Below are 81,094 nucleotides of genomic sequence, written 5' to 3'. Positions count from 1 at the left end.
AAGGTGATGATGTCGTCTTTGCCGTCGCCGTTGACGTCGCCGAGGGCGGGGTGTTCGCCGGTGATGGAGAAGTAGTCGTGCCATTTGACGGCGGTGCCGGTGAAGCTGGTGCCGGTGGAGAGGGCGACGTAGACGTCGGCGTTGGTGTCGTGGGTGAAGGTGATGATGTCGTCGCGGCCGTCGCCGTTGACGTCGCCGACGGCGGCTACTTCGGCGTGGGGGGCGAACCAGTCGTGCCATTTTTGGCTGGTGGTGAAGGTGGTGCCGGTGGAGAGGGCGACGTAGACGTCGGCGAGGGTGCCGTGGGTGAAGGTGATGATGTCGTCTTTGTTGTCGCCGTTGAAGTCTCCGGTGAGGAGGGTTTCGCCGTTGAGGCCGAAGAAGTCGTTCCATTTGACGGAGGTGCCGGTGAAGGTGGTGCCGGTGGAGGTGGAGACGTAGACGTCGTTGAGGGTGCCCTTGGTGAAGGTGACGATGTCGTCGCGGCCGTCGCCGGTGAAGTCCGTCGGCGACCCGGCCAGATACCGGTCGTTCGACGGTGACGGGCCGCAGTTGTCGCTGACCAGGTACTTCTGGTGGTACTGACCGGGGTAGGGCGCCAACGACATGCCGTTGATGACGATCGTCTGCCCGGCTCCGTTGTAGAGCTGCTCGTAGTGGATGTGCGCGCCGGAGGAGTTGCCGGTGCTGCCCGTGGTGCCGATCTGCTGTCCCTGCTGCACGTACGCCCCGTCGGGCACGGAGTAGGCGGTGAGGTGGAAGTAGTAGGTCGTCCACCCGCCGCCGTGGTCGATGACGATGTAGTTGCCGGCACCGCTGGGCTGGGAGTACCGCCGGGCGACACCGGCGGCGGAGGCGAGCTGCGGCGTACCTCCGGTGGTGCCGTCGGCCCGGACGAAGTCCAGGGCCAGGCGGACCTCGGCGCTGTGGTGGCCGTAGGTCCACCGCTGGCCGCACGGGAACGGTGCCTTGAAGTTCGGCGCGGCGAGCGCGGGGGACGGTGTCGCCATCGCCCCGATCAGGACGCCCGCCGCCAGGGTGAGCAGGGAGGCCAGGACGCGACGCACCCTGCTTCTCGAAAGCCGTGACATGGGTGACTCCGGTGAGGGGAAGACTCGACTGGGTGGGTGGCGCGTCGTGGGCCCCGAGCGGGGCTCGTCACGCGCGGGTGCGGAGCAGCCGCCTGGCCGGAGGGCTGTCCGACCAGCCGGCGGTGGCCCGGTACCGACGACGACGCGCCGCCGGTCGTGCGGTGGCGGCGCGTCGTCGGTCGGAGGTCAGCCGGCGCGGCGCAGGCGTCCGAGCATCCCGTTGAGGTCCTGGACGAACATGTCGTGCCGGAAGAAGTGGCCACCGGGACGTTCGTGCCACTCGTGCGGGATCCCGGCGCGGCCGAGGGCACCCCGGAACTCCCGCTGACCGGCCAGCACCTGCGTCTCGTTGACGGTGTCGAACCAGTTGACCGGGTCGGGCGAGGTGCCGGCGACCAGGAAGATCCGCTTGTTGCGGTAGCTCTCGATCCGCTGCATCGGGTTGTCCGCGGTCACCCGCGCCTCGTCCCACAGCGGCGCGCCGTACACGGTGCCCCCGCCGAGTTCCACGGCGGCCGAGGAGAGGTTGGCCCAGTGCACGACGAGGCCGAAGTCGCGCCGCAGGCTGGCCGGGCCGGAGTGGGAACTCACCGAGCAGAAGTGCCCGTAGTACTTCGCGGTGTACTTCAGCGCGCCGAACCCGCCCATCGAGAAGCCGGCCACCGCCCGGCCGTTGTACTCCGGGAAGGTCCGGAAGTTCGCCTCGATCCAGGGCAGGAGCTGGGCCATGTGGAAGGTTTCCCAGTTGCGGGGCCCGGTGTTGCTGTGCACCGGGTTGCAGTACCAGCCGGTCGCGGCGTCCGGCATGACGACGATGATCTCCCTGCCGGCGGTCAGGTTGATGATGTTGTCGTGCATGTGGAACTGCCGGAAGTCGGCGGCTCCGCCGTGCAGCAGGTACAGCACCGGGTACCGCTTGCCGCTGGTGTGGTAGCCGTCCGGCAGCAGGACGTTGACGGCCGGGTCCCACTGGATCGCGTCGGTGGCGAACCGGTAGTACTGCAACCGGCCACCGTTCTCGTTCCGGTCGACGATGCGCAGACCGTGGCCGTCGCGGGCGGCGGATGCGGGCAGCGGCCCGGCGAGGGCGCCGGCGATCGTGCCGGCGGCGGCGACTCCCGCGGCGCCGGTCAGGAGTCGCCGACGGCTCAGCGGCCGGCGGGCGGCGGGGATGTTGTCCATGGATCCTCCATCGGGTAGGGCCGCGCCGCAGTCAGGTGACCTGCGACGCGGCGCTCGCTGTTCAGGGGACGGGGTCAGAGGGTGGTTTCGCCGTTGAGGCCGAAGTAGTCGTGCCATTTGGTGCCGGGTTGGAAGGTGGTGCCGGTGGAGAGTCCGACGTAGACGTCGTTGGTGGTGTTTTTGGTGAAGACGATGATGTCGTCTTTGTTGTCGCCGTTGACGTCGGCGAGGTAGGGGAATTCGCCGGTGAGGCAGAAGTGGTCGTTCCATTTGATGGTGGTGCCGGTGAAGGTGGTGCCGGTGGAGGTGGCGGCGTAGACGTCGGCGTTGGTGTTGCAGGTGAAGGTGATGATGTCGTCTTTGCCGTCGCCGTTGATGTCGCCGATGCGGGGTTGTTCGGTGCCGATGGCGAAGAGGTCGTGCCATTTTTGGGGTGGGCCGAAGGTGGTGCCGGTGGAGAGGGCGATGATGACGTCGGCGTTGGTGCCTTGGGTGAAGGTGATGATGTCGTCTTTGCCGTCGCCGTTGACGTCGCCGAGGGCGGGGTGTTCGCCGGTGATGGAGAAGTAGTCGTGCCATTTGACGGCGGTACCGGCGAACGACGACCCGGTGGAGAGCGCCACGTACACGTCGCCGGCCGCGTTGTGCGTGAAGGCGACGATGTCGTCGCGGCCGTCGCCGTTGACGTCCCCGACCGCGCCGAGCTCCGCGCCGGGGGCGAACCAGTCGTGCCACTTCTGGCCGCCGGTGAAGCCGGTGCCGGTCGACAGCGCCACGTACACGTCGCCGGTGTTGCTGTGCGCGAAGGTGACGATGTCGTCCTTGCCGTCGCCGTTGACGTCCCCGGTCGAGGCCGTCTCGCCGCCGATGGAGAAGAAGTCGTTCCACTTGACCGAGGTGCCGGCGAAGGTGGTGCCGGTGGAGGTGGAGACGTAGACGTCGGCTAGGGAGTTCTGGGTGAAGGTGATGATGTCGTCGCGCCCGTCGCCGCTGACGTCGGTGGCGGACCCGCCGGTCATCGCATGGGTACGCGCCGCCTCGTCGAGCAGGGTCCGTGCCTTGGCCGCCACCTGGTCGTAGCGGTCGGGGAAGCCGGAGCGCTGCACGCACTGGGCGACCTGACCGGCGGTGTAGTGGGGGTTGTTCCGGTCGCAGACGATCGCGCGGGTGACGTACTGGGTGCTGGCGTAGACCGGGTCCATGATCTGCTCCGGCGTGCCCCAGCCGTAGTCCCACCGCTGCTGGAACACCCCGAGCGAGGACTTGTCGCCGCACGGCAGGTTGTTCATGTGTGACTCGACCCAGCCCGCCTCGAACGCGGAGAGCATGACCTTGTCGTTGACGTTGTGGGCGCGGGCGACCCGGTAGACGATCACGGTGACCGCGGGGTCGTGGTTGGCGGGGATGGAGGAACAGGCCAGCGTGCCGACCGGAGCGTCGGCGTGGGCCGGCGCGGCGACCACGACCGACGCCAGTGTGGTGCAGATGCCGACCAGCAGGGCGAGGGGGGTACGTCTCACGATGCTCCTCGGGAGGGGTGCCAGCGGGAGGCGGCGAGAAATCGATTGCCGAGGAGTATCGCCAGGACCCTGACGGCTGTCAATGCACCCTGAAGAACTCCTTCAGCAACTGGGCGGCGGCCGTCAAGTATTGACATACCGCGATGTTGCCAGTTAACTGCCGAGCAATCGATTTCTCGCGGTTGCCGACGGTCATCCTGGAGGGGACACCCATGAAGGCTCACGTCCGCCGCTGGCTGGCGCTCGCCGCGGCGCTGGCGACCATGATCCCCCCGACGTCAGCGCACGCCGCGCCGTCCACGCCGGACCGGGGCGGAGCCGAGCCGCCCGCCGCGCCGCTCGCCGCCACCGACGACAAGGGCCCGGTGGGCTGGGACGTCTACCGCCGGCTCGACCGACTGCCCGAACTGGCGGCCGGCAGCCGTACCCGGCAGTTCTCCAGCTTCGCCCGGGACGGCTCCAACGACGACGGCTTCGTCGGCACGTACTCCTGCCTGCGCCAGTCCGGCGGCTGTGTCATCGCGGAGGACCACGGGGCCGGCGAGGTGCAGTCGATCTGGTTCACCCGGGACGAGGGGAACGTCAGCGCCACCGGCTGGATCCGGATCGAACTCGACGGGGTCACGGTGGTCGACACCAACCTCCAGCGCCTGGTCGACGGCGCCCTCGGCAGCCCCTTCGTGTGGCCCCTGGTGACCAACGCCGAACAGACCTCGGGCGGGGTGACCGTCAAGGTGCCCATGCCCTACCGCAGCTCGATGCGGATCACCACCCAGCACAACCCGCTCTTCCACCACGTCACCTACCGCAGCTTCGCCGACGCGGTCGGGGTGTCCACCTTCGACCCCGCCGACCCCGCCGTCGACGTGGTGGACAGGTTGCGCGCCGCCGGCCAGCGCGATCCGAAGCCCGCGCAGCCCGGCGCCACCACCACGACCGCCCGGGTCGACGTCCCGGCGGGCGGACAGTCCACGATCGCCACGCTCACCGGCCCGGCCGCGGTCACCGCGCTGCGGCTGCGGCTGCCCGACGCGGTGGCCACCCCGGCGACGCTGTCGGGCCTGCGGCTCCGGATCGCCTTCGACGGCCGGCGCACGGTCGACAGCCCGATCGGCGAGTTCTTCGGCGCCGGGCTGGGCGAACGGTCCGTCCGCTCCCTGATGTTCGCCATGGACGCCACCCCGGGGGGTTGGTACAGCGCCTGGTGGCCGATGCCGTTCCGGTCCACCGCCACGGTGTCGGTCACCAACACCACCGGCACCCCGGTCACCGGCGTGCAGGCCGAGGTGACCAGCGCGCCGGGCACCGCGTGGACCGGGGCGCTCGCCCCCGACGGCAGCGCCGGCTACTTCACCACCCAGTCCCGCCGGGCGGAGACGGTGGGCGGCCAGGACTGGATCGTCGCCGACCAGGCCGGCCGGGGACGGTTCGTCGGCGTGTCGCAGACCGCCCGGGGCCACATCATCGGCGGCAACACCCGTAACTACCTGGAGGGCGACGAGCGCATCCACGTCGACGGCTCGCCCACGCCGCAGATCTACGGCACCGGCACCGAAGACTTCTACGAGTCCGGGTGGTACTTCAACCGGGGCGAGTACAGCGGCGTCTTCACCGGCAACACCGCCCACCTGTTCCGGTCCGGGGGCTGCGTCGACGAGTGCGACGCGGTCTACCGGCTGATGATCGGCGACGCGGTGCCCTACGCCTCGGCGCTGCGGTTCGGCATCGAGCACGGCCCGGCCAACGACATGCCGGCGGACTACGCCTCGACCGCGTTCCTCTACACCCAGCCGACCGTCGCGCTGCGCCGCACCGACACGCTGGTCACCGGCGACGCGGCCAGCCGCGCCGGGCACGCCTACACCGACGCCGGAACCCAGTACGCGCTGACCACCCCGTACGAGGGTGACGACGACAACGTCCCGGTCACCGGCCAGGTGCGGGCCGGCAGCGGCGCCGTCACCTTCCGGCTCGCGGTCGAGCCGGCCAACCAGGGCGTACGGCTGCGCCGGCACGGCGACCAGGCCAACAGCTACCAGCAGGTCGCCGTATCGGTCGACGGCTCGCCGGCGGGCGTCTGGCGGCAACCGCTGGGCAACGGCGCGCAGCGCTGGTTGGACGACGAGTTCGTCCTTCCGGCCGGGCTGACCGCCGGCCGCTCGACGGTCACCGTCACGCTGGCCCCGGTGGCCGGGGCCCCGGTCTGGACGGCGGCGCGCTACGAGGCCGACAGCATGGTCGCCCCGTTCGTCGACGCGACCGCGCCGGGTGCGGTCGCCGGTCTCACCCTGGCCGGCGGGCGGGTGCACGCCATCGGGCTGTCCTGGTCGGCGTCGACGGACAACGTGGGCGTCGCGGGCTACCGGGTCTACGCCTCGGGCAGCGCGGGGGTCGCGACCAGCCCGGCCAACCTGGTCGGTACGACCCGGACGACCACCTTCCGGCACGGCCCGTTGCCGGCGGGACAGACCCGTTACTACCGGGTCGTCGCGGTCGACGGGGCCGGCAACAGCTCCGCGCCCTCGGCGGAGGTGTCGGCGACCACCCGCACCCGCAACACCAGCGACGCCAACGGCGACCGCCGCGACGACGCCGTGTCGTTCAGCCGGGGCACCACCGCCGACGTGACCACCGCCCTGTCGGACGGGGCCCGCTTCGTCCCCGACGGGCGGACCTGGAACGACTTCTTCGCCGTCGGCGAGGAGGTCCCGTTCACCGGTGACGTCGACGGCGACGGCCGGGCCGACGTCATCACCTTTACCCGGGGCGACAGCGCCGACGTCTACGTGGGACTGTCCACCGGCACGAGCTACGCGGCCGGGGTCAAGTGGCACGACTTCTTCGCCACCGGCACCGAGACACCCGCGGTGGGCGACGTGAACGGCGACGGGCGGACGGACATCATCACCTTCACCCGGGGCGGCACCGGTGACGTGTACGTGGCGCTCTCCACCGGCAGCGGATTCGGTCCCGGCGTCAAGTGGCACGACCACTTCGCGATCGGCGACGAGCTGCCGGCGGTCGGCGACGCCGACGGCGACGGGCGCGACGACATCGTGACGTTCACCCGGGGCACCACGGGCGACGTCTTCGTCTCCCTCTCCGACGGGACCCGGTTCGTCGAGGACGGCTGGAAGTGGCACGACTCGCTCGTGCTCGGCGACCAGCTGCCGGCCCTGGGCGACGTGGACGGCGACGGGCGCGACGACGTCGTGTCGTTCACCCGGGGCACCACGGGCGACGTGCTCGTGGCGCTCTCCGACGGCACGCGGTTCCGTCCGCAGGCGGTCCGGTGGCACGACTGGTTCGCGGTCGGCGACGAGGTTCCCGGTGTCGGCGACGTCAACGGCGACGGAAGGGCGGACGTGGTGACGTACACCCGGGGCACCGCCGCGGACGTGTTCGTGGCGCTCTCCACCGGCAGCGGTTTCGGAGCCGGTGTCCGCTGGCACGACCGGTTCGCGCCCGGCACCGAGCTGCCCCGGCCGGGGGTGTCGTGATGCGCGCACTCCGGAGGCTCGCGGTGCTCCTGCTCGGTGCCGCCCTGGTGACCGTCCCGGCCGGACCGGCAGCCGCCGAGGACGTGGTCCGGGCGGAGGCGGAGGCGCTGACGGTGACCTCGTCCACCGCCCCGGTCGAGGCGCAGGCCAACTGCTGCGGGGTGAGCTGGTCGGCCGGCCGTCAGCTCTGGCTGCGGGCCGTCCGGGCGGGGGACTCGGTGACCGTGTCGCTGCCGCCGGTGCCGGCCGGGCAGTACGACATCGGCGGGGTGCTGACCCGGGCCGCCGACTACGGCACGCTGCGCTTCGCCGTCGACGGCGTGGCCGTCGGCCAGCTCTTCGACGGCTACGCCCCCACCGTGCGGCGGGTCGAGGCGGTGCCGCTGGGCTCGGCCTCGCTCACCGCCGGCACCCACCGGCTGACGGTGACGGTGACCGGGCGGTCCGCGTCGTCCTCCGGTTTCCTCGCCGGCCTGGACACGATCACCCTGCGGCGCGTCGGGCCGCCGGCGTCGGTGATCACCACGGCGTACGAGACGGTGGGGGAGACGCCGGCACGGGGTCCGCTGACCCGGGTCTACGACCCGAGCGTGGGGGAACCGGTGGCCTGGTACTACAACGACCACACGATCGTGCGCGACGAGCGCACCGGACTGTGGCACGTCTTCGCCATCACCCACGCGGAGCCGGGCGCGCCGCAGGACGAGAAGAGTTTCGGCCACGCGACCGCGCCCACGCCCACCGGGCCGTGGACGAAACAGCGCCCGGCGCTGGTGGCCGACCCGGCGGCCGGCGAGCAGTGGATCTGGGCGCCGCACGTCGTGCACGACCGGGGCGTCTACTACATGTTCTACGCGGCCGGGAGCCCCGACTACGCGAACTACCGGATGCACCTGGCCACCTCGACCGACCTGTTCACCTGGACCCGGAGCCCGGCGAACCCGCTGTTCACCGACGGCTGGGAGGGCCGCGACCCGATGGTGACCCGGGTCGGTGACCGGTGGGTCATGTACTACACGGCGACCGCGAACCCGCAGGGCGGCAACCACGTGGTCGCCTACCGCACCAGCACCGACCTGCGGAGCTGGAGCGGGCGGGGCATCGCGTACGCGTCGCCGCACACCGGGCGGGCGGCCGGGCAGACGGAGTCGCCGTTCGTGGTGCGGCGGGGGGACTGGTGGTATCTCTTCGTCTGCTGCGACGGCACCGACTACGGCGCGGCGTACCGGCGCACCGCGGTCTACCGCAGCCGGGATCCGCTGCGGTTCGAGGGCGCGGAGAAGGTGGCCGTGCTCGACGCGCACGCCGCCGAGGTGGTGACCGACGGCGGGAACTGGTACCTCAGTCATGCCGGTTGGGGCCAGGGCGGGCTGTGGCTCGCGCCGTTGACCTGGTCAACCGGGGTCGTCGCCCGGGGGTACCGGGTGAGCACCGGGTTCCTGCGCGCCGACGTACGGACCTGGCCGCACACGAGGATCGCCGCCCTGGAGGTCGATCCGGCCGGTGCCGGGGTGTACCGATCGGCCCTGGACTCGTCGCACCGGGGGACCGGCCCCTACCTGGCGGTCGGCCGGTTCGACGTCACCGACCGGGCGGGGCCGCCGGCCCGGGTGGACGTCTCCGCCGACGGTTCCCGGATCAACCTGGTCGGCATCCGGATGGGTGACGAGCCGGTCACCGCCGACTGGCTGCTCACGGTGGCCCCCCGGTGGTCCGGCCCGGCGTTGCAGAGCGACGTCACCTGGTCGGTGACCGGCCCGACGACGGCACCGGTGTGGGAGGTGGCGTTCAACGTCGACGGTGCCCTGCCGGCGGTGGGTGATCCCGCCGTCGCGGCCCGGCCCACCGGCGACGTGCCGGGGATGCCGACCTGGTCGATGACCTCCGGTACGGACCTGTCCGTGGTCGCGGCGCACCGCTGGGCCTCGGCCTGGCGCGGTGACAACACCTGGTACGACGCCGGTCACGCGATGGCGGCCTGGCAGCCGCTCTGGCGCAACGGCGGGACGACGTGGTCACCGGGGCTGTATCCGGGTGGGACGTGGCGGTTCGCCGCCAGCGGGGTGGGGCGGGACACCGCCTTCGCCGAGACCGTCCACGCGGCCGTCAACGCCGTGCCGTGACCGGTCGCGCCGGTGCGGGGCGGGCGGCGGCCCGGCTGCCCGCCCCGCACCGGCGACCTTGACAATATATCGACACATGTCTAATTTTGCCAGAAATCGATTCCTGATCTCCTGGGGAGGTCCGCGTGCGCGACCAGGTGATCGTCGCCATGTCCGGCATCGCGAAGCGCTTCGGCGGCGTGCACGCCCTGCGGGGCGTGGACCTCTCCCTGCGGGCCGGCGAGGTGCACGCCCTGCTGGGGGAGAACGGGGCCGGCAAGTCCACCCTGATCAACATCTTGTCCGGCGTGGTGACCGAGTACGACGGGGAGATCTCGGTCGGCGGGCGGCCCGTCCGGTTCGCCGGCCCGGCCGCCGCCCAGGCCGCCGGCATCGCCACCATCCACCAGGAACTCGACCTGGTGCCGGCGCTCTCGGTGGCCGAGAACCTCGTGCTCGGCCGGGAACCGCGCACCCGGCTCCGGACGCTGGACCGGCGGGCGATGATCCGGAGCGCCCGCGACTGGCTCGCCCCGCTCGGCGCCGACCTCGACCCACGGCGGCCGGTCGGCTCGCTGCGCGTCGGCGAGCAGCAGCTCGTCGAGATCGCCAAGGCGCTCTCCCTCGACGCCCGGGTGCTCATCATGGACGAACCGACCGCCGCGCTCGCCGACGCCGAGGTGCGGCGACTGATGTCCACCATCGAGGCGCTGCGCGGGCGCGGCGTGGCCGTCGTCTACATCTCCCACCGGCTCGAGGAGATCGAACACATCGCGGACCGGGCCACCGTCCTGCGCAACGGCGAGGTGGCCGGCACGCTGCGCCCCGACCCCGCCGACCGGCAACGCATCATCACGCTGATGGTCGGCCGCCCGGCGGAGGCGCTGTTCCACGCGGGACGCGACGTCGGCGTGCCGGCGGAACCGGACGGGCCCGCCGTGCTGGAGGCGGAGGACCTCGTGGTCCGACCCCGGGTCACCCGGCCCGGTCGCTGCGAGCCCGCCGGGGTCAGCCTGACCGTCCGGGCCGGGGAGATCGTCGGCCTGGCCGGTCTGATGGGCTCGGGCCGCACCGAACTGCTGGAGACCCTGTACGGCGCGGGCCCGTCCGGACGGCGCAGCGGGGTGCTCCGACTGGCCGGTCGCCCGTACGCCCCGCGCGGTCCCCGGTCCGCGCTGCGCGCCGGTGTCGGCTTCGTTCCCGAGGACCGTCGCCGCTCCGCCCTCGTCCTCGAGCACCCGGTCGGCCGGAGCATCGTGCTGGCCGCCCTGCGCCGGTTCACCACCGCCGGGGTCGTCCGCACCCGCCGCGAACGGGACGCCGTCCGCGAGCAGGTGGCCGCCCTGGCGATCAGGACACCGTCGACCACCGCACCGGTCGGCGCGCTCTCCGGGGGCAACCAGCAGAAGGTGGTCTTCGCCCGGCACATCCTCACCGGTCCCCGCCTGCTGCTGCTCGACGAACCGACCCGGGGCGTCGACGTCGGCGCCAAGGCGGAGATCTACCGGCTGCTGCGCCGGCTCGCCGACGACGGGATGGGCATCCTGCTCGCGTCGTCGGAGCTGCCCGAGCTGACCGGGGTCTGCGACCGGATCGTGGTCCTGCGTCGGGGCCGGACCGTCGCGGACCTGGCCGCCGACGGGTGCACCGGCGAGGACATCCTGACTGCCGCGATGGGCGGCGCGTACGTCGGAAGGGACGACCGATGACCCACCTCCGCGAGTCCGGGAAGAGCCCCGGGACACCGATCGGGCCGGCCGGCGCGGCGGGCGTCGACACCGGCGGCGGTCGGCGGTGGCGCCGACCGGACGGCCGGGGTGGACTCGTCGAGCGGATCTTCGCCGTGCAGAGCCTCTTCGCGTTGCTGATCGTGTTCGTGCTGGCCATCGCGGTCTCACCCCGTCGTGACGGCGAGATCCTGTTCCTGTCGACGGAGAACCTCGGCAACATCGTCCGCGCGGTGTCCGAGATCGGGATCATCGCGGTCGGCATGACGTTCGTCGTCCTGCTCGGCGGCATCGACCTCTCCGTCGGTGCCATCCTCGGCCTCTCCGCCGTCGGCACCGCGACGCTGATGGTCGACTCCGGGCTGGGCATCCTGCCCGCGGTCACCGTGGTCCTGTTGATCGGTGCGCTCTTCGGTGCCCTCCAGGGCTACGCGACGGCCCGGCTCGGCATCCAGTCGTTCATCGTCACCCTGGCGGGACTCCAGGTCGCGCGCGGCCTCGCCCGGATCTGGTCGGGTGGACTCGGCATCCCGATCGCCTACGGCGACGGTCCCCAGGAAGCGCCCCCGGCGTTCGAGATCCTCAACGGCACCATCAACGGGGTGGTGCCCGTCCCGGCGGTGCTGTTCGTCGTCATCGGGGTGGCCGCCATCGTCGTGCTGCGCACCACCGCGTTCGCCCGCCACGTCTATGCCATCGGCGGCAACGAGAAGGCCGCCCGGCTCTCGGGGGTGCCGGTGCTGCGGGTCAAGGTCGCGGTGTTCGCCATCGCCGGCCTGCTCGCCGCGGTGGCCGGCATCATCCACGCGGGCCAGCTCAACCAGGGCAGCCCCAACGACGGCGCCGGCTACGAACTGGACGCCATCGCCGCGGTGGTGATCGGCGGCACCAGCCTGGCCGGGGGCACCGGCTCGATGGGCGGCACGCTCGCCGGGGCGCTGCTGCTCGGCATCCTCAACAACATCCTCGCCCTCAACAACATCGACGCCAACGTGCAGCTACTGATCAAGGGACTGGTGATCGTGGCCGCCGCCGGGCTGCAGAAGCTTCGCCGCAGCATCGTCTGAACCGCCACCGAACAAGGAGCGTCATCATGCGCACCCGTACCGTTCTCCTCGCCCTGCTCTGCACCGGCGCGCTCACCACCTCCACCGCGTGCAGTGTGGAGAAGCCGTCCGACGGCGCGGACGCCGCCGCCGACAGGTGCGGCACCGGCAAGGACTTCCTGATCGGCATGTCGCAGGCCAACAACGCCGAGCCGTACCGGCAGGTGATGAACAACGACGTGCAGACGGCGGCGAAGTCCGTCCCCGGCTTCTCGGTGGTGGTCTCCGACGCGGCACAGGACAACAGCAAGCAGGTCGCCGACGTGGAGAACTTCCTCACCCAGCGGATCGACCTGCTGATCATCTCGCCGAACGAGGCCAAGCCGCTGACCGCCGCGGTGCAGAAGGTGTACGACCGGGGCATCCCGGTCATCGTGCTGGACCGCAAGGTCGAGGGGGAGGCGTACACGGCCTTCGTCGGCGGCGACAACGTCGCGATCGGCCGGGCCGCCGGCGAGTACTACGCCAAGACGCTGCTGCCCGACGGTGGCAAGGTCATCGAGATCACCGGGCTGCCCGGCTCCACGCCCGCCGCCGAGCGCGCCCAGGGCTTCCGGGAGGGCATCGCCGGTAACCCGAAGATCGAGGTCGTCGCCTCCCAGCCCGGGGACTGGCTGCGGGAGAAGGGGCAGTCGGTGGCCGACGCGCTGCTCAAGACGCACCCGGACGCCGCCGCCGTCTACGCCCACAACGACCCGATGGCCGAGGGCGCGTACCTCGCGGCGAAGGCGGCCGGGCTGCACACCAGGGTGAAGTTCACCGGGATCGACGCGTTGCCGGTGCCGTCGGGCGGCATCAAGGCCGTCGAGCAGGGCCGGCTCGCCGCGACCTTCCAGTACGCCACCGGTGGCCGGGAGGCTGTCGACCTGGCCCGCCGGCTCCTGGTCGACTGCGCCAAGGACGTCCCGCGCGTCACCACGCTCGCCACGATGCAGATCACCAGGGAGAACGCCGCCGAGACGTACGCCCGGCTGGGTGGCGTCGGCTGAGACGTCGAGCGCGCGGCCCTGCCGGCCGCGCTCGCGGGAAGTGTGGATCGGGGGAGGCTGGCATGACCGTGGCGGCGGTGGTCGGGGTCGACATCGGCACGTCCAGTAGCAAGGGCGTCCTCGTCGACCGGTCCGGGCGCGTGCTGCGTTCGGCCGTCCGGGAGCACCGGGTGGACCGGCCGCGACCCGGCTGGGTGGAGATGGACGGTCGGGTCTGGTGGGACGAGTTCGTCGCGCTCACCCGGGAGCTGCTCGCGCCCGGTGACGTCCACGTGGTCTCGGTCGGGGTCAGCGGGATGGGACCGTGCGTGCTGCTCACCGACGACGGTGGCACGCCCCTGCGGCCGGCCATCCTGTACGGCGTGGACACCCGCTCCACGCCGCAGATCGCCCGGCTCACCGAGCGGTACGGCGCGGACGAGATCCTGCGCCGGTGCGGCTCGGCGCTGTCGACGCAGGCGGCGGGGGCGAAGGTCGCCTGGGTCGCCGACGCCGAGCCGGAGCTGTTCTCCCGGGCCCGGCGACTGTTCATGCCGAGCTCCTGGCTGGTGTACCGGCTGACCGGCCGGTACCTGCTGGACCAGCACTCGGCCAGCCAGTGCACCCCGCTGTACGACAGCGCGGCCCAGGGCTGGTACCGGCCGTGGGCCGACGAGATCGCCCCGGAACTGGACCTGCCCGACCTGCGGTGGCCCGGCGAGACGGCCGGCGGGGTCACCGCCGGGGCCGCCGCGGCGACCGGGCTGCCGCCCGGCACCCCGGTCGTGACCGGGACGATCGACGCCTGGTCGGAGGCGGTCAGCGTGGGCGCCCAGGGGGTCGGCGACCTGATGCTCATGTACGGCACGACCATGTTCCTGGTGCACACGGTGCCGGACCGGCTGACCAGCCCGTCGCTGTGGGGCACGGTCGGCGCGCTGCCGGGCACCCGCAACCTGGCCGGCGGCATGGCGACCTCCGGAGCGATCACCGGCTGGCTGCGGGACCTGTTCGACGCCGCCGACTACCCGGAACTCCTCCGGCTGGCCGAGCGCTCCGGGCCGGGCGCACGGGGACTGCTCATGCTGCCGTTCTTCGCCGGCGAGCGCACCCCCATCCTCGACCCCGACGCCCGGGGCGTCATCGCCGGCCTGACGCTCTCCCACGGGCGCGGCGACATCTACCGGGCCGCGTTGGAGGCGACCGCGCTGGGGGTGCGCCACAACATCGAGACGATCGAGGCGGCCGGCGGCGACATCCGGCGGGTCGTGGCGGTGGGGGGCGGTACCCGGGGCAGCCTCTGGACCCAGATCGTCTCGGACGTCACCGGCCGGGCGCAGCACATCCCGTCGGTCACCATCGGCGCGAGCTACGGTGCCGCGTTCCTCGCCGCCGGCCTGGTGGAGCAGGTCGACATCCACCGGTGGAACCCGATCCGGGAGGTCCGCGAGCCGCGCCCGTCCCTGGCCGCCGACTACGACGAGCTGTACCGGCTGTACCGGCAGCTGTACGTCGGCTCGCAATCCGTCGCCCACGCGTTGGCCGCCCGCCAGGCGCGCCTCCTGTCCTCCCCGCCCGCTACCGCCGAGCCAGTGAAGGAAGTCAACCCGTGAGCAACTACACCCTGCCGGTGCTGGTCGACCCGCCGGCCGCCGCCCCCCGGACGGTCTACACGGTCGCCAGCGGCGACCTGCGGCTGAGCGCGAACGTTACCGGGTGGCCGACCCAGCAGCGGCTGGAGGCCGACCTCGCCGCCGCGGTCACCGCCCTGGGCTGGAGCACCCAGCGGGCTCACCCGGTCGACCCGGTCACCGGTCACGGCTTCATCGACAGCCAGCGCGCCGGGATCGAGGTCTTCCAGCAGATCCCGGTCGACGCCCCGCTGGTCGTGGTGGAGGCGGTGTGGCAGTACAGCCACCACGTGCTGGCCGGGCTGCGCGGCCACCGTGGGCCGATCCTGCTGGTGGCGAACTGGAGCGGGGAGTTCCCCGGTCTGGTCGGGCTGTTGAACCTCGCCGGCAGTCTCACCAAGGCGGGCGTGCGCTACTCGGCGCTGTGGAGCGAGGACTTCACCGACGAGTGGGCGCGCGACGGACTGAAGGCCTGGCTGGAGACCGGCGAGGTGGTCCACGACGAGAGCCACGTGCGGGACCTGCCGCCGTTGCCGTCCGACCCCGAGGTCGACCTCGGCGTGGCGCTGGCCCGCCAGCTCCGGCGCCGACCGGCCGTCATCGGCGTCTTCGACGAGGGCTGCATGGGCATGTACAACGCGATCATCGACGACGAGCTGCTCAACCCGCTCGGCGTCTACAAGGAGCGGCTGTCGCAGAGCGCGCTGGTCGCGGAGATGGCCCGGGTCTCCGACGAGGAGGCGCACGCGGTGCGGGCATGGCTCGACGCCGCCGGGATGACCTTCCACACCGGTACCGACGAGGCGACCGAACTGACCGACGCGCAGCTGCTCAGCCAGTTCAAGATGTACGTCGCCGCGCTGCGCATCGCCGACGACTTCGGCCTGGACGCGGTCGGCATCCAGTACCAGCAGGGGCTCAAGGACACGGTGCCGGCGAGCGACCTGGCCGAGGGGCTGCTCAACGACGTGTCCCGGCCGCCGGTCACCAGCCGGGACGGGTCGCGTGAGCTGTATCCGGGTCAGGCCCTGCCGCACTTCAACGAGGTCGACGAGGGGGTCGCGGTCGACTCGCTGGTCACCAACCGGATCTGGACCGCGATGGGGATGGACCCGGCCACCACCCTGCACGACATCCGCTGGGGGGAGCAGTACGGACCGGACTTCGTCTGGGTGTTCGAGATCTCCGGCTCGGTCCCCGCCGCCCACAACGGCGGCTACCACCGGTCGTACAGCATGCGGCAGCCGCCGATGTACTTCCCGCTGGGCGGGGGCACCCTGAGCGGTGTCTCCCGGCCGGGAGAGATCGTCTGGTCGCGGATCTTCATCATGGACGGGGTGCTCCACGTCGACCTGGGCCGGGGCACCGTGGTGGAGCTGCCCGCCGCCGAGACGGAGCGTCGCCTCCGGGCGACCACTCCGCAGTGGCCGATCATGCACGCCGTCCTGCACGGCGTGGGCCGGGATCAGCTGATGGCCCGGCACCGGGCCAACCACGTCAACGTGGTCTACGCCACCGACGCCGGTGCCGCCGACCGGGCGCTGCGGGTCAAGGCCGCGATGCTCGACGCGCTCGGGGTGCGGGTGCACCTGTGCGGTGACGTCGTGTGGTGATCGCGGGGCAGCCGTCCTCGACGCCGGCCGACCGGGCCGGTGCACCCTCGACCGGCTGACCGTTCGTCGCGGGCAGGGACCGGACCGAACTCTCCCGGATCTGGAGGGCCGTCCGCAGGGTGACGGTCGAGGACGTCTTCGCCGGGTTGGTGATCCGTTCGGTGAGCAGCGACGCCGCCGCCCGACCCAGGTCGTACGTGGGCTGCGCGACGGTGCTCAGCGAGGGGCGGACCAGATGGGCCCAGGGGATGTCGTCGAACCCGACCACGCCGCACTCGGTGGGAACGACGACGTCCCGGTCGAGCAGGCACTCCACGGCGCCCACCGTCATCAGGTTGTTGGCGACGAAGACCGCGTCCGGTGGCTCGGCCGCGCTCAGCAGGGACGACATCGCCTGGTAGCCGCCGTCCTCCCGGAAGTCGGCGTACCGGACGAGGTCCTCCGGCGCGGGCCGGCCGGCGGCCCGCAGGGCCCGCTGGAATCCGCGTACCCGCTGGACGGCGGTGGAGATCCGGCGGGGCCCGGTGATGCAGGCGATCCGCCGGTAGCCGCTGTCGACCAGGTGGGCGGTGGCCATCTCGGCACCGTGGACGTTGTCCACGAGCACGGTGTCCACGGCCACTCCACGGGGCTGCCGGTCGATGGCCACGACCGGCATCCCGGCCTCGGTGAGCCGGTTGATCAGGGCCGGTCGTCCCGACGGGGAGATGATCACGCCGGCCATCCGCTCGGCCAGGGCGGCGGTCACGTAGCGGGTCTCCTTGTCGGGGTCCTCGTCCCCGTTGCACAGCACCACCGAGAAACCCGCCTCCTGCGCCACGTCCTCGATGCCGCGCACCAGGGAGGTGAAGAAGGGGTTGCCGATGTCGGAGATGATCACGGCCCAGAGGCTGGTCCGTTGCCGACGCAGGCTGCGGGCCACCGCGTTGGGCCGGTAGTCCAGGTCCAGCATCGCCTGGCGGACCCGCGCCGCCAGGTCCGGATCCACCGACGAATGCCCGTTCAACACCCGCGACACCGTCGAGGTCGACACCTGGGCCAGGCGGGCCACGTCGTAGATGGTCGTCATGCGTCGCCCCTGTCGGTGTCCCGCGCTCCTCCGGCGTCAGGCCGCGGAGCGGCCGTGGAACACCACTGCCCGTACGGCTGACACCCGAGGGTGGTCAGCCTGGGATCCTACCAAGGAATCGATTTCTCTCCGCCGGAGCGCCGCCGAGCCGTGCCCGGGGGGCCGGCCGGATCCCCGCCCGCCGGCACGACCGGATGACGCAGGCCCGGATGACCCGCCGGCAGCGAGCGGCGCACCACCACCCAGCTCACCGCCAGAACGGCGGCGACCAGCGGCCAGCTCAACGCGACCCGGGTCGCCGTCAGCGCGAGCACCTGACCGCCGAGGTACAGGGGCACGAAGACCGCCAACCGCAGCACGTACGACGCCGCCCACACCCAACTGCCCCGCCCGTACGCGCGCAGCAGAGCGGGATCCCGCCGCCACCGGGTGCGCTGCCCGAGCACCGCCCCGACCACCACTCCCAGCAGCGGCCAGCGCACCACCACGCTGACCGTCCAGACCAGCACGCTCGCCGCGTTGGCCAGCACCTGGAGCAGGAAGAAGTCGGTCGCCCGGCCGGTGCGCAGGGCGATCAGCGCGGCCACGCAGACGGCGAGCAGGCCGACCAGCACCGACCGGGGGCGGTCGCCCCGGCGCAGCCGCCAACCGGCGACGGCCGTCCCGGTCAGCACCGCCGCGCCCACCCCGCCCCAGAGCGACTCCCCACCCAGCAACCAGCCGAGACCGAAGGCCAGCGGGGGCAGGGTGGCGTCCACCGCTCCCCGCCGCCCGCCGAGCAGGTCGGCGAGGGACTCCGGCCGCTGCGGCTCGGACACGGGCGATTCGTCGGTGTGTGGCGTACCGGTCACCGTCACCTCCTGCGGTCCACCACCAACCTACGGCCTGACAGCCCTCGCAGCGGTACCGCCTCGTCGTGGTCACCTGCCGCGACCGGGCCGCCCGGCACCCCGCCGGCCCCGGCCCGGGGCGCGGTTGCGTTCGATGGGACCGCGCCGCCCCCCGACCCCGGCCCACCGCTCGGCCCGCCGGTGCGGAGCGTTACCGTGTCCGGGTGCGAGCGTCGGCAAGGGTCTGGACCGGGGTGTGGCTGGTAGTGCTGGCGCTGGCCCACGTGGCGGCGCTGGTCGCGGTGTGGCGGCTCGCTCTGCACACCCAGACCGGGCAGTGGCTGGACACCGTGGCGCTGACCGGCAACGAGATCGGACAGGACCGCATCGACGAGCCGGTGAACCGGGTGCTCGACGCGGTGTCCGTGGTGTCCCTGCTGGCCGCGACCGCGGTGATCGGGTTCATCGCGCTGCTGCGTCGCCGGATCGCCCTGGCCCTCACCGCCACCGCGCTCATCGTCGGCGCGAACGTCACCACCCAGCTGCTCAAGTACGGTCTCGCCCGGCCCGACTACGGCATCGACCCGGAGCGGGCCGGGGTCGGCAACAGTCTGCCCAGCGGGCACGCCTGCGTGGCCGCCTCGGTGGCGGTCGCGCTGGTCCTCGTCCTGCCCCGCAAGGTCCGGGTGCTCGGGGCGTTCCTCGGTGCCGGGTACGCCGCCGTGAACGGGGTCGCCACCCTCTCGGCCGGCTGGCACCGCCCCAGCGACGCGGTCGCCGCGTTCCTGGTCGTCGGCGGCTGGGCGGCCCTCGGCGGGCTGCTGCTGTTGCTCACCCAGCGGGAGGAGGCCCAGGTCGAACCGGCCGATTCGCACCGTACGGCGGCCCTGGTGCTGGGTATCGCCGGGCTGGTCGCGATCATCGTGGCGGCGATCGCGCTGGCCTGGTTGGACGGTCAGCCCACCGAGCCGGTGCGCGAACTCGGCCGGCGGCCCCTCCTGGTCGGGTACGCCGGCAGCGCGGCCGGCATCGTCGGGGCGATGGGCGTGGTGATGGCCCTGGTACTCGCCTCGGTGAACCGGCTGGTGCCCCGGGTCAAGGGCTGACCGCCGCCCCTGCCCCGCCTGCCGCGCCGACCCGGGTGGGCCGCGCCGATCCGTGGGCCGCGCCGACCCGGGTGGGCCGCGTCCGCCCGGCGCGGCCCCGGCACCCGCCCCGGTACGGGCCGGCGGCTCCACGCGGGTCAGCGGTAGAAGGTGCCGACCATCGTCCCGCTGGCGATGTCGTGGCCGGCGAGCGCGCGGTGCACGTCCGGGGCGTGCGGGGTCGCCGGCAGGTCCAGCGGCCGGTCCAGCGCGTACAGGCGGAAGAAGTACCGGTGCGCCTCCTCGCCCTGCGGCGGGTGCGGCCCGGACCAGCCCGTCCCGCCGAGGTCGTTCGGCCACTCCCGGCCGCCCGCCGGGACCGCGCCCTCGTCCGTGCCGACGGTGGCCGGGTCGATCCCGGTCACCAGCCAGTGCAGGAACGGTGTCCTCCCGGCGTCCGGGTCCTCCACCATCAGCACCAGCTCCCGCGCCGTGTCGGGAACCTCGGCCCACTGCAACGGCGGCGACAGGTTGCCCCCGTCCCGGGAGAACCGCCCCGGTAGCAGGTCGTGGTCGTTGAACGCCGTGCTGCGCAGCATGATCCCGGCCATCGCACCTCCCCTTGCCTCGTCGGCCGGCGGTTACCCGTCAGGCCCGGACCGAAACGGTGTGAGAGGGTACGCCGGTGACCCCGGTGCAGGTGGCGTTCCGCGACGAGTGCGCGCAGCTCGGGGTCGTCCTGGGCACCCTCGGCGACGCCGACCTCGACCGGCCCACCGGATGCCCGCCCTGGACCGTCCGGGAACTCCTCGCGCACGTGCGCACCGGCGTCGGCCGGCTCACCGGAATGCTCGCGGCCCCTGCCCCACCGCGCGCGGAGGTCGACGCCGCCGGCTACTTCGGGGCGGCCAAGTTCACCCCGTCGGTGGACACCGACCGGGTCACCGCCGCCCGCCGGGGGGCCGCCGCGCTGCCCGACCGGGACGCCCTGGTCACCGACTTCGACCGGGCCTGGCGGGCCACCGACGCCGCCGTCCGCGCGCAGCCTGCGGGGCGGCTGGTCCGCACCCGGCACGGCGACGCGATGACCCTGACGGAGTTCCTGGTCACCCGGGTGGTCGAGGTCGGCGTACACGGACTCGACCTGGCCGCCGCGCTGGGGCGTACGCCCTGGCTGACGCCCACGGCGGCGGAGGTCGTCGCCGGGCTGCTCACCGCTGGTCGGGAGGTTCCGCCCGAGCTGGGCTGGGATCCGCCGACCCTGGTCGGCCGACTGACCGGGCGGTCGCCGCTGACCGGCCCGGAGCGGGCCGTACTGTCGGCTGCCGGCTTCCGCAGGCTCTCCTTCGCCGGTTGACCGGCGGGGAACCTTGCCCGCGCCCGGGGGTGGGCGGGACGATCGTCCGGTGACGAATCGATGGGGTATGACGGTCCCGCTCGCCGGGGTGCCGCTGGCCGACCACGCCACCGTGTACGCGGCCCTGGACCGGGCCGGGTTCACCGACGTCTGGTCGGCCGAGGTCAACGGCACCGACGCGGTCACGCCGTTGGCGCTCGCCGCCGCCTGGCAGCCCCGGTTGCGCCTCGGCACGGCGGTGACGCCGGTGTTCACCCGGGGGCCGGGCCTGCTGGCGATGAGCGCGGCGTCGTTGGCGGAGGCCGCACCCGGACGGTTCAGCCTCGGCATCGGCGCGTCCTCGCCGGCGGTGGTGCAGGACTGGAACGCGGTGCCCTTCGCCGAGCCGTTCCGGCGTACCCGGGACATGCTGCGCTTCCTGCGGGCGGCGCTGCGCGGCGAGACGGTCGACGAGGTCTACGACACGTTCACCGTCCGCCGGTTCCGGCTGGAACGGCCGCCGGCCGTGCCGCCGCCGATCCTGCTCGCCGCCCTGCGGCCGGGGATGCTCCGACTGGCCGCCGCGGAGGCCGACGGGGTGATCCTCAACTGGCTGGCCGCCGACGACGTGCCGACCGTCGTCGCCGCCGGCGGTGAGCGGCGGCCCGGCTTCGAGGTGGCCGCCCGGATCTTCGTGTGCCCCACCGAGGACGCCGACTACGCCCGCACCCTCGGCCGGCGCCTGATCACCAGCTACCTGACCGTGCCGGCGTACGCGGAGTTCCACCGTTGGCTGGGTCGGGAGCCGGTGCTCGGCGGAATGTGGCGGGCGTGGGCGGCCGGGGACCGGCGCGGTGCCGCCGCGGCGGTCCCCGACGACCTGGTCGACGCGCTGATCCTGCACGGCTCACCGGAGGTCTGCCGGGCCGGGGTGCGCCGGTACGCCGAGGCCGGCGTGGACGTGCCGGTGCTGGCCCTGCTGCCCACCCCGGAGTTGACCGCCGGGGGTGCGCCGGCGGTGGTGGCCCTGGCCAGCCGGCTCGGCCCGCCGCCGGCGGGCGGTGCCGGTCAGGCGGGGAACTGACGTGGAGCTGACCGACCGGGTCGTGGTGGTCACCGGCGGGGCCGGTGGGATCGGGGCGGCGCTGGGCCGGCGTTTCGCCGCCGACCGGGCCGCCGCCGTCGTCCTGGCCGACCTGGACGTCGACCGGGTACGGGCGGTGGCCGACGGGATCGGGCCGGTCGCCCACGCCGTGGCGGTGGACGCCGCCGACGCCGACCAGATGGCCGCCCTGGTCGCCGACGTCGAGCGGCGGTACGGGCGGATCGACCTGTTCTGCGCCAACGCCGGGGTGGCCACCGGTCAGGGACTGGACGCCCCGGACGCCGACTGGGAGCGGTCCTGGCGGGTCAACGTGCTGGCGCACGTGTACGCCGCGCGCGCCGTGCTGCCGGGCATGCTGGCCCGGGGCGAGGGCCACCTGCTGCACACCTGCTCGGCGGCGGGTGTGCTGACCGCGGTGGGGGACGCCCCGTACACGGCGACGAAGCACGCGGCACTGGGCTTCGCCGAGTGGTTGTCGATCACCTACCGGGACCGGGGGATCCGGGTGAGCGCGCTCTGCCCGCAGGGTGTGGACACCCCGATGCTCGCCGACGGGCTCGCCGCCGGTCACCTCGGCGCGCGGGTGATCGCCGCCTCCGGGGCGGTACTCACCCCGGAGCAGGTCGCCGACGTGACGGTGGCCGGGTTGGCCGACGAGCGGTTCCTGATCCTGCCGCACCCGGAGGTCGCCACCTACGCCCGGCGTCGCGCCGAGGATCCGGACGGCTGGCAGGCCGGCCTGCGGCGACTGGTCGGCCGGCTCCGGGGCGGCGACTTGTAAAAGTGATATCACATTGATAGTTTGCTGCCCTCACTGTTCTGAGGGAGTCTCACGTGACACACCACCCCGACCTGCCCGCCCCGCAGGTACACGAGCGCATCGCCCGGGACGCCTCGGGCTGGCCGGTGCTCGCCCTGTCCGTCCTGGTGATCCTCCTCGGCGTCGCCGCCTTCGTCGTCGGCGTGCAGCAGGAGGGTTCGGCGGTCGTGGCGAGCCTCGTCGGTGCCGGCGTCCTGCTGGTGCTGGCCGCCCTGGTCGCCCTGGCGGGACTCACCGCCGTCGCGCCCGGCGAGGCCCGCGTCCTCCAGCTCCTCGGCCGCTACACCGGAACCGTCCGCGCCGACGGTCTCCGCTGGGTCAACCCGTTCACCGCCAGGCGCAGGGTCTCCACCCGGATCCGCAACCACGAGAGCGACGTGCTCAAGGTCAACGACGCTGACGGCAACCCCATCGAGATCGCCGCCGTCGTCGTCTGGCAGGTCGAGGACACCGCCCGCGCCGTCTTCGAGGTCGACGACTTCATCGAGTTCGTCGCCATCCAGACCGAGACCGCCGTGCGGCACATCGCCAACAGTTACTCCTACGACTCCCACGACACCGCCCGGATGTCCCTGCGCGACAACGCCGACGAGATCACCGCCCGGCTGTCGGAGGAGATCGGTCTCCGTGTCGCCGCCGCAGGAGTGAAGATCGTCGAGTCCCGGCTGACCCGCCTCGCGTACTCACCCGAGATCGCCCACGCCATGCTGCGCAGACAACAGGCGAACGCCATCGTCGCGGCCCGCGCCCGCATCGTCGAGGGCGCGGTGGGCATGGTGGAGATGGCACTGGTCCGCCTCGCCGAGAACCACGTCGTCGACCTCGACGAGGAACGTAAGGCCGCGATGGTCAGCAACCTGCTGGTGGTCCTGTGTGGCGATCGGGACGCCCAGCCCGTGGTCAACGCGGGCACGCTCTACTCCTAGGCACATGGCCACCGAGCGGAAGAAACTCCTCCTCCGGCTGGATCCCGCCGTGCACGACGCGCTCGCGCGCTGGGCCGGGGACGAACTTCGCAGCACCAACGCCCAGATCGAGTACCTCCTCCGCAGGGCCCTCGCCGACGCCGGCCGCCTCCCCGGGGACGTGGGCCGGATGCGGGGGCCCGGCCGGCCTCCGGCCACACCCGACCCGGAGGAGCAGTGACGGGTCGGCGCCCGAGCATGTCCGTCAGACCGACGAGCTGGTGCTGACCAGCTGTCGCTCCACCTGTCGTCCGCGCTGCCGGAGCGCGGGGCGCCGCATCGGTGAGGAATCGAGACGTGCCGGCCTTCCCGACGCGACTAGCGTCACCCCGGCCCGCCGACCGGCGCCCCTCCTCCACCGGGCGGCCCGGGGGACGTACCCGGGCCGCCCGAAGCCCGTCGACCTGCCGTCGGGCGACGATCAGTCGTCCCGGCCGGCCGCGGGTGGGGTCGCCATCTTGTGGTTCTGCCCCGGCGTGTCGAAGTGGTGGAACGTGACGGTGGCGCTCACGTCGAGCGCCTCCACCCAGTGCCACCAGCCCACCGGCACGAGCAGCATCTGACCGGGTTCCAGGACGGTCTCCAGCACGGTCGCCTCGGCGAACCGCGGGTGCCGGACGAGGTCCGGTTCGGCCGCGTCGACCGCACTGAACGTGCCGCCCCGGGGATAGACGAGGTGTCGTTCGTACGACGGCACGAGCCGGACGTGCTTGCGACCGAGCACCTGGCAGAGCAGCACGCTGCTGTTGTCCACGTGCAGCGGCGTGACCGTGCCGGCCGGACCGAGCAGCAGGTGCCCGACCCCCGCCGGGTCCACGATGCCCGCCGGCGGTCGCACGTCGGCGGCGAGCGGTCGCAGCGGGCCGGACCAGGCTTCGTTACGGGGCACCATGTAGTAGTCGTTGGTGCGGACGCCGGAGCCGAGGGCGGTCAGGTAGTCGCGGAACGGCATGGTGGTGCGGTGCCGGTCGTACTGCCAGGCATGGTCGGGGTTGGCGTTCCGGCCGGTCATCACCTCCACCTCGGCGTCGCCGCACGCCTCGGCCAGGCTCTCCAGCGTCCAGTCGAGCGCCGGCCAGTCCGTCATCTGGCCGTCGAGCACGACGGGGCGGTGCCCGAAGTAGTACCGGGCGAAGAACTCCTCCGGCGTGAGGTCCGTGCGCTGTTCCAGGGTGCGTCCCCCGTCGCTGTCGCGCAGCGACCGGTAGGTGTCCAGGACGGACTCCATCCAGTCGTAGCGCAGCGCGAGGCGACGGCACACGGCGAAGTACGGGTGGTCGGTGAGGTCCCGCAGTTCCGCCTCGACGGCGTCCGCGTCCCCGCACCCGGCGACGGCGGTCGCCCGCACCTCCTCGACGGAGGCGCCCATGGCGAGGTTCTCGGCGAGCCACTCCCGCCAGGTGTCGCCGAGCCGGGTCGGGGCGTGCACGGTCATCGGGCCGCCCCGGGCACGGCGGTCAGCCGGGCCGGCCGCACGCTCGGCGGGCAGGTCGGGTACGAGTTCTTGACGTGGGCCGGGAAGTGGTCGGTGGCGGGCGGCGGGGTGAGTCGGGCCTCGCGGGCGTACTCCTGGCAGTTGACGTAGGAGTTCTTGACGTGGGCCGGGAAGTGGTCGGTGGCGGGCGGCGGGGTGAGTCGGGCCTCGCGGGCGTACTCCTGGCAGTTGACGTAGGAACCCTTGACGTGGGCGGGGAAGTGGTCCGGAAGAGAGGTCATGACCGGCAGTCAACGGGCCGCACGGTCCCGGCCGCCAGGGACCGGTGTCCCGTCCGGCCGGGACAGCCGGATCACCCGATCGGCGGTACGCCGTCGTCGGCGTCGACTGACACAGTGGATGGATCATGTCGACTCCCCGCCCGCCCGACCGGATCGCCGCCCGGGTGGTCCTCGCCGTCACCGTCGGGTGCACCACCGCCGCGATCGTGATGTGGTGTCTCGCGCTGCCGGCGTTCACCGACACCCAGCTGTATTCGCTGGTGGACCTCATGGACGGGATCGTCTACGGCGGCGTCGCGTGGCTCGTGCTGAGCCGGCGCCGGACCGGCGGCGGCCGGCTCGCCGGGTGGATCGTCGCGGCGGCCGGGGTGGGCGGCTCCCTGGCCGCTGTCGCCGCCCAGTGGAGCCTGCTGTCCACCGGCCCGTACTGGTTGCTCTCCGCGCACCACTGGGCCTGGGTTCCCGGTCTGTACGCGCTGGTCGTGGTGATGCCCTGGCTGCTGCCGGAACGGACGCCGGGCCGCGTCGAGCGGGTCGCGGTCGCCGTCGGGCTCGGGTACGTGGCGCTGGCGTCGGTCACCGTGCTGACCGCGCCCCCGCCGCGCGGGCTGATCCCGCTCGGGCCCGCCGCGACGGAGGTCCGCGCCGTGGTCGCCGGTCCGGCCGGGTACGCCCTGGTGCTGCTCGGTCTGCTCGCCGCGGCGGCCTGCGGGTGGCGCTGGCGGCACGGGCCGCCGCAGCAGCGGCACGGCATGGGCTGGGCGACCACCGGCAGTACGCTGCTGACCCTCGCGTTCCTGGTCACCGTGCTGCCACCGGTGCTGCCCGCCTCGGTACCCGCCCTGCTGATGCTCGCCTCGCAGGCGTTCTTCCCGGCGGCGGTCGCCGTGGTGGTGCTCCGGCAGCAGATGTGGGGGCTGCGGCTGGCGGTCCGGCGGGCCCTGGTGTGGTACCTGATGACCGGCGGGGTGATCGCCGCCTACGGCGCCGGGGTCACCGTGCTCGACCGGGTGCTGCCGGAGGCGTCGTCCGCGCCGCGGATCGTGGTGACCGCCGCCATCGCGGTCGCCTTCCAGCCGGTCCGGCAGTGGGTGCAGCGTGGCGTGGACCACCTGGTGCACGGCGACAGCCCGGAACCCCTGATGCGTCGGGTGGCCCACAGCCTGCACCGCTCCGCCGACCTCGGCCCGGTGATCGCCGCCGCGCTGCGCCTCGCCGAGGTGCTGGTCACCGCCGACGGGCCCGAGCCGCCCCCGCGCGCCGGGGGCATCCCGGTGACCGTGCCCCTGACCATCGGGGGTCGCCAGGTCGGCTACCTGCACGCCTGGCCACGTCCGGGGGAGCTGCTCGGCGGCCGGGTCACCGACGCGCTCAGCGGGCTCGCCCCGGTGGTCGCCGCCGTGGTGGACCTCGCCCGGACCAACGAGGAGCTGACCCGCTCGCGGCGGCGGCTCGCCGAGGCCCGCGACGAGGAGCGCCGGGCCCTGCGTCGCGACCTGCACGACGGGCTCGGCCCGGCGCTGAGCGGCATCGGGCTCGGCCTCGCCGCCACCCGGAACCTGCTGCACCGTGACCCGGCCCGCGCGGAGGAACTCCTGGACCGGCTGATCACCGAGCTGACCACGCGCGCCGAGGACGTCCGGGACCTGGCGCACGGACTGCTACCGCCGGTGCTCGCCGACGGCGGCCTGGAACCCGCGGTCGGCACACTGCGGGACCAGTACACGCGGGCCGGGCTGGACGTCGCGGTGCACATCCCGGTGCCGCTCGACCCGCTGCCCGGCTCGGTCGCCACCGCCGCGTACGGGGTGACCGCCGAGGCGGTGCGCAACGTGCACCGGCACGCCGGGGTGGACCACTGCACGGTCACCCTGGACCGGCGGCCGGACCTGCTGCGGGTCACCGTCACCGACCACGGTCAGGGCCCGCCCGCCGGGCCGACCCGGGGCGTCGGCCTGCACGCCATGCGGGAACGGGCCGACGGCGTCGGTGGAACCCTGACCATCGGCCCGGCCGAACCGCAGGGCACCACGGTGCGGCTGAGCATCCCCCTGGAGCTGTCGTGACCACACCGATCCAGGTCGTCGTGGTGGACGACCACCCGGTCTTCCGGCTCGGCATGACGGCGCTGCTGTCGACGCTGGACGGCATCGACTGCGCGGGTGAGGCCGCGGACGTGGCGACCGCGTTGCGGGTCGTCGCGCGGGTGCGGCCCACGGTCGTCCTGATGGACCTGCACTTCGGGCAGGGTTCCGGCATCGAGGCGACCCGGGCGCTCACCCGTGACCACCCCGACGTCGGCGTGCTGGTCGTCACCATGCTCTCCGACGACGCGTCGCTGGTCGCGGCGCTGCGCGCCGGGGCCCGTGGCTACCTGCTCAAGGGCGCCAGCGCTGCCGACGTGGAGCGCAGTATCCGCGCGGTGGCCAGCGGGGACCTGGTTCTCGGCGCCGCCGTCGCGGGTCGCGCCGCGATGCTGTTCCGCGCCGGAACCGGTGGCCCGCAGCCGTTCCCCCAGCTCACCGACCGGGAACGGGAGATCCTCGGCCTGCTGGCCCGGGGCCTGCCCAACGCCGGGATCGCGCAGCGGCTGGGGCTCAGTCCGAAGACGGTGCGCAACAACGTCTCCGCCATCCTGGTGAAGCTCCAGGTGACCAGCCGCGCCGAGGCGATCACCGCGGCCCGGGACGAGGGGCTCGGCGCCCCCGCCCCCGGGTGACCTTCTCGGCCCGCACCGCCACCGAGGCGCGGGCCGGTGGCAGTGGCCGACCGACCGGCCGGGACCGGTCCCGCAGCGCCGTCGCGCGGACAGCACGTCAGCACGTGGGGGAGGGTCAGCCCACCTGGCTGAGGAGGCGCTCCACCTCGGTCAGGCGCAGCCGGACCTGGGTGAGTTCGGTGTGCGTGGCGGCCAGCTCCGTCCGGAGTCCGGCCAGTTCGGTGGCGGTGACGCGGCTGCTCTCGGCGAGTTTGGTCTGGGCGGCCCCGGCCTGTTCGGCCAGGTCGCGGTACTGGGTCTCGCGAGCCGCCGAGTGCCGGGCCCGGTAGACGCCCAGGGCCACGAAGGCGACGATCGCGGTCAGCGCGACCAGCATCACGGTGCCGGTGATCATGCCGGTCTGGGCGATCACGTCGGTGGCGGTGACGATGTCGGTGGTGCTCACGGGTCATCCTTTCCGGGGCCGTCGGCGCCCAGGGTCGTTGCGGCGGCGGCGATCGTCGCCGGGGTCAGTTCCAACGCGAACGGCACGACGTCGAACCACTTGACGGAGCTGCCGTCGGGTGCGGTCTCGAGGGTGCCGGTGACGAGGCCGGCTGCTTCCAGCCGTTGCAGGTGCATGTAGAGCAGTGGTCGGTTCATCCCGAGGCGGCGGGCCAGTTCGCTGACGTACCCGCGCTCCTCGGCGAGGCTGGCGACGATCCGCAGCCGATGCGGGCTCGCGAGTGCGGCGAGCGTCCGCAGCAGCTCGTCTCCCGTCTGGTGCACCGGTCCCACCCGCCCTCGACTCGACCATGGTGTCAGAGTTGTCTGACACCCCCCTGTCAGAAGATCCTGACACCGCAGGGCTGGCGGAGTCAAGCCCGGATCACCGACAGTCGAACCCGATCACCCACCCGCGAACCGAACGGGCTGCCACCGATCGTCCGATCGGCCCCGGACCCGCGCGCGGCGGGTCAGCGTCGCCAGCGCAGCGGGCCGGGATGGACGGACCAGAGCAGCCGCCGCCACCGGGGCCGGCCGGCGCGTAACTCCCGCACGACGTCGGCGGCGATCCGCCCGGCCCGGACCGCGCGGTCGTCGTCGACCCCGTCCGGGGCGAACGACACCTGGTTCACCAGCACCGCCAGCTCCGCCAGCCCGGAAACCGGCGCACCGTCAGCCGGGCACGGCTCCGCAGCCGCCACGACCGCCGGCTCGGCCGTCGCGGTCGTCGGGGGCGACTCCAGGGCTGTCGGGGCCGGCGTCGCGGTCGACACCGGGCCTGTCGGGGCCGGCGTTGCGACCGTCGCCGGGGCGGTCGGGGGAGTGGACCGGGGCGGGACGCCCCCGGCGAGGACCCGGCGGGCGTGCGCGGCGACCTCGGTGGCGGACAGGTCCCCGCCGACCGGACGCCCGGCCAGCCGCAACGCGTCGGTCACCTCCCGCCAGGCGCCGGCGACCCGCTGGGCGGGGTCACCCCGGTCGAGGCGGCGTCGGGTCAGCGACCGGCGCATCGCGGCCAGCGTCCCGAGGACCGCCGCGACCAGGATCAGCAGCCCACCCGTACCCACGCCGACCAGCACCACCGCCGGTACCCCGCTCGACTCCCGGCGCGGCGGCGCGGCCACCACCGGGGGCGTGACGGTCGGTTCGACGGTCGGCGCCGGCACCTCCGACGGGGGCGGGTCCTCCGGGGTCGGCCGGAAGTCCTCCTCCACCGGGCGCGGTTCGTCGTCCGGTCGGGGCAGCGGGTCGAAGGCCACCCAGCCGAGCCCGTCGAAGAGCACCTCCGGCCAGGCGAACGCGTCGGCGGCGCGCACCGGCCCGCTGCCCGGGGTGCTGAACCCGACCACCACCCGGGTGGGCAGCCCGGTCAACCGGCCCAGCACCGCGAACGCGGCGGCGAACTGCTCGGAGGTACCCCGCTGCCCGCCGGCGTTGCGGGGGCCGAACAGGAAGAAGTTCAGGTTCGGGTACGCGTGGCCGCTCGGCGCGTCGGCCACCACCCGGTAGTGCTCGGCGAGGAACTGCTCGATCGCCGCCGCGCGGGCGTACGGGGCGCCGTTCTCCTCGGCGAGCTGGGCGGCGAGGCGGCGCATCGGATCCGGCACCCCGTCGGCGACCCGTAGCACCCGGGCCACCTCCCCGCCGGCCGGTACGTCGGCGGTGGCGAGCAGGTTCACGTCGGGACGCTCCCGCACCGAGGTCACCGTGTACCGCAGTCCCGGTGTCAGCCCCTCCGGGCGGATCAGCGTCCCGGTCGACGGGTCGTAGGCCACCCGTGCCCCGCCGACCTCGCGGGGGGTGGCGACGGCCGGCAGGAGCCGTCCGGTCAGGTCGGCCACGGTGACCTCCTGCCGGACGGTGTCCAACCGGCTCCCCGCCGCCGGTGCGCCGGCCGGCAGCACCCGGCCGGCGTTGCGGTAGGTCGCGCCCACCCGCCAGGTCACCCCGTCGTAGTCGCTGAGCACCGCCAGCCGCAGCCGCACCTCACCCGACCCGGAAGCCGGCTCCGACTCCGGGGCGGAGCCGGGTGACCCGGCATCCGGGGCCGGCCCGACGGTCGGGGACGCCGCCGGGGCGACGCCGTCGACCGACACGTCCAGCAGCTTCCGCTCCGGGTGCAGGGCCCACCCGGAGATCCGGATCAACGGGTTCTCGTCCAGGGTCTCCACCTGGGGCGGCTCCACGTAGCGGCGCGGATCCACCGGCCGGTCGTCGACCTGCCCGGCCACCACCGGGGCCAGCAGGGCCACCAGCCCCACCAGCACGGCCAGCCCGGCGGCGGTGGTGACCGTCCGGGTCGTCCGCAACGCCGCCCGCGTCCCGGCCGGCAGGTCACCGTCGGCCTCCGACGGCACGCCGCCCGTGACGGCCAACCCCAGCCCGGCCAGGGCGGCGAAGGCCAGCGTCGGCCAGAGCGCCGGCCCGGCATTCGGGCCGACCACGTAGACCGCACCGGCGTAGAGCGCCGTCGGCGGCAGGTAGCCCAGCAACACCCGCCCGGCGCGCAGCGCCACCTCCGCCCCGGCGAGCCCGGCCAACCAGGCGGCCACCAGCGGTACCAGCACGGTGTCCGGGGTGGGCTCCACGGGAATCATCGCGGTCAGCAGCCGGGCCACGCCGTTGCCGGCCGCGTCCACCACGATCCGCCCCAGGCCGCCCGGCAGTTCGGCCCGCTGGGCCGCCAGCCGCAGCGCCACCGCCGTGTAGCCGGCCAGCGCCAGCACCGACAGCGGCGCGACCAACCAGGACCGCAGCCGGCGGGCGGCGACGCTGACCAGCACCGACCCGACCGCCGCGCCGAGCACCAGCCGGGTCAGCAGGTCACCGGCGTACACCCGGCCCAGCACCACCCCGGCCAGACCGGTCATCCCCACCAGGACCAGCGGCAGCGGCACCGCCCGCAGCACCCTCCGCGCGGTCACCACCGGCGCACCCCGTCCCACTCGGCGGCGAAGGCCGCGCCGTCGACCGCGTCGATGACCACCAGGCCCGCCCCGTCCGCCGGGGTCGCGTCCGGCGCGCCGAACACCCCCACCACCACCGAGGGGTACGCCCCGCGCAGCGCGCCCACATGGCCCAGGCCGGCCCGGCCACCCGGCCCGGTCAGGAAGACCAGGGTGTCCCCGGCCCGCTGCTGCCGCAGCCGGGCGGTGGCGTCCGGCAGCGAACCGGCAGCGAGCCCGACACTGGTGAGCCGGTCCAGGGCAGGCGCGTCCGGGTCGTCCTCGGGCACCACGGTCAGCAGGGACACCGGCAGGTCCTCGCGGATCGCGGCGGCCACCACCGACGCCGCCGCCTCACAGCCGGACTCGAAGCTCTCCGCCGTGCCGTCGGCCCGGTCGGGGTGCGCGTCGACCCGGTTGTCCAGCAGCACCACGATCCGGGGCAGGCTGGTGTCCACGTTCTCCCGGACCATCAGCTCACCGACCCGGGCGCTGGTACGCCAGTGCACCCGCCGCAACTCGTCACCGACCACGTACTCCCGCAGCGAGTCGAAGGTGATCGACCCGTGCGGCACCCCGTCCACCCGGCCGTCGAGGCTGCGCCCGGCCCCGGTGGGAACGGCGCCGAGCGGGTGGACGCGAGGATGCACCCACACCGGCACGGTGCCGCCGTAGGTGCGGGAAACCGCGACCAGACCGAGCGGGTCCCGGCGGATCACCCGCAGCGGGCCGATCGGCACCACCCCACGCCGGGTGGTGGGCACGTCGTAGGTGACCGTGGTGTCCCGGCCGGGACGCAGCCGCAGCAGCGGCACCGGGATCGCCCGGCCGCCGCACCGGTCCTCGGCGACCAGGCTCGCCACCCGCAGCCGCCCGGCGTTGCGGACGGTCACCGACATCCGGGCCGGCTCGCCGCGGGCCACCCGGTCCGGGTCGGCGTGCCGGGTCACGGCCAGTCGCGGTCGCCGGGCCGCGACGACCAGGGCGTAGCCGACGGCGGTGCCGGCCGCCGCGCCCAGCACGGTCAGCTCCGGGTACGCGAAGGCGAAACCGGCGGCCAGCAGGGCGACGGCGGCGACGAGCAACCCGGCTCCCCGGGCGGTGATCCCCATTCGCGACGGGTCAGCCCTGCGCCGGGACGGTCTGCCCGGACGGCAGCGGCACCGGCACCGAGGCGATCGCCTGGCGCAGCACCTCGGCGGCGTTCACGCCGCGTACCTGCGCGTCGGAGGAGAGCAGCAGCCGGTGGGCGAAGACCGGGGCGGCGAGGGTCTTCAGGTCCTCCGGCATGATCCAGCCCCGCCCGTCGATGAGCGCGTACGCGCAGGCCGCGCGGGTCAGCGCGATCACCCCGCGCGGGCTGACCCCGACCCGCACGTGCGGGTGGTTGCGGGTGGCCGCGGCGAGCCGCACCGCGTAGGCGTACAGCGGTTCGGCGATGTGCACCCGCTGCGCCATACCGATCAGTTCGGCGACCGCGGCGGTGTCGGTGACCGGGGTCAGCGCCTCCGGCGAGCGGACCGTCGCCCCGCGCAGCACCTCCACCTCCACCGCCTCGTCCGGGTAGCCCACCGACAGCTTGACCAGGAACCGGTCCAGCTGCGCCTCGGGCAGCCGGTACGTGCCGTCCATCTCCACCGGGTTCTGCGTCGCCACCACCAGGAACGGCTGGGGCACCGGGTGGCGGACCCCGTCCACGGTGACCGTGCGCTCCTCCATCACCTCCAGCAGCGCCGACTGGGTCTTCGGCGAGGCCCGGTTGATCTCGTCGGCGATGACGATGTTCGCGAACACCGGCCCGGGGTGGAACTCGAAGCCCCGGGTCGCCTGGTTGAAGATCGTCACCCCGGAGACGTCCGAGGGGAGCAGGTCCGGGGTGAACTGGATGCGCCGCCACTCGCCGGTGACGGTGGCGGCGATCGCCCGGGCGAGGGTGGTCTTGCCGACCCCGGGCACGTCCTCCAGCAGGACGTGCCCCTGGGCGAACAGGGCGGTCAACGCCAGCCGCACCACCTGCGGCTTACCCAGCACCACCGAGTTGACGTTCTCGGCGAGCCGGGCGGCCAGCGCGGCGAAGCGCTGCACCTCCGGTTGGGTGAGCGGCTGGTGGGTCTTCACGGTCCGTGGTGCTCCTTGCCGTTCGGCGCGGTCAACAGGTGGGCAGGACGTCGATGTCGTCGCCACCCTCGAGGTTCAGCCAGGCCCAGGGGATGTAGTTCCTCCCGCTGAAGTTGATCCGCACCCACCAGGTGCTCGCCTTCTGGTTGTTGTAGACGTAGGAGTTGACGTGCTCACCCTTGACCTTGCAGAAGGCCTGCCAGCGGGTGCCCGGCCTCGCCCAGCCGACCTGCCGGTCGTTGTCCTGCCGGGGCACCGCGAACACCTCGTTGCCGTTACGGCCGTCCACCTCGGCGTCGCAGTAGGTCTGCTGGTCGGGGCCCGGCCCGTTCTCGCAGGTCGCGATCCCGAACAGCGGGTCGGTCTGCTGGGTGCTGGTCACGGTGCCCTTCCCGGCGGCGTTGGTCGCGGTCACCGTCACCGGGTACGACGTGCCCGGCGCGAGCCCGCCCACGGTCAGCGTCGCGCACGCCCCCGCCGGGGAGGTCTTCCCGCCCGCGCTGGCCGTGCAGGTGGCCTTCCCGCCGCCGCCGTCCACGGTCACCTTCACCGTGACCGTGGTGGCCGTACCCGACCCACCGGTGACGGTCACCTTCGGCGGCGCGACGGTACGTGCGGTGTCGGTGGCCTCCGGGCCCGGCCCGGCCTCGTTGACCGCCCGCACCGTCACCGTGACGTCCTGCCCGTCACCGAGGCCGTCCACGGTGACCCGGGTGTCGGTCACGTCGCGGCGCTTCCCGCCCACCTCGACCTGGTACGCCGTCACCGGGCGGCCGTTGGTCCCGGCCGGTTCCCACTCCGCCACGATCGTGCCCGGCCGGTCCGCCACCGTCGCCGCCCGCAGCCGCCCGGGACGCTCCGGTGCGGCGAACGGCACCACCGTGTTGCTCACCCCGGACGCCTTCGACCCGGCACCCCGGTCGTTGACCGCGACGACGGTGAACGCGTACTGCCGGCCGTACTCCAGTTCACCGGCCGGCACCACCAGCTCGGTGCCCTTCGTCTCCCCGGCCGGCGCGTTCGCCCCGGCCGACGCGGCCGTCACCACGTACCGGGTGATCTTCGCGCCCTGGCCGTTCGCGGCCGTCCAGCGGACCTGCACCGTGCCGTCCGGTCGTTCCTTCGCGGTCACCCCGGTCGGGGCGTCCGGCACCTCCGCCGTCGGCACCACCGGGTTGCTGGTCCGCGCCGGGCCCGCGCCCTTCGCGTTGACCGCGTGCACCCGGAACCGGTACGTCTCCCCGTTGGTCAACCCGGTGATCTCCACGGCGCGCTGGTTGGCGCCGACCTCCACCCGCTGCCCGGCCCCCTCGACCACGTAGCGGACGATCGCGGCGCCGTTGGCGGCGGCCGCCCGCCAGCTCACCCGCGCCGACGCGTCACCGGCGGCGGCGGTCACCCCGCGCGGCGCGCTCGGCTTGTCGACCTTCGGCTTCTTCGGCGGGGGAGGGGGCGGGGGCGCCGGCGGCGGGTCACCGCCGAGCACGTCGTTGGCGTACTTGTCGACCTCACTGACCTGGTGCTTGTCGTCCACCACCCGGGCGGTCGAGGAGTCCGGCGCGTTGATGAACAGGTGGTTCTCCCGGACCTCCAGCTCCAGTGGACCCCGGGTGCCCCGGCCGGAGATCGTGTCGACCAGCTTCCCGTCCCCGTCGAAGGTGTAGATCACCCCGCCGGTCTGGTCGGGACAGTAGAACCGGCCCGCCCACGCCACCGCCGGCCGCAGCCCGTCACCGCTGCCCGGCACGGTGAAGTCACGCACCTGCCCGTCGTCGCCGACCACGTGGACGGTCCGCGCGTCGGGGACGGTCACCGGCACCCGGGAACCGCTGGTCCGCGCCGGCAGCGTGCCCGGCCCGGTCGCCGGCAGCGGAACCCGCCGCACCGTGTCGCCGCGTACCGTCACCAGCGCGCCGGCCGTCCGGTCGAGCACCGCCACCCCGTCGTCCAGGGTGGAGACCACCAGCTCGTGACTGCCGTCGGCGACGTCGTGGGTGCTCACCTGCTTCGGGCTCAGCCCGCCCCCGGCGCTCGCCGCCGTGGCCGGCTTCTCCGGCAGATCCGCCGGCGTGATCGCCGAGACGGTGCCCTCGCTCGGCACCGCCACCCACAGCCGGCCCTTGCCGTCGAACGACCCGCCGGTGATGCCCGGCGGGTAGCGCACCGGCTCACCGACCGGCGCCAGCGACCGTGGGTCGAGCTGCCGGACGATGCCCTGCACCGCGTCCACCACGAACGCCGCGTCCTCGTGCAGCGTCACGTTGACCCCGAGACCGGGAGTGGTCCGGGTGGTCGCGATGATCTGGAGGGTGGCCAGGTCCAGCGAACTGACCTGACCGGTGTTCAGGTCCCGCAGGACGAGCAGCCGGTCGGTCTGGGCGACCTGCATCGGGTGCTGCTTCGCCTGCGGCACCTCCACCCGGGTGTCCACCTTGGCGGTGATCCCGTTGACCCGGGCCAGTTCACTGCGGGCGGTGCTCCACAGCCACGAGGAGGCGTCGTAGTTCGCCACCGCGTTGTCCGCATAGCCGAGGTTGAGCACGGTCAGGCCCATGGCGGCCAGCAGCGCGGCGACCGTGCCGACCGTGACCAGGCCGCCGGGCAGGCGCGACCGGCGTTTCGTGGTGTCGGATTCCGTGCTGGCGGCGTCGTCGGTGGTGGCCACAGCTGGCTGTCTCCCCCAGGTGATCGGACTCGCCCGCGCATCGGGCCAGGTGGCGCGCCGTTCCCCGGCGGCCCGCCCGTGAGCCGGCTGTCATCATATGGCCCCGTCGATGCCGGGGGAACCCGGACCGTCCGGTCCCGGACACCCTCCGTATGCAGGGACGATGTCCGATCAGCTGGGTGTCGGGCCCGGCTCGCGGGTGGTGCAGACCTGACCGGACGTGGCGTACGACTCGGTCGAATAGACCGCCAGGACGGTGAAGCAGTAGTCCACCCGGGGGTTCAGTCCGTTGACCGTCCAGGTCGTCCGTCCCGGGTCGAGGGTGGCCATCGCGCCCAGCTGTAGACCGGCCCGGCCGCCCGCCACCACGAACGGCACCACCCCGCCGGACGGGTCGGTCCAGGTCAGCGTGACGCTGGTGGTGTCGTCGCGCAGCCGCAGGTCGCCCGGCGGATCGAAGGTCGGGGCCGGGGCCGGTGGGGCGACCGTGGACGGGTTCGGCGCCGTCTGGTCCCGCACCACGTTGACCACCAGCAGCGCCGCGCCGGCCAGCACCAGCAGGACCACCAGCACGGCCGCCGTCACCATCACCACCAGCAGCCGCCGGCCCCGGTTCCGGTCCGGCTCCGCCACCGGGTACGCCGGGGGAAGCTCGTCCGGTGCCGACGGGGACGGCGGTGGGCCGAAGAACTCACCGGCGGGCTCGTCCGCCGCCCGGCCGGAACGGCCGGTCCCGTCGGCGGGGGAGCGCCGGAGCGGGTGGAACGGGTAACCACCCGCCGGTGGTTCCGGGCTCGACGGCAGCGGGGAGGCGAGCGGGGCGGTGGCGTCCGCCGGCAGGTGGTTGCCGCCCACAGGAAGTGTCCTGCCGCCCGGGGGCAGTGGGCTGCGGCCCGGGGGTAGTGGGCTGCCGCCCGCCAGGTCGGGCGGCGCCGGGACCGGCGGCGTCGGGACGAATGACGTCGGGACGAATGACGTCGGGACCGGTGGTGCCGGAGCCGGTGGTGTCGGGGGCGGTCCGCCCGCCGGCGCGAGAAGATCCCAGGCGGGGGTGCTCAACTGCCCGGTGGGAGCGGTGGCCGGCGGCCCGTCGGTGGGCGACGGGACGGGGGCCGCCCCGACCGGCGGTGGCCCGGTGTACGGCGGGCCCCCCGGGTCTGCGCCGTGCGACGGCACAGCGGTGTGCGGCGCGGCCTGCGCCGGTGGACCGGCGGGAGCCGCGGGCTGCGCCGGTGGGCCGACGGGGGCGGCGGGCTGCGCCGGTGGACCGGCGGGAGCGGCGGCCTGCGCTGGCGGGCCGAAGGGGGCAGCGGTGCGCGCCGGCGGGACAGGGAACGGCGCGGGGTGCGGCGGCGGGTCGAACGGACCGGCGGCGGGCGGATGCTCACCGGCGGGTGGAGCGCTGACCGGGGAGGACAGGTGCGGCGGCCCGCTCGTCGGCGGCCCGCTCACCGGTGTGTAGGGCGCACCGCTCACCGGCGCGTACGGCGGACCACTCACCGGTGAGGCGTACGGGGCGCCGCTGATCGGGAGGGTCGGGGGTCCGCTGACCGGCGGGATCCGGGCCGGGGGTGGCGGTGGTACGGGCGCCTGCCGGCCGCCGGCCGGCCCACCCACCGGCTGACTCCCCCCGTCGGACGTGCTGATCTGCCGGACCTGCACGGTCGGTTCGTCCCACTCCCGGGCGGGCTCGGGCCGGCCCGCCTCACCCGCTGCTGGCGGTGTCGGCGTCGGTGGCGGGGCCGGCGGCGGGCTGCCGGGTGGCCCGACGGGTGCGCGTGGCGACGTCGGCGGGCGGCCGGAAGCGCCGTCCGGTGCCGGTCTGGTGCCCGGCACCAGCGGAGAAGCCGGCGGGCGGGGCGGAGCGGGAAGTGCCACAGACGGTGCCACCGGTGGCCCGACCGGGGCCGGCGGCGGCTGGAGCGGTGCCACCGGTGGCCCGAGCGGAGCCGGTGGTGCGCCACGTGGACGCGGGACGGCCCGGCCGGTGGGCTCCCCGGCAGGTGGTACGGGCGGCGGGGCGACCGGTCCGGCCGGGCGCTCGGCAGGCGCGCCGAGGGCGGCCTCCCCCTGAATCCGGGCGGGGACCGGCGTCGCCGATAGGTCTGCTGTCCGAGGCGGCTGCGCTGGCGGGGACGGCCAGGCTGCGCCGACCGGAGACGAAACGGTGACGTCGGGCTGGCGGGGTGTGGGGACGGGGGGCATGGCAACCGTCGGCTCCCCACGATCCGGTGACGCCGGAGCGGCGGGGGCCAGGCCCAGGTAGGCCCGCGCAGCGCGGACCGCCGGATGGTCGTCCCCGAGAACGCCGGGACCCGACGTGGCGACCCGCTGGTAGTTGCGGCGAGCCTCGTGACGGTTGCCGAGTTCCTCCGCGACGGCGGCGAGGTCGAACGCGATCGCCACCATCAGCGGGTCGGCGTGCCCCCACCGGCGCTCCCCGGCGGCGAACGCCTCCTCCAGGACCCGCCGCGCTCCGGTCGGGTCGTCGGCCTCCCGGTGCAGCCGGGCGAGGAGGTGGGCGGTGCCCAGCAGGTCCGGGTGGTCCTCGCCCAGACGGGGGCGGGCCGCCTCGACGGTGTCCGCGAGGAGGTGGCGGGCGCCGGCGAGGTCACCTCCGGCGCGTAGGGCGAGGGCGCGGTTCCGGACGGCGGACAGTGGAGACGGCTGGGACACTCCGTCATGCTGCCGGTAGCTGACCGTGGAACGCCACCCCGGGTGTGCGACGTGGGGTATGGGATTCACCGGCGACGTGGGATTCCCATGGGTGGTCTCGGTGCTCAAGCCCGTGAGCTGGGGAGATGCTCGCACGGGGAGTCCAGCCAAAGGCGATGTGCATGATCGAGTTCGGCGGTGTAAAGTAATGCCCCGTGCGGCCCGCCGGGCAGCCAGAGGGCGGTGGAAAGCCACCTCGGCAGTCAGGGTAGGCTGAACGAGTAGGTCCGGGTGGCGGAATGGCAGACGCGCTAGCTTGAGGTGCTAGTGCCCGTATAGGGCGTGGGGGTTCAAGTCCCCCCTCGGACACGATCCATACACCCACGGTCCGCGTTGAGTTTCGCTTCAGCGCGGGCCGTTTGTGTTTCTGGATGGTAGAACGTCGTAGGATCCGTCGCGCCGGGATATGGGAACCCTCCTGCGTTGTCGAATCACCTGAGAGCCGCTGCGGCGGCATCGGCGTCTCGTCAACGGGCCGCTTGCTTGCCAACTGTGCAGGCTCGGACCGCGATGGTGACCTGGTTGCCCGCGGCGGGGTCGATGACGCAGTGCAGTCCGAGGTCTGTGATGCGGCCGTCGCGTGCGTCCCACTCGCGGGCACCGGCGTCACGTCCCAAGATTGAGCCGAGCGAGTCGATCGTGGCCTTCCAGAGATTCGGCCAGGCGCGGCGGGGCCCGATCACGAACGCAAGCTGGAGGGCGATACCGCCTTCGGAAAGTGGTTGAGCGGCGGTGATCTGGTCGCGGATCTGCCGCTTGTAGGCGGTGGTAGTGGCTGACGCAGTCGTGCGCACCTGTAGCGAGTACGCTCCGCCGGGATCCTGGACAGTGTGCGTCTGGCACACCGCGACCGAGGACCTCGTTGCATGCCGCTTGGTCGCCCACACCGAGGCGAACTGCCGCCCGATGCCCTTGGTCAGCTTCGGGATGAGCGGAAACAGGTAGTTGTCGAGGTCGTTGAGCGCGAGCAGGGGCACGTTGTCCGGCAGCCCGATGTCCACGCGCAGCGCGAGCGGATCCGGTGTGACGCGCGCCTGCACGGCGACGGCCGCCTGAACGTCGGCGACAAACGCGGCGGAGCGAACCTGGCCAGGCGACCCAGCCGTGTCCCAGCTGGCCAGGGCAGGCGGAACGCTCAGTGTGCTTCCCATGAACTCCGGGCGCGCATAGAAGACAGGCAAGGTCACAGGTGAAATCTATCGCCAGACCAGAGCTCGATCGCCCGTCGTGGCTGCCCGCTGCTCGGAGCAGTGATCCTCGTTTGCCTTAACGCTCATGCCGCCGATCGCGCGTGCCGACCGGCGGCACGAAGTGTCACTCCCTGTAGGCCTTTGTTCAGTGCTGTCGAATCTGGACGTGTTCGGTTGTGCCGAATTGCCGGTGGCGTGTCTCGGATCAGCCGGTGGGTCGGTCCAGTTGATCGAGCCGGCCGGTTTCCAGGTGGGCGATGTCGCCATCGGAGTCGAGGGCCGCATCGAGCAACCGTGCGAGCGAGGTGCCGTACACGGGGACGTCGGCGGGCTCGTCGACCAGGCGGAAGAGGGTGTCGACGTCTGACCGTTCGGACGCCGCCGCCTCGAGGCGGCAGACGACCCAGTGGATCGGCTGCGTTTCGCTGTCGAGAGCCGCGCAGACGCTCCTGCCGTCGGCGAGGTCCATGATCGCCAGGAGCGAATGCTCCCCATGGCCGCGGTAGACCCGGCGGTGCTCGGCCACCGGCAGCAGCCGCCACGTGTCGAACAGCGTGGCGGAGCCGACGCGCCGGTAGAGCGCCACCACCTCGGCGGGCGCGTTGAACAGCCACGTGGGTTGCGGTGGGCTGGTCTGGTGGTCGCGTACGATCCGGTCGATCACGTCGTCAACCTCCACCGCCGCCGGGGCGAGGTACCAGCCGGCCACCGGCCGCAGTCCACCGTCGTCGTCCTGGGCGACGCCGACCAGGCCGGCGTGCAGGGCCACCGTACGGTTGTCGCCCGCCGCCCGGTCGTTGACGTTGGCGGTCGCTCGCGACAACGTCGCGGGCACCTGGTCAGTGCGGATGCCGGCACCCTGGTAGAAGCCGCGACCGTCAACGGTCGCGTCGCGCGGCTCGTCAATGGGCAACTCCAGCAGCGGATTCGGCCGCTCCACCACCCCTTCACCGCGAAGGTACGGGTACAGGCGCGCGGCCCAGCCGGTGACCACCTCACCGCCGTACGCGTCGACGGGGTTGTAGATCCGCCGCCAGAACGCCACGTCCACGTCGCCCGCCGCGGCTCGGACGAACTGGTCGGCGACCGGCGCGAGCGACCGGCACCACGTCTGCAGGCCGAACCCGGCGATTGCGTCCACCCGTGCGCGGATCTTCTGCCAGTCCGCCACGGTGCCGGTCAACGTGATCGACGGGATGCCGCACACGCAGACCAGCCACAGCGAGAAGTACGGCGAGTACGCGTCGAGCAGGACAACTCGTCCCGCGAGCCGGTCGACCTCGGTGCTGGTGGAGAAGTCGCACTCGAACATGTCAACGTCGCTGACCTCGGCGGCCAGCAGCTTGTGGAATGACTCCACCACGTCCTGCCAGGCAGCCGCGTCCTGCGGCATCGGCCCGTCGACGGTAACGGTGAGCCGCTTGCGGCCGGCGTGGCCTACCAACCGGGGGCGCAGCTCCTCGGCGTGCAGCCGGATATGTTGGGCGACACCCTGCGCGATGGTCAACCACACCGCGTCGGGGGACAACACCAGCGGGCGATGGTCGGCGAACGCGCGCCCGACGGCGTCGAGCAGCGGATGCACCCCGTCCGGCACGAGCACCGGCAGCACCGGATCACCGCCGAACACCAGCGCGTCCCCGAACAACTCACCGAGCGGCCGGGTGGGCAGGCCCTCGGCTGCGGGCGTCACCTCATCGACCCGGAAGGTCACCATGGCGCGACTCTAACGCCTACTCGCCTGAGCGCGATCCCGCCACGAAGTATCCTGTACCGTGCCAAACTCGCGCAACGGTTGTGGCCTGGCATTTCGAAGATCCGTTCAGACTGCTCGGTGGTACTCGTTGATCACCCCACTGAGTCATCTTCGGCGGCGTACGGGCTTGTCCATGAGGATGACGACGGCCGGATCATGGTTGGGCTGTCGCCCTTGATGCGGCCGGTGGTCGTTGAAATGGTCCACGTACTCGCCAACTACCGCCAACGCGTGCCGCTTGTTGTAGATCAACATGTGGTCGGTGCACTCGTCGCGGAGGCTGCGTCCCCAGCGTTCGATGAAGCAGTTGGCCTGTGGGGTGCGGGGTGGGGTCTTGACCACGGTGATGCCTTCGGCGGCGAAGACGTGATCGAAGGCGGCGGTGTACTTGCTGTCGCGGTCGCGGAGCAGGAACTGGAACTGGTTGGCGCGCTCGCTCAGATCCATGGTGAGGCTGCGGGCCTGCTGGGTTACCCACTGCCCGGTGGGGTGCGCGGTGATGCCGAGAGGTGGACCCGTCGGGTGGACACCTCCATGACGACCAGCGCGTACAGGCGTCGCAGCAGGATCGTGTCGAGATGGAAGGAGTCGATGGCCAACAGGCCAGCGGCCTGATTGCGCAGGAAGGTACGCCAGTCGGTGTCCTGCTGGCGGGGCGGCGGGCCGACACGTCGACCCGCCAGGATCCGCCGGATCGTGCCCGCCCCGACCGGATGGCCGAGTCGTTGTAGCTCGCCTTGGATTTGGCGGTGTCCCCATCGCAGGTTCTCCCGGGCCAGCCGCAGCACCACGTCGCGGATCTCGTCGCTGACTGGCGGCCGGCCGGGCCGGTTCGGGTAGGTCCAGTGGCGTTGTACCAGGCGGCGGTGCCAGTTCAGCAATGTGGCTGGGGTGACGATCCGGTGTTCCCGCATGCGGCGCGGCAGCAGACGGGCCAGGGCGGCCAGGATCGCCCGGTCCGGCCAGGACAACCGCAGCCGGCCGGGAACCTGCCGACGCAGCACCGCTACCTCATGCCGCAGCGCGAGAACCTCGACCAGCAACGCCCTGTCACTGCGGATCAACAACTCCAGTCCACTGAACAGTCGGGTCATCCCCAGGTACAGCAACCGCACGGCCATACCAGAGATCATCAGCCCGAGCCGAGAACTCCCAGCTCACAACATGTGCGATGAGTTATGGCACGGTACAAGGCCGCGAAGACCAGCGGCCCCAGCGCTCCGCCGGGCCGTTGCCCCGGGTCATGGCGAACGGATGGTGACAGCAGCAACAGCCAGGCGCCCGTCGCGGCACCGGCCCGGTCCGCTAATCCGCTTCATCGATGCGTCGGATGGAGGCGATCTGGTTCAGCCAGCTACTGCCGCACCCGAGCCTGCGGCTCGGCCCGCCGGAACCGGACCGCGATCCGCGCGTGTAGCCGGTCCAACTCCGAAGCCCCATACGTCGACCTCTCTCGCCGTCGCCCCGACATCATGCCCAACGCCGGATCCGCAACTGCGCGTGAGCCGATCTGACCGGTCGAGCCGGTCACCACGATCCCGGTCACGCCACGATGCGCAGCGGATGCTCGAGCAGGTCGGTGAGGGTGGCGAGGAACTGCGCGGCCAGGGCGCCGTCGATGATGCGGTGGTCGGCGGTGAGCGTGTATCGCATCCGGTGCCGCGCTTCCAGAGTCTCCCCGGTCAGCGTGGGCTCCGGTGTCGCGGCGCCGACGGCGAGGATCGCACCTTGGGGTGGGTTGATGATCGCGGTGAAGTGCTCGACTCCGTACATGCCGAGGTTGCTGATTGTGAACGTCCCGTCGGCCATGTCGGCCGTGTTCAACGTCCGGTTCGCCGCCTTCTCGGCTAGAGCTCGGGTCTGCGCGGAGATCGCCGTGACCGACGTCCCGTCGGCATCGCGGATCACCGGCACTATGAGCCCGGCCGGGGAGGCGACGGCGATGCCGATGTTGACCCGCCCGTGCAGCAGGGTTTGGCCACGGCCCTCGGGGGAGTAGGACGCGTTGACGCCGGGGTGCTCGCGTAGGGCGAGCGCGACCGCCCGCACCATGAGGTCGTTGACAGTCACCTTGCGTCCGGCATCGTGCAGCGCGGCGTTCAGCTGCGCCCGGAGCGCGAGGAGGTCCTCCAGGTCGGCGGATGCAGTCACGGTGAAGGTCGGGATGGTTGTCGCGCTCTCGGTAAGCCGCCTCGCGATCGCCTGTCGCACCGGATCGAACGGCACCGTGGTCGGTTCACGCGCGTCCTGTTCGGACGGTGCTGCGACACCGGCCGCAGCAGGGGGAGGCGATCCGGCCTCGGCCGGTTTGTTGGCAATCGGTGCAGGCGTCGGCTCCGATTCGAAGGCGTCGAGATCCGCGCGGACGATCCGACCACCGGGGCCCGTGCCGGTGACGCTGATCAGGTCGATGCCGCGTTCCCGCGCGAGCTTGCGTACCAACGGGGTCGCGGCCCGGTGCTCCGGCTTCACCGCAGTCGCCGCGGGTGCGGGCGATTGTTCCGCAGCAGCCGGTGTCGGAGCCTCGTCGACGGCATCGGTGGCGCCATGACTATCTGCTGGTTCGGGGACGGCCGACTCGGCGTGCGCCCCTTGCGTGAGGATGACGGTCTCGTCACCAGATCCGTCGTTGAGGCGGGCAATGGGGGTACCGATGGCGGCGTTCTGGCCTTCGGGGACGAGGATCTCGGCCAGGGTGCCGCTCTCGTAGGCCTCGTACTCCATGACGGCCTTGTCGGTCTCGATGTCGACGAGGATGTCGCCGGCGGCGACCGGGTCGCCGGGTTGCTTGTGCCAGATGGAGATGGCGCCTTCCTCCATGGTGTCGGACAGGCGCGGCATGAGGATGTCGATCATGAAAGGTCTCCGGTCTCCGGTCTCCGGTCTCCGGTCAGCGGCGCCGGGCGACGGCGTCGAGGGTTTGGCGGATGGCGGTGATCGCGTCGTCGGCGGAGGGCAGAGCCGCGGTCTCAAGCGGCTTGGAATAGGGGAGTGGGATTTCGGCCATCGCGACGCGGCGGACGGGGGCGTCGAGCCAGTCGAAGGCGCCGTCGGAAATGGTCGCGGCGATCTCGGCGCCGATGCCGTAGGTGAGCCAGTCGTCTTCGAGGACGACGGCGCAGTTTGTCTTCTGGACCGAGGCGATGACCGTCTCCCGATCCAGCGGGCGGAGGCTGCGTAGGTCGACTACCTCGACATCGATCCCATCACTCTCGGCGAGCTTCTCGGCTACCTGGAGTGCGACCGCCGCCATCCGGGAGTAGGCGACGACGCTGATGTCGGAACCTTCGCGAGTGATCTTTGCCTTGCCGATCTCGGCCGGTACGTCCTCGTCATGCACCTCGCCCCTGGTGTTGTAGAGCGCCAGGTTCTCCAACACGAGGACGGGGTCGTCGTCGCGGATCGCGGCCAGCATCAGCGCCTTGGCGTCGGCAGGGTTGGAGGGGGCGACGACCTTCATGCCGGGGACGAAGGCGTAGTAGAGCTCGATGTTCTGCGAGTGGGTGGCGCCGAGCTGCTGTCCGCCGCCGCCCGGGGTGCGAATGACCATCGGCACCTTCGCCTGGCCGCCGAACATGCCGTAGATCTTGGCGGCATGGTTGACGATCTGGTCCAGGGCGAGCAGGGAGAAGTTGATCGTCATGATCTCCACCACCGGCCGCAAGCCGAGCATGGCGGCGCCGATCGCGGCGCCGGTGAAGCCCTCCTCGGCGATCGGGGTGTCCCGCACCCGCTTCGGGCCGAACTCGGCGAGCATGCCAGCGGTGATCTTGTACGAGCCCTCGAACAGGCCGATCTCCTCACCGATCAAGAACACGTTCTCGTCGCGCAGCATCTCCGACCGCAGAGCATCGTGCAGCGCCTGCCGGTACGTGATCACACTCATGCCGAAGCTCCGATCTGCTGGGCGGTCGGCTGCGGCGCGGCGGGGAAGAGCGCGTCACCGGGCAGCCGACGGGAATCGTTCGGCACCGGAGTCGCATAGGTGTAGTCGAACAATGTCGACACCTCCGGGTACGGGCTGGCATCGGCGAACTCGGCGGCCGCGGCAACCGTGGCGGCGGCCTCGGCGTCGATCTCGGTGATCAATTCGTCGGTCAGCAGCCCTTGATCATGGAGTCGGACGGCGTAGGCCGCGATGGGGTCGGCCGCTTCCAACGCCTCGGCTTCCTCCTTGCTGCGGTACTTCGCCGGATCCACCACCGAGTGCCCCTTCAGGCGGCCGGAGACGGTCTCCAGCAGGTACGGTTTCCCGGCCCGGGCACTGGCCAGTGCGGCCCTGGCGGCTCCGTGGACGGCGACTGGGTCGTTGCCGTTCACGCGGGCAGCGGGCATCCGGTAGGAGGACGCGCGCTTGTGTAGTTCGGGTTCGGCGGACGACTGCTCGACGGTGGTGCCCATACCGAGTCCGTTGTTGATCACGACGTAGACGATCGGCAGGTTCCATAGGGCGGCGATGTTGAGGGATTCGTGGAAGGCGCCGATGTTTGTGGTGCCGTCGCCCATCAAGCACATCACCGCTTCGGATCCGCCGCGGTAGTCAACGGCCAGCGCTGCCCCCGTCGCGAGTGGTAACTGGCCGCCGACGACGCCGTACCCGCCCATGAACCGGGACGTGATGTCGAACATGTGCATCGACCCGCCCCACCCCCGCGACACACCGTCGGTGCGGCCGTACAGCTCGGCCATCACCCGCTCTGGGCCGATTCCGCGGGCGATCGCGTACCCGTGCTCCCGGTAGTTGGCGAACACGTAGTCGGAGTCGTCGAGCGCGGCCATGAGACCGACGACGGTGGCCTCCTCGCCAAGGTTCAGGTGGCAGTAGCCGCCGACCTTCGCCTCGGTGTAGGCGCGGGCGGCGCGCTCCTCGAACCGGCGGATCAGCACCATCTGCCGGTAGAACGCCAGCAACTGCTCGTCACTCACAGTTGGTGGTGCTGTGTTCGCCGAGGTGCTGCGCCTGCTCCTCGTCGTGGACTTGTTGGTCCGGGCGGCCGTTCTGGCCGGTGTGCTCGAGGGCATGTGGGTCTCCTCCTCGCCCGGGCTCGCCACAGCCGACGGATGAGCCGATCGTGGCGCCTCCCTGCGGGCCGACGTTGAGGTCTCAACGTTGGTTGAGATCAACATCGACCAGGTAATGAAACGTAGGCCGTTTCATTATAGGATCGGTGACGACCAGTTGTCGATGAGAGGAACCGTGATGAGCGCCAGCCTGCCGCAGGCGCCCCGTCGCAAGCGGGGTCGCCCGACCGAGGCGGAGCGGATCCGGCGGCGCGACGAGATCCTGGATGCCGCAGTGCACCTGTTCGTCGCAGGCGGGTTCGGTCAGGTCTCGCTTGACGACGTGGCCGCGACAGCCCATGTCGCCAAGCGCACCATCTACAGCTACTTCGGCGACCGGACCGAGATGTTCGTTGCCGCTGTCGAACGGCTTCGCCACCGCACCCTTGGCCCGGATGGCGGCGAAGACGACACCCTGACCGGGCTCGCGACCAAGATCGTCTCCGCGTTGCACTCCGATGATGCGATCGGGCTGCACCGGCTGATGGTCACCGAGGCCCACGCCTTTCCCGACCTGGCCAAACGGTTCTACCGCGACGGTCCCGAGTCCTACATCCGGGCACTCGGCGAACGTCTCCCTGAGCCGGATCCCGACCTGGCGCGTGCGCTGTTCACTCTCCTGCTGGGTGAACCGCACCGTCAGCGCCTGCTCGGTCTGCGGGCCGCGCCAACCCGAGCCGAGGCGCGAGGGCATGCGATCGCCGCGCTCACGCACCTGGGGCTAGACGACGCTCCCACCGCGACTTGATTGCCTGCACGGTCACCAGGGGGAGACCCGCGCGCGTGCGGGGACGACGCACGCGCGAAGGCCGAGCGTGGCGGCGTGAACGGAAGATTCCTGCGCGTGCGGGGACGACGTCCTGCTCATCGAAGGAGGGCCGGACTCGAGCTTCCCCGGTTTGCCGGAGGGAGGACTACCTGGCGCCGGTTCGCTCAGGCTGAACGACAGCTGTCTCGGTCTTCCTGGCCTGGTGGGTGTCCAACGATATCGGGGTCACCGTCTCAGGGGGGTACGGTATCGATCTCCCCTCGGACACAATTTAGTACATGATCCACTAGGGTTGACCTGAGCGGACACCGTGCGGGCCGTCGGCCGGTAGGTCAGGGTCAGTCCCAGTTCGCGGTAGATTCGGCCCTTGTCTGTGGGATCGGCGGCGCGTAGTACGTCGATGATGTTTCCCAGGGCTTGCACGATGTGGCGGATCTCGTCCGTGCTCATGGTCCGGCGTCCGGTGAGGCGACGCAGGTTTGCCTCGGCGGTGGCTCTCTCGGCTTCGACGTTGGCGATTCATCGGCTGACGACGGTGGGGTCGGTTGTAGGGGGCCAAAACCCGGTTCCAGTTGCTGACCTGCGAATTCAAAGATCCGGTTAAGCGGCCCGGTGGTACTCGTTGATGACCCCGCCCAGTCGTCGTCGGCGTCGGACCACGCCGTCGATCGGCATCACGATGCCCGGCTCACGGTTGGGTGGTACCTGCCCGCGCCCCTGGTGGCCGATGGTGATTGAAGTGTCGGACGTACTCGGTCAGTACCACCCTGAGATGCCGCTGGCCGTAGATCAGGACGTGGTCGGTGCACTCCTCGCGCATGCTGCGGCCCCTTCGTTCGACGAAACAGTTCGCCTTCGGTGTGCGCGGCGGTGTCTTTACCACCTGTACGCCCTCATCGGCGAGTGCGGCGTCGAACGATGCGGCGTATTTGGTGTCGCGGTCGCGGATCATGAACCGGAAGTCGCTGGTGCGTTCTCCGAGGTCCATGAGCAGGTTGCGGGCCTGCTGGGTCACCCACGCCTGGGTCGGGTGCTCGGTCACGCCGAGCAGGTGGACCCGGCGGGTGGCGATCTCCATGACGACCAGCACGTACAGGCGGCGCAGCCATACGGTATCGACGTGGAAGAAGTCGGCGGCCAGCAGGCCGGTGGCCTGGGTACGCAGGAATGTCCGCCAGGTGGTGTCGGTGTCGCGAGGTGCGGGGCCGAGGCGGCCACGGGCCAGGACTCGGCGGATGGTGCCGAGACCGACGCGGTGGCCCAGTCCGAGCAGTTCGTCCTGAATTCTCTTGTGGCCCCAGCGGGGGGTTGTCCCGGGCCATTCGGCGGATGAGCTGGCGGGTCTCGTCGCTGACAGGCGGTCGGCCGCCGCGGTGGGGGTAGGTCCAGCGACGTTGGACCAGCCGGCGGTGCCAGGCCAGCAGGGTCGCCGGGGCCACGATCCGGTGGGCGCGGACCGCACGGGGCAGCCGCCGGGCCAGCGCGGACAGGATCGCCCGGTCTGGCCAGGACAGGCGTGGTCGGCCGTGGACCTGGCGGCGCAGCACCGCGACCTCATGGCGAAGGGCCAGCAGTTCCGCGAGCACGACGTTGTCACTTCGGGCCGCGTGCAGCAGGGCGTCGAGCACGCGGATCGTGACCAGATAGATCAATCGAAACACCATGGTCACGAAGGTGCCCCGAACTCACGAAGCCCTAGCTCACAGCAGGTGCGACAGGTACTGGCACCGTACACGCGCCAGAACAGCCCACTACCAGCGAAGACACCGACTCAATCAGCTACGGCTGGAGTATTGAGCCAGAACTTTCGCCACCGCAGGACCCCGCCGGCGAGAGCGTCGAGGCCTGCGGCCACGGAAGCGATCACGTTGGGAGCTGTGCACGAGGCGGGCTTCGTCCGGCGAGCGCTACCCACGGCGCTTCGGCCGCCGCTGCGGAATGGAATATCGACCGGGTGGACGCGACTCGTCTGGGCTACCGGCCTGCGACGTAGACCGTGTTGGCGGCCTCGCCGCCGGTCAGGTGGTTGGCGAATGTGACCACGTGCGCCCGCGCGGTGACGAACACCTCGCCGAGCATGGCGGTGATCCGGTCATCCGGCGGGTCGTCCGACCAGAGCGCGAAGACTCCGCCAGCCCGCAGATGGCCGGCGAGCCGGCGCAGACCGGCGGGGGTATAGAACGCGCCATGGCTCGGGTGCAGAACATGTCGGGGTGAGTGGTCGATGTCGACCAGGACGGCGTCGAAGCGCCGGCCGGGCCTTTCCGGGTCGAAGCCGGCCGGGTCGTTCACCATCGCGAAGAAGTCACCCTGCGTCAGAGAGCTGCGCGGATCCCCGGTGAGCCGGCTGGCCAGCGGCAACGCACCACTTCGGTGCCAGCAGATGACCTCGCCCAGCGCCTCGACCACGGTCAGCGTCCGTACCCGCGGGTCATCCAGCACGGCTGCGGCGGTGTACCCGAGGCCGAGACCACCGACGACAACGTCGAGGTCAGTTCCGTGCAGCTCGGCCAGGGCGAGCCGGGCGAGCTCGCTCTCGGCCACCGTGAACAGGCTCGACATCAGGTATTCGTCGTTCAGTTTCACCTCGTAGACGTCGACGTTGAGTGTCGGATCAAGCCGGCGTCGCAGGCTGATGGCACCCATCGGCGTCTCACGCCAGTCGATTTCCTCGAAACGGCGTCCCACTGAATCTCCCTTGCGTTCGGCTGGTATCGGTTGCGCGAGCATGAGTTGCCTATCCGAACGCCAGGAGAAAATCCAGGGCCATCCCGCCCCGCCCGGTGCAACCGACGGACCTCCGCCCAGTCCTCCACCCTCAGCACCTCCCGATGCTGCCAGAAGGAGTCGAAGTTCAGCCGGAATCACAGGCTCAGTTTCCAGGCGGAGCCGACATGTGGGGCGAGCTCTGCGTGGTCGGGCCACGGTCGCCCCACCGCCCCGGCTGACAGGGACCGGCTGTGCTGGAGGTCGCAGGGCGGATCGAATGGTCACCACCGAGGCCCAGCCAGGTGCAGATCGGGCCCGGGGTGAACACCGCGCCGTCGAGCAGGTAGCCGTGGTCGGCCTCGAGCGCGTCAAGCACCTCGGGCAGCGGGCCCGGCAACCTGCTTGACGTCGGTCAGGCCATCTTCCTTGACGACGGCCTGACCCTTGCCGACGGTGCCTGACTCGGCGTCGTCACGGTCGGTCAACGGCGTCACAGCAGACGCCCTTCCTCGGCGCCGCCAGTACCGGCGCGGTGGGTTGCGTCCACGGGAGGAGGCCGACGAGGAGGACAAGCGCACCTGACCGTCCGGCCGTACTCAGCTTCTTGCCAGGTGGCGTTGTCAGCTTCCCGACCGCGACGCATCCACTGTGGATGTTGTCGGGCTCGTCGCGGCACAGGCACTCCGCAGCGGTTCTGCGGGGCCGGGTGTCGCGGGTCGCTGTCGTCGGGAGAAGAGGCTCGTGGTGTTCAAGAAGATGCTGGGCGCGTTCGGGGTGGGCGGCCCCAGCGTCGATGCGGTCCTGTCCAATCCGAACGTCCGTCCGGGGCTGGTGCTCGACGGGCAGGTGAACCTGACCGGCGGCAGCCACGATGTGGAGATCGACCACATCACCGTCGGTCTGGTCACCCGGGTGGAGACGGAGGGCGCGGAGGAGGAGTACGACGCTCTCGTCGAGTTCCACCGCGTCCAGGTCGCCGGTGGCCTGCACCTGCGTGAGGGGCAGCACCTGTCGCTGCCGCTTCAAGTCGCGGTGCCGTGGGAAACCCCGGTGACCGACCTGTACGGGCAGAACCTGCACGGCATGACCATGGGCCTACGTACCGAGGTGGCCATCCGCGGCGCGGTCGACAAGGGCGACCTCGACCCCGTGTTCGTGCACCCGCTGCCGGTGCAGGAGCGCATCCTGGAGGCGTTCGGCCGGCTCGGCTTCCAGTTCAAGGGCGCCGACCTGGAACGTGGGCACCTCCTCGGCGTGCACCAGAGCCTGCCGTTCTACCAGGAGATCGAGTACTACGCCGCCCCGCAGTACGCCCACGGCGTCAACGAGGCCGAGTTGACCTTCGTCGCCAACGAGCACGGCGTGGACGTCGTGTTGGAGTTCGACAAGCGTGGCGGCCTCTTCACCGGTGGCCACGACTCGTTCGGCCGCTATCACGCCGCGCACGCCGACGCCGACCGCGTCGACTGGACCGCGCAGGTCGACACCTGGGTCCGCCAGGCCCTGGACGGCTACCAGAGCCTGCACGCCGGCCACGGCTACGCCCCACCCACGCAGGGCTACGGCGCTCCCGGCTACCCGCCGCCGGGCTACGGTCAGCCCGGCTACGGCGCTCCGGGACACGGACACGTGGCCTACGGCCACCCGGGCGATCACTACGAGGAGCACCACGAGCGGCGTGGGCCCGGCATGGGCGCGGTCGCCGCCGGCGTGGTCGGTGGCGCGGCCCTCGGCTTCGCCGGCGGCATGGTCGCCGACGAGGTCTTCGACTCCTTCGGCGACGACGAGGGCTGAGAATCCCTTTGCGCCATTCGGCACTAATACTCCAGCCGTAGCTGACTGATTCGGTGTCTTCGCTGGTAGTGACCTGTTTTTGGCCCGGTACTGGTGTCGGCGCCGCCATCGTGACCATCGATGGATGTGGTCGAAGGGTCGCGTGGTGGTGATCAGGTGTGCCAGGAGACGGCGGACCTCGCCGAGGCTGAGGGGCCGCGGTGTGCAAGCAGCATGCGGAGCTTTACACCAAGGCCGCCGAGGCGGCCAAGCACGTACGCGGGGCGCAGGATCCCGGCCACCTGGCCCCGGGTGGGACCCCCGCGCGACATTCTGGCGTTCGTCAGCCAGTTGGCCAATCTCGTGGGCCGGCCAGAGCGATCTCGCCTCCGCCGCCGGCGAGGAACGGGACGCCTTCATGGCCGCCCGCCGAGCCGTCGCCGTCGCCATTGCCGCCGCCGTCGATCGACTGTTCCCCGCCTCCGTCTCCGCGACCGGACCGGGCCAGGGGACTGCGGCCGGCGGCGTGGATTGAGCGGCTTGACCGGCCAGCGCAGTCGGTGCAGGTGGGCGCCCGACGACTGAAGCTCAGGCCGGTCATGCAGCCGCCACCCGCTAGGCTGCCGGCCATGGACGTCGCCGACGACAGTGAGCGGGTCGCCGCGTCACTCGTCCGTCGGCTGGACGGGTTGACCTTCCGGGACGCCGCAGCCGACCAGGTGACCGCGCTGATCATCGACTCGGTGGTCGAGTGGGCACGTGCTGAAGGCTGGCGGGTCTATCGCCGGGCGGCCAGCGTCCTGCCGCTGCCCCCACCACTGTCCGGACAGTGCTCCGTACTCGACGTCGCCTGTGCCCGACCGAACGGTCCGCCCGTGGTCGTCGAGGTGGACCGCACCGACCGGCGGCGCACCGTGGAGAAACTCCTGGCGGAGGCGGCGGCGGGCCGCGTCCCGATCTGGGTGCGCTGGGGGACGGGCCGATTCGTCGCACCACCCCCGCCGGTTCGTCTGGTCACCTGCGTGGTGACCCGGGGACCGGGCCCGGCGGGGCAGGTCCGGCTCTTCTCGCGGACACCGGCCAGCGACCGGCCGCCACCGGCGCACTCCGTGACTCCGGTCGGCAGTACGGACGCCCTCGCGCTGCCGATCCCGCTGGACGACGGCCGCCCGCGCTGAACGTGCGGAGCGCGGAGCGCGGCCGCAGATGTTCGCCGGTGCGGTCGGTCGAGTCTCCCGCGAGGCTGATCGCGGTCGAGGCGTTCCGATCCGGCCCCTGATCGCCGCCGAGAGCCTCGTCTTTCGAAGGTTGCTGGGCAATCGTCGGTGCTGGCCCGGGATGCCCTGTGCGTGGGCGGCTGGGCCGGACGCGGAGCGGGAGGGGTGGCGTGCTCTGTGGAACTGCCCCATCTCCGGGGCAGCTCCACAGGTCACCCGGACAACACCTCACCGGAGAGGCAAGGTCTCTTCCCCGCCAGTCGGGTTGCCCCTGTCCACCCGAGTTGCCCGTCCAGCGCGGGCACGACCGATGGCGGCAGCCGGCCGGGCGGGCTGCACCGGCGTACCGGCCGATCGTCAGGGCTGACCCGGACGCAGCGTGACGAAAAGTGCGTCGCCCTCGGCGCACACGGTGTCCCCGTCGCGGAGCTCGGCACGCAGGAACCGCTTGCGGCCCTCGACCCGGTCGGTCCATGCGGTGAAGGTCAGCGGTCGGCTGATGCCGACGACGGCACGGTAGTTCGTCGTGAGGTACGCCGTGCGCGACGGCGGCATGCCCTCGGAGTTGGCCAGCCAGCCGAACAACTCGTCGAAGAGCAGCGGGATCGTGCCCCCGTGGGCGGCACCACGGCCGCCGAGGAAGAAGGTGCCGAAGGACGCCCGGCCGGCGAGTCGCTCCGGGGGTGTCGCCTCGTCGACGACGTACCAGGGGGGCCTGACCTGCCGACGCGAGCGTGGGGGACCGGCCGTAGTGGCGGCGGCTCTCCGGCACGGCGAATCGCCGCAGGTCCTCGGTCCAGCGGGCGAGGTCGTGGCGCAGGCGCTCGCCGGACTGCTCGTCGGGTGCCGCGCTGGCGAGCGCGTCCAGGAAGTGCCGGAGCCGGGTGACGACGGCGTCGTGTTGCGTCAGCGAGGTTTCAGCGGTCACCGTCTCGACGCCTTCTCGAAGTCATGTCGGTAACCCTCGTTGAACGCCTTCGCCATCACCTTCAGCGACCGCTTCCCGGCCGCTGAAACCTACTAACAAGATCGCCGGAAACGGTCAGGTCAGGCTGCTGAGGAGCTGGCCGGCCACGGCGTTGCCTCGACCGTGGAGGCGGGCGAGGATTTGCCGGCCACTGTCTGCGGTGGGGCCGGAGCCGCGCAGCGGGTTCGGGGTGCGAGTGGGGATGGTGACCAGGAACTCGGTGACTGCGGTATCCATCCGCTCGCTGGTGGGGTTGGAGGAACGTTCGCGGTCGGCGAGCCAGCCGACGGCGTCGTGGACGAACGCTGCCGCGGCCGGCTCCTGGAAGAAGCGGACGGCTGCGTAGGCGAAGTCGTCGTGGTCCATGTGCTCGCCGAACCACGTCGACCACGCCGGCACGGCTGCGTGGATGGCGGCTGTCTGCTGCTCGCTGACCGGCGAGTGCCCCCACTCGCCGAGGCCGGCGACGGCGAGCGTCAGGACGCCCGTGCCGGAGTGGCCCTGCCAGGTGCTGGCGGTGGTGGCGGTGGTGGCGAAGTCCAACATGTCTGCGACCAGGGCGGGAAACGCTGCTGGCCACGGGTCCCTCGTGCAGGCGGTGCTCCAGACCTGGCTGAGGTAGTAGTCCACCCAGGAGGAGGCAGTGGCGCCGAGGGTGAGTATCGGCTCCCAGATCGTCCGGGCCTGTGCGGCGTCGGCGCTGATCGTGACATCGGCGAGTAGCCCAAGAGCGCGACGTTCCTCGTCGTAGGGGTACCGGGAGGAACGATCGGCGGCCTTGGTCGGGGTCAGCCCGGAGGCGAGGAACGTCGCGAGGTCGGCGGCGAACTCGACCGCTCCGGGCCAGGCCCCTTGTTGTCTGGCTGGTGTGGACGGTGGGTGTCACGTGGGTGCCATTCGGGTGTCATCACGTTGCGTGGCCGTGCGGCCTGTGGCGGGTTCGTGACCTGCGGCTTCGCGGGTGTCTTCCGAGCCGGAGTATGTGCCGCCGGTCGGGGCTTGGGCCGGTTGCGGTGGCTCTTCTTTCGGACCTTGGCGGGTGCGGCGGGCTGCGGTGAGGACGAGGTGGGCGGTGGCGTCGGCATAGTGTCGCTGTACCTGGGGTAGGACGGTGGTGTAGGTGTCGGCGGTGATCACGATGCTGGAGTGGCCGAGCAGGTCTTGCAGGGTTTTCAGGTCGGCGCCGGCTTGATGGGCCAGGGAAGCCGCGCCGTGCCGCAGGTCGTGCAGCCGCACGGGTGGTAGTTCGGTGCGTTCAACGAGTTTGCGGAAGCGGGTTGTGGCGTAGTTCGGGTTGATCGGCTGCCCGTCGGGGCGGGTGAACACGTACCCGGAATCGGTCCAGGGTCGGCCGTCGTCGGCGGCTTGGGCACGCTGATCGAGTTGGCGGCGCCGGTGGGCGCGCAGTGACGAAGAGGGGTGGCTCGCGGAGGGCGAGGACGACTCGGGTGATCCCGGCGGCGATGATCAGCTTCGGGACCGCCGGCAGACCCGCAGAGGCGGGCGCCACCGGGTGACTGGGGTCGTACGGCTCACCTGGCCCAACGCTGTTCCGCGTTTCCCCACGGACCTGCTGCGGGAATGGGTGAGCCACCCCTTACTCCCGGCTTTTTGGCCATGGTGGTACTGGCCGGCGGCTGGTTGGTGTGGGCGTTGCTGGCCACCGCCGTCGCGGTTCGTCTCTACACCGCCATCGCCCGGCTTATGCGGTGGCTGGCATCGATACACCTGCCCCGGTCGCTGCAGGCCCTGACTGCGGCGATCCTCGGAGCCTCCGCCATCGCCGCCACCGCGACCGGCACGGCCCACGCCACGCCCACACACGCCACCGCGACAGCCTATGATCCCGCACCAGAGGCTCTTGCCGTGGACCTGTGGCGGAGGTTGGTCTGATGACGTTGCGCTTCGATGACGCCGCGCTTCACGTCCCCGTCGATCCTGCGCTCGCCCGTGCGGAGGGTCGCGAACTGGTACGTCATGAAGGCGGACGTTTCGGCGAGGCCGCAGCCGGGAGCCGGATCGTGTTCCAGGCCGCCGTACTTGTGGTCGGTGCGGGGGTGCTGGCCGCCCTTTACGTGCTAATGGTGCAGCTCATGTTCGGGGCACCCGGCGCCGATGCCACGACGGTGGTGATCGCGGGTCTCATGGTGGTTCCGCTCGCCGTGATGCAGGTCCGGGGTGTCGTCCGGGGGCGTCGGGCCTCGGATGTCGGCTGGTACCGGCTGAGGCGCTTCACCGAGGCGAATGGGATGTCCTACAGAGCCATCGAGAAGAATCCGGTTCGACCGGCGGCTTTGTTCCGTGTCGGATCGTCGCGTGCCGCGGGCGATCTGGTGACCGCGACTGCGGATCTTCCGTTCGAGGTCGCGAACTACGCCTATGACACGTGGGCGGGGCGAGCGCGTTTGCCGCATACGGCCTGCTACGCCATGTTCACCCTGCGGACAGCGTTGCCGCCGATGACGCTGGTGACCGCCGCGCGAGATCTCCCGTCGTGCCCATGGAAAGTACTGCCATCGCACCGACCGCTGGTGATAGGCGGCTCGTTCGACGTGCATTTCAAGGTCTTTTGCGCACCGCAGGATGACGAAGCCGTCCGGAGGCTGCTCGCCCCCGCAGTGCAGGAGACGCTCGTCGAGTTCGCAGGGAACTGCGATGTCGAGATCGTCGACGGGCGCGTCTTCTTCATCGCGCGTCGGGCGCTGCCGAACACGGATCCCGCATTCTGGGAGTGGATCGAGGATCTCGCCGCGTTGGTGGACGAGCAACTGGACCGGCAGGTTGGTTCTGCCGTGCCGGGGATGCGCGTCGCGGATGAAGCGCGTCGATCGCGCAGAGCAACGCTGTTCGCGAGGACGAAGGTGCGTGGAACCGCATTCGTCGGCTGTCTGATCCCGTTGCTGTTCGGAGTCGTCGCGGTGGCTGTTGTCAGCGCAATCATGCGGTAGGCGCACGCTCGACCACGAAGGGGAGGGGCTCGGTGCGATCGGCGTGGTGTGGGAGCCGGGGCGTGCGGGCCCGGACTCGCGGGAGCGGCCTCGACTGCCACAGGGGACTGCCCCCGGTTCGGTTGACTCCTGACCTGTGAGGATGTATGTGTTCCTCGCGGGAAGGATATCTGCCATGCCGAAAGCGTTCCCTCTGGAGTTCCGCCGTGAAGTGGTCGCGGTCGCCCCTAAGGGCGAGGCACCGCAGCCGTGAACAACCCAATCGACGTCACCGCCGGCCGTACCGGCGCGAACTTGCCTTCTGCGGGTGCCGAGACGTTCCAGCGAGAACTGCCCGCCTAGGAGCGGGTGGAGCAGCCCGCGGAGGCATTCCGCGAGTACCGCGACACCCAGCGCTGGATCGCACCACCAGGGATGGAACCCGCCCGGCCGGCATGCCCGGAAGCCGCGCTTCGTGCCTGCCCCTGGTCCGGCTGCTCGGGGTTGCTCCATGGGTGCTCGGACGTCGGGAAACCAGCCGGGACGGGCCGGACTGTGCCGGACTTCCTGCTTTGTTTCCGAGCGGAGTTCGTTGCGAAGTCCATAGCTGAGAACATGGACCTGCTATAACGCTTACGGGTTGGGTTGGATGTGGATGGACTGGGCCGGATGAAATCCTCCGCGCATTGAGGGATCTCACTACGGATCAGAAGGTTGTGGGTTCGAGTCCCTTCGGGCGCGCAAGATCACAAGGGGGCTGACCTGCAGAAACGGCGGTCAGGCCCCTTCGCTTAAGCGTCCCTTCTGGACGTGTGGGTGCTCGTGCGACGGCCATCCCTCGCGTCCCGCCCCGTCCGGTAGTGCCCCGCTCGGTCCCAGCACTTCTTCTGTTCCGCCGAATGCGGTAGGTCTGGTTGTTCCAACGGTGGCGAGGGCTGTTCCCCTTGCGATGGGTGCTCGCCCGGTTGCGCTGAGGTCAGCTACGGTGGCTTCGTTCTGCGTCGATTTGGCTATCACCCCTCGTGGGTGTTGGCCTACTTCGACACCGACCCGCACCGCTACGGCATCAGCAACGGCGGCACCGAAGCGATCAACCTCATCATCGAGAAGACTCGCCGCCTGGCCCACGGCTTCCGCAACTTCGGCAACTACCGCCTCCGCATGCTCTTTGCCGCCGACGGGACTCGGCCCTGGCGCAGACCACGCCGCAGGTCAGGGTGAGCTACCCACCCACAGATCCGAAGACCCGGCTTCGCCGGCCGAGCGGTCTGGTGGAGGTATCGCTGGCGTTACCTCTGATTGGGGTGACAGCATCATCGACTGGGGACGAGTGACGTCGTGAGATGGATGTATGGCTTCACATCCGTCCCCGTCACGCACAGCCCCCGCGATCCAGGCCGACCAGATCGTCAGGTTCCCGAGTGGCGGCGGGCAGCAGGACCCGATCCTCCGGGGCTGCTCTCTCGATCTCACCGGCGGCGGCCTTACCGCCGTCGTCGGTCCCAGTGGCGCGGGCAAGACCTCCTTGCTCTACTGCCTCAGCGGCCTCGACCGCCCCGACCAAGGGCAGGTTTCGATCAACGGGACAAACCTCTATTCCCTCGGCGACGAGAAGCGCACTCGGTTCCTCCGGCAGACGGCGAGCTTCGTCTTCCAGCAGTACAACCTCATCGGCTACCTCACCGTCGAGGAGAATGTTCGGCTCCCGCACGCCCTGGCCCGCCAGGCAGTCGACAGTGCCGCCGTCGATGGCATCCTCTCCCGCTTCGGCCTGCTCGAGAAGAAGGCGTCGAAGGTGAGCACGCTCTCCGGCGGCGAGCAGCAGCGGGCGGCGCTGTGCCGGGCGATCCTCATGAGCCCGTCGGTGATCTTCGCCGACGAGCCCACCGGCGCGCTCGACACCGCCAACACCGGAATCGTGCTCCAGGTGCTGCGTGAGCTGGCCACCCAGGACTGCTCGGTCGTCATGGTCACCCACGACGTCGAGTCCGCGGCGCTGGCCGACCGGATCGTGTTCATGCGCGACGGAATGATCGCGCATATGACTGGGCGGCTCGGCGTCGACGAGATTTTCCACACCATGGCACGCCTCGGAGGAGAGCCGCATGCATAAGTACGTCCGCCGGATCCTCTTCTCCGACCTCGGCAGCTGGTGGCCGGCGATCGTCACGGTCGCCGCGGTCACCGTGCTGGTCGGCCTGTGCGCGACGCAGTTCGCCTGGACTCACGACGACCGTTTCGTCGCCGCGGTCGAGGCGCAGGGCCACTCGATCACCGAGTTCACCATCGTCGCCGAGACGATCTACATGCTCGTCGCCGCTCTGGCGCTGTTCTCGCTCACCGTCGTCGGAACCGCGACCGTCGAGGCCACCCGACGCACCTTCTCCCAATGGCGTCTCGTCGGTGCCAGTCCCAGCGACGTCCGCCGTAGTATCTGGGCTCTCGTCGCTACAGCCTCGCTCATCGGCGCCGTACCCGGCTCGCTCCTCGCGATCGCCGCCAGCTACCTCGTCGTCCCGGCGTTCAACCAGATGGCCGCGCCGGGCTTCGACGCCCCGACGCTGCCGCCGTCCATCCTCGCCTGGATCCTCTCCCTGGTCCTCGGCGTTCTCACCTGCCTGCTCGGGGCCTTCGGCCCGGCGCACCGGGGCTCGCGGACCCAGGCGATCGAGGTCTTCCGCGACATCCCACGCTCCCGCCGCAAGGGCTGGTGGTGGCGGGCACCGGTGGCGGGGCTCTTCCTCCTGTCCTCGCTGGGCATGATCGTCGCCGCGGCCGTCATGAGCGCACAGGAAGCCGGAGTTGCGGTGATGTTCAACCTCGCCATGAACGCCGGTGTCTGCGCGGTCATCCTGATCTATATCATCGGCCCGCTCATTGTCCCGGTGATCCTCGCCGGCCTCGGTCGCTTGGCCGGTGCAGCGGGCAGCGTCACCGGCAGGCTCGCGGCCAAGGCCGCCATCGAGAGGGCGGGCACGAGCGCGAACACCGTCGCCCCGCTGGCAGCGGGCATCGGCGGAGTCGGAGTCATGCTCATTTCGGTCGAGTCAACCGCCGCTGTCGTCACGACTCTCGACGGCTCGACCGAGACGAACCTCGCCGACACCCTCGTCATGGCCGCCCTGAGCTCCTTCGTCCTTCTCGTCACCTCTGCCGCAGTCGTGTCGCTGGCCTCGCGCGACCTTGAACGGGAGCACTCGCTGCTGCGGATCGCCGGGATGCCGAGCCGGCCCATCACGGCCTGGTACGCCTGGCAGGCGTACCTGCTCGCCCTGACCGGCATCGTGCTCGCCATCGTGCCCATCACCATCACCGTAGCGACGACGGCCATCAGCTCCAGCGCCTACGTCGGCCATCCCATCGTCTCCGTGCCGTGGACGGCCTTGGTCCTCGGGTTCGTCCTCAGCTGGCTCATCCTCTTCCTTGTCCAATGGTGGCCCGCACGGTCCTCACTGCGCGCCGACGTCGCCGTGGGCCTGCGATCGGCGTGAGGAACGTGGTGCCGAGATGAGACGACAGGAGAGCCCAGGTGCGCCCGTGACAATGGGAGGCATGCGAGAAGAACAGCCGAGTGCCACCACCCCCGGTCTCGCGCTGCGTCGCCACCCGATCGGGCTGCTGTTCACCTCGTGGCCATGGCGCTCCCTCGCTCATCTGCTGAGCACGCCGGTCATCGCCGTCGTGTGGCTGGTGAGCTGCTGGCCGCTGCTCGCACTGGCCGGCGTGCCGCTCGGGCACGTCGAACGGCACCGGCTCCGGCTGCTCGACCGGGGCGCGATCCCGAACCCGCACGCCCCTGCCTCGCACGCGGGACTGCGGGAATGGATCCGTGCCCGGTCCCGGGAGCGGATCACCTGGACCGAGCTGCTGCACGGGGTGCTCCTCGTCCCGCTGTCGGCGCTGAACTTCGTCGTGCTCACCCTCGTGCTGTTAATGCCAGGCATGCTCACCGCATCCAGCGGGCTGCTCGTCACCTTCAGCATCCTCGGAATCGACCCGGCCACCGTCGACCCGAACACGACCGAGATCCAGCGCAACCCCATCGCCCAAGCCCTGCTGTGCCTCCTCGGGCTCGCGCTCATCGCCGCGGGTCTGTACGCGGTCACCCTCGTCGCGGAAGGACAGCGCTACCTCGCCCGGCCGCTCATTACCGAACCGACCGCAGAACTCACCGCCCAACTCGATGATCTCACCCGTTCCCGTGCCCGGGTCACCAGCGCATTCGACGCCGAACGACGCAGAATCGAACGGGACCTGCACGACGGCGTCCAGCAGCGCCTCACCGCCCTGATGATGACGCTCGGATCGATGCGGTACCAGCACGACCGCAGGAACGACATCACCCACCTCATCGAGCAGGCCGGCACCGACGTACGCCGCGCCGTCGAAGAGCTCCGCGAGATCGTGCACGACATCTTCCCCGCCGCCCTGCGCGAGAAAGACCTCACCGGGGCGCTGGACGACCTTGCCGCCAGGACTGAGACTGCCGGGATCAGCACCGAGGTCAGCATCGACCTGCCCGAGAACATTCCCGGCGAGGCGCAGGTCGGGGTGTACTTCGCCGCCAGCGAGCTGTGCACCAACATCCTCAAACACGCGCGCGCGACCCGCGTCCTCCTCCTCGCCCACCACGCCGACGGCCGCATATTCATCACCGTCGAGGACGACGGAGCCGGCGGAGCCGACCCCAGTGGCACCGGCCTGCTCGGCGTCATCGACCGGATCGAAACCCTCGGTGGCAACGTACGGCTCACCAGCCCGATCGGCGGGCCGACCCGGATCACCCTGGAGGTCCCATGCGCATCGTGATCGCCGAAGACGCCGCCCTCATCCGTGAAGGCCTCCGCGCCCTACTCGAAACAGCCGGACACGAAGTGGTCGCCGCCGTCGAGAACAGCGACGACCTGCTCGAAGCCGTTCACACGCACCACCCAGACACTTCCATCGTGGACGTGCGCATGCCGCCGACCCACACCGACGAAGGCATCCAAGCCGCCCGCGCCCTCCGGCTCGTAAACCCAAGCGAACCGATCCTGGTGCTCTCCCAGATCGTCTCCGGCCGCGCCGCCGCAGACCTCCTCACCACCGGCGACGGCGGCATCGGCTACCTCCTCAAAGACCGCGTCGGCAACGTCGAAGAATTCCTCGACGCCCTCGACACGATCGCTGCCGGCGGTGAAGTCATCGACCCGCAAGTCGTCCGCAAGCTTCTCCGGCACCGCTCCCGTCTCGAAGACCTCACCCCACGCGAGATCGACGTGCTCGCGCTCATGGCCGAGGGCAAAACCAACTCCGCGATCGCCCAGGCGCTCGTCGTCAGCGACGCCGCCGTCGCCAAGCACATCAACCGCATCTTCGCCAAACTCCACCTTGACGCCGACGACACCTCGCACAAACGAGTCCGAGCTGTCCTCACTTACCTCCAGCAGTAGAGGGGCATCGACATACTCCCCGGAAGCGACACCTCCTCGTGCCGCGAAGGAGTCGTTCGGTGGGTTGGCGGTCGGTCGGGTCGCCGGAACGTCCTCGCCGGCTTTGTGCACCACCTCAGCCGGTTACAGACGTCCTTTAGCCTGTCCCGGTGTTTTGGGGGATGGGTGGCTAGGACCTGTATCAAAATGCGCCTTTGGCGGCGTCGATGTGTGGCTAGGGCCTGTATCAAAACGCCTTTGGCGGCGTCGATGTGTGGGCGCGGTTTAGTAGGAGCGGTCGACGCGGGGTATGACCGGATCAATGGGTTGGGCGGGACTGTTCTGGGCTTCGTACCAATCGGCGATGTTGAAGGTGATGTCACAGTTGCAGCAGGTCGCGTCGCCGAACAGGTACGTCAGTCCATCCGCCAGGACTGAGTCGCCGCACGCGGCGGCGGTATCGTGCATCCGCTGGCGGAACACGTCGAGGATCGCGGGGTTGGCCGGACGTATTGGGATTCGGTGAATATCGCCTGCCCATTCGTCGCGGATCGCCGAGTAGCGACCGTAATCGCCGATCACGATCATCAGCAGTGTGGCGCAGTGTGGGCATTCGATGCGGTAGTGCTCGTCGGAGAAGTCAAGACTGATCGTGGCCCAGAACGTGTAGCCGGCAAACGCGGCAGCTGCCTGGAAGTACCAGCGGAATTGGTCGCCGGTCATGCCTGGAAGGCGTGACAAGGTGAGGTGGTGCAGGGTGGCCAGGGCAGACGGATCGGCGCGCACTAGATCGTCATCGGTGTGATGCCGGTGCAAGGTCATGATGATCATCGACGCAAGCTGGATGGCTGCCTGACGGTGTTCCTCGGCGCCCATCTGGGCTAAGGCACTCAGGCGCGGCAGGGCCGCATAGCCTGCCGAGTACCAACACTCGCCCTCCGTGATCAGGCGATTGTTCAGTTCCTTCCACAAGTCAGCGCTCGGCTTCCGCTCCAGCCGATCCAGCAACGCCATAATCTCGTCGTGCGGAAGCTGCTGGAGGTCTCGCTCGGACCAATCGACCATGCGATCAGTCAACACGACACAAGCCGGACCGCTTCCTGGTGGGTCTAGATCAAACTCGGTTAGGACCTGTGTCGAGTCGGTCACAGCCATTCGTTGATGGCGGCGAGGTGGATGGTGGCTTCGTAGCGGACGGCCAGCTTGTCGAAGCGGGTGGCCACGGCTCGGTTGCGCTTGAGCCGATTGATGCCGCACTCCACGGCGTGCCGCTGTTGGTAGAGGTGCGGATCGAAGGCTGGCGGCCGGCCGCCTTTGGATCCCTTGGCCTGGCGATGTGCGTCCTGGTCGGCTTTGCTCGGGATGGTCGCGGCGATCCCTCGCCGGCGCAGATACTGCCGGTTCGCCCTCGACGTGTACGCCTTGTCGGCCAGAACCCGGTCCGGACGGGTCCTCGGCCGGCCCGTGGTCAGCCGTGGGACGCGGATGGCGGCCAGGACCGGAATGAACTGCGGGCTGTCGCCGCGATGTCCGGCGGTCAGCACGATGGCGAGAGGCTTCTGGCCTTGCTCGCAGCCCAGGTGCAGTTTCGTGGTCAACCCACCCCGGGAGCGGCCGAGCGTGTGATCAGCCGGCTCGACGCTGATGCCGCCGGGTGGTTCGGCCTGCAGATCCCCCTTTTCCTCGCCCCGGCAGCGTGCTGGTGGGCACGCGCGCTGGTCGAGTCCACCGACACGTCTCAGGTAATCCGCCCGCCCGCATCGGCGAGGGCCTGCAGCGAGGTCAGAACCCTCTTCCAGGTCCCGTCGCGCTGCCAACGGCGGAACAGGGCATACACCGCCGACCAGGAGCCGTACTGCGGTGGCACGTCCCGCCACGGGGCACCCACCCTGATCCGCCACCGCATCCCGTCGATCAACTGCCGCCTACTCCACAACGACGGACGACCCGGCCGCGTCGGCGTCGGCAGCAACGGCTCCAGCACCGCCCACTGCACGTCCGTCAGGTCGCACCGCCTTGTCACCGCACTCCGCTCGGACCCAGAAGCGGCTGCGCCGGCCTGACCCTCTACAGGTCATCCGCGAGTTGCAACGACTCCTCGCGACATGGACCGGCGCCTGTATCACCTGCCACCAACCCGTGAAACCGTTACACCGCAACAAACGCCCCCGAACCTAACAAAGCACTACTAGTGGGCTGTGGTCGTCGCTGGGGATGTCGTGGGGGTTGCTGCGGCACTGGTGGGGTGCTGATCAAGCTCGCGCTGGTCGTCGTGGCCAGCGTCGTGTTGTGGCAGCAGCTTGCCCCGATCGGCGCACTCGCCGCCGCCGCCACTGCGGGCCCGGTGGGGTACGCGTGGTTGCCGATGCGGCTGTCGCTGGTCGTGCATGCCGCCGGCGGGCTGCTGGTCGTGCTCGCCGCGACGGCCCTGACCATTGACAAGCCGCGAGGCATGACGCGCTACAGCTATCGCCGCACCCGGGCTGGCACCGAGCGCTAAATCCGCAGGGTGTCTCGGCGGTGCATGGAGTCAGCTGCGGAGGGTAGCCGCGAGCAGTCTGAGCCGGCGCGTTCACCCTCATCGAGTGGGGAGTGATCCGCGAGACATCGACACGCCTGGCAAGCTATACCCCTGGGGGGTATGTTCGTTGCCCTGAGGGAGGCGATGACGATGTCGCACGAACACCAGGCCATGCCGACGTCGGCAGGCAGTCACACGGACACCGACGGGCGGCAGGAGCGCCACGGCGACCACCACGGCCACATGGTTCACCACCGCTCCGGTCACGGGGGGCATGACAAGCACGCCGGGCACGATCCGGAGATGTTCCGCCGCAGGTTCTGGCTGAGTCTGGTCCTGACGGTGCCGGTCGTGGTGACCAGTCACATGGTGATGGACTGGTTCGGCTACCGGCTTGACTTTCCCGGTGTCGGTTGGGTGGCGCCGGTGCTGGGCACGGTGGTGTTCGCCTGGGGTGGGTGGCCGTTCCTGCAGGGCGCGGTGCAGGAGATCCGGGACCGGGCGCCGGGGATGATGCTGCTGATCGCGATGGCGATCAGCGTGGCGTACGTGGCGTCGCTGGCCACCGCGCTGGGCGCGTTCGACCTGGACTTCTGGTGGGAGCTGGCTGCCCTGGTCACGATCATGCTGCTGGGGCACTGGCAGGAGATGAAGGCGATCGGCCAGGCCCAGGGCGCGCTGTCGGCCCTGGCCGCGCTGTTGCCCGACGACGCCGAACGCCTCGACGCGCAGGGCCAGCCGCAGCGGGTGTCTGCGGTCGAGCTGGGAGTCGGGGACGTGGTCCTCGTCCGTCCGGGCGGACGGGTGCCGGCCGACGGCACGGTCGTCGACGGCGGTGCCGAGATGGACGAGTCGATGATTACCGGGGAGTCCCGGCCGGTCACCCGGACCACGGGCGACCGGGTGGTCGCCGGCACGGTGGCCACCGACGCGGCGATCCGGGTCCGCATCGACGCCGTCGGGGAGGACACCGCCCTGGCCGGCATTCAGCGCCTGGTGGCGCAGGCGCAGCAGTCCAGTGGTCGGGCGCAGGTGCTCGCCGACCGGTTCGCCGCGTGGCTGTTCTACATCGCCACCGCGACCGCCGTGGTGACCGTGCTGGCCTGGACGGTGCTGGGCAACCTCGACCAGGCCGTCGTCCGAACCATCACGGTGTTGGTGGTCGCCTGCCCGCACGCCCTCGGTCTGGCCATCCCGCTAGTGATCGCCTTGTCCACCGCAGTGGCGGCCAAGGGCGGCATCCTCGTCAAGGACCGCCTGGCGCTGGAGCGGATGCGCACCGTCGACGCGGTGCTGTTCGACAAGACCGGCACCCTGACCCGCGGCGAACACGTCGTCACCGGCGTGGCCGCCACCGGCGCCGCCAGCGACCACGAGGTTCTGGCCACCGCTGCGGCGGTGGAGGCGGACAGCGAGCATCCCTTGGCCCGCGCGATGGTCGCCGCGGCCGCCGACCGGGGCCTCACCCGCCGGGCCACCGGCTTCCAGTCGCTAACCGGACGCGGCGTGCGCGCCGACGTCGACGGCACCCCCTACGCCGTCGGCGGACCCGCCCTGCTGCGCGAGCTGCGGGCGACCGTCCCCGACGACCTGCGGCATCGCCAGGACGACTGGTCGCGGCGCGGAGCGGCGGTGCTTCACCTACTGCGCCTCGACGACGATGGGGCGATCGTTGTCGGCGCCTTGGCGCTGGAAGACCAGGTCCGTCCCGAGGCCCGGCAGGCCATCGCCGAGCTACGCGAGCAGGGTGTTCGCAAGATCGTGATGATCACCGGTGACGCCTGGCCGGTTGCCGAGGCGGTCGCCGCCGACCTGGGGTTCCGTCCCGGTGAGGACGAGGTGTTCGCCGAAGTGCTGCCCGCTGACAAGGACGACGCCGTCGCGGACCTACAGAAGCGGGGTCTGAGGGTGGCGATGGTCGGCGACGGCGTCAACGACGCCCCCGCGCTGGCCCGCGCCGACGTCGGCATCGCCATCGGCGCCGGCACCGATGTCGCGATCGAGTCGGCCGGGGTGGTCCTGGCCTCCTCCGATCCGCGCGGGGTCACCGGGGTCATCCGGCTGTCCCGGGCCTCCTACCGCAAGATGATCCAGAACCTGGCCTGGGCCGCCGGCTACAACGTGGTCGCCCTGCCCCTGGCCGCAGGCGTGCTCGCCTGGACCGGTATCACCCTCAGCCCCGCCATCGCGGCGGTGCTGATGTCCGCCTCCACCATCGTCGTCGCGCTCAACGCCCAACTCCTGCGCCGGGTACGACTGCGCCCGACGGCCGAGTAAGCACCCCGGTGTCGAGTTCTGGCGAAGCCGGCCGCCGGCGGCACGCTAGCGTGAAGGCCTTGACAGCGCGAGCAGCACGAACCGGGCCTCTGGTCCGGCTCGTGCTGCTGGCCTGCACCCTGCTCGGTCTGGCCGCGATGCACAGCCTCGGCCACGATCCCGCTCGCGGTAGATTCGGCCCTTGTCTGTGGGATCGGCGGCGCGTAGTACGTCGATGATGTTTCCCAGGGCTTGCACGATGTGGCGGATCTCGTCCGTGCTCATGGTCCGGCGTCCGGTGAGGCGACGCAGATTTGCCTCGGCGGTGACTCTCTCGGCTTCGACGTCGGCGATCCATCGGCTGACGACGGTAGGGCGGTGCCGCTGTCGAGGGCGGCGCGGTAGCGGTCGAGTCGGGTGTTGCAGGTGACGAGGGTGTCCTTCGCAGCCTTGATCGCCTGGTGGTCCGTGTCGTCGTGTCGGGCGTCGGCCATGGCTTGGATGGTGGCGGTGAGCCGACCGGGGGGAGAGGGTCTGTCAAACGAACGGCCCTGTCTCACATTCGGTGGTGACGGAGGGTGCTGCTATCCGAGGAGGATGCGGTGGCGAAGCAGGGTGAAGCCTGCTCGTCCGTGCATTTGGCGTGCAATCCGTTTGGTCTTGGTGTTGACGCCTTCGGTGGGCCGTTGCTGTAGGGCAGTGTGAGCGCGGCGTTCACGGCGTCGCGGTCGCGTTCCAGGCCCCGGGTGAAGGCGTGTAGATGAGGCAGGACGACCGCGCGGACCTGGACGATCCAGAGCGAGAGCACGTCGGTATGTCCTGCGTGGGGCGTCAGGAGTTCGGCGAAGCCCCGGACAATGGCGGCCAGTTGGGTCATCTCGGGGCAGGCTGCGGTGAGCCGTGCCAGAAGATCGCGATGCTCGGGCTTGAGGTTATCGGGCCTGGTCAGGATCATCCGGGCGAGCCGGCGTGGGGAGATGTGGCTGCGGTCGGCGTCGGCGCGGCCCTGGTTGATGTATTTGTGCATAAGGTTGAGGCAGCCGGTGAAGCCGAGGGCCTTGATCTCGTCGAGGAGGTGCTTGACGGGGACGGCGGGGTCTGCGGCCCGGCGTGTGCGCAGGTGCTCGCGGTAGGGGTCGACGAGGCTGGCGCGGTACTTGGGGACGCGGAGCATCCGCTCGGGCCGGTCGGTGCGTGCGTAGCGTTTGACGGTGTTCAGGGACAACTGCAGACGGCGGGCGCATTCGAGCAGGCCCACGCCCTGGTCGAGCAGGTCGTGGACCTGCTGCCAGCGTTGCAGATTGGTTCGGGCGCGGGGCCCGTCGTAGATGGGTGCCTCCAGTACGGGGCCCAGCAGCTGCTGTGCGCCTTCACCTCGCTCCGGGTGCAGGTGTGCCACAGGTGCCACCTGTCCGCGACCTGCACCGCGTGGGGCAGGGCGCGGCGGATCGCTTCGGCGTAGGTGGCCGAGCCGTCGCGGCACACGACCTCGACGCCGGGGCGCTTGCGCAGCCACGCTTGCAGCGTGTCGGCGGCGCGGTCGGGCAGCACGTCGATGCGCTCATGTGTCTCGGCGTCGATCAACACGGTGGCGTAGCGGTGCCGCCGGCGCAGAGCGAGATCATCAACGCCGATCACGCGAGGTACCCGCCTGGTGGGCAACGGGATACGCAGCAGGACGCGCAGGGCCGTGTGACGGGACAGGCCCATGGCGAGTATCGCCAGCAGACGCGCCCCTGCACGGCCTGCCAACTCCTTGACCACGGCTTTGACCTGCCGAGACAGACGGGCCGTGCGGTGTTGGTATCGCTCCAGCACCCCGGGCACCTGTTCGCGGAAGGTGTGGCGGCAGCCGCGCGTGGGGCACACCAGCCGCCGCACCCGCACACGGACCACCACCCGACGCCCGTCGACCGGAACGTCGGCCACCGCCCGCCAGTGATGGCCGTGCACCCGTCCCGACGAGGCCCCGCACATCGGGCAGACCGCCGTGTCCTGCGGCGTCCGGGCCCGCACCACGATCCCCCCACCCTCGTCGATCACGTCCTCGACGACCAGCGGGAACAGCCCCGAGAACACCACCTGTACAAGCTTGTTGACGCCCTCCACACAGGAGGTGACGACGCCTCGCCAACCTCCGTCACCACCGAATGTGAGACAGGGCCGTTCGTTCTACAGTCCCGTCGCGACCCACGAAATGCCAGGGTCTGGTGCTGTAGATCATCACACTGCCTATGGGCGGAGCACATCGGAGGGGATGGAACGCCGAACTCGGCGTCCGCTTCTGCCGAGATGCGTGCGTCCGTGTGGACTCCCGCGCGGAGTCCTCGGCCATTCCCGATCAGCGGAGGGCGCATTGGCGTGACTACGTCGAGTCCTCCGAACAACTGGGCCGGCACCGGTGGATCGTCGAGTCCTGCCTGGCCTGGCTACAGAACGACCGCCGACTCGTACGCCGCTACGAACGCAGGCCGTTCCATGCCTCCGCTGACCTCGGCTACCGCCGACTCACCAAGAACAACCATCTGGAATGAGCCTTAATTGCCGCGGAATGCGCCTTACCCCGCGAAAGGACTGGCGTGACCGGCGGGCCGCATGGACAGCACGGACAACGACAGCAGCAGGATGCCGCCGATCAGGAAGTAGGTACCGGAGGCCACCATGTAGGCCAGACCCAACTCGGGATTGGCCGCCTTGGCTCCCCATTGAACGATTTCGCCGCCGACGGCGGCCGACAGCAGCAATCCCAGCAGCGGGGCGGCCGCTCGGCCGAGGCGGAAAAGCTGCGGATTACCGCACAGCACCGCAGTCGCCACTACCAGCGCCACCAGGCCCAGCATCGGGGTCAGGAAAGGAAGGTCCGTGGTCCGCAGCGCAGAGACCGGATCACCGTTCGAGGCCAACGGCGCGAACATCGCCACCATCATCGCGAGGAATCCGGCACCGGCCATGATGTGGGGCAGCGGCGAGGACAGCCCGTTGGGCGATGCCGCCGTCGCGGCCCCGCCCGGCGCAGGAGGTGTCGTGAAGGAAGGCGGCGGGGCGGGCTGCGCGGGCGCCGGCTGCGACGAGCCCTCGGCCCGGGGAGGTTGGCTCGGCGGCACCGAAGGACGGGTGCCCTCGTGGTCTGCAGCTGTCACCCCTGCATTATCGCAGTCGACTGCAATCGACCGGGCTCAACCCAACCTAAGGAACGCTTTGTAACCCGTTTGCCCGCCACGGGTACGGGTATTGCTGCGCGCTCATGCCGCGATCAGGGTGGGGAGCGTGGCGTCAGTGTGCCGTCGGTGCCGGCCTGCGGCGAACCCGCCACCACACCTCGACGAGGATCGGTGGCAGCGCGATCGCGGCACCGGCGAACGCAAGTGCCCGGGTGCGTCGTTGCTGGATCTCTTCACGTAGTTCTTCGTGAGTGGCATGGTGTTCGATGACGTCGCCGCGGGACCGTACGCATTCGTCGCCGGGCCCGATCAAGACATCGTGGTTGGCCGGGTTGGCCTCGAAGCAGGCAATCCTGGTCGGCTTCAGTTCCCAGTTGACGCGTTCCCAGTCGACGTCGAACCACGACTGCGACGTGCACACGTCGCCGGAGCAGGAGGTTCGTACCGGCAGCTCCCAGCCGGAACGCAGCATGAGAGCGCCGACGAGCAGGCCCAACAGGACAGAGCTGAGGGAGACGACCGCGCGCATGTCAGGTTGGACTGCTGGCAGTCGTGCCTGGTTCCACCAGAGGCTTTCCAAAGTGCTTCTTCCCGCGTTCGCCTCGGCGTACTCCATCGAGACGAGCGCGAGATTGCTTTACCTACGTCGAATCCCATGTGGGCTTTCTAACGGGCCTACCCTGTCGAGGACCACACGCAATCATCTGCCGCTTCAGGTGGGGCTGGCGTTCATCGCAGGTGGTGACGCACGGTGATGTATGGCTATCTCTCCTGCTTCCGCTTCCCCTGTCGTGCTGGCCGATCAACTCGTTGTGCGCGCCGCAGTGTCGGCCTTCCTGGGTCGCTACCGTGGCCAGACTCGCGTCCATACCGAGTCCGACCTGCGAGTCTTCCTGCGCTGGTGCGCCGAGCACGGCCTTGACCCGTTGGCTGCGGCGCGGGTGGATATCGAGCGGTACGTGCGCTGGCTGCAGACGTCCGCCGGTACCAGCACTCGGCGCGGGATGGGAGCCTACGGTGTCGCCGAGGTCCGCCACGCCTCGGTGACGCACAACTCGTCGTAATCCCACCAGCCATCGCGCTTGCCGGTGTCGAGCAACTGACGCACGGCTGCGATCACAGGCTGCCCCTGGACCGTACGGGGCGTGCCGAGAACAGTGTCACGGCCTGTGTTACGGCAGTGAACTTGCCAAGGTTATTCTCGCGACCATGGAACGGGACGACCTGCGAGTGACCGCCGACGCCTACATCCGCACGGCGGTGGCGCGTGGGCGGTCCACCTGTACGCAGATCGTCGAGGACACCGTTGAGTATCTGCACGGGTATGCCGCGCCGGGCGAGTTGCGGGGCCTGGCCTGGCGGTTGGTTGAGCCCCGGTTCGTCGAGCATCTGGCAGTGCAGGCGGGCTGGCCGGAGCGGACCGACAGCGACCGGCTCACCGATGCGTTCCGGGCGTTGGATGCGGCCGGGATCGTGGCGCGGGAGGACTTTGCCTGCTGCCAGAACTGCGGCACCGGCGAGATTGGCGGGGAGGTGCTGCCGAACTTCCCGGCCCGCGGCTACGTGTTCTACCACTACCAGGATGCCGAACGCGCTGCCGCGGGCGACGAGTTGTGGCTGGCCTGGGGGCGCTTCGAAGCGCCGCCGGACGCCGAGCTCGGAGCCGAGATCGTCGCGGCGCTGCGGGCGCAGGGGCTCACCGTCGACTGGGACGGCGAGCCGGGGATGCGCATCCGGGTGCCGATGACGTGGGCGCGGCGGCGCCTGGGACGGTTGGCGGCGTACGCCACGCCCCAGCCCGGCGAGCGCGAGGTCGTGTTCGAGCCGCCGGGCGGCCGGATGCCGGTGCCCATGCCGGTGGCGGCGGTGGCCGCGGTGGAGCTGCCGTGGCTGCCGGACGGCAAGCCGGCACGCGTAGACGGCATCGAGGTGACCCGGCACCACCACCTGCTCTCCTGGGGCGACGGCCGCTTGGCAGGGCGGTTCCAGGGTCTGAGCGTGCTGCACGGCGCGGCCGACCGGCAGACGCCGGCCGGTGAGCCGGGACTGATCGAGGTCACCTACCAGACCAACCCGAACGGGCCGAACGAGTCCGACGGGCTGCCGCTGCGGTGGGACGAGACCGCCGAGATTGTGCGCCGGATGCCCACCCGCACCGGCTCGTGGCTGTCGGCGATCACCCCGTCGGGCGGGATCGTGCAGATGTCGTGGGACGACGGGCAACTGTGGCTGGAGACGCCGCATCCAGACGAGGCGACCTCGACCGGCACGCACGCCACCGTGCAGGAGGCCGAACGGATGCTGCGGATCCTCGCCGAGGAGGACCGGGTCGCGATCGCCGAGTTGCCGGGCGCTGTCCGCCGCCCCTGGTAAGCCGGTGTACGCGGCGCGGGACGGCCGCTGAATCCTGGCCTCCGCCAGCGCTGCCGCGCCGTAGCCGCGCGGTATCGCTGCCCCGGGCGGTCCACACCGGGGAGGCCGGTCATCCTACGGCCGTCGCCTCGTCGCCTCGAACCGCAGCGGTGAGAGCTCCCCGCCTGCGCAGCTGCTCAGGGGTGTCGTCGGCGACGATCCGCCCGCCGTCGAGGATGATGACCCGGTCGGCGCGCATGATGGTGGCAAGGCGGTGGGCGATCACCAGGGTGGCCCGGTGGTCTCCGGTGGCTTCCAGGGCGGCGGCCAGGTCGGCCTCGGTGGCGGCATCGAGGTTGGCGGCGGCCTCGTCGAGGACGAGCACCGGTGCGCCGGTGAGCAGGGCGCGGGCGACGGCGACCCGGGCCCGTTGACCGCCGGACAGTGCCGCTCCCCGTTCACCGGCCGGCGTGCCCAGACCGGCCGGTAGCGCGTCGAGGAACGGTGTGAGCTGGGCGGCGTCGGCGATGGCACGAACCTCGTCGTCGGTGGCGTGCGGTCGGCCCAGCCTGATGTTGTCGGCGATCGAGCCGGGGAACAGGTGGACGTCCTGCGGTACCACCGTGACGGTGCGGCGCAGGTCGGCGTCGGTGAGGTCGCGCAGGTCGACGCCACCGACGGTAATGCGTCCGGCCGTCGGGTCGTGGTAGCGAAGCAGCAGGTGTGCACAGGTCGACTTGCCCACCCCGGACGCACCCACCAGGGCGACCGTCTCGCCGGGGCGGACGGAGAACGATACGCCCCGCAGCACCGGTCGGTCGGCCAGGTACCCGAAGTGCACGTTCTCGAAGACCACGTCGCCGCCGCCGGGTGCCGGCACGGGCCGGACCGGCACGGACACCGGGGAGGGTGCCTGGAGCAGGGCGTCCACCCGGTCTGCCGCAGCCCGGAGGGTGCCGGCCTCCTTGAGCAGCAGCGCCACCTGACTGGCCGGGCCGAGGACCGCGCCCGCGAGAACCAGCGCCACCGGTCCGGAGGCGACGTCGAGCCGCCCGGCGCGCACGCCGTCGAGGACCACCAGCACAGCGCCGACGCCGGCGGCGGCTACCAGCGCGTCGATCAGCGCGGTCTCCAGGCCGGCGCGGGCGGCGTTGCGCCGCTGGGTCCGACCGAGCCGTCGGGTGCGGGCGGCGAGCTGGGCGCGGCGCTGCTCCATCGCGCCGAAGACGGTCAGCTCGCGCAGGCCGTGCACGGTGTCGACGATGTCCGCGGTCAGTTCGGCGGTGGCGGCGCGGACCTGGCCGCCGTGCCGGTCGGCGTGCCGGCGCAGCAGCCACGGGACCGCAGTGACCAGGGCGGCGGCGGGCAGGACCACGGCGGGCAGCCAGGGGTCGATCCACGCCGCCAGGGCGGTGCCCACGGCGAGGACCACAGTGGCGGTGAGCACCTGCGCGATGATGTGCGCGAACAGCCACTCCAACGTCTCGATGTCGGACAGCGCGACGGTCGCCAGGTCGCCGGCCCGGCGTCCGCCCGTGCCGCCCGGCGCGATCCGGGTGATCGCGTCGTACACCCGCGTGCGCAGGTCGGCGAGGATCCGGTAGGCGAGGTCGTGGGAGACGTACATCTCCCACCAGGTGGCCAGCGTGACGACCGCGACCAGCGCGCCGAGCACGCCCGTGACCAGGCCGACCGGCGTGGGTACGCCCGCCACGGCCCGCCCCGCCAGGGCGGCACCGAGCACCGCTGCGGCCAGCGCGGTGAGCTGCCCGAGCAGGTTCGCCACCAGGGTGCCCCGGAAGGGGCGCGGGTGCCCGGCGATCGCCGGCAGCAGCCGGCGCAGCGCTCCGGGACGCTGCCCGTCGGCCGGCGGCGTCGGCGCGGTCATCCGGTCACCTCCTGAGCGGCGACCAGGTCGGCGTACGCCGGGCAGGTCGCCAGCAGGTCCTCGTGGCGGCCTGCGGCGACGATCCGGCCGCGTTCCAGCAGTACGATCCGGTCGGCGTGGCGTACCGCGGTGAGCCGGTGGGCGATGATCAGGCAGGTCTTTCCGTGGGTGGCCGTGGCCAGGGCGTCGAGGATCTCGGTTTCCTGCCGGACGTCGATGGCGGAGGTGGCCTCGTCGAGGATGAGCACGGGGGTGTCGGCGAGCAGCGCCCGGGCGATGGCCAGGCGTTGCCGTTGCCCGCCGGAGAGGAATCCGCCGCGTTCGCCGACCTGGCTCGCGTACCCCTGCGGTAGTGCCTGGATGAAGTCGTGCGCACCGGCGGCGCGGGCGGCGGCGGACAGGTCGGAGTCGGTGGCGTCCGGGCGGGCCAACCGCAGGTTGTCGGCCACCGAACCGTGGAACAGGTACGTCTCCTGGGCCACCACGGTGACCGTGCGGCGCAGCGCATCCCGGGTCAGGTCGCGCAGGTCGAGACCGTCGACGGTGATCCGGCCGGTGCTCGGGTCCAGGTGGCGCAGCAGCAGGTTGGCCAGGGTCGACTTGCCGGCGCCGGAGCGGCCCACGACGGCGACGGTCTCGCCGGGGGCCAGCCGCAGGGTCACCTCCCGCAGCGCAGGCTCGGGTCGGCCGGGATAGTGGTGGCCGACCGCGTCGAAGACCACGACCGGGGCGCGGCCGAACCGCCGATCCACCTGGCCGGTGTGCACGACGCCGGGCGAGGAGTGCAGCAGCTCGGTCAGGCCGTCGACGGCGGTGACGCCGAGGTAGCCGGCGTGCCAGTGTGCGCCCAGGTCGCGTACGGGTCGGAAGCACTCCACCGAGACCAGGAGCACCAGGAACACGGTCGCCGCGTCGGCGCGGCCGGCGTAGGCGGCGGTCGCCGCGGCCACGGCGGCGGCGGCGAGACCGGCCTGGATCAGCAGGGCGCTGATCCCGCTCTCGATCAGCGACAGGCGCAACTGCGCCATCGTGGTGGTGTGCAGGTCGTGGGTGCGTCCGAGGATGCGGTCCCGCATCCGGTCGACCGCGCCGAAGGCGCGCAGCGTGGCCGCGCCCTGGAGGGTGTCGAGGAAATCGGCGGCGAGCGCGGTGAACGCGGCCCACCGACCGCGGCCCCGGCGTAGCAGGGTGGCGTCCCAGATGCGGGGGACGGTCAGCACCAGCAGCACGGCCGTGCCGAGCAGCCCGGCGGCGACCGGCTCCACGGTGGCGAGCCAGACCACCAGCGCGGTCGGCACGGTGATGGTGACCAGCACCTGCGGCAGGTACCGGCGGTAGTAGGCGTCCAGCCCCTCCACGCCGTCGACGAGGGTGGCCTGGGTGCGGCCGGTGCGGGAACCCGCGAGCCAGGCCGGGCCCAGCTCGGCGAGCCGGGCGACCAACCGGTCCCGCAGCCGTGCCCGGATCCGGGCGCCGGCCGCGGCGCCGGCGACCTCGCGGCACCACAGCAGCGCCGCCCGCACCACGATCACCCCGAGCGCCCCGGCCAGCAGGCCGGTGGTGGCGGCGAGGTCCCGCCGGGCCGCCGCCGCCAGCGCGCCGGCGACCAGCAGAGCCTGACCGACGTACGCGGCCGACACGGCCATGCCCAGCGCCGCGCACCCGACGACCGGACCGGTGACGGCACCGGCCAGCCGGACCAGTTCCCGGTGGACGATCACCGTTCCTCCAGCGGCTCGTCGGCCAGCGCGCGGACCGTGCCGGTGTGCGCGTCGGCGAGCACCCGCCCGCGTACGCCGAACACGTCGGCGAGCAGCGCCGGCGTGACCACCTCGGCGGGCGGCCCGTCGGCGGCGACCCGGCCGTCGGCGAGGGCCACCACTCGGTCGGTGAACCGGGCGGCGTGGTCCAGCTCGTGCAGCACGGTCACCACGGTCAGGCCCCGCTCGGCGTGCAGCCGCCGCACCAGCGACAGCACTTCCAACTGGTGGCGGACGTCGAGGAACGTGGTTGGCTCGTCGAGCAGCAGCACCGGCGTCCGCTGGGCCAGGGCGAGAGCGAGGCGGACCCGCTGCCGTTCCCCGCCGCTGAGCGTGTCGACCTGCCGCTCGGCCAGCTCGGTCACGCCGGTCGCCGCCAGCGCGGCGGATGCCTCGGTGTCCTCCGGTCGCCAGAGCATGCCCAGCGGTCCCCGGTGCGGGTAGCGGCCCTGCGCGACGAGCTGCCGGACGGTCAGGCCGGGCACCGGCGGCAACTGCTGGTGCAGCACCGCCACCTGCCGGGCGACGTCCCGCCGCCGCTGCCCGTACGCCGGGCGGCCGTGGAGCAGCACCCGGCCGCTCTCGGGCCGGTCGGCGCCGGTCAGCAGCCGCAGCAGGGTGGACTTGCCGCAGCCGTTGCGCCCGACGAGCGCGACGGACTCACCGGCCCGGACGGTCAGCGACACCCCGTCGAGCACCACCCGGTGCCGGTAGCGGTAGCGGGCCTGCTCGACGGTGAAGACCGGCTCGGTCACGACACCTCCACGTGCGGGGAACGACGGGCGACGACGACCAGCGCCGTCGCCCCGAGTAGGGCGGTCACCGCCCCTGCGGGCACCCCGAGCCGCTGGCCCGCCGACCCGGACTGCACCAGCACGGTCAGCGCCTGGGCCACCGCGTCCGCGCCGACGACCGCCGTAGCCCCGAGCAGGGCGGCGGCCGGAAGCGCCCGGCGCAGGTCCGCCCCGCACAGGGCACGGGCGACGTGCGGAACGACCAGCCCGACGAAGGCCAGCGCACCGGCCAGCGCCACCGCACCGGCGGCTAGCGCCACCGCCAGGGCCAGACCGAGCGCGCGCACCGGCCGGGGTGCGAGCCCGAGCGCGGCGGCGTGCCCGTCACCGGCGGCGAGCATGCCCAGCACGGCAGAGCAGAGCCAGGCCAGCAGCAGCGCCGTGGCCAGCCACGGCCAGGCGAACCGCACGTGCGCCCAGACCCGCCCGTCGACCGAGCCGACGAGCCAGCGCAGCGCGTTGCCGAACCGGCTCGGCTGGTACGCGAGCAGCAGCGTGGTGAGCCCGGCCAGCGCCGCCGAGCCGAGCAGCCCGTATGCCGCGACCTGGGCCGGGGAGCCGTCGCGGGCCAGGAGCCACATCAGCGAGCCGCCGGCGGCCCCGCCGAGCAGCGCCGCCACCAGCGCCCCGGCGGCCGAGTCGGCGGGGACCAGGCCGAGCTGGATGCCGCCGAGCACGCCCAGCACCGCACCGGGGTTGACCCCGGTCAACTCCGGCGCGGCGAGCGGGTTGCGCAGCACCGCCTGCAGCAACAGCCCGGCCGCGCCGAGTCCGGCACCCGCGAGCAGCGCGGTGACCAGGCGGGGCAGCCGCAACTCGACGAGGATCCGCTGCTCCAGCGGATCCAGCTGTGGCCAGTCGATGCCCCGCCCGACGGCGAGTTCGGCCACCGCCGCGACGACCAGCGCCGCGACCGCCCACCACCACCTCACGGCATGCTCCGGCGGCGGAGCAGGACCAGGCCGGTGAGGATGCCGACGGCGGCCGTCCACGCGCCCAGCGGGGTCTCGGCCGGCGCGAACATGTGTCGCGCGGCCAGATCGGCGACGGTGGTGAACAGCGCGCCGAACGCCGCCGCCCAGGGCAGCAGGGCACGGGCATCGGCGTGTGGGCGTACCCGCCGGGCCACGTGCGGGGCGAGGAATCCGATCCAGGCGATCGGACCGCACGGGCCGACGACGACGGCGACCAGGACGGCAGCGAGCCCGAGCACCGCGACGCGCGCCCGACCGACGCGCAACCCGAGGGCGGCGGCGGCCTCGTCACCGAGGCGCAGCACACCGAGGGCGGGCAGGACCGCCGGGACCAGCGGCGCGCAGAGAAGCAGCCACGGCAGGGTCAGCCGGGCGTGGTCCCAGGTGATCCCGGTGAGGCTGCCCACCAGGTAGCGGAAGAGCGTGTCGTACTGCAGCCGGTCGGCGGCGGCCATCACCGCCAGCAGCACCGCCTGCAACGCCGTCGACATCGCCGCGCCGATCAGCAGGACCGCGCCCGGCCCACGGCCGGTCCCGGCCGCGGCCAGGCACAGCGCGCCGCCGCCGAGGGCTCCGGCCAGCGCCACCACGGGCTGCGCCGCCGCCGGGACCGGAAGCGCCCACACCACCACCACGGCAGCCGCGAGCGCACCGCCGGTCGAGACACCGAGCAACTCGGGTACGGCCAGCGGGTTGCGCAGCGCGGCCTGCATCAGCAGCCCCGCCACCCCGACCGCCGCCCCGCCGAGCAGCGCCAGCAGCAGTCGGGGCGTCCGGAGTTCCCAGAGCACCACCCGGGCGACCTCGTCATCGGCGGGCAGTGCGAGGCCGAGGGTCAGCAGGACCGCCGCGGCCAGGCCGATCGGCAACGCGACCACCGCCGACCACCGGTGAACCGTCCCGGTCGGTGTGAGCGCCGTCCCGCCTGTGCCGCCGGTGGCCGATGTCGGTGCGGTCACGCCGTGGCCTTGGTGACCGCCTCGTCGAGGATCAGGCCCAACGCCCGGGTGCCACGGCCCGATGCCCACAGCTCCGCGGGCACCTCGTGGGCACGGCCCTCACGGACCGCGGTGATCCGCTTCCACACCGGGTTCTCGGCGTACTGCGCGCTGACCGTCTTGGCATCCGGGCCGAAGGTGAACGACTGGATGAACAGGATGTCCGGGTCGCGCGTGAGGATCTCCTCCACGCTGTACGCCTGCGCGGTGTCGAAACCGCCACCCTTGCTCGGCCACGGGTAGTCGAAGACCTGGGAGAGCAGGTGGCCGAGCAGGTCGTCGGAGGTGTTCACACCGATCGACGTTCCGCCGTACATGGCCAGCGCGGTCGTCTTCCGCAGGCCGCGCTGGTCGGCGGCGGCTCGGGCCGCCGCGAGCCGGTCCCGGAACTTCTGCTCGGCAGTCGCCTGCTGCGCGCCCCGGTCGGTGAGCGTGGCGATGTCGCGCAGGTAGCGCACCGAGTCCTCGTACGTCTTGACCTCCACCAGCCACAGCGGCGCGAACTTCTCGACCGCCGGCCGCAGCTGGTCGTGCACCCCGGCCAGACCGATGACCAGGTCCGGCTTGGTGGTGGCGATCGACGCGACGTCCTCGTTGCCGAACATGCCAGGCAGCGCCGGCACCGCCGCGCCGGCCGGGCCGAGGTAGTCGGCACGGGTGAGGAGCTTGGGCGTGGTCGTCGCCGTGGGAGTGAGCCCGAGTTCCACCAGGGCGTCGTCGCACAACCCCGTGAGGCACACGATCCGTTCCGGCTTGGCCTCGAGCGTGACCGTGGCACCTCGGACGTCGGTCACGGTCAGCCGATGAGCGACCGGCTCGACGGGGGGCGCGGAAGGGACGTCCGGCGTGGTGGCGGGAGCAGGGTCGGCGCCGCCGCAGCCGGTCAGGACGGCTGCGGCGACGAGGAGGGCGGCGAGGGCATTGCGATGACGTGTCACGGCCTGCACTTCCGATAGCGGATGGACCGGAGAACGGTAATCATTTTCATTGCTGCCGTGCAAGGCGCGTGACCTCTTTCACGGAGGCGGACGGAGCAGCGGAGCCGGGACGTGCGCGATCTGCTGGTTGATCAGATCGACCTCGCTGATGTGCTGGTGGTCAACAGCTGGAGCCCCGCTGGCACCGGTCTTCGGTGACCGACAGCAGGAACTTGTCCTCATCGGCGTGCACCTCGACGGCGACGGGCCTCCGGGCCGCCCGCTCGCCACTGCGCCGCCCGTAGCTGGCCGTGCAGCAGCTCAGCCGCAGCACCACGTCGCTCGACCAGCAACGCCCTGTGACTGCGGATCAACAACTCCAGTCCACTGAGCAGTCGGATCATCCCCAGGTACAGCAACCGCACGGCCATACCAGAGATCATCAGTCCGGGCCGAGAACTCCCAGCCCACACCATGTGCGACGAGTTATGGCACGGTACAGGGCACACCCCTGCAGTGGGCGATCATGGGAGCCGTCGCGAGGACGCTGAACGTCGCCGGCTTGCCGGTGACGGTATTCATGGTTCGTGCCGGATGAATCGTGCGATCGCGATGCTCCCGATGAGGACGATCCACGCGAGGGCGATGAGAGCGCCGGTACCCGGGGTGAGTGCGGTGT

General features: G+C 71.6%; 67 protein-coding genes, 1 tRNA gene and 7 pseudogenes (1 of these 75 running past the window's edge). 32 read left to right on the top strand and 43 right to left on the bottom strand.

Annotated features, from left to right (window positions below; translation table 11 throughout):
* The 3 genes from AB0F58_RS25455 to AB0F58_RS25445 form a co-directional block, all read right to left on the bottom strand.
* Window positions 1-1,091 (bottom strand): VCBS repeat domain-containing M23 family metallopeptidase (locus AB0F58_RS25455; protein ID WP_357147732.1); only part of this gene is annotated, 1,091 nt, incomplete at its 3' end.
* A 186-nt stretch (window positions 1,092-1,277) separates the two neighbouring features.
* The gene (locus tag AB0F58_RS25450) at window positions 1,278-2,273 is read right to left on the bottom strand and encodes an alpha/beta hydrolase-fold protein (RefSeq protein ID WP_357147729.1); all 996 of its coding nucleotides are present in this window, start codon (window positions 2,271-2,273) and stop codon (window positions 1,278-1,280) included.
* A 74-nt stretch (window positions 2,274-2,347) separates the two neighbouring features.
* Window positions 2,348-3,793 carry a VCBS repeat-containing protein gene (locus AB0F58_RS25445; protein WP_357147726.1) on the bottom strand — a complete coding sequence of 482 codons (1,446 nt, stop codon included), beginning with the start codon at window positions 3,791-3,793 and terminating at the stop codon, window positions 2,348-2,350.
* A 212-nt stretch (window positions 3,794-4,005) separates the two neighbouring features.
* Between AB0F58_RS25445 and AB0F58_RS25440 the strand changes: the two genes are divergently transcribed.
* The 7 genes from AB0F58_RS25440 (at window position 4,006) to AB0F58_RS25410 (ending at window position 16,440) form a co-directional block, all read left to right on the top strand.
* Window positions 4,006-7,293: a DUF2961 domain-containing protein gene (locus AB0F58_RS25440; RefSeq protein ID WP_357147723.1), complete on the top strand. Its 3,288-nt coding sequence runs from the start codon at window positions 4,006-4,008 to the stop codon at window positions 7,291-7,293.
* On the top strand, window positions 7,293-9,416 hold the full coding sequence (locus tag AB0F58_RS25435) for a family 43 glycosylhydrolase (RefSeq protein WP_357147720.1): 2,124 nt from the start codon (window positions 7,293-7,295) through the stop codon (window positions 9,414-9,416). Before AB0F58_RS25440 ends, AB0F58_RS25435 begins: the two co-directional genes overlap by 1 nt.
* Window positions 9,417-9,541: 125 nt before the next feature.
* Window positions 9,542-11,104, top strand: coding sequence for a sugar ABC transporter ATP-binding protein (locus AB0F58_RS25430; protein WP_357147717.1), 1,563 nt, complete (start codon window positions 9,542-9,544; stop codon window positions 11,102-11,104).
* A complete protein-coding gene (locus AB0F58_RS25425; RefSeq protein ID WP_357147715.1) occupies window positions 11,101-12,189 on the top strand; it encodes an ABC transporter permease in 1,089 nt (362 codons plus the stop codon). Before AB0F58_RS25430 ends, AB0F58_RS25425 begins: the two co-directional genes overlap by 4 nt.
* Window positions 12,190-12,215: 26 nt before the next feature.
* Window positions 12,216-13,217: a substrate-binding domain-containing protein gene (locus AB0F58_RS25420; protein WP_357147712.1), complete on the top strand. Its 1,002-nt coding sequence runs from the start codon at window positions 12,216-12,218 to the stop codon at window positions 13,215-13,217.
* A gap of 62 nt (window positions 13,218-13,279) precedes the next feature.
* The gene (locus tag AB0F58_RS25415; RefSeq protein ID WP_357147709.1) at window positions 13,280-14,809 is read left to right on the top strand and encodes an FGGY family carbohydrate kinase; all 1,530 of its coding nucleotides are present in this window, start codon (window positions 13,280-13,282) and stop codon (window positions 14,807-14,809) included.
* A complete protein-coding gene (locus AB0F58_RS25410; RefSeq protein WP_357147707.1) occupies window positions 14,806-16,440 on the top strand; it encodes a fucose isomerase in 1,635 nt (544 codons plus the stop codon). Before AB0F58_RS25415 ends, AB0F58_RS25410 begins: the two co-directional genes overlap by 4 nt.
* Here AB0F58_RS25410 and AB0F58_RS25405 read toward each other — a convergent pair.
* Together AB0F58_RS25405 and AB0F58_RS25400 are read right to left on the bottom strand one after the other, a co-directional pair.
* Window positions 16,376-17,509: a LacI family DNA-binding transcriptional regulator gene (locus AB0F58_RS25405; protein ID WP_357147704.1), complete on the bottom strand. Its 1,134-nt coding sequence runs from the start codon at window positions 17,507-17,509 to the stop codon at window positions 16,376-16,378. The two genes, AB0F58_RS25410 and AB0F58_RS25405, sit on opposite strands and share 65 nt — an antisense overlap.
* Before the next feature lie 107 nt (window positions 17,510-17,616).
* Entirely contained in the window at window positions 17,617-18,327 is a 711-nt protein-coding gene (locus AB0F58_RS25400; RefSeq protein WP_357147702.1) for a DUF3159 domain-containing protein, read from the bottom strand.
* A 236-nt stretch (window positions 18,328-18,563) separates the two neighbouring features.
* On the opposite strand from AB0F58_RS25400, the gene AB0F58_RS25395 reads away from it, so the two are divergent.
* Complete coding sequence (locus AB0F58_RS25395) at window positions 18,564-19,445, top strand: phosphatase PAP2 family protein (protein ID WP_357147699.1); 882 nt, start codon at window positions 18,564-18,566, stop codon at window positions 19,443-19,445.
* Between the two features lie 137 nt (window positions 19,446-19,582).
* On the opposite strand, the gene AB0F58_RS25390 is transcribed toward AB0F58_RS25395, so the two are convergent.
* Window positions 19,583-20,035, bottom strand: a complete 453-nt coding sequence (locus AB0F58_RS25390; RefSeq protein WP_357147696.1) for a YbhB/YbcL family Raf kinase inhibitor-like protein — start codon at window positions 20,033-20,035, stop codon at window positions 19,583-19,585.
* Between the two features lie 74 nt (window positions 20,036-20,109).
* Here AB0F58_RS25390 and AB0F58_RS25385 point away from each other — a divergent pair, with 74 nt between their 5' ends.
* The 5 genes from AB0F58_RS25385 (at window position 20,110) to AB0F58_RS25365 (ending at window position 23,831) form a co-directional block, all read left to right on the top strand.
* Window positions 20,110-20,781, top strand: a complete 672-nt coding sequence (locus AB0F58_RS25385) for a maleylpyruvate isomerase N-terminal domain-containing protein (protein ID WP_357147694.1) — start codon at window positions 20,110-20,112, stop codon at window positions 20,779-20,781.
* Window positions 20,782-20,848: 67 nt separating this feature from the next.
* On the top strand, window positions 20,849-21,844 hold the full coding sequence (locus tag AB0F58_RS25380) for an LLM class F420-dependent oxidoreductase (protein ID WP_357147746.1): 996 nt from the start codon (window positions 20,849-20,851) through the stop codon (window positions 21,842-21,844).
* Window position 21,845: 1 nt separating this feature from the next.
* The gene (locus AB0F58_RS25375; RefSeq protein WP_357147691.1) at window positions 21,846-22,646 is read left to right on the top strand and encodes an SDR family oxidoreductase; all 801 of its coding nucleotides are present in this window, start codon (window positions 21,846-21,848) and stop codon (window positions 22,644-22,646) included.
* A 53-nt stretch (window positions 22,647-22,699) separates the two neighbouring features.
* Window positions 22,700-23,611 carry an SPFH domain-containing protein gene (locus AB0F58_RS25370; RefSeq protein ID WP_357147688.1) on the top strand — a complete coding sequence of 304 codons (912 nt, stop codon included), beginning with the start codon at window positions 22,700-22,702 and terminating at the stop codon, window positions 23,609-23,611.
* 4 nt (window positions 23,612-23,615) lie between these two features.
* A complete protein-coding gene (locus tag AB0F58_RS25365; protein WP_357147685.1) occupies window positions 23,616-23,831 on the top strand; it encodes a hypothetical protein in 216 nt (71 codons plus the stop codon).
* Window positions 23,832-24,071: 240 nt separating this feature from the next.
* Here the strand turns inward: AB0F58_RS25365 and AB0F58_RS25360 are convergent, their stop codons facing one another.
* Both AB0F58_RS25360 and AB0F58_RS25355 read right to left on the bottom strand, forming a co-directional pair.
* Window positions 24,072-25,085 (bottom strand): cupin-like domain-containing protein, encoded by a 1,014-nt coding sequence (locus AB0F58_RS25360; RefSeq protein ID WP_357147682.1) that lies wholly within the window; start codon window positions 25,083-25,085, stop codon window positions 24,072-24,074.
* Window positions 25,082-25,366: a hypothetical protein gene (locus AB0F58_RS25355; RefSeq protein WP_357147680.1), complete on the bottom strand. Its 285-nt coding sequence runs from the start codon at window positions 25,364-25,366 to the stop codon at window positions 25,082-25,084. Before AB0F58_RS25355 ends, AB0F58_RS25360 begins: the two co-directional genes overlap by 4 nt.
* Window positions 25,367-25,491: 125 nt before the next feature.
* Here AB0F58_RS25355 and AB0F58_RS25350 point away from each other — a divergent pair, with 125 nt between their 5' ends.
* Window positions 25,492-27,432 carry a sensor histidine kinase gene (locus AB0F58_RS25350; protein ID WP_357147677.1) on the top strand — a complete coding sequence of 647 codons (1,941 nt, stop codon included), beginning with the start codon at window positions 25,492-25,494 and terminating at the stop codon, window positions 27,430-27,432.
* Window positions 27,429-28,085: a response regulator transcription factor gene (locus AB0F58_RS25345; protein WP_357147674.1), complete on the top strand. Its 657-nt coding sequence runs from the start codon at window positions 27,429-27,431 to the stop codon at window positions 28,083-28,085. The genes AB0F58_RS25350 and AB0F58_RS25345 overlap by 4 nt, the downstream gene beginning before the upstream one ends.
* Window positions 28,086-28,200: 115 nt before the next feature.
* On the opposite strand, the gene AB0F58_RS25340 is transcribed toward AB0F58_RS25345, so the two are convergent.
* The 8 genes and pseudogenes from AB0F58_RS25340 to AB0F58_RS25305 form a co-directional block, all read right to left on the bottom strand.
* Window positions 28,201-28,530, bottom strand: a complete 330-nt coding sequence (locus AB0F58_RS25340; RefSeq protein WP_357147672.1) for a hypothetical protein — start codon at window positions 28,528-28,530, stop codon at window positions 28,201-28,203.
* A complete protein-coding gene (locus AB0F58_RS25335; protein ID WP_357147669.1) occupies window positions 28,527-28,853 on the bottom strand; it encodes a winged helix-turn-helix domain-containing protein in 327 nt (108 codons plus the stop codon). Before AB0F58_RS25335 ends, AB0F58_RS25340 begins: the two co-directional genes overlap by 4 nt.
* A 188-nt stretch (window positions 28,854-29,041) precedes the next feature.
* Complete coding sequence (locus AB0F58_RS25330) at window positions 29,042-31,441, bottom strand: transglutaminaseTgpA domain-containing protein (protein WP_357147743.1); 2,400 nt, start codon at window positions 31,439-31,441, stop codon at window positions 29,042-29,044.
* Between the two features lie 50 nt (window positions 31,442-31,491).
* Window positions 31,492-32,628, bottom strand: a complete 1,137-nt coding sequence (locus AB0F58_RS25325) for a DUF58 domain-containing protein (RefSeq protein WP_357147666.1) — start codon at window positions 32,626-32,628, stop codon at window positions 31,492-31,494.
* 10 nt (window positions 32,629-32,638) lie between these two features.
* Window positions 32,639-33,634: a MoxR family ATPase gene (locus AB0F58_RS25320; RefSeq protein ID WP_357147663.1), complete on the bottom strand. Its 996-nt coding sequence runs from the start codon at window positions 33,632-33,634 to the stop codon at window positions 32,639-32,641.
* Window positions 33,635-33,665: 31 nt separating this feature from the next.
* Window positions 33,666-36,299, bottom strand: a complete 2,634-nt coding sequence (locus AB0F58_RS25315) for a fibronectin type III domain-containing protein (protein ID WP_357147660.1) — start codon at window positions 36,297-36,299, stop codon at window positions 33,666-33,668.
* A 171-nt stretch (window positions 36,300-36,470) separates the two neighbouring features.
* Window positions 36,471-36,941, bottom strand: a pseudogene (locus AB0F58_RS25310) (fibronectin type III domain-containing protein); the annotation flags it as partial.
* Between the two features lie 1,617 nt (window positions 36,942-38,558).
* Window positions 38,559-38,975, bottom strand: a pseudogene (locus AB0F58_RS25305) (tetratricopeptide repeat protein); the annotation flags it as partial.
* 264 nt (window positions 38,976-39,239) lie between these two features.
* Here AB0F58_RS25305 and AB0F58_RS25300 point away from each other — a divergent pair.
* Window positions 39,240-39,323, top strand: a tRNA-Leu gene (locus tag AB0F58_RS25300).
* 158 nt (window positions 39,324-39,481) lie between these two features.
* Here the strand turns inward: AB0F58_RS25300 and AB0F58_RS25295 are convergent.
* The 7 genes from AB0F58_RS25295 to pdhA form a co-directional block, all read right to left on the bottom strand.
* Window positions 39,482-40,201: a hypothetical protein gene (locus AB0F58_RS25295; RefSeq protein WP_357147657.1), complete on the bottom strand. Its 720-nt coding sequence runs from the start codon at window positions 40,199-40,201 to the stop codon at window positions 39,482-39,484.
* A gap of 208 nt (window positions 40,202-40,409) precedes the next feature.
* Entirely contained in the window at window positions 40,410-41,921 is a 1,512-nt protein-coding gene (locus AB0F58_RS25290; RefSeq protein ID WP_357147654.1) for a DUF4419 domain-containing protein, read from the bottom strand.
* Window positions 41,922-42,065: 144 nt separating this feature from the next.
* Window positions 42,066-42,407 carry an integrase core domain-containing protein gene (locus AB0F58_RS25285; protein WP_357147651.1) on the bottom strand — a complete coding sequence of 114 codons (342 nt, stop codon included), beginning with the start codon at window positions 42,405-42,407 and terminating at the stop codon, window positions 42,066-42,068.
* A 23-nt stretch (window positions 42,408-42,430) separates the two neighbouring features.
* Window positions 42,431-43,093, bottom strand: coding sequence for a helix-turn-helix domain-containing protein (locus tag AB0F58_RS25280; RefSeq protein WP_357147649.1), 663 nt, complete (start codon window positions 43,091-43,093; stop codon window positions 42,431-42,433).
* Window positions 43,094-43,502: 409 nt separating this feature from the next.
* Entirely contained in the window at window positions 43,503-44,816 is a 1,314-nt protein-coding gene (locus AB0F58_RS25275; protein WP_357147646.1) for a dihydrolipoamide acetyltransferase family protein, read from the bottom strand.
* A gap of 34 nt (window positions 44,817-44,850) precedes the next feature.
* Window positions 44,851-45,846, bottom strand: a complete 996-nt coding sequence (locus AB0F58_RS25270) for an alpha-ketoacid dehydrogenase subunit beta (RefSeq protein WP_357147643.1) — start codon at window positions 45,844-45,846, stop codon at window positions 44,851-44,853.
* Complete coding sequence (pdhA, locus tag AB0F58_RS25265) at window positions 45,843-46,886, bottom strand: pyruvate dehydrogenase (acetyl-transferring) E1 component subunit alpha (RefSeq protein WP_357147640.1); 1,044 nt, start codon at window positions 46,884-46,886, stop codon at window positions 45,843-45,845. The genes AB0F58_RS25270 and pdhA overlap by 4 nt, the downstream gene beginning before the upstream one ends.
* 13 nt (window positions 46,887-46,899) lie before the next feature.
* Between pdhA and AB0F58_RS25260 the strand changes: the two genes are divergently transcribed.
* Window positions 46,900-47,025, top strand: a complete 126-nt coding sequence (locus tag AB0F58_RS25260; RefSeq protein ID WP_357147637.1) for a hypothetical protein — start codon at window positions 46,900-46,902, stop codon at window positions 47,023-47,025.
* Between the two features lie 135 nt (window positions 47,026-47,160).
* Complete coding sequence (locus AB0F58_RS25255) at window positions 47,161-47,769, top strand: TetR/AcrR family transcriptional regulator (RefSeq protein ID WP_357147635.1); 609 nt, start codon at window positions 47,161-47,163, stop codon at window positions 47,767-47,769.
* Window positions 47,770-48,478: 709 nt separating this feature from the next.
* Here AB0F58_RS25255 and AB0F58_RS25250 read toward each other — a convergent pair.
* The 3 genes from AB0F58_RS25250 to AB0F58_RS25240 all read right to left on the bottom strand — a co-directional run bounded on the left by AB0F58_RS25250 (window position 48,479) and on the right by AB0F58_RS25240 (window position 50,993).
* A complete protein-coding gene (locus AB0F58_RS25250) occupies window positions 48,479-49,252 on the bottom strand; it encodes an integrase core domain-containing protein (protein WP_357147632.1) in 774 nt (257 codons plus the stop codon).
* Between the two features lie 512 nt (window positions 49,253-49,764).
* Window positions 49,765-50,478 carry a spermidine synthase gene (locus AB0F58_RS25245; protein WP_357147630.1) on the bottom strand — a complete coding sequence of 238 codons (714 nt, stop codon included), beginning with the start codon at window positions 50,476-50,478 and terminating at the stop codon, window positions 49,765-49,767.
* A gap of 389 nt (window positions 50,479-50,867) precedes the next feature.
* The gene (locus AB0F58_RS25240) at window positions 50,868-50,993 is read right to left on the bottom strand and encodes a hypothetical protein (RefSeq protein ID WP_357147749.1); all 126 of its coding nucleotides are present in this window, start codon (window positions 50,991-50,993) and stop codon (window positions 50,868-50,870) included.
* 247 nt (window positions 50,994-51,240) lie between these two features.
* On the opposite strand from AB0F58_RS25240, the gene AB0F58_RS25235 reads away from it, so the two are divergent.
* Entirely contained in the window at window positions 51,241-52,293 is a 1,053-nt protein-coding gene (locus AB0F58_RS25235) for a sporulation protein (protein ID WP_357147627.1), read from the top strand.
* A 608-nt stretch (window positions 52,294-52,901) separates the two neighbouring features.
* The gene (locus tag AB0F58_RS25230; protein ID WP_357147624.1) at window positions 52,902-53,450 is read left to right on the top strand and encodes a hypothetical protein; all 549 of its coding nucleotides are present in this window, start codon (window positions 52,902-52,904) and stop codon (window positions 53,448-53,450) included.
* Window positions 53,451-53,846: 396 nt separating this feature from the next.
* Here the strand turns inward: AB0F58_RS25230 and AB0F58_RS25225 are convergent.
* The 3 genes and pseudogenes from AB0F58_RS25225 to AB0F58_RS25215 all read right to left on the bottom strand — a co-directional run.
* Window positions 53,847-54,104: pseudogene (locus AB0F58_RS25225) on the bottom strand (hotdog domain-containing protein); the annotation flags it as partial.
* 427 nt (window positions 54,105-54,531) lie between these two features.
* On the bottom strand, window positions 54,532-55,002 hold the full coding sequence (locus AB0F58_RS25220) for a hypothetical protein (protein WP_357147621.1): 471 nt from the start codon (window positions 55,000-55,002) through the stop codon (window positions 54,532-54,534).
* Window positions 55,003-55,244: 242 nt separating this feature from the next.
* Window positions 55,245-55,863, bottom strand: a pseudogene (locus tag AB0F58_RS25215) (site-specific integrase); the annotation flags it as partial.
* Window positions 55,864-56,073: 210 nt separating this feature from the next.
* Here AB0F58_RS25215 and AB0F58_RS25210 point away from each other — a divergent pair.
* From AB0F58_RS25210 to AB0F58_RS25180, 7 genes are all read left to right on the top strand, one after another.
* Window positions 56,074-56,349, top strand: a complete 276-nt coding sequence (locus AB0F58_RS25210) for a hypothetical protein (RefSeq protein ID WP_357147618.1) — start codon at window positions 56,074-56,076, stop codon at window positions 56,347-56,349.
* A complete protein-coding gene (locus AB0F58_RS25205; RefSeq protein WP_357147616.1) occupies window positions 56,349-57,404 on the top strand; it encodes a hypothetical protein in 1,056 nt (351 codons plus the stop codon). Before AB0F58_RS25210 ends, AB0F58_RS25205 begins: the two co-directional genes overlap by 1 nt.
* Before the next feature lie 975 nt (window positions 57,405-58,379).
* On the top strand, window positions 58,380-58,604 hold the full coding sequence (locus AB0F58_RS25200) for a transposase (RefSeq protein WP_357147740.1): 225 nt from the start codon (window positions 58,380-58,382) through the stop codon (window positions 58,602-58,604).
* A 130-nt stretch (window positions 58,605-58,734) separates the two neighbouring features.
* Window positions 58,735-59,496: an ABC transporter ATP-binding protein gene (locus tag AB0F58_RS25195; protein WP_357147613.1), complete on the top strand. Its 762-nt coding sequence runs from the start codon at window positions 58,735-58,737 to the stop codon at window positions 59,494-59,496.
* 73 nt (window positions 59,497-59,569) lie between these two features.
* The gene (locus tag AB0F58_RS25190) at window positions 59,570-60,874 is read left to right on the top strand and encodes an ABC transporter permease (protein WP_357147610.1); all 1,305 of its coding nucleotides are present in this window, start codon (window positions 59,570-59,572) and stop codon (window positions 60,872-60,874) included.
* A 61-nt stretch (window positions 60,875-60,935) separates the two neighbouring features.
* Complete coding sequence (locus tag AB0F58_RS25185; RefSeq protein WP_357147607.1) at window positions 60,936-62,192, top strand: sensor domain-containing protein; 1,257 nt, start codon at window positions 60,936-60,938, stop codon at window positions 62,190-62,192.
* Window positions 62,180-62,815 (top strand): response regulator transcription factor, encoded by a 636-nt coding sequence (locus AB0F58_RS25180; RefSeq protein ID WP_357147604.1) that lies wholly within the window; start codon window positions 62,180-62,182, stop codon window positions 62,813-62,815. Before AB0F58_RS25185 ends, AB0F58_RS25180 begins: the two co-directional genes overlap by 13 nt.
* Before the next feature lie 264 nt (window positions 62,816-63,079).
* Here AB0F58_RS25180 and AB0F58_RS25175 read toward each other — a convergent pair whose 3' ends face one another.
* Both AB0F58_RS25175 and AB0F58_RS25170 read right to left on the bottom strand, forming a co-directional pair.
* Window positions 63,080-63,874 carry a hypothetical protein gene (locus AB0F58_RS25175; protein ID WP_357147601.1) on the bottom strand — a complete coding sequence of 265 codons (795 nt, stop codon included), beginning with the start codon at window positions 63,872-63,874 and terminating at the stop codon, window positions 63,080-63,082.
* Window positions 63,875-63,939: 65 nt separating this feature from the next.
* A pseudogene (locus AB0F58_RS25170) lies at window positions 63,940-64,817 on the bottom strand (IS5 family transposase).
* 222 nt (window positions 64,818-65,039) lie between these two features.
* Between AB0F58_RS25170 and AB0F58_RS25165 the strand changes: the two are divergent.
* Window positions 65,040-65,294 carry a hypothetical protein gene (locus tag AB0F58_RS25165; RefSeq protein ID WP_357147598.1) on the top strand — a complete coding sequence of 85 codons (255 nt, stop codon included), beginning with the start codon at window positions 65,040-65,042 and terminating at the stop codon, window positions 65,292-65,294.
* 264 nt (window positions 65,295-65,558) lie between these two features.
* The gene (locus tag AB0F58_RS25160) at window positions 65,559-67,592 is read left to right on the top strand and encodes a copper-translocating P-type ATPase (protein WP_357147737.1); all 2,034 of its coding nucleotides are present in this window, start codon (window positions 65,559-65,561) and stop codon (window positions 67,590-67,592) included.
* Window positions 67,593-67,852: 260 nt separating this feature from the next.
* Here the strand turns inward: AB0F58_RS25160 and AB0F58_RS25155 are convergent, their stop codons facing one another.
* The gene (locus AB0F58_RS25155) at window positions 67,853-68,065 is read right to left on the bottom strand and encodes a hypothetical protein (protein ID WP_357147595.1); all 213 of its coding nucleotides are present in this window, start codon (window positions 68,063-68,065) and stop codon (window positions 67,853-67,855) included.
* A 90-nt stretch (window positions 68,066-68,155) separates the two neighbouring features.
* Window positions 68,156-69,680 (bottom strand): annotated as a pseudogene (locus tag AB0F58_RS25150) (ISL3 family transposase).
* A gap of 260 nt (window positions 69,681-69,940) precedes the next feature.
* Here AB0F58_RS25150 and AB0F58_RS25145 point away from each other — a divergent pair.
* Window positions 69,941-70,105, top strand: a pseudogene (locus AB0F58_RS25145) (IS5/IS1182 family transposase); the annotation flags it as partial.
* A 24-nt stretch (window positions 70,106-70,129) separates the two neighbouring features.
* Here AB0F58_RS25145 and AB0F58_RS25140 read toward each other — a convergent pair.
* Window positions 70,130-70,711, bottom strand: coding sequence for a hypothetical protein (locus AB0F58_RS25140; RefSeq protein ID WP_357147592.1), 582 nt, complete (start codon window positions 70,709-70,711; stop codon window positions 70,130-70,132).
* Between the two features lie 133 nt (window positions 70,712-70,844).
* Window positions 70,845-71,348, bottom strand: a complete 504-nt coding sequence (locus AB0F58_RS25135) for a hypothetical protein (RefSeq protein ID WP_357147589.1) — start codon at window positions 71,346-71,348, stop codon at window positions 70,845-70,847.
* Window positions 71,349-71,490: 142 nt separating this feature from the next.
* Here AB0F58_RS25135 and AB0F58_RS25130 point away from each other — a divergent pair, with 142 nt between their 5' ends.
* Window positions 71,491-71,796 (top strand): hypothetical protein, encoded by a 306-nt coding sequence (locus AB0F58_RS25130; RefSeq protein ID WP_357147587.1) that lies wholly within the window; start codon window positions 71,491-71,493, stop codon window positions 71,794-71,796.
* A gap of 145 nt (window positions 71,797-71,941) precedes the next feature.
* Window positions 71,942-73,105, top strand: coding sequence for a hypothetical protein (locus AB0F58_RS25125; RefSeq protein ID WP_357147584.1), 1,164 nt, complete (start codon window positions 71,942-71,944; stop codon window positions 73,103-73,105).
* Window positions 73,106-73,214: 109 nt separating this feature from the next.
* On the opposite strand, the gene AB0F58_RS25120 is transcribed toward AB0F58_RS25125, so the two are convergent.
* The 8 genes from AB0F58_RS25120 to AB0F58_RS25085 form a co-directional block, all read right to left on the bottom strand.
* Complete coding sequence (locus tag AB0F58_RS25120) at window positions 73,215-74,972, bottom strand: ABC transporter ATP-binding protein (RefSeq protein WP_357147581.1); 1,758 nt, start codon at window positions 74,970-74,972, stop codon at window positions 73,215-73,217.
* Complete coding sequence (locus AB0F58_RS25115) at window positions 74,969-76,693, bottom strand: ATP-binding cassette domain-containing protein (RefSeq protein ID WP_357147578.1); 1,725 nt, start codon at window positions 76,691-76,693, stop codon at window positions 74,969-74,971. The genes AB0F58_RS25120 and AB0F58_RS25115 overlap by 4 nt, the downstream gene beginning before the upstream one ends.
* Window positions 76,690-77,487, bottom strand: a complete 798-nt coding sequence (locus AB0F58_RS25110; protein WP_357147576.1) for an ABC transporter ATP-binding protein — start codon at window positions 77,485-77,487, stop codon at window positions 76,690-76,692. The genes AB0F58_RS25115 and AB0F58_RS25110 overlap by 4 nt, the downstream gene beginning before the upstream one ends.
* Window positions 77,484-78,458, bottom strand: a complete 975-nt coding sequence (locus tag AB0F58_RS25105) for an iron chelate uptake ABC transporter family permease subunit (RefSeq protein WP_357147573.1) — start codon at window positions 78,456-78,458, stop codon at window positions 77,484-77,486. Before AB0F58_RS25105 ends, AB0F58_RS25110 begins: the two co-directional genes overlap by 4 nt.
* Window positions 78,455-79,459, bottom strand: a complete 1,005-nt coding sequence (locus tag AB0F58_RS25100; protein ID WP_357147570.1) for an iron chelate uptake ABC transporter family permease subunit — start codon at window positions 79,457-79,459, stop codon at window positions 78,455-78,457. Before AB0F58_RS25100 ends, AB0F58_RS25105 begins: the two co-directional genes overlap by 4 nt.
* Complete coding sequence (locus tag AB0F58_RS25095; RefSeq protein WP_357147568.1) at window positions 79,456-80,436, bottom strand: ABC transporter substrate-binding protein; 981 nt, start codon at window positions 80,434-80,436, stop codon at window positions 79,456-79,458. The genes AB0F58_RS25100 and AB0F58_RS25095 overlap by 4 nt, the downstream gene beginning before the upstream one ends.
* 218 nt (window positions 80,437-80,654) lie before the next feature.
* Window positions 80,655-80,846, bottom strand: a complete 192-nt coding sequence (locus tag AB0F58_RS25090) for a hypothetical protein (protein ID WP_357147565.1) — start codon at window positions 80,844-80,846, stop codon at window positions 80,655-80,657.
* 147 nt (window positions 80,847-80,993) lie between these two features.
* Window positions 80,994-81,094, bottom strand: the end of a protein-coding gene (locus AB0F58_RS25085) for a hypothetical protein (protein ID WP_357147562.1). 634 nt of this gene lie beyond the right edge of the window; the window shows 101 of its 735 coding nt (coding positions 635-735); its start codon lies beyond the right edge, outside the window; it ends in the stop codon at window positions 80,994-80,996.

The organism is Micromonospora sp. NPDC023956, from assembly GCF_040639195.1.
Taxonomy (GTDB): domain Bacteria; phylum Actinomycetota; class Actinomycetes; order Mycobacteriales; family Micromonosporaceae; genus Micromonospora.
The sequence above is the reverse complement of the archived record's forward strand: the minus strand, read 5'-3'. Positions and strand labels throughout refer to the sequence as shown.

Excerpts from the sequence above, each read along its gene's own strand:
- AB0F58_RS25205 (WP_357147616.1), top strand. The coding sequence starts at position 56,349 with ATGACGTTGCGCTTCGATGACGCCGCGCTTCACGTCCCCGTCGATCCT.
- AB0F58_RS25275 (WP_357147646.1), bottom strand. The coding sequence starts at position 44,816 with ATGATCGACATCCTCATGCCGCGCCTGTCCGACACCATGGAGGAAGGC.
- AB0F58_RS25155 (WP_357147595.1), bottom strand. The coding sequence starts at position 68,065 with ATGGCCGACGCCCGACACGACGACACGGACCACCAGGCGATCAAGGCT.
- AB0F58_RS25290 (WP_357147654.1), bottom strand. The coding sequence starts at position 41,921 with ATGGTGACCTTCCGGGTCGATGAGGTGACGCCCGCAGCCGAGGGCCTG.
- AB0F58_RS25330 (WP_357147743.1), bottom strand. The coding sequence starts at position 31,441 with ATGACCGGTCTGGCCGGGGTGGTGCTGGGCCGGGTGTACGCCGGTGAC.
- AB0F58_RS25210 (WP_357147618.1), top strand. The coding sequence starts at position 56,074 with ATGGTGGTACTGGCCGGCGGCTGGTTGGTGTGGGCGTTGCTGGCCACC.
- AB0F58_RS25420 (WP_357147712.1), top strand. The coding sequence starts at position 12,216 with ATGCGCACCCGTACCGTTCTCCTCGCCCTGCTCTGCACCGGCGCGCTC.
- AB0F58_RS25405 (WP_357147704.1), bottom strand. The coding sequence starts at position 17,509 with ATGACGACCATCTACGACGTGGCCCGCCTGGCCCAGGTGTCGACCTCG.
- AB0F58_RS25380 (WP_357147746.1), top strand. The coding sequence starts at position 20,849 with ATGACGGTCCCGCTCGCCGGGGTGCCGCTGGCCGACCACGCCACCGTG.
- AB0F58_RS25285 (WP_357147651.1), bottom strand. The coding sequence starts at position 42,407 with ATGGATCTGAGCGAGCGCGCCAACCAGTTCCAGTTCCTGCTCCGCGAC.
- AB0F58_RS25090 (WP_357147565.1), bottom strand. The coding sequence starts at position 80,846 with ATGGCCGTGCGGTTGCTGTACCTGGGGATGATCCGACTGCTCAGTGGA.
- AB0F58_RS25270 (WP_357147643.1), bottom strand. The coding sequence starts at position 45,846 with ATGAGTGTGATCACGTACCGGCAGGCGCTGCACGATGCTCTGCGGTCG.
- AB0F58_RS25255 (WP_357147635.1), top strand. The coding sequence starts at position 47,161 with ATGAGCGCCAGCCTGCCGCAGGCGCCCCGTCGCAAGCGGGGTCGCCCG.
- AB0F58_RS25185 (WP_357147607.1), top strand. The coding sequence starts at position 60,936 with ATGCGAGAAGAACAGCCGAGTGCCACCACCCCCGGTCTCGCGCTGCGT.
- AB0F58_RS25120 (WP_357147581.1), bottom strand. The coding sequence starts at position 74,972 with ATGACCGCGCCGACGCCGCCGGCCGACGGGCAGCGTCCCGGAGCGCTG.
- AB0F58_RS25180 (WP_357147604.1), top strand. The coding sequence starts at position 62,180 with ATGCGCATCGTGATCGCCGAAGACGCCGCCCTCATCCGTGAAGGCCTC.
- AB0F58_RS25160 (WP_357147737.1), top strand. The coding sequence starts at position 65,559 with ATGGTTCACCACCGCTCCGGTCACGGGGGGCATGACAAGCACGCCGGG.
- AB0F58_RS25355 (WP_357147680.1), bottom strand. The coding sequence starts at position 25,366 with ATGACCTCTCTTCCGGACCACTTCCCCGCCCACGTCAAGGGTTCCTAC.
- AB0F58_RS25130 (WP_357147587.1), top strand. The coding sequence starts at position 71,491 with ATGGCTATCTCTCCTGCTTCCGCTTCCCCTGTCGTGCTGGCCGATCAA.
- AB0F58_RS25365 (WP_357147685.1), top strand. The coding sequence starts at position 23,616 with ATGGCCACCGAGCGGAAGAAACTCCTCCTCCGGCTGGATCCCGCCGTG.
- AB0F58_RS25435 (WP_357147720.1), top strand. The coding sequence starts at position 7,293 with ATGCGCGCACTCCGGAGGCTCGCGGTGCTCCTGCTCGGTGCCGCCCTG.
- AB0F58_RS25195 (WP_357147613.1), top strand. The coding sequence starts at position 58,735 with ATGGCTTCACATCCGTCCCCGTCACGCACAGCCCCCGCGATCCAGGCC.
- AB0F58_RS25135 (WP_357147589.1), bottom strand. The coding sequence starts at position 71,348 with ATGGAGTACGCCGAGGCGAACGCGGGAAGAAGCACTTTGGAAAGCCTC.
- AB0F58_RS25425 (WP_357147715.1), top strand. The coding sequence starts at position 11,101 with ATGACCCACCTCCGCGAGTCCGGGAAGAGCCCCGGGACACCGATCGGG.
- AB0F58_RS25390 (WP_357147696.1), bottom strand. The coding sequence starts at position 20,035 with ATGGCCGGGATCATGCTGCGCAGCACGGCGTTCAACGACCACGACCTG.
- AB0F58_RS25125 (WP_357147584.1), top strand. The coding sequence starts at position 71,942 with ATGGAACGGGACGACCTGCGAGTGACCGCCGACGCCTACATCCGCACG.
- AB0F58_RS25360 (WP_357147682.1), bottom strand. The coding sequence starts at position 25,085 with ATGACCGTGCACGCCCCGACCCGGCTCGGCGACACCTGGCGGGAGTGG.
- AB0F58_RS25450 (WP_357147729.1), bottom strand. The coding sequence starts at position 2,273 with ATGGACAACATCCCCGCCGCCCGCCGGCCGCTGAGCCGTCGGCGACTC.
- AB0F58_RS25415 (WP_357147709.1), top strand. The coding sequence starts at position 13,280 with ATGACCGTGGCGGCGGTGGTCGGGGTCGACATCGGCACGTCCAGTAGC.
- AB0F58_RS25350 (WP_357147677.1), top strand. The coding sequence starts at position 25,492 with ATGTCGACTCCCCGCCCGCCCGACCGGATCGCCGCCCGGGTGGTCCTC.
- AB0F58_RS25280 (WP_357147649.1), bottom strand. The coding sequence starts at position 43,093 with ATGATCTCTGGTATGGCCGTGCGGTTGCTGTACCTGGGGATGACCCGA.
- AB0F58_RS25220 (WP_357147621.1), bottom strand. The coding sequence starts at position 55,002 with ATGTTGGACTTCGCCACCACCGCCACCACCGCCAGCACCTGGCAGGGC.
- AB0F58_RS25325 (WP_357147666.1), bottom strand. The coding sequence starts at position 32,628 with ATGGGGATCACCGCCCGGGGAGCCGGGTTGCTCGTCGCCGCCGTCGCC.
- AB0F58_RS25230 (WP_357147624.1), top strand. The coding sequence starts at position 52,902 with ATGGACGTCGCCGACGACAGTGAGCGGGTCGCCGCGTCACTCGTCCGT.
- AB0F58_RS25440 (WP_357147723.1), top strand. The coding sequence starts at position 4,006 with ATGAAGGCTCACGTCCGCCGCTGGCTGGCGCTCGCCGCGGCGCTGGCG.